We start from the raw sequence: 86,209 nt of genomic DNA, 5'->3' as shown, positions 1-86,209 counted from the left end.
TGCGTGTTGATGACAAATCGGCTAAATCAGTGACTGCTGCTACGATTGCTTTATTGCAACCATACAAAGGTGCGATATTTACGATCACTGCTGATAATGGTAAAGAATTTGCCTATCATGAAGTGATGACCGAATATTTAAATTGTGGTGTTTATTTTGCAGATCCTTATTGTTCGTGGCAAAGAGGTTTGAATGAAAATACGAATGGTTTGTTACGACAATATTGGCCGAAATCAACGGACTTTAAAAAAGTATCGCAATCAGAAGTTGAAGATGTAATCGTTAAATTGAATGATAGGCCAAGAAAGAAACTAAATTACAAAACGCCAGCCAAATTAATGGCTGAACATATGGTAGTTATAGCTGCTTAGTCGTTATGCACTTCAATGTTGAATCCGCCATAGGTAATAATAGATAATTGTTCGAGAAGTCGTATTTTGAATGCAGGGCTTATGTTTAAAATACTGATAGATACTTTGATGGGGAGTGTAAAACAGGAAATTTGGAGCCCTATATTGAATCTGCTAGATAAAAAATACGAGACTAAAAAACACATGACCCCAGCACTTAATAAGCAAGGTCGTTTTATTGAGTTTGGGAGTATTAATAGATTTTTATATAGAAGTAATTTGGAGCGGTACACGAGACTAAAAAAACACATGACCCCAGCACTTAATAAGCAAGGTCGTTTTATTGAGTTTGAGAGTATTAATAGATTTTTGTATGGAAGTAATTTGGAGCGGTACACGAGACTCGAACTCGTGACCCCGACCTTGGCAAGGTCGTGCTCTACCAACTGAGCTAGTACCGCTTCATAATTTAGTTTTAGTTTTATTTTTAAAATGTAGTTTGGAGCGGTACACGAGACTCGAACTCGTGACCCCGACCTTGGCAAGGTCGTGCTCTACCAACTGAGCTAGTACCGCTTCATCTAAAACTAATTGGAAATTATCTTAAAGGTAAATATGATATTCAACTTTAAGATTTGGAGCGGTACACGAGACTCGAACTCGTGACCCCGACCTTGGCAAGGTCGTGCTCTACCAACTGAGCTAGTACCGCATCACATTTTCCTGTAACAAATTTTCTAACAAAATCAGAACTGAGGCATTTGGTGACGCCCCCTTGTTACGAGCCCGAATTATAGAGATGGCGTTAATGATTGCAAGCTTTTTTTAGCTAATTTAAGCTTAACAAAGCTTACATGCAGATTTTTCAACCAAATCATTACTAACTTGCTTGAAAAGCGAACTAATAACTAAAAAAATGCTTTTGATAATGCTGTAATTCAGAAATAGACTCTTTAATATCCTGTAACGCTAAATGTGTTCCAGTTTTTTTATGTGCTTCAACCATCTCAGGAGCCCAACGACGACCTAACTCTTTAATCGTACTAACATCAATATTGCGGTAATGAAAGAAAGCTTCTAAGGTCGGCATATGTTTGACCATAAAACGACGATCTTGGCCAATACTATTACCACATAATGGAGCTGCACCTGCCGGCACCCATTTTTGTAAAAACTCAAGCGTCTCTTTCTCCGCTTGCTCACAACTAATTTTGCTTGCTTTAACACGTGCAGTTAAACCAGAGTTACCATGGTGCTCAGTACACCACTCATCCATGGCATCCAGAGCTTGATCACTCTGATGAATAACAAACTGTGGGCCTTCCGCTAAGATATTCAAATCACTGTCAGTTACAATCGTTGCAATCTCAATAATTTTATCACTATCAGGATTTAATCCTGTCATTTCTAGATCGATCCAGACCAAATTATTTTTGTTCATTTTGTTAACCACCCTTTTCTCTTGATGAATAGCTTTATTATTTAAAAAATATAGTATGATACGCCATTCAAATCACCAGTGGTAGCAAAGGAAGCCTGTGGCTAAGAAGAAAAAACTCAGTAAAAACCAAGTTCGTCGTGTTCAAAGCAATCATAACAAGCGCTTAACACCCAAAAACGATAAACAATGGGATGAATCTGAACTAGGTCCGCAGCTGGAAGGGTTGGTGGTTAGTCGGTTCGGTCAACATGCTGACATTGAAGATCAAGATGGCAAAGTAGAACGTTGTACCCTACGCCGTTCAATTCGTTCATTAGTAACTGGCGACCGCGTTGTATGGCGTGCGGGAAAAGAATCTCACCAAGGTATTAGTGGTGTTATTGAAGCTGTGCATCCTCGTAAAACCGTATTAACACGACCAGATTATTATGATGGTATTAAACCCATCGCAGCTAATATTGACCATATTATTATTGTTAGCTCCATTGCACCTGAGTTTTCTCGTAACATTATTGACCGCTACTTAGTTGCCTGTGAGGATATTGGGATCACACCAATTATCGTTTTAAACAAAGTTGACCTATTAGACACAGAGTCAGCAAAAGTCATTGACCAAGAATTACAGAGTTACCGTAATATTGGCTATCAGGTTTTGTATAGTTCAATGCATGGCGATGGTCTAGACGATTTAAAATCGGTTATGAAAGATAAAATTAATATTTTTGTAGGCCAGTCTGGCGTGGGTAAAACGTCATTACTGAACATGTTATTGCCTGAAGTTGAAGCTGTTACAGGTGAAATTTCAGAAGGTTCTGGTCTTGGTAAACACACTACTACCACAGCCCGTTTATATCACTTCAGCGATGGTGGTGATTTAATAGATAGCCCAGGAATACGTGAGTTTTCATTGTGGCACTTAGAAGCTGAACGCATTGCAAGTGGTTTTATTGAATTTAGAGAGCACCTTGGTGGTTGTCGTTTTCGAGATTGTAAACATCAAGCCGATCCAGGTTGTGCGTTAGTTGCAGCTGTTGAAGAAGGTAAAATTGATAGGGCGCGCTTTAAGAGTTTCCTACGTATCTTAGAAACCATGGATGATGCAAAAAATGCACGTCACCGCGATCCAAATATCTACTAAAATAGACGTTTATAAAAAAGTACAATTGAAAACCGTATTTAAAAAAATTTAAAACGGTAAAAAACAGAGATTAATTAATATTTAAAAGCAGAGAGTTTTACTATGAGCGATAAACTAAAAATTATTGGCCAATACCTTTTACCTAAACACCTTGTTACTTTATTAGCAGGTAAATTAGCGAATGCAAAAATGGGTAAGTTCACGACATTTTTAATTACTAAATTTATTAAGCAATTTAAAATCGACATGAGTGAGGCAAAGTATTCTGAGGCTGCTGACTTTGAGACCTTTAATGACTTTTTTACACGTGAATTAAAAGCAGGTTTACGCCCGATTATTGAAGGCGACAACAACCTAGCAACCCCCGTTGACGGATGTGTTAGCCAACAGGGAGACATTAAAGCGGGACGTATTTTTCAAGCTAAAGGCCATGACTTTAGTTTACGTGAATTATTAGGCGGACGAGATGACGTCGCAGCTCCCTTTGATGACGGAATTTTTTCTACCGTTTATTTAGCACCTAAAGATTATCACCGTATCCATATGCCAATTACGGGTAAATTAGAGCAAATGATTTTTATCCCTGGTGACTTATTTTCAGTTAACCCATTAACTGCGCAAAATGTTCCTAACTTATTTGCTCGAAATGAACGTGCCGTTGCTATTTTCTCAACCGCTATTGGACCAATGGCGATGGTATTAGTGGGTGCAACTATCGTTGGCAGTATTGAAACGGTTTGGGAAGGAACATTGACGCCACAAAAAAATAAAGAGATTCAATATTGGGATTATCAGGATCAAGAGATCATCTTGCAAAAAGGGGCTGAAATGGGTCGCTTTAAACTAGGTAGCACGATTGTTGCGTTATTCCCTAAAGACAGTATTAAATTTAGCGACGCTTTAGCACCTTCAAGCGTGACACGTTTAGGCGAGCTATTTGCAACCGTAAAATCTTAGACCTTAGACCTTAGACCTTAGACCTTAGACCTTAGACCTTAGACTCACAGCATAACAAGGCTTGTCATGACAGTAATATCAAGTGAACAATATTTAAAAAAAATCTTATTAGCCCCTATTTATGAGGCAGCGATTGAAACTAAGCTACAGCCACTAAATAAGCTATCTGTTCGTTTAAATAACCATATTTTATTAAAACGTGAAGATTTACAACCGGTTCACTCTTTTAAATTACGTGGTGCTTATAACAAGCTTTCAAGTCTCAGTGACCAACAAAAGAAAAATGGTGTAATTGCAGCCTCGGCTGGTAACCATGCTCAAGGTTTAGCTTTATCAGCTAAAAAGATGGGTGTTAAAGCCACTATCGTGATGCCTAAAACCACACCAGAGATTAAAGTTAACTCGGTACGCACTTTTGGTGCAACAGTAGTCTTATTTGGTGAGAGTTTTGATGCTGCAAACGCACATTCGTTGGCGCTTGCAAAGGAGCATGGTTACACCTTAATCCATCCTTTTGATGATCCTGATATTATTGCAGGACAAGGCACGGTAGGAAAAGAACTATTACAACAAGATGCACATATCGATAAGATATTTGTACCGGTTGGTGGCGGTGGATTAGCAGCGGGGATCGCCGTTTATATCAAGCAATTATTACCGCATATTCAAATTATTGCCGTGGAACCGGAAGATGCAGCTTGTTTAAAAGCAGCTTTAGCTGCTGGCGGCCCAGTGACATTACCTAAAGTAGGTTTGTTTGCAGACGGTGTAGCAGTAAAAACCATTGGTCGAGAAACGTTCCGTTTATGTCAGCAATATATTGATGATGTGATCACGGTTAGTAGTGATGAGATTTGCGCTGCGGTTAAAGATATTTTTGATGATACGCGTGCAATAGCAGAGCCTGCTGGAGCTTTATCATTAGCCGGATTAAAAAAATATACACAACAACATCAACTAAAAGATCAACGTCTTACCGCTATTTTAAGTGGTGCAAACGTTAACTTTCATAGTCTACGTTATGTTTCTGAACGTTGTGAATTAGGTGAGCAAAATGAAAGTATTTTAGCGGTTACCATTCCCGAAAAACAAGGTGCTTTCTTAGCTTTTTGTAATCAACTAGATGGCAGAGCCATTACTGAATTTAACTATCGTTATAGCGATAGCAAGCAGGCTAATATTTTTGTTGGCGTAAGAACACCTAATGGCTTTGAAGAATTAACTGGTTTAACTGAAAACCTCACCATTGCAGGTTATACGGTTACCGACTTAAGTCACGATGAAACCGCTAAATTACATGTTCGTTACATGGTGGGTGGTGTGCCTTCTCAGCAGTTAACGGAACGTTTATATAGCTTTGTATTTCCAGAACACCCTAATGCCCTGCTTAAGTTTTTAAATTTATTAGGTATGCATGCCAATATCACTTTATTTCATTACCGTAACCATGGTGCGGCATATGGGCAAGTACTCGCAGGGTTTGAAGTCAGCGATGCTCAGGTTGACCAATTTAGTGAACACCTAAATGCGCTAGGCTATAGTTATAAAGATGAAACTGGCAACCCCGCTTATCGTTACTTTTTATCACATACTAATAACGATTAAGGTAACGCGATGCTACCTTTTTTAACGCCACTTAAAATAACCAAAATCATACAAAAGCTAACGCGTAATATGACTTGGCCTGCAATGTTTGGCCTGATCATAATGCAAGCAGCGATTACTTATGTTTTATTTGTTTTTGCTAATGAGAGTGCTCTAACTGAGCACCCGTTGCAGTTTTTTTATTATAATATGGTGGTGGTTTCAACGGTTGGTTTTGGTGACTTTAGTCCGGAAACAAACTTTGGCAAATTGATTGTTGCCTTCTGGCAAATTCCGTCTGGATTAATTGTATTTGCTTCATTTATTGGAAAAACCACCCAATTATTCATTGATATAGCGAGAAAGAATATGAACGGCAGTAATGATTTTTCACACTTAACCGGGCATATACTGCTGTTTTGCTGGGACAAACACTCAACGAAGCAAGTCATACAGTTAATTCTTGGCGATAAAAAACGCCATAATCGTCAAATATTATTATGTGTCACTGAAGATATGGAGAACCCGTTTCCAGAAATTGATGAGGTTTCCTTCGCTAAACTAGACTCGTTTTCCGACACGCAAGAGCTCGATAGAGTTGGCCTAAAAACAGCTCAACGTATTATTATCGACGGCAGTACGGACGATGAAACCTTATCCATAGCCCTCAGTATTGCTACCTTCACTGATAAGAATGCGAATATAACCGCACACTTTTTTGACGAAAGTAAAGCCAAGCTATTAAAGATTCACTGCCCCTATATTGAATGCAGTATCGACAACAGTGCACAAATAATGGTAAGAAGCATGCAAGACCCTGGTTCAAGCCAAGTCACCGAGCGATTGCTTTCAACGTTAAACGGCGCCACCTTATACAGTATTTTAATCCCCGATTTGATCAGCGACACTAGCTTCGGTGAGTTATTTCAGACATTCAAACAACGCTACGATATGATCTTAATAGGCTTTAGCAAAGATAAAAGTGGTAATGATATGAGCTTAAACCCAACCAATGATGCGATAGTTAGCGCAGGTTATCACCTTTATTATATTGCCAATGAACGCCTTTATGTTGAAGATATTGATTGGCAAGATATCAATTAGTATTTGCTCAATATTCGTGAAATATTTGCAGAGTGTTCGTTGAGCGCTCTTTGAATGATCACTCCCTATTTTGTTCATTTTGATGCTAGGACGCAGCGATAATGAGTATAGAAACAAGCGCGACTTCATATCAATCATTAACCTCAATAGTAGCTGAAAACACACCTCTTTGGTTCCAACAAGGTGGGGTAATGGGCATGATTATGTGGTTATTACTGTTGTTATCTTTTGTCACAACTATTGTGACACTAGAGCGCTTGTTCTTTTGGGCTATTTATTATTTTCAACGGGAGCGCTTTACACTACAAGAGTGTTTTGCCGCTTTAAATAAACACCAAAAGACCGACGCCTTATTGGCCTGTCAAAAAACATCGACACCCGCATTAAAAATGTTGGCTCATGGTATTGAAGGGTTACCTACTTCTCCCATAGAAAAAATGCAAGCCTATGCTGCTATACAGATAAATAAGCTCTCACGAGGACAATCGTTATTGCGTACTATCGCCATCATTTCTCCGATGCTAGGGGCGATAGGTGCTTTGCTGTGCTGCATTGCGCTTCTACCGATTATTGCAGAAGAAAATAGCAGCAATAATCAAGGGCTGTTAGTGATGATTTCGCAGGCATTAGTTCCAGTAGCGGCTAGCCTCATTGTGATGATTTTGGCTTTATTACCTTATCACTTGTTTGGTGTTTTTATTAACACAGTACGCTTACATCTAGACACCATACTTGCTCAGTTTAATCACCTTTGCCAACAGCAAAGCTTAATCAATAGCACAACCAACAACTTAGCCAATGAAGCGACGCTGATTGTTAACAATACGCTGCAGACAACTCCTACGGAAAACATTCAAAATGATCCCGTATCAGAACAAACAAGCATGCCTTATCATTATGAATTTTCGAAGGAAACGGGGGAGGTAAATGTAACTATTCATCCTCAAACTGAAGACATCAAACGAGTCAGTCCATCTTCAATTGCTAAAATGTATGATCAAACACTCGATCCTACTGATGCGAATACAGATGAAAAGCCTATACTAAAGAAATAACTTATTGGCATTGTTATCCCCATTAAGTTGTTATGCTCATTAATTTTCAAGGTCCATTAATTTTCAAAGCCAAAACAGACTAACAACTTCAACGGACATTAAGGCACCTAGTATATGAAATCAGCTTATCACTACTTCCCTTTTATTATCATAAGCTTTTTATTATATGCAGTATTTTTCTATTTTCATGAAGATCTATTACCAAGCAATCAAGTTAAGCAGTTAACAACAAAAAAGGTAACGGAAATAACCCAACCGATATTAACAGAAACACCGATAACCAAAGCAGCCTCACCTTTGAAAATATCCGCTTCTACAACAATAATCAAAGAACAAGAAGCGCCCCTTACTAGTAATCGACAGCACATTAATCAACAACGAAGCGACCAAAAACTGCAGATAGCACCGCAATCTAAACAACAGGCAGCATCAATAATTGATAGCATAACCGAACAACAATCGGCATCCATCACAACAGAAGCTTATCTGTTAGAAGTAATCCAACCCGATTATCAACAGGCTAAAACACGCCATCAACACAGTATTAAAAATCATCTGAGTACCGACGATGCGCTATTAAAAGAGTTTATATTTAACCAAAATATGATTAACTTACCTGCTCTAATTCCTAAAAAAATAACTAACAGTAAACCGAGTAAAAAAGTAAAAAATATCAGCTCCTCCTCCGGCGGCCTTAATGACGACGGCCTTAATGACGACGGCCTTAATGAAAATAGGGTTTTAACATCCATTGCTTCGACATTACCGATTAATAATCCAGCACAAATTATTCGTAATAATAAAATTAAAATCATAGCAAAAAAGCCACCAGAGCAGGCTTCAATGTCAAGAAGCGAACCGAAAAAGATCAACGCAAAAAGTATCGATAAACTAACAGCATTACAGGAAGCCGTCGCCATTTCAGGTAAAAAGCCTAAATACCCTCAGCGGGCAGCTTTAAGACAACAAAAAGGACAAGTAAAAGCAACAATGATAGTCATGAAAAATGGACAAACGATGGCGGTAAAATTAACAACATCTAGCGGTCATGAAATGCTTGATAAAGCCGTATTAAACTTTATAGAAAACGAGCGCTTTATGCCCGCGTTGAAAGGGCAAGATAAAATAAGCAGTGAGCAGTCATACTCATTTAGCTATCAATAGCGAGCAGTTAAAAACCAGTTGGAAGCTAATTAAAAAATGATTAACAACCGCAGGTTATCTAAGGGGTAAGGGTATCATTAGAAAGCAGTCATTTTACCTGGCGTATTTCCTCTGTATCAATCGTTCTAATACAGAGGAATAGATGCAAGTTTATGCTTTATTTAGGACAGCTTATGCTTTAAACAACGACAACTTATTCTTTAAACATATCAATCAATTGCAGCCATATCACCACTTGCTTCTAACCACATTTTACGGTCTCCTGCACGTTTTTTAGCGAGCAACATATCCATCATTTCCATCATTTTATCAGCATCATCAATGGTCAATTGTACTAAGCGACGTGTATTCGGATCCATGGTGGTTTCACGCAATTGTAGAGGGTTCATTTCACCCAGACCTTTGAATCGTTGAACGTTAACTTTGCCACGTTTTTTCTCTGCTTTAATGCGATCTAATATGCCATCTTTTTCAGACTCATCTAAAGCATAATAAACTTCTTTACCGATATCGATTCGATATAGAGGTGGCATTGCTACATAGAAGTTACCGGCTTCAACAACAGCTCTAAAATGACGAACAAACAAAGCACAAATTAAGGTCGCAATATGTAATCCATCGGAATCCGCATCGGCAAGAATACAAATTTTTCCATAGCGTAATCCAGACAAGTCTGTAGAGGCAGGGTCAATACCAATTGCTATTGATATATTGTGAATTTCTTCTGAGCTTAAAATGACATCGGACTCATCTTCCCAGGTATTTTTTATTTTACCTCGTAATGGCATAATAGCTTGAAATTCACGGTCTCGAGCTTGTTTCGCACTACCGCCAGCTGAGTCCCCTTCAACTAAAAACAGCTCACCTCGCATTGGGTCTGGTGTGGAACAATCAGTTAATTTACCTGGTAAAGCAGGCCCTTGCGTGATTTTTTTACGTGCGACTTTTTTGCTTTTACGATTACGAGCTTGGGCATTATTAATACAGAATTCAGCTAAGGCTTCCGCCTCATTTACATTTGCGTTTAACCATAAACTAAAGGCATCTTTAACAACACCTGAAACAAAAACTGAACATTGACGAGAAGATAAACGTTCTTTTGTTTGCCCTGCAAATTGTGGCTCTTTAATTTTTACAGACAGTACATAGCTGCACTTATCCCAGATATCTTCCGGACTTAATTTAATACCACGTGGTAGAATATTACGAATATCACAAAATTCGCGCATCGCATCCAACAAGCCTTGTCGGAAACCATTAACATGCGTCCCACCTTGCGAGGTTGGGATCAAGTTAACGTAACTTTCAGTAATAGAGTCGCCGCCTTCTGGCAGCCATACTACGGCCCAGTCAGCCATTTCACTGTTGGCAGAAAACTTACCAACAAAAGGCACAGATGGTAATAATTCGTTCTCTGCAACGGCTTCTAATAAATAATCATTTAGGCCATCTTGATAGCACCATTCATAATTATTTTTATTCACTTTATCTTTAAATTTAATAGTTAAACCCGGACATAGTACGGCTTTAGCTTTTAATAAATGTAATAGGCGTGAAACAGAGAATTTAAAACTATCAAAGTATTTTGGGTCAGGTCTAAAGTGCACGCTAGTACCGGTATTACGCTTTCCACAAACGCCGATTTCACTTAGCTCTTCTACTTTGTCACCATTTTCAAAGGCAATATGAAATATTTTTGCATCACGACGAATTTGTACATCAACACGCGTAGAAAGCGCATTAACTACGGAAATACCAACACCATGCAAACCACCAGATATTTCATAATTTTTACCAGAAAATTTACCGCCGGCGTGTAACTTACAAAAGATTAATTCAACACCTGATATTTTCTCTTCTGGATGCATATCAATCGGCATACCTCGACCATCATCAATAACTTCTAAAGACTGGTCTTCGTGAAGTATCACTTGTATAGAACTTGCATGACCTGCTAATGCTTCATCTACCGAGTTATCAATTACTTCTTGAGCTAAATGATTTGGTCGATTGGTTTCAGTATACATACCAGGTCGATGACGAACGGGATCGAGTCCGTTTAATACTTCAATGGAATCTGAATTATATTGTTCGCTCATGCATGCACCTATGGTTATTCTGTTTAATAATGATGAAGTTTAATGGTTGTTAATTCTGCGCGTAAGTTACCACAGAACAAAACAGTTGATTGTATGTATTTAGTAAAGAAAATGAATTATTTCTGCAACATAACGTTCAAAGCCAATAAAGCTATGATCGCCCCCATTTTCACAGGTTATTTTACATTGTTTATATTTTTTTATTGCATCTCGGTAGTCTAAAACTTCATCTTGCTGTTGTAATAACACCCAAATATTATCTGGATAGTTAATTTGCTCAACATGCAAAGCCTTGAGCTGTTCAATATAATCAGCGTTAATAATGTATTGCTGCTGAAGATAGGGATGAGTCTGATCACCTTGGTAGAAATCTAGCAAAATATTGGGTGTTACTGCAGGGTTAATGAGTACCACTTTTACCGCATATTGCTGAGCCACCTTGGTCGCCAGAAATCCACCTAAAGAACTACCCATAACCCCTATTTCACATCCATCATATTGTTTGAAGATAGATTCAATGACAGACCACATATCTTCAGGGTAGACGGGAAGTTGCGGGCAAACGAAATGAATTTCAGGATATTCTAACAACAAATAATCACGCATTTGTTGTGCTTTAAGTGATGCAGGAGAGCTATGAAAACCATGAAGTGAAAGCAATACTTTGGTTATGTTAGCGGTTGTCATTTTGCCTCTTATTTAACTTCAGGCCAGAGTAATGCAAACAGAAGTTATTTTCGTTTCTATAAGTTAATGAGTTAAATTTCAGTCATTATTGGTTTTGTTCACTGCTATAGGGACGATAAAAGCAATAACGGCTTACTGCAGAATAGTTTAACGAAAAAATAGCTACGCTAGCTTGTTTTACTTATTCCGCATTGAGATTATTTAGTATCCGGTCGCATTCACATCAGTAACAAACTCTCCAATATCAATACGCTCAACTTGGGTGTTTATTTTACCTGATTTTGTAAGTGTTAAATAGCGATACCCAGGTGCTTTATCATCAACAGCAAAATCATCACTTTGTGGTTTAAATTGTACACAGGTAGATGGACTAGTTAGGTAACGTACCCCTTTTTTGGTGACATCAAAAGCTTGGTGAACATGACCAGATAAAACCGCTTTCACATTATTGAACTGACTGATCAGTTCAATAAGCTGCGCATTGTTTTTCAAAATATGTTGGTCTAACCAAGCTGAACCTACTGGCAACACATGGTGATGAATTGCAATCAAGGTATGTTTGTTTGGGTACTGCTTAAGCTTATCTTCTAGGAAAAATAATTGTGACTCACTGAGATGACCGTAAGGTACACCCGAGACTTGAGAGTCCAATAAAATAATTTGCCAATGTTCGCTGATGATTTGTTTGGTTTGCGCAAGTCCTTCGTTCAATAAAGCAGGCAACATCACTTCTTGCATATCATGATTGCCTGGCAACCAATAACAAGGCATTTTTAATGTTTTAATACGCTCACTGAAATCAACATAAGACTGAGTAGAATGATCCTGTGACAAATCACCGGTGCACAAAACTGCAGCACATTTAGCGGTGTATTGCTGGGCATGCTCTATAACAGCATCATAACTATCGACTGTTTTAATGCCTAATAAGTCTTTTTCTCTGTCAGCAAAAAGATGGGTGTCGGTAATTTGTAATAACTTTACCTCCCCCTTGTGATCCGCATTTAGCGTTGCTACCGTCTGAAGTACACCATTCATTTTTATATTATTCACTCTAAGTTTTATAGTTAACACACCACGCTAAATGGTCATTTTTATTAAAATTCAGTTATTTATTTTATCATTCTCACAATAATGAAAAGGAATTAATGATTAAAAATGTCGACAAAACCACATTTTAATAACTCTAAATGTGTAGTGAGTAAAAAAATAAGTAAAAAATTAAATATTTAAGCCATTTTTATAATTTAGTTGCAACCACTGCAATCCAATAATAGTTGCCGCATTATCAATCTTTCCAGATTGCACCCATTGGTAAGCTTGCTCTCTAGGGACCACATGAACTCGAATATCTTCACCCTCTTCAGCTAAGCCAAAAACACCTTCCACATTACGACTATCGACATTCGCTACAAATAAATCGATAGTTTCAGTGGTACCGCCGGGGCTCACAAAATAACTGAGCATAAATTGGCATTGTTCAATGACTAATCCTGCTTCTTCAAATGCTTCTCGCTTTGCCACCTCTTGTGCATCTTCACCTTCATCAATCATGCCGGCAATTAATTCTAACAACCAAGGAGACTGCTTGCTATCCATCGCGCCAAAACGAAACTGTTCAACTAAGATCACCGCATCTTGTGCTTTGTCATAGGCTAATAAAGCCGCCGCTTTACCTCTTTCAAAAAATTCACGTTGAATAGGTTTGCTCCATTCACCAGAAAATAATTTATGCTTTAAAGTGAATTTATTACATTTAAAAAAACCTTTATAAAGTGATTCACAGCCTAATATTTCTACATCATTTTTGTCGTACATTATTTTCCCTTTCATTATTTGTTTAACATATGCAGTAACCTGATATGAGTTGAAATCACTCGTTTAGGGCACGTTTGCAATATCGCTAATGACCTATGATTGAGCGTGTAAATGAAATACTTAAATGCATAAACTGCACCAATAAACGATTTACTCATTTTTTAAAAAGTTATAGGATAAACATTATAATTAATGATTAAAGTTAATGATGACACAGACACACAATTTTTTTAAAATCGCTTTAAAAATCATTTGTATATAGTGAAATCCCTATTATAAAGCAAAAAGAAATGCAATTTAATTCAAATTTTTATTGTATTATTAAGCAACAAGTAATAGTTAAAAATAGGTTTTTATAATACCCTACAATATTAAAAATTAGCCTTTCTTCATATTAGCAAAAACACATTCAACAGGATTTCCATACCATGAATTTAAAACGCCTTTATATTGCAAGCTTACTAGGCTTATCAAGTGTTGCCGTCAATGCTGATACGCTACAACAAGTTTATGAAACAGCCAAATACAAAGATCCCATTATTTTAAAAAGCAAGGCACAATATGATGTGTTTGTTGAGCAAGTATCAGAATCAAAATCGGTTTTATTACCACAAATTGGTTTTGGGTTAGATGCCAACCACGTGCAATCAAGCATTAGTACTAATACCAACACCAACTATGGCGCGAGTCTAGAGCTAACACAGTCACTTTATAATGGCACTTACTGGCAACAAACTGATATAGCAGAGAAACAAGCAACACAATACGCTGCTATTTACGGTTATGCCGCTCAAGATTTATTATTCCGCGCTGCTACTGCATATTTTGATGTATTACGTGCCGACGAATCAGTTAAATCTGTGCAAGCGAACAAGCGTGCTGTTGAGCGTCAACTAGAACAAACTAAACAACGTTTTGATGTGGGTTTAATTGCTATTACCGACGTGCATGAAGCGCAGGCTGAGTACGATAGAACAGTGGCTGATTTAATCACAGCAGAAAATACACTGGCTAATAATTATTACTTGTTACGTGAATTAACTGGTGAAGATGTTAAACAAGTTGCGTACTTAAACACTAAAACATTTGACCCACAGCCACTTGAAGGTGATGTGAAAATTTGGCGTAACAAAGCGTTAGAGTATAATTTAGATTTACATAGCAAACGTATCGCTAAAGAACTGGCTAAAATGAATATAGAATTAGCTGAAGCGGGTCATGAGCCAACGCTCGATTTCACCGCTGGTTTAGGTTACAACGATTATAATTACCATGATTCAAACTCAACATCTTATGATGCAACAGCCGCTACTTTTGGGCTTAGCTTAAATGTGCCTATTTACACGGGTGGCGGTATTACTTCTCGTGTTAAACAAGCACAATTTAACTATGTTGTAGCAAGTGAAGATCTAGTACAAAGCTTCCGTAGTACTGATGCACAAATCAACAGCGGTTATAACAACGTACAAGCTTCTTTAAGTTCTATTCGCGCTTACGAGCAAACGGTTGTTTCATCACAAAGTGCATTAGATGCTGCTGAAGCAAGCTTTGAAGTAGGAACTCGTACTATCGTTGACGTTCTGGATGCTACTCGTAACTTATACAGCTCTGAAAACTTATTAGCCAATGCTCGTTATGATTACATTATTAACATGCTGCAACTAAAACTATCAGCGGGTACATTATCTGAGAAAGATATTTTTGATATCTCTGCAGGATTAACAGATGTATCAATGAGCCCAGATGCGAGTGTTTCTGAGATTTCAAAAGCTAAAAAGTAACAACACTAAAATAGCAATTCATCGACATTGTTATTAACATAAAATACTAAGTTCTAGCATCAAATTAAAAAGTACTAAATTAACTAGTGCTAAGATCAAAAAAGGGAAGCTTCTGCTTCCCTTTTTATTATCGTCAATTTTCAATTAATCTTAACGTTCATTACGAATTGTTTTAATGATCTCGGTTGTTGAGCAGCCATCTTTAAACTGCAGTACTCGTACCTCGCCACCATTGGCAATGACTTCTGCACCGCCAGCTATCTGTTCAGGAGTATAATCTCCACCTTTAACCAGTAGATCAGGTAAAACACCTGCAATCAAACGCTGTGGAGTATCTTCACAGAACTCAACCACCCAATCCACAGCACCTAACCCCGCTAACACAGCCATACGTCGGTCGGCAGTATTAATAGGACGACCTTCCCCTTTTAAATCACGCACAGACTGATCACTATTAACTGCAACAATTAGTCTATCGCCTTGTTCACGAGCAGTATTTAAATAGGAAACATGGCCAGCATGTAAAATATCAAAGCAGCCATTAGTCATGACGACCTTTTCTCCACGATGCTGCGCTAATTTTACTGCTAATTGTAATTGGCTTTCGGTTAGCACACCAAAGCCAATCTCTTGTTGGCTATAGACTGCATTTGCTAACTCAATGGTATTCACTGTTGAAGTACCAATTTTGCCTACCACAACACCTGCACCAGCATTAGCTAGCGCACAAGCATCTTCAAAGCTGCTACCTGCAGCAATTGAGGCCGCTAATACCGCAATCACTGTATCCCCTGCACCGGTCACATCAAAGACTTCTTGAGCTTGAGTCGGTAGGTGAAAAGGTTCTTCATGCTCACGGATCAAAGTCATACCATGCTCACTACGAGTCACTAACAAGGCTTCTAGTTGTAAATCTTTAATTAACTGCCTAGCACGTTCAAATAGTTCTTGATCATTTTTACAATGCCCCACAACCCCTTCAAATTCAGAGAGATTAGGCGTAAGTAGTGTAGCGCCGCGATATTTTTCAAAACTCGTCCCTTTAGGGTCAACCAAGACTTTGACGCCACGACTTTTAGCAAGTTGAATCATTTTTTGTACGTCAGCCAATGATCCTTTATTGTAGTCAGAAAAGACAATCACTGGATTAGACTGATCTAATGCGTTGCTCATCTTATTAATCATTGCTGTACTATCAACATCAGCAAATGATTCTTCAAAATCTAGACGAATTAATTGTTGGTGGCGGCTTAATACGCGTAATTTTGTAATTGTCGGTGCATTAGCAACGGTGACAAAATCTGTTTCTACGTGTACGGAATGCAGGCTATCTTTAATCGATTGTGCGGCTTCATCGTCGCCCACTAAGCCCACTATTTTTGACTTTGCGCCTAATGCAGCAATATTCAGTGCAACGTTTGCCGCTCCACCAGGACGCTCTTCTATTTGTTTAACGTTAACGATAGGCACAGGCGCTTCAGGAGAGATACGTGCTGCAGGACCATGCCAATATCTATCTAGCATGACATCACCGACAACTAATACGTTTGCTTGCTCATATTCAGGTAAGGTTATTTTCATTTTATCTCTCTCTAGGGCGTTTATCGGCTTAGATTATCACAGACCTTATTAAATCACATTTTCAAAACGGACTATTTAATATTTTTGAGCAGATAAAATGCCATAATCAAACACTCATAAAGTAAATTCGACACAAGATATTCACGCAGCTAGAACTCGTGTCGTTAGGACTCAGGTAACTTTTTGATAAAGAGAAGTAAAATAAGCATTATTACGACTAACATTAATTGTAAAAACAGCTGTCCTATCAATAAAAGGATAGAGATCAGGAAACTAATGACAATACTTAAATAAATAATCGGTTTACGTTGTTTATTGATTTTTTTGTGGGCTTGCCAATGTTTTAAATCATCGCCAACAGCAGGTAGATTTAATAACCACTGTTGAAAACGTGGTGAGCTTTTAGAGAATCCAAAGAGTGCCAATATAAAAAAAGGCGTAGCAGGGAGCAAAGGTAAAATAACACCTAGTAGTCCAAGTAATGTTGCGCAGCAGGCAACTGTGAATAAGGTATATTTAATTAAATTTTGTAACATTTAACCTTTCCCCTTATCTTAAAAATTGCCAAAAAAAAGGCCTGCATTAAGCAGACCTTTTTATTATAGCAATTTTGCAACTTACATTTCTCAGCCAATTTTAATTAACTGAGAAAATGAAATTACTTACCTAGCTTCTCTTTAATACGAGCAGCTTTACCAGTAAGTTCACGTAAGTAGTAAAGTTTAGCTTGGCGAACCAGACCGCGACGTTTAACTTCAACGCTTCCTACAAGTGGGCTGTGAGTTTGGAATACACGCTCAACACCTTCACCGTTCGAGATTTTACGAACTGTGAATGCTGAATGTAAACCACGGTTACGCTTAGCAATAACAACACCTTCAAATGCTTGAAGACGCTCTTTTTCACCTTCTTTTACGCGAACACGTACAACAACAGTATCACCTTGAGAGAACTTAGGGATATCTGTACGAAGTTGTTCGTTTTCAATTGCTTCTATAATCTTGCTCATTTTTATACCTTTTTATGCCTAGTTAACTAATAACATCGCTGTCTAGTTGGAGTTGCTTTTCAGAGCAGCAAGCAATTTTGCTTGCTCGTCAGTCAGAGCTAGGTTTTGTAATAAATCGGGTCTTCTTTGTTTCGTGCGCTGTAATGATTGAGTTAATCGCCATTGACGAATTTTCTCGTGATCACCACTTAATAAAACACTTGGCACTTGCTTTCCATCTAACACCTCAGGTCTTGTATAGTGAGGGCAATCAAGCAATCCATCCGCAAATGAATCTTGCTCAGCTGATTGACTATGACCCAAAACACCCGGTACAAAACGCACCACAGCATCCATTAAAATCATTGCCGGCAGCTCACCACCACTTAACACATAATCACCAACAGACCATTCTTCGTCTATTAAGCTTTCGATTATACGTTCGTCTATTCCTTCATAGCGCCCTGCCACTAATATCAAAGCTCGAGAACTTGATAAAGACTGTGCACCTTGATGGTCTAAACGTCGACCTTGAGGAGAAAGGTAAATTACCTTTGCCTCATGCCCTGCTTCTCTTGCGCTCTGTTTTGCTGCGTTGATTGCATCCCGTAAAGGTTGCACCATCATCAGCATCCCAGGCCCGCCACCATAGGGACGATCATCGACCGTTCTATGTTTATCTAATGTGAAATCACGTGGATTCCAACACTCGATAGAGAGCAAGTTATTTTTAATCGCTCGACCTGTTACCCCATTCTCGCTAATGGCCCGAAACATGTCCGGGAAGAGGCTAATAACCCCTAACCACATAACTTTTCTCCTAGGGTAATTAGAAATCAGGTTCCCAATTAACTGTAATTAGTTGGCCTGTAATATCAACATTCAATATTACTTGCTCTTCGATGAACGGAATTAACCGCTCTTTTTGTCCAAAAGCATCATTCGAGTTGGCTTTTACAACAAGCACATCTTTAGAGCCTGTTTCCATCAAATCAGTGACAACACCAAGATGATAACCTTTGTCAGTATTAACCTGACACCCGACTAAATCGCGCCAATAGTAGTCAGCTTCCAACTCTGGAAGACTAGATGGTTCAACAAGAAGGTCAAGGCCAACTAAGGCTTGTACTTCTTCACGAACATCGTAACCGTCTATTTTTGCAACAAAACCTTTATTGTGACGTTTCCATTCAGTGATATTCACTTCACGTAAAGCCCCATTAGATTTCATTAACAATGGCTTGTATTGAAAAATGCTTTCAGGATCATCGGTGTAGGAGTGGACTTTTAACCAGCCTTTGATGCCGTAAACTGCACCAAATTTGCCTATTTCTATTGGTTTTGCTTGTTCGCTCACCTAATATCTCCTTCACCTAACTGCAATTAAGCAGCTACAGCGTTATCTTTTACTAATTTAGCTACACGATCACTTAGCTGTGCGCCAAGACCAACCCAATGGTTGATGCGATCTGTATCTAAACGTAATTTTTCTGATTGACCTTGTGCAGTTGGGTTAAAGAAACCAACTTTTTCAAGGAAACGACCGTCACGTGGGCTACGGCTATCAGTTACTACCACTTGGTAGAATGGGCGTTTTTTAGCGCCACCACGAGCTAAACGAATAGTTACCATATCGTCCTCTATATATATTATTAAACGTCGAAAGTCAGTGAATTCTGACCACCTGCTTCTGTAGAAAGCCGCAAAATTATACTCTTATTTAGAAAAAGAACAATCAAAATCACAGTCAGCAATCAATTCAAACGGCTAAAATATAAAAAAGCCCCGTTGAATAAGATTCACCGGGGCTTTAAACAATCCTAACATTGCGCTTAATTATGTTTTACTTTTTACGGAAACCGCCTAAACCAGGTGGCAATCCAGCGCCTCCCATACCCGGCATACCACCGCCCATACCAGGCATCATGCCTTGCATGCTACTCATCATTTTACGCATGCCACCGCCTTTACCGGCCATTTTCTTCATCATTTTTTGCATTTGCGTAAACTGTTTAAGCAGTTTATTAACATCTTGAATTTGCGTACCAGAACCCGCTGCGATACGACGCTTACGGCCCCCTTTAATAATTTCAGGCTTAGCACGCTCTTTTTTAGTCATTGAATTGATGATCGCTTCCATTTGATTGGTTGCTTTATCATTAACTTGATCTTTCATTGCATCAGGAATATTCGACATACCCGGCAATTTATCCATCATACCCATCATGCCGCCCATGCTTTTCATCTGCACTAATTGGTCACGGAAATCTTCTAGGTCAAAACCTTTACCTTTTTGAACTTTTTTCGCTAACTTAGCTGCTTTATCTTTATCAACTTTAGTTTCAAGCTCTTCGATTAATGAAAGAACATCACCCATTCCTAAGATACGAGAAGCAATACGATCTGGATAGAAAGGTTCTAAAGCATCAATTTTTTCACCCATACCGATAAATTTAATCGGTTTACCAGTTATATGACGAATTGAAAGTGCAGCACCACCACGCGCATCACCATCAGCTTTCGTTAAGATAACACCGGTCAACGGCAAGGCTTCATTAAATGCTTGTGCCGTATTTGCCGCATCTTGGCCGGTCATTGCATCTACAACAAACAATGTCTCAATTGGATTAATCGCTGCATGTAGATCTTTAATTTCATCCATCATCTCGCCGTCAACATGCAAACGACCTGCCGTATCGACAATCACAACATCAATGAATTTCTTTTTCGCATGGGAAATAGCAGCATTAGCAATATCGATTGGTTTTTGCGTGATATCACTTGGGAAAAATTCAACATCAACTTCAGCAGCTAAGGTTTCCAACTGTTTGATCGCGGCAGGACGATAAACGTCGGCACTCACAACCAAAACTGATTTCTTTTCTTTGTTTTTTAATAATAATGATAATTTAGCAACAGAGGTGGTCTTACCCGCACCTTGTAAACCTGCCATTAATAATACTGCTGGCGGCTGGGTCGCTAAATTTAAATTTTCGTTGACTTCACCCATTGCCAATTCAAGTTCGTTTTGTACAACTTTGATAAAGGCTTGGCCTGGGTTTAAACTTTTGGCAACTTCTTGCCCAATCGCACGTTTCTTGATTGCTTTAATAAAGTCACGAACAACCGGTAAAGCTACATCGGCTTCTAACAACGCCATACGTACTTCGCGTAATGTGCCTTTAATGTTGTCTTCTGTTAATCGACCTTTACCACTGATACTTTTCAGTGACTTCGACAATCTGTCCGTTAAATTCTCAAACATGTTTATGTCTCATAGCTATAAATAATTAGGATTTTGTGTATTATACGCATTTATGCTTTTTCAAAATAGTATTAACTTCTCATCCATTCAATAAAGCTTATAATGAAGGTTATTAAAAGCCATTTTTATGAGTAAAGGCAGTAATATATGAGTCAACTGGCAACTATCAGTGTTGTATTTTATTTACTAAGTGGCTTACTTGCTAGCCGCCAATTATTTTCACCTCAAGCAAAGTTAAGCTATCAGATTATTACCTTATCAAGTGTCGCACTATTAAGCCACGCTGCTTGGTTATATGAAAACATCTTTTTAATAAATGGTCAAAATTTGCCTATTTTAAATGTTGTTTCATTGGTGAGTTTTTTAATTGCAGCGCTGTCATTGGCCATCAACAAAAAAATCAATACCGGCGTTCTGTTACCAATCGTGTATGGGTTTAATATTGTCAATTTTATCGCTGTGGTGTATTTACCAAGTCATTACATTACCCACTTGGAAGATAACCCGCAGGTTGGTTCTCATATTATTTTAGCGCTACTCGCTTATGCCATGATGGTCATTGCCAGTTTATTTGCATTGCAATTAGCCTATGTAGATTACCGATTAAAGAAACACAGATCGCCCATCGCAGGTTTGAATTTACCGCCTTTAATGACGCTTGAAAAAAGTTTATTCCAGTTTATTTTAATTGGATTTGTCCTCTTAAGTTGTACATTAGTCACCGGTTTTATGTTTTTAGATGATATGTTTGCAAGTGAAAGTGCACACAAGGCAGTGCTGACTATTGTTGCTTGGGTTATTTATGCAACTTTGTTATGGGGGCATTTCAAGAAAGGATGGCGTGGTCGTTTAGTGATCTATATTACTATTGTTGGCTCTTCAATGTTAACGCTTGCTTACTTTGGCAGTCGCTTTGTAAGAGAAATTATTCTCTGACCCTTTACTCTAAAATATTCAATTCTAAGTGATACCATCTTGTTATGATAAGCAGTTAAAAAAGATAAATAGTTATCTGCACTAAACAAGATGGTTTAATAAAGCAGCCATTCCTTTGCTTAAAAGCAAGCATCTACAGCCCCACACCATAATATTAAAACTAGAGTATTAAAACGAAAGTATTAAAACGAAAGTATTAAAACAATTCATAAAACTCATTTCATTTAAACCGTTTCATTAAACAGTGTGTGGTTAACTAAACTTATTTGAGTTGTATTAGTTGAGTCCTGCAGCTTGGCAACTCTGTTGTACTATTTCGTTATTGTTGCCCTGTACTTTTTGAATACGTTTAGCGCGCTCACATTCCCATGCGTTAACTGGGTAGGTTTTATGCCAAGCGGTCATTAATTGACGCTGTTGACGGCTCATTTTATAACTAGGGTAAATAGTATCCATGTATAAATAAGCACGTGCAATCACACCTCGGCTTTGTACAGGCGGTTCTACTTTACGCTTTTCTATTTTCATTGCGCAGCTACCAAAACTACTTTGAACATTACCTAGCATTACAAAGTTATAATTGCTGCGACTCGCATTAACTGAGCCAATCGCAGGATATAGATTGTACATATCAGCTTGCATATATCGGTATTCTGCATTGGTTTTTTCTGCACAACGTCGCCCTTTATAGGCTTTACCTTTACTCGTTACGCATTGTTTATCGCCACTTCGCCATTCAGTAAAATTACGTCCAAAGTTTTCCGCTGGCACAACATGTTCCCACTCAATGCGCTTTGCTCTTTTTTTGTATTTTTTACTTTCAAAGCCGGAGGTAGCAATTACATTTTTTTTGCTATCAAACTCTGCATCGCAATACAAAGTGTGCCGTTCTTGAGGTACTAGATAGATTTCTTTCTCTAATTTCTTTTTAGCACTTGAAAAGGATTGTATTTGGGTATTTTCGGCATAGGAAGGTAATGACAAAAATAGTATAGAAATAAACAGTAAAGGTTTGATAAGCATGCCCTATTATTCAAAAGGCGGCATTATCAATATTATTCAACACACTGACAAGTGATTAATGTCATAAAATGACCATTATTGAGTTTTAATTGAGCGCATATAGAGTCTCAATAGTTACTTTACAGTTCGCTGTTCAGTAGTAGTTAGCGCTATATAGGCTGGTAAATAGCTAAGTAGGTAATTGAGGATTAGCAGAGCGAGTTTTCAATAATTCACATAATATCGTCAAAATACTTTTTTATAGGGCTTTTTAGAAAATCTACTTTGTTATATTTGCATTTCTTCGATAATATCAAGGCCATCATTTTTAATTTTTTTAAAAGCAACTATCGAGAGCACTCTTGAACGAAATACCCACAAGCGCATTATTTATTAGTTTAGCCGTTTTAATCATCATCTCAGCTTATTTCTCTAGTTCAGAAACCAGCATGATGTCTTTAAACCGTTATCGTTTACGACACTTAGCAGCAGACAAAAACAAAACTGCACTACGTGTTGAAAAACTATTAAACAAACCAGATAAATTGATCGGCTTGATATTAATTGGTAACAACTTAGTTAATATATTGGCTTCTGCGATTGCCACCATTATAGGTCAACGCATGTTTGGTGATGCAGGTATCGCTATTGCGACAGGCGTTCTGACACTAGTAATACTGATTTTTGCTGAGGTTACTCCTAAAACACTCGCGGTTTTATATCCAGAAAAAATTGCTTTCCCTAGCTCGGTCTTATTAGCACCTCTACAAAAAATATTAAGCCCATTAGTTTGGTGTATTAACGGTATTTCTAACGGTTTATTAAGAATATTTGGTATCAGTGTTCATAATCAAAGTGATAATGCATTATCAAGTGACGAATTACGCTCTGTTGTACATGAAGCCGGATCAATGATCCCTGAGCATCACCAACAAATGCTATTAAGTATTCTTGAGTTAGAAAAAGTCACTGTCGATGAAATCATGGTGCCACGTAACGAAATCGCAGCCATTGATATCAACCAAGATTGGGATACGATTTTAAAGCAGTTAAAACATCGTACCCATACTATGACCTTGTTATACCGCGACACCATTGATGATTCTATTGGTTTTTTACACGCACGTGACTCGCTATTGATCCTGTTAAAAGAAGACTTTACTAAAACCACATTGTTAAGAAGTGTACGTGAGTTGTACTTTATTCCAGAAGGTACACCACTTAATACGCAATTGATAAAGTTCCAACAAAATAAAGAACGTATGGGCTTAGTGGTGGACGAATACGGTGATATTCAAGGGTTAGTGACTCTGGCGGATATTCTAGAAGAGATAGTTGGTGACTTTACCACAACCCGAGAGCCACATAGTTCAGAAGAGATCCACAAGCAACAAGATGACAGTTATATTATTGAAGGTAGCTTAGGCATCCGTGACCTCAATAAAGAAATGGGTTGGTCTTTACCTACAGATGGGCCTCGTACTTTAAATGGTTTAATTCTTGAGCATCTTGAAACAATCCCTACCGCCAACATCAGTACACGTATATGTGGTTATCCAATGGAAATCATTGAAGTTGAAAACAATATGGTTAAATTAGTGAAAATTATTCCTCATTTATATAGTGAGGAAAATTAATAACATTAGCTCAATTAATAGCATTAGGTCATCTTGCATAAAAATCATCTAATCTAGCTATTATGAGTGATGAAAAATTAGCTACTTTCTATCAAGCAAACCAATCGGTTTGCTTTTTTTTGCTCTAAATTTAGTGTTTAACAGCATTCCTCCTAACAAACTACCTCTCCACTAAGATAATCATTGCAGATGGTCTGCGCCAACTTGTAATGATTGAAGTAAGTATGTGTTCTTAATTTTTTACAACAGCTACTAAGCATCAATATTTTTGATTCTGAGAATAAAAACTATCAAATATTCTTTAACTAAAAAGGATCGTATTGTTTTTACAACGCATCGATAGCGTTCAATTAATAAGTGTTCAATGAATAGTTGAATTCAATAGGAGATAAACAATGACGACCACTTCATATCATTTTATTGCAGGAGGCTTAGTGATTGCATATGAACCATGCCATTAACCACTTAAATACGAATACGACCCAAGCAGTAGCCAAGTCACATCCTTTAGCAGATGTCAGTAATTATGGCGTACAAAAAGCCAACAAAAGTAAACTTCATTCTTTTGGCTTATCAGTGTTTGCGGGTGTTTTTATCGCCATTGCATTTGTTTTTTACGTTACGGTAACGACCGGCAGTGATGCCTCTTCTTGGGGCCTCACACGTTTAGCGGGAGGCACTGCATTTAGTTTAGGCTTAATACTCGTAGTGGTATGTGGAGCAGAATTATTCACTAGTACCGTATTGAGTAGCGTTGCCTGGGCACAGGGTAAATTAAGTACCCTGCAGTTAATCGGTTGCTGGGTACGTGTTTACCTAGGCAACTTTGTTGGGGCGATGCTGATTTTATTACTGATTTTTGGTGCCAAAATGTACCAACTTGACGGTGGACAATGGGGTATTAATGCACTGCATCTTGCACAGCATAAAATCCACCACACCTGGCTACAAGCCTTTTCCTTAGGCGTGCTATGTAACCTATTGGTGTGTTTAGGTATTTGGATGACATTTAGCAGTAAAGATATGTTAACAAAGTCATTCTTACTGATACTACCGGTTGCCATGTTTGTCAGTAGCGGTTTTGAACATAGTATCGCAAACCTATTTATGGTGCCTTTGGGCATTGTTTTACAACATACCGTACCAGCGGAGTATTTAATCTCATTGGGATATAACGCGAATAGTTTTGCTGACCTAACAGTGAGTCATTTTGTACTCAACAATTTAATCCCCGTTACCCTAGGCAATATTGTCGGAGGAGGCGTAATGGTTGGTTTAGGCTATTGGTTAATTTACCAAGATGTTCCAGTTCCATTAACAAATCCGTCGCCATTAAAAACCGAATCAATAACCCCAACATCGATGACTCAAAAATCAACATCAGACCTCGCTACGACGACTTATTTACCATCACAAGGAACACCAATTATGAACAATACCTTTTTAACTGACCTAACTGTTGCACAGTTAATGGATACAAAAGCTATCACTTTTTCAGGACAACAAACGGCAACCTCTGCTTTATTAGAGTTATCAGCACAACAAGCGCGTGGAGCAGTCGTTATTAATGAGCAAAAAGAACTACTTGGTTTTGTATCAGAGCAAGATTTATTACGTAACTGGTGGGCAAATGATTTTGAGTTAGATCAGCAGTTAAGTGTCGCTGATGTGATGCAAACTGAAGTATTAAGTGTCACTCCAGAGCAAAGTATTGCGGAATTAATTGAATTTATGACCGTCGATAAAAGTATCTTATTCCCAGTTAGCGATTCAGGTGTTTTATTATCAAGCCAATACCTAAGTTACCATCAACGCCTTAATAAAGCGGCCGCTAAACGCCCTTCTATCTATCCAGTGATTGATAATGGTATCGTAGTGGGTACGATCACGCGCCAGCATATTACTCAACATTTACTGTTACAGATGCAGTTTCAAGAAAAAGATGTTTCTGATATTCAACAAAACACCACATCACATCAAGCGGCTTGATAAAGACGCATAACTTAAGCTATGTAACTCAAATGGCATAACTTAAAATGACACTGCCGAAGGTTACATAGCAACTCAATAAAAATAGAATTAATCGGAAAAGTGATTAATTCTATTTTTTTGTATGCTACGTACTAAACGCTTAGCTTCTGTAATAACACAATCTTTTAATGGGTTTTGCCCTAAATCATCTAACCAAACAAATGATAAACTACGATGCATATCTAACTCAGGAGTATTCAGTATGACTAGTTCACAACGCTCAACTTCTCTTTTTACATCTAACAGAGGTAAGCAGCCGACATAACTGCCATTTTTCACCAATTCTTTAATAACAGGGACACTTTCATATTCTTTCCACACATCAAGATGGTCAATTAAACCATGTACCGCGCTTTCAAAAATACGTCGCGTACCAGCTCCATGTTCCCTTAAAATCCAACGGGCTTGCTCTAACTGTGCGAGGTTAACTACCTTTGAATGTGCGTAAGGGTGATGGGTGTTAGTAAAAATGACTAAATGATCATCAAAAATAGCTTCTTGCATAACACGACTATCATCATTGCGCCCTTCAATAATACCTAATTCAAATTCATGATTTAATAACCCTCGAATCACCTCTTCACTATTTTCAATGGAGAGTTCTATACGTAGTTCAGGGAAGTCACTATCGATATTACTGATTAGTTTTGGCAATATGTGTTCAGCGGCGGTTTGGCTTGCACACAATGATAAGGTACCACTGATTAAATGCTGATCTTTTAAGCCTTGATCAATTTGTTGTGCATTTTGGATCAGTTTTCGCGCCTGCGGTCTTAACCATCGCCCCCAGTGGCTTAAGGTTAAACGGTTGCCATGGCGAATGAACAAAGGTCGGTCAAGTAAGTTTTCTAATTGTGCTAAGGACATACTCACTGCAGATTGTGTCATGCATAAGTGCTCGGCTGCGCGGCTAACACTTTCATTACTCGCGATAGCATTAAAAACTTGTAACTGCTTTAGGGTGTACTTCATGAGAGTCCATTAATGACGTAATTGAGTCCTCAATGTAAAGCATCAGTGTTTTTGATACTTGATATAAAACAATTCACTAAAAAATAAAGCAAAAAAAAGGCTGCAAAGCAGCCTTAATAGTTATCTCAGATTTACAGTTGTTGTAATTGCTCTGCAGACAATGAAATATCATCATTTTTATTGATACCAACACCCGCATCTATAATTGCTTGCGCAATCTCTTTTGCTTCAGCTAATGAGTGCATTGCATAAGTACCACATTGATATTCATTTAGTTCTGGAATTTGGTTTTGGTTTTCTACATTTAACACATCTTGCATTGCCGCTAACCAAGCTTGACCCACTTGTTGTTCTGTTGGTGCACCGATTAAGCTCATGTAAAACCCTGTACGACATCCCATTGGTGAAATATCGATGATTTCAACTTGATCTCCATTGAGATGATCACGCATAAATCCCGCATACAGATGCTCTAATGTATGAATGCCTTTTTCAGATAAAATATCTTTATTAGGCGCAGTGAAACGTAAGTCAAATACTGTAATAGTATCCTTACTTGGTGTTTGCATGGTTTTAGCAATACGTACTGCTGGCGCTTTCATAATAGTATGGTCAACGGTAAAACTATCTAATAATGGCATAGGGTGTTTCCTTATTACTTAATTAATTATCTATTTATTCATTTCAAGGATTGAGTTTGAACGATTGTGTTTAGTATTGCATCTACTAACTAGGCATAAAACAATCGCCATAACCAACTCGAATCCAAATCTTCTTGGCAACCTTTTAACTGTGTTGCATATTTTTTAGCACGTACATCCACTTTACGAGAGACTTTTACTAACCACGCTTTTTTGTTGTAACTCTTGCGTTTGTATCCTGTCCAACCCTCATGATAATTCAAATACTGGCCGTAAGCATCCCACTTCGACACACCGTTTATTTTATGCGTTTTGCTGGTGAACCAGCCCATAAAGTCGATAGCATCATCAAAATCATCACGACTAGACCAGTTATTACCCGTTTCCCGTTGGTAGTCACTCCAAGTCATGTCTCTGGCTTGTGCATAACCATAGGCATCACTCGCTCGACCAATGGGTATAAACCAAAAATATTGCATCGGTGGCGCAGCATCATGTTTAAAACTACTTTCTTGATACATAATAGCAATCGGTACATGAATAGGTGTCCCCCATCGTTCTTGCATTTCTTTGGAAGCACTATACCAGTCTCGATTTTCAAAAAAAATATCACAAATATTTTCAGGATTTTTAGGAGGCGGTGTTGCACAGGCGATTAATGTGATAGGAAAAATTAAAGTGATTATTTTTTTAAATAAGTGCATAGCTTTACTTTAAACCTCTCAGTTAATCACGAATAACGTATCGTTTTCCTATTTTATTGGCGCTAAATGAATAACATCAGAAAACACATTAATAATAACCTAACACGTTATGCAGAGAAATTTTAACAGCACATACAAAGTACGTGCTGTTAGAGATGACCAGCTATATGCTGTTTATACTTTTTTAGCGTTAGTAAAGTAATCGGTTAAAAAATCAGGAAAACTCAATGTGTCAGCAGCTTCAATGGCTTCACGCTTTTCAATTGAAGTTTGCTTTTGCTGTGCAAATATCTGCTCAGACCAAATAGAATAAGGTTGCTCTTGTAGCTCGACTTTATACTGTTTTGCTAAACTCAATGCTAATGTGCCATTATCTCCCGTAGAATCTTTAATGCGTTTTAAAATACGCGCAGAGCTGGTTTGCTCTGGGTCTTCAAAACGAGGACTGATATGTTGCATTGCATTTTGATAGCGATTATCAACGCGCTCTTTATCTAATAACGACGCCATTTCAGACAGTTGTTGATTTAACCACTTTCCCCAACCTGCAACATCTTTAGTTTGCTCAGCGATGGTTAAAGTAAGTTCAGGTTCACGACCTCGTGTTACCATCTCATTAAAGTTATCCGCACAGGCTGCGTATTCTTCCTGTGATAACGTTGGTGATTCAACACTTGCACACCAAGTTAAAAATAGATCTAAGAAGTTCACTTGCTCTTCAGTGATACCTAATTTACAAAATGGATTAACATCTAAAGAACGAATTTCAATATACTCAATACCACGTGCTTTTAATGCTTGTGATGGCGTCTCGTTAGCTTTTTGAACACGTTTAGCACGAATAGAGGCATATAATTCGTTCTCTATTTGCAGAACATTATCATTAAGCTGAACATATTCGCCATCTTTGACCGTTCCCATCGCAGTAAACTTGGACTCTTTTTTAGATAACGCTTTACGCACGCTATCAAGGTAAGTGTTTAGGCTGTTATAGCAGATGTTTAAATCTGATTGAGAGCTATTGGTATAACCTAAATCACTCAAACGCAATGACGTTGCATAGGGTAAATAAATCGTTCCTTTACCTGTAGCTTCAAAGGGAAGTTTTGTTTCTTTACCTTGTAAGAATGATTTACAAATAGCAGGAGAAGCACCAAACAAATAAGGAATAACCCACCCATAACGTAGGTAATTTCGAATTAACCCCATATATCCAGCAGATTGAGCTGCTTGACCGGTTAACGGTGAGTCGTGCAATTCACCCCAATTATCCCAAAACGCAGCAGGTAATGAAAAGTTATAATGCACGCCAGAAATAATCTGCATCATACTGCCGTAACGGTTTTTAAGACCTTGACGATAAGTCGTTTTCATTCTGCCGATATTAGATGAACCATACTGCGCTAATTGCACACTATCTTCACTCATTACATAACAAGGCATACTCATTGGCCAAAGGTATTGCTCCTTAGGCAAGTTCACAACCACATGATGATGAATATCATTAAGATAGTTAAAAAGTTGATCTACGCTAGTTGCAACTGGCGTAATAAACTCTAACAGACTCTCAGCAAAATCAGTGGTGATAGAAGTATGTGTAAGAGCGCTACCGTAAGCACTAGGGTGCCCCTCTTGAGATAGCTTACCATCCTCGTTTACACGTAACGTTTCGCGTTCAATACCACGACCGAATGCAATGAAGCTCTCAGGATGTTCGCTGAGGAAATTAATACGCTGTTGAAAATTCTTAGCCAAGTGTAAACCCCTAGGTGATTTTTTAGAGCGCTAACTCTACCACCTAAATTAGTTGAACTAAATAAGCATTTAATAGAAACAAGAAAGCAGTACTTAGAACAGCAAACAATTGATGTTTTGTTAAGCGTTTTTACTCCCTAATCAAGGGGCTTATGGAAAGATAAAGAATAAAAACATTAGGAACAAATAACGCAAACTTTTACCAATCGCGATATTAATAAAAGCAGGTCCTCTGGAAAGCTTAAGCCATCCAGCAAATAAGCAGATCACATCACCCACAATAGGCAGCCAACTTAATAATAATGCAACATTTCCCCACTTTTGACAGAACAATAATGTTTTGGGGTATTTTAAAGCCGCCTTTGCCTGTCCTAAATTAATATAATAACCGAGTAAGTATGTGACTACTGCGCCTAAACTATTACCTATGGTTACAGCAAAAAAATATTCCCATTTTAAAGATAACTGTTGCTGCAAGTAATAAATAAACAGCACCTCAGATCCACCAGGAAATAATGTTGAAGAGATAAAACCACTGCTAAACAGCAGCCAATAATCATTCATTTATTTTTCTTAAAGATAGCAAAGATAATTCTCTATTTTGCAGGAAAACACTCAAAAATCCTTCCCTCTTTTTTCCTACCCTTACTTTTTAAGAATAAGTATTGCGAAAGCATATAAAAAAGGCCACTAAAAAGTGGCCTCAATCAATAAGTGTAATTGTTATCAGCTTATCTAACCAACAATCGCTAATAATACACCAGCAGCAACCGCACTCCCTAATACACCAGCCACGTTAGGGCCCATTGCATGCATTAGTAAGAAGTTATGTGGATTTGCTTCTAATCCAACTTTGTTAGCAACACGCGCGGCCATCGGTACTGCAGAAACTCCGGCAGCACCAATCAAAGGATTGATAGGACTTTTCGAGAAACGTCCCATTGCTTTAGCCATCAATACACCAGAGGCAGTACCAATCGAGAAAGCAATCGCACCTAATCCTAAAATACCCAATGTTTCTAAGTTCAAGAACTTATCTGCAGATAGTTTAGAACCAACGCCTAAGCCTAAGAAAATCGTAACAATATTAATCAATTCATTTTGTGCAGTTGAACTTAAACGATCAACAACACCAGACTCTCGCATCAAATTACCTAAACAGAACATACCAACCAATGGCGTGGCTGCAGGTAAAAATAAGATAGTCATGAATAACACCGCTAACGGAAAGATAATTTTTTCTTTCTTACTAACTGGGCGTAACTGTTCCATTTTAATTTGACGCTCTTCAGGCGTTGTTAAAGCTCGCATGATCGGCGGTTGAATAATAGGAACCAATGCCATATATGAGTAAGCAGCAACCGCTATTGCACCAAGTAAGTCAGGGGCAAGTTTAGAGGCTAAGAAAATAGCCGTCGGCCCATCTGCTCCACCTATAATGGCAATCGCAGAAGCATCTGCAAGCGTGAATTCAAAACCAGGTACTAAGTTTAATAAAATAGCGCCAAATAACGTCGCAAAAATACCAAACTGAGCAGCTGCACCTAAAAATAAGGTTTTAGGATTAGCAATCAAGGCACCAAAGTCGGTTAATGCTCCTACCCCCATGAAGATAATTAACGGGAATACACCCGTTTCAATACCAATATGGTAGATGTAATAAAGCATGCCACCTTCATCATTAAAACCTGCATTAGGAATATTCGCTAAAATAGCGCCAAAACCAATCGGTAGTAATAATAAGGGCTCAAACTTACGTGCGATCGCTAAATACAATAGCAAACCACCAACGGCCATCATCACTAATTCAGGCCACTGGAAATTTGCAATTCCCGTATCGGCCCATAGTGTCATTAATCCATTCACGTTATCTTCCTTAACCTATTACAAACAGTGAGTCACCGACATTCACAGCATCGCCTTCTCTGATGTTAACGGCTTGCACTGTACCTGATTTTGGAGCACGAATTTCAGTTTCCATTTTCATCGCTTCCATAATCACCAGTACATCACCTTCGTCGACGTGATCACCCTTGTTTACGAGTACTTTAAAGATATTACCCGCTAAAGGTGCCGGTACATCCTCACCTTCGGCGTCAGCAGCTGGTGCTGTAGCTGACGACGCAACTGTTGTGTTCACCTGTGCAGCATTGGCTTTGACTGGAGAAATACCATCGATACTACCTTCTGGACCAACTTGTACGTTAAATAGTTGTCCATCAACCGAAACCGAGTAAGACTCTGGCGCATTTTTAGCTTTAGCAGGAGTGTTAGCAACTTTCATATCATCAGCACTTGGTACAGGCTCAAATGCATCTGGGTTGTTGCGGTTTTCTAAGAATTTAAGTCCGATTTCAGGGAACAACGCATAAATAAGCGCGTCATCAATCTCATTATCAGCAACTTTAACGCCTTTTTCAGCAGCTAGCTTTTTGAACTCAGCTTCGATCGATGCCATTTCTGGTTTAATATTATCCGCTGGACGACAAGTAATTGCTGTCGCGCCATCTAATACTTTAGCTTGTAATTCAGCATTAACAGGTGCCGGAGTTGCTCCATATTCACCTTTTAATACACCCGCCGTTTCTTTAGTGATATTTTTATAACGCTCACCCATCAATACATTGATCACTGCTTGTGTACCAACAATTTGAGAAGTAGGCGTTACCAATGGAATTAAACCAAGATCTTCACGAACACAGGTAATTTCTTTTAATACTTCATCCATCTTATCTGCAGCACCCTGCTGTTTAAGTTGGCTTTCCATATTAGTTAACATACCGCCCGGTACTTGTGCTATCAAAATACGTGGATCAACACCTTTCAATTCGCCTTCAAATTTCACATATTTTTTACGCACTTCGCGGAAGTAAGCAGAAATATCTTCTAATTGATGTAAGTCCAACCCAGTATCACGCGGCGTTCCCTCTACAATAGAAACTAATGTCTCCGTTGGTGAATGACCGTAGGTCATACTCATTGAAGAGATAGCGCTATCAATAATATCAACACCAGCATCAATCGCTTTTTGTTGAGTCGCTAAACTAAGACCGGTTGTTGCATGACAATGCAAGGCTAATGGGATATTGGTGCAAGCTTTAATTTTTGTGACTAACTCTTCTGCAACATAAGGTTTTAATAGACCCGCCATATCTTTAATACAGATAGAGTGAGCCCCCATGTCTTCAAGACGTTTCGCCATATCAACCCAACCATCAATGGTATGGACTGGACTAGTAGTGTAAGAAAGAGCACCTTGAGCATGAGCACCAACTTCAACGGCAGACTTAATCGCCGTCTCAAAATTACGCACGTCATTCATTGCATCGAAAATACGAAATACGTCTACGCCATTAGTGTGTGCACGTTCAACAAACTTCTGGACCACATCATCAGCATAATGACGGTAGCCTAATAGGTTTTGACCTCTTAACAGCATTTGTTGTGGTGTATTTGGCATCGCCGCTTTTAAAGCGCGAATACGATCCCAAGGATCTTCACCTAGATAACGAATACATGAATCGAAAGTAGCACCACCCCAAGTCTCTAAAGACCAATAGCCTACTTTATCTAATTTCTCTGCGATTGGTAACATATCGTCAATACGCATACGTGTTGCAAATAATGATTGGTGTGCATCACGTAAAACAACTTCGGTGATTGCGAGAGGCTTAGACATATTCACTTGCTCCTTTATTGATTCTTTGTCCATTAAACTGTTCGTGCTTTGCGGTATTGTTGCACTGCACTAGTGATTGCAGCGATTACCTGAGGGCTTACTTGTGTTTGACTTGCAGCTTGAGTAGCGACGGGTGCTTTACGCTTAGCTGAAATAACAGGTTTGTCTGCAGGAATATATTTAGCCATTAGATTTATACAAATAAATAATAAACCTAAAAACATATAAACAAATGCCATGCCGAGACCCAATAGCATAAATGCAGTAACTAAAGATCCTGTAATATCCATAAATGTACCCTTTCCTTTTCTAGATACACACTGAAACAGCCATTCAACAGATTAAAAATGAATATTTATTCAAATCTAATAAATATTTAATATGCTGCCAACAGTGGGTATTGAATACTTATCACGATTAAATCCATGTAAATAATAAACATCAACCACCAGAATACTTGATTTAATACGCGTTGAACATATGTATTTTCAGTAAAATAGTGTTTCACAGGGGCTTATTATAGTGGTTTTGGCTAAAAAATGAAAGCAATGGAATTTGACTCAACTTCCATAGTTTGCATTTAACAAAAAATAGTCTAATAAAGATGAAAGCAAGGGAGGTCTAAATCACTATTTAGAAATAAAACAAACTGACTATTTATGCATAATTATGAAGAAAACATGCATTTTTAAAGAAAAAATAAGCATAAAAAAATAAATATAGTCATTTATTATGATTAAATATTCAAATGGACTTGAATTTATAGGGAATAGATAAAATTATATATGGAAATATAAAGAAATGGTGCGGGTGAAGGGATTCGAACCCCTGACCGCCTGGTTCGTAGCCAGGTACTCTATCCAGCTGAGCTACACCCGCATGGTGCTTAATATTATTGGGAATAATATTAATAAGCTCTAAAAACAAAAAAACTTACTTTCGTAAGCTTGTAAAGAATGGTGCGGGTGAAGGGATTCGAACCCCTGACCGCCTGGTTCGTAGCCAGGTACTCTATCCAGCTGAGCTACACCCGCCGCGATATTCTTTATGTTTTTATTTCAATTCTTAAGCTCACCGTCTTTTCGTGCAAATAGAAAGATGGTGCGGGTGAAGGGATTCGAACCCCTGACCGCCTGGTTCGTAGCCAGGTACTCTATCCAGCTGAGCTACACCCGCTTTAAGAATCTACAAGAATGGCGGTGGAGGAGGGATTCGAACCCTCGAACAGGCTATAAACCCGTTACTCCCTTAGCAGGGGAGCGCCTTCGGCCACTCGGCCACCCCACCGTCGTCTTGTTGGCGCACATATTACTGTCTTCTGAAAACAAGTCAAACCTTTTTAGCATAATAATTTACTGCTTGCTTGGTAATTAAACAAACTGCTTGTTTTTTATCTATTATGGTTGAATTTTAGACATAAAAAAAGAGCAATTAAGCTCTTCTTTAAATAACAATTCACTGTCTACTGTGAACTGGCTGCGTTCTTTTCTGCTTGAATACGCATATAAATCTCTTCACGATGCACTGACACATCTTTTGGCGCATTAACACCGACACGTACTTGGTTACCTTTAACACCTAAAACAGTAACGGTCACGTTGTCACCAATCATAAGAGTTTCGCCTACACGGCGCGTTAAAATTAGCATATCCTGCTCCTAAATTATTTTTATTTCATTTCCGTTAACATGAGTATGGCTCACTAAGCACTAAATTCATCTTTTATTTAGTGCCCAGTTCACAATTTCTATTTTTCTTGCTTTGGTTCAGACTCTAGTTCAAATGCTTTATGCAATGCGCGTACAGCCAATTCTAAGTACTTACTATCTACTAACACTGAAATTTTAATCTCAGAAGTAGCAATTTGGTGCATGTTGATCCCTTCTTCACCTAAGGTTTCAAACATTTTTTGTGCCACACCAGGGTGATTCCACATACCCACACCCACAATAGACACTTTAGCAATCTCGTTATTACCTTGTACTGAGTCAGCATTCAACTTAGTACAAACAACTTCTAACAATTTAGTTGCTTCAACATAATCATCACGATGTACAGTAAACGTAAAATCAGTTTTACCATCACCTAATGTATTTTGCACAATCATATCAACGTCGATATTAGCGGCACCAATAGGAGAAAGTATTTGTGCTGCAACAGTCGGTTGATCAGGAACACCTGATAACGTTAGACGCGCTTCGTCACGATTAAATGCGATGCCAGAGATAACAGGAGATTCCATTTTATTTTCCTCATAACTAATTAACGTACCACCACCATCTTTAAAACTAGAAAGTACACGTAGTGGCACGTTGTATTTCCCTGCAAATTCAACAGAACGAATTTGTAACACTTTTGCGCCTAAGCTAGCCATCTCTAACATCTCTTCAAAGGTGATGCTATCAAGACGACGAGCATTAGGCTCAACGCGTGGATCTGTTGTATAAACACCGTCAACGTCGGTGTAGATTTGGCACTCGTCCGCTTTTAATGCAGCAGCAATCGCTACGGCAGACGTATCACTGCCACCACGCCCAAGCGTGGTAATGTCATTATCTTCACTGCGGCCTTGAAAGCCAGCGACAACAACAACACGACCTTGCTTTAAGTGTTTTTGTAGATTTTCAGTTTCGACATCTAATATACGTGCTTTAGAATGGCTGCGATCGGTTTTCAATCGAATTTGATCACCGGTCATGGAAACCGCATCAACACCTAAGTTATGCAACGCCATCGACAATAATGCGATCGTGGTTTGCTCGCCGGTTGTTAATAATACATCCATTTCACGTGCACTTGGTTTCTCAATAAATTCTTTCGCTAAAGCAATTAAACGATTGGTTTCACCAGACATTGCGGATAAAACAACCACAACATCATGGCCCGCTTCTTTTGTAGCTTTTACTTTGTCAGCCACTGCTTTGATTCGCTCCACAGTGCCAACGGAAGTACCGCCATATTTTTGAACTATTAGTGCCATCTTTATTCCTTGCTATACAGTTGGGTATAGACTCTTAATTATTATAAACGTTCAATTAACCAAGGTTCTACTAGTGCCAGTGCATCTTTTAATGCAGCAGGATTATTTCCTCCAGCCATCGCCATATCAGGGCGACCGCCGCCTTTACCACCAACAGGAATGGCAACAACATTAACCAACTCACCCGCTTTGACTTTGTTAGTTAAATCTTTAGTCACACCTGCAATCAAACTAACTTTGTCATCACCGACTGTTGTCGCTAACACCACGATGCCTGATTGTAGTTTGTTTTTCATTTCGTCAACACTGTCGCGTAATGTTTTAGGGTCAATACCTTCCATATAAGCAACAACAACTTTAACGCCATTGATATCAATTGCTTGCTCAGTCAGATTTGAGCCCGCTTCACTTGCTACTTTAGCTTTAAGTTGTGCTAATTCTTTCTCAAGCACTTTATTACGGTCCAGTGTTTGTAGAATTTTTTCACCTAGAGTGAATGAATCACCTTTGACTAAATCACAGGCTTTGTTGAATTGCTCACGCAGGTTTTGCAATACATTGCCAGCAGCATCACCCGCAGCCGCTTCAATACGACGAACACCTGCAGCAGTTCCTGCTTCAGAAGTAATGATAAATAACCCCATATCGCCCGTACGTTGTACATGCGTACCGCCACATAATTCAGTAGAGAAATCGCCCATTTGTACAACACGTACCATATCGCCATATTTCTCACCAAATAATGCCATTGCACCTTGGTTCTTAGCTTCTTCGATATCCATCAATTTAGTCACAACTTCATAGTTGTTACGAATTGCTTGGTTAACAATGTATGTCACTTTATTAAGTGCTTCAGCAGATACTGCCTCAAAGTGAGAGAAATCAAAACGTAACTTCTCAGCATCACATAACGACCCTTTTTGAGTCACATGCTCACCTAACGTTTGGCGTAACGCTTCATGTAATAAATGCGTTGCAGAATGGTGTAATGCAATTGATTTACGACGTTCAGCATCGACTTCAGCTTCAACAGACTCATTCGCTTTGATAGAGCCCATACTCACATAACCAATATGTAAGAAAGCATCAGCAGATTTTTTAGTATCAGTTACAACAAAAATACCATTGCTCAACTTAAGCACACCTGCATCACCAACTTGACCGCCTGACTCCGCATAAAATGGAGTTTCAGCTAGCACTATTTGTGCGTTGTCACCTTCTACTAAACTATCAACAAACTGACCTTCTTTGATCAAGGCTGTCACGGTAGAAGTGCCTGTTAGCGTTTGGTAACCAATAAACTCAGTTTTGTCTTCAATTTTTAATACGTCGTTATAATCTTTACCGAAGTTATTTGCTGCTTGAGCACGTTTACGTTGCTCAGCCATTGCAGAGTCAAACCCATCTTGGTCGATAGTTAGCTCTCGCTCACGCGCAATATCTGCGGTTAAATCAGCAGGGAAACCATAAGTATCGTAAAGTTTGAAAACAACATCACCAGGAATAATAGATCCCTGCAAAGCATCTAATTCATTATCTAGAATTTGTAAACCACGCTCTAGTGTTTTACCAAACTGCTCTTCCTCTAAACGTAAGATTTTTTCAACGAACTCTTGTTGCTGACCTAGTTCAGGGTAAGCATCGCCCATCTGTTTAACTAGCTCTTCATAAATACGGTAAAAGAATACTTCTTTCGCACCTAATTTATGACCGTGGCGAACTGCGCGACGAATAATACGACGTAATACATAACCACGTCCTTCGTTAGACGGCATCACACCATCGCAGATCAAGAAACCACATGAACGAATATGGTCGGCAACAACACGTAATGATTTATCTTGTAAATCTTCTGCGCCGGTTACATCCGCTACTTTTTGGATCAAGCCTTGGAATAGATCGATATCATAGTTTGAATGACCGTTTTGAATAATCGCAGAGATACGCTCTAAGCCCATACCCGTATCAATAGATGGATTAGGTAGGTTTTCCATTGTACCGTCAGCACTACGGTTAAATTGCATGAAAACGATATTCCAGATTTCAATGAAACGGTCGCCATCTTCTTCAGGAGTTCCTGGAGGACCACCCCAAATGTGTTCACCGTGATCGTAGAAAATTTCAGAACATGGACCACAAGGTCCAGTATCGCCCATTGACCAAAAGTTATCAGACTCATATTTTTTATCAGGTGATTTATCACCAATGCGAATTATTTTGTCTTCTGGTACACCGATTTTATTCGCCCATAATGAAAATGCTTCGTCATCACTTTCATAAACAGTAACAAGTAACTTTTCTTTTGGTATTTTCAAAACGTCAGTTAAGTATTCCCACGCAAAACCAATGGCATCTTCTTTAAAGTAATCACCAAAACTGAAGTTACCCAACATTTCAAAAAAAGTATGGTGACGAGCAGTGTAACCAACGTTATCTAGATCGTTGTGTTTACCACCAGCACGAACACAACGTTGGCTTGACGTTGCGCGAGTATAAGCTCTTTTTTCAGTGCCTAAAAAGGTATCTTTAAATTGATTCATACCTGCATTAGTAAATAACAAAGTAGGGTCATTATCAGGGACGAGAGAACTACTGCTCACGGTTTGATGCCCTTTCTTACCAAAGAAATCCATAAATCCTTGGCGAATATCAGCGGTCGATTTAGTCATGACTTATTCCATGTAAAAGTGTCAATTTAGGTATTCTTAAAAAAGTGAGTCTTTAAGGGCTAAATAGATGAAAAAATAAATGGAGGCTAATATATCATGCTGATGGTGTGGGTGAAAGTAGGGATAAATAGAGTGTTGACAATAATTTAGTCATTAATATACCCGTTCCGAATAAGCAAACCTGCGAACTTGCCGTTTATAGGATTTAGATTATACCTGCACGGCTCTTTTTTCATTAAAGTAAGCTTTAAACAAGCTTATTTATCAGCATCAGAACAATCATTTCTATCAATGTTAATGAAAAGATAAAACATTGCTTTTAATAGGTTTTTAATAAGAAAGATTTGTAGGTTATCGAAGGATTATCTAGCACTATAGAAAAAGAGCCGCTATTTTTTGATGCTATCGCAGGATGATAGAGGTATAAATGACTCGTTACAGCCTCCGTCCCCCAAATATACAACTTTATTATATTTATTTACGCCGCAAATAAATGCAGGTAAAAATAACCTTGAATAATTTAATTCGAAGGTGAAAAGTATTGGTTACCCATCGGTAACCAATAAGTGCTTACTCAGCGACTAACGTTTCAATACGGTAAAAACCTTCACCGTTAATGCCTAGTGTTTCCGCTAAAAACGGTAAACTATGTTGCATCTCTTTTTGTAACGTCCAAGGTGGATTAATTACAATCATGCCACTAGAGGTCATGCCTCTCTCTTCTTTATCCGCTTCAATCGCCAATTCATAGAGTTGAATATTTTGAATACCTGACGCTTTTAAGGATCTTTCCATTTTTGAAATTAATTGTCGCTTCACTACTGGGTACCATAATGCATAAGTCCCCGTTGCAAAACGACGATGTGCAGCAATTAGCTTTTCAACCACTTCATCATATTCGGTTTTAATCTCATAGGAAGGATCAATTAATACCAAACCACGGCGCTCTTTAGGTGGCATATTAGCAATCAGTCCTTGTAAACCATCACTATTCGCCATTTTAATGCTGCGATCGCCAGAGAAGTTGCCGCGCATATTAGTAAACTCATTCGGATGTAATTCAAATAAGAACATACGGTCTTCGTCACGACGCATTTGGTTACAAATCATCGGAGAACCAGGATAAGACAATAACGCCCCTTCCCCATTAAATGCTTTCACTTGATCTAAATAACGTGCCACGGGAACCGGTAAATTAGTTAAGTTCCACAATGCACCGATACCATTATTAAACTCACCAGTTTTTAACGATTGCGCAGAGTCTAATTGATAAGCGCCACAACCAGAGTGTGTATCTAAATAACAAAAAGCTTTGTCTTTTTGTAATAAGTAATCAAGGATAGAAGTTAATACAGTATGCTTTAAAACATCTGCAAAATTCCCAGCATGGTATGAATGGCGATAACTCAGCACAAAAACTCCAAAAAAATAAAAAATGACTGCCGTAGTATAAAGAGTTTCGCATTCTATTGCGCTAAAAAAGATAACCGAAAATTAACTACCTATCATTACTCTACTTCGCTCTCTCCTTGTTTTATAAACTAGTATGTTTAAGCAAAAGTTAAGTAAAAAGCAGAAAAACAAACATTTTCATCTGTTTTCAATATTATTAATAACATTCAAAACTACTTGTAATAGCACTCTCTACACAGGTAAATTTTAATGCTTTTAGTTACGTTACTGTTTTTATAAGCTTTAACTTTTTAGAAACGTCTTTAGCAATCTTTCTTCCAATACAAACTTCTTCAGTCAGCAAAGGCAGTGCTATGGGGATCTACAGCACATATCAATTTTCAGGTGAATTTTTCGGTGGTATTATGGGTGGGTTATCCTATAAACTAGCTGCTAGTAGTGGCTTATTTTTATGCTTAACAGGGTTAATGATTGTCTGGTTTATACTGTCTATTGGCATTTGTAACATCCATGACACGAGCAAAATTGGTACTTTTACGTTTGCACTTTTATATTTACATTAAGTATAAAAGATCAACAACAAGCCAATATACTCATTAGCGATTGCTAGCATTAGAGAGCGCGTTAGAAGTTGTTGTTATTGCAAAAGAGCAGATTGTTTATATAGAAGTAAATAGGCAATTTGTATCAAAGCGAATACACAGCGTTTTCAACGACAACAAGCGCAATACATTTTAGGTAATAGTTAAATCACTATTACAATCAAATATTTTACATAAATAAGTCGAAATAGCGGAGCAAAAAACATGTTTAACCGTAGTGTAAACAAAGTAGTCCTAGTAGGTAACCTAGGTAAAGATCCAGAAATGCGTTACACCCAAAATGGTGGCGCAGTGGCAAACTTTTCAATCGCAACCACTGAAAGCTGGAAAAACAAACAAACAGGTGAATACGAAAATAAATCTGAATGGCACAATATTGTTGTATTCGGTAAATTCGGCGAAATGGTCGGCCAGTATCTGAAAAAAGGTGCAAAAGTTTACGTTGAAGGTAAATTACAAACTAACAAGTGGCAAGGTCAAGACGGTCAAGATCGTTACAAGACTGAAATCATTGCTAATGATATCCAAATGTTAGATGCTCGCTCTCAAAACGCAGGTCAAGGTCAGCCATACCAAGGCGGACAGCAGCAACCAAGTGGTTACCAAAACGCACCACAACAACAAGCTGCACCAGCACAATCTTGGGGTAATGCACCACAACAGCCACCAGCACAACAAGCAGCGCCTAGAATGGCACCAGCTTATCAGCCTCAACAAGCGCCGCAACCTTCACAACCTGCTCCGCAACAGGCTCCTGCAGCACAACGCCCTGCTCCAGCGGCAGCACCAGCGCAGCCAAAACAAGCACCTGCAGCGTTTAACGAGCCATCAATGGATTTTGATGACGATATTCCTTTCTAGGGTTGAGTTATCTTTTTAAGATGATTTGTTAAATTGTCGAATAGTAAAAACCTAGCACTGCTAGGTTTTTTTATGTCTGTAATTTGAAGTGTTAGATTCACCTGACTTTATTTGAGTTGATGTTTTCAAATAATCAATAAGTTCATATATATCTCACCTGCAGTATTTGCACTATAAATATTACAATGCCCTACGCTTTTAGATGATTAAAACTTCACAAGTCGACTATACCTCTTTGTTTTGTAGATAAACCAACGTAAAGTGATAATATTTTCATCATTAACTATTGTCGAATTTCCACCGTTAAAATGACATTTTGTGAGTTAATAAAGCTGTTATGCGTTGCTGTTAATTTAGGAGTCAATATGAGCTTTAAATCTTGGCTGAGCTACTCGGGATTTGCTAGTAAAACATCAGCTAGGCCTCAAGATCCACTTGATAATGATTCCCGAGAGTTTTTAGCTTCAATCTTAGATACATGCAAAACCAAAGTAAGAAAACTAAGTGCTGGAACTATTGTATGGCGCGCACAGGCTGGGTCACACAATGTGGCTTCACCAGATTTCCACATTGATGAGCGTGTTCCATACACATTTAAGCGAATGAAGCCTGATGCAGAACATTCATCTGATGGACGAGCAAACACTAAAGGGATTCCCTGTTTATATGTTGCAGCAGATGCTGAGACAGCAATACATGAAATTAGGCCTTGGCCTAGTTTAGTTGTGAGTCTCGGGAAATTGAAGCTGGTAAGAGAGCTCAAATTTATAGATTTTTCAGAGTCATCAGATTCCGAACAGTTCCCATACTTTTTCTTCAATGAGCCTTCTGCTGACGAAATAATAAAGGCAGTATGGGCTGCTATGGACTTTGCTTTTTCTTGGCCTGTGGCGAAATCTGATTCCAAATCAGAATATGTACCGACACAAATAATATCGGAGCTTATCAAATCGAAAGGATATGATGGGATCATTTACAAAAGCTCTATAGCTAAAGGGCGCAATTATGTTCTTTTCAATTTAAATGATGCGGAAGTTGTTCAGTGTGATTTATTTGAAGTAACTAAGGTTAAGTTTGACTTCGAAAAGTTATATTAGAGATCTACTTTGGCTACGGAACTTAGCAACACATAATCGGGTAGTCGGAGGTATCTAACCTCCAGCTCCCACACCACCCTGCATGCGGCTCCGCACAGGGCGGTTCATCTTATGATGAATAGTGAATATTAATCCACAAGTCCTTTAATGAGATCAAACCTTGTCTGGCTAAAAACTCATTACTGATCGCTATATTGATCCCTTTGATTTTCGAACTACGACAAGGTCTTTTACTGGTGCTTTTTATAAATCCACTGGCACAGAAGTAGCCAAACATTCACAGACGACAAGTAACCACGAAGCCGCTACGCTGTACAAAGGTCACGAAGAAAACTCGCAATATTAGTTAATAATAGTAAGGGTTTTGACCTAACCTTCTTCACCCTTCGTGTCTTCGTGGTTAATCGGCTTTTGATTTTAAAAAAACAGAAAAAACCACGAAGCCGCTGCGCTGCATGAAGGACACGAAGAAAAGCTACAATATTAGTTAATAGTAAGGCTTTTGACCTAACCTTCTTCACCCTTCGTGCCTTCGTGGTTAATCGGCTTTTGATTTTAAAAGATGGCAAACAACCACGAAGCCGCTGCACTGAACGAAGGACACGAAGAAAACCCACAATATTAGTTAATAGTAAGGGTTTTGACCTAACCTTATCTCCCCTTCGTGCCTTCGTGGTTAATCGGCTTTTGATTTTAAAGGCAAGAAAATAAAAAAAAGAAATAGGTTAAGAGTAAACCCAGTCTGACACAGGGGGTAACCTAAAAACAAAAAAACGCATGTCTAATTGCTTAGACATGCGTTTATATCATCTAACATATCGTTAGATAAGTTTGTTCTACTTACAAATTAATAACATTAAGCCATTACTAACTTTGCGATCAAAAAACTTAAAGTGCTGTTTCTAAGATTTGACGAGAACGTGCTAAATCTATTGTGCCGTTTTCACCAAGTTTAGTCATTCCATGCGCTTCTAAACTTGCCATTGCAGTATCAATATCTGCTTTAGTTAAGTCGATTTCAGTTAATGATACAGGTGTTTTCATTGCCGAGAAAAAGGCTTTTGTTTTCTCGATAGCTGCATCAATACGTGCATCATCAGAACCTTCTGTAATATTCCAGATACGCTCTGCGTATTGTAATAATTTTGCTTTTTTCTCTTCACGACATACTTGCATAATAGCAGGTAGAACGATGGTTAAACTACGACCGTGGTCTACACCAAAGTTACCTGTTAATTCGTGACCAATCATGTGTGTTGCCCAATCTTGAGGAACACCTACACCGATTAAACCACTTAATGCTTGAGTCGCAGCCCACATTACATTGGTACGCGCTTCCATATCTTGTAAATCAACAATCAGTTTTGGACCTTCTTCAACTAACGTTAATAGGATACCTTCTGCAAAACGATCTTGAATTTTTGCGTTAACTGGGTACGTTAGGTATTGCTCCATTACGTGAACAAAACCATCAACAACACCATTAGATGTTTGGCGTTCAGAAAGGCTTAACGTAGTTTGTGGATCAAGCACGGCAAACTGAGGGCGTACAAGTGGATTACCAAATGCTAATTTTTCTTTACCACGCGTAACAACCGCACCTGAATTCGTTTCAGAACCCGTCGCAGGTAGTGTCAAAATACAGCCTAATGGTAATGCGCTTTCAATTTTGCCTTGTTTAGCAAGAATATCCCATGCTTCTTCACCTTCAAAATTCACTGCAGCGGCAATAAATTTAGTACCGTCAACAACAGAACCACCGCCTACCGCTAATAAGAAATCAAACCCTTCAGCACGAACGCGCTCTACGGCTTTCATTAATGTATCGTATTGTGGGTTTGGCTCAATACCTGAGAATTCATCCCAGTTATGGTCAGCCAGCGCAGTAACAACTTGATCATAAACACCGTTACCTTTGATAGAACCGCCGCCATAGGTCACTAATATTTTTTTGTCTTTTGGAATGCTGTTAGTGATCGCTGCAATTTGACCTTGACCAAAATGGATTGCGGTCGTGTTGTGGTAACTAAAATTGTTCATCTATTACTCCTCTAAAACGATTGTTGAACTCAAGTAATAAGTGCAATCGTTTATTAAAAAAATTTTGTATTGCTGAAACGGAATATTTGAATACATGATATTTGAATATCATCGAATCGACTTTCATAAAAGCCCTATACGCTTCTGCTTTACATTTTGATCAAATATGGAAACAACATGGGCCAAATATTGATCAAATATGGCACATCGAAATAATTATCACTCTAATTAAATTGCGCGCAACTTAATTGTGCGGCAATTATATCTCGCATTGAAACGATAACGCAAGTATATTGTGCACAATGTAATTATTTAACGGATTGAATATGAGTAACGATAAGGTTGATTTGAAAGTGAGTGAAGGTGAAGAAGTTGGTAATAATTTAGTTGGTAATAGTTCAACTAATGATTGCTCAGCTAATAACTGTTCAATAGTAGAACCTGGTTCTAACTTAGCCATTGAAAAGCAACTGTGTTTCTCTTTATACAGCACAGCTAATGCCATTGTTCGTGCGTATCGACCGATGTTAAAAGCGCTAGACTTAACTTATCCTCAGTATCTAGTGATGATTGTGCTTTGGAGCAATAACGGTATCAATATAAAAGATCTTGGACAGATATTACATTTAGACTCAGGTACCTTAACACCTTTATTAAAGCGCCTTGAAAGTAAACAAGTATTAATGCGAAAACGCGGTGAAGACGATGAACGCGTACGAGAAATATTTTTAACTGAGCAAGGTATCAACTTAAAAAAACAAGCTGAAGCCGTTCCAGAACAGATGTTATGTAAAGCAAAATTACCTCTACAGGAATTACTCGAATTAAAAAAAGGCTGTGATAGATTGTTTGAAAATTTAACTGAAGAATGATTGTTACAGTCACTATAAGTAACAGTCTTATTTTCTAACATTGGAAAGAATTTTTATAATAGATAATCTTTTATAATAGGCACTTTTTATCATAAATAACCTTTTATCATAAGCAACCTAAGGTACTCACTTATCTCAGTTTTATCTGTAATGTGAAACAGCAACTAAATGATGAAATAACTAACTATTTTATCACTTAGTTGTCACACACTCACTCTAGACTACTCGTTTTTACATACAGAAGGATAAAGTGAATGAAAGGCTCTATTTCTCGTCGTGACTTCCTCATATTAACAGCAAAAGGTGCAGGTGCAGCCGTTGTATCATACGGTTTAATGGGCTGTGCAACTGATGATGATGACAAGCAAACAAAAAATAGTATTAGCTTCAACCATGGTATTGCCAGTGGTGATCCTTTAACGGATGCCATTATTTTGTGGACACGTATAACACCAAGTAGCGATGGTGAGATAACCGTGTCTTGGGAGATAGCTATAGATCAGGCTTTCACTCAACTAGTTAACACCGGTAATACCACCACCAGTGCAGCAAGAGATTATACAATCAAAGTAGATGCTATCGGTCTTTCGGCTAGCACAACTTATTATTATCGTTTCATCAGTAATGGCACAACATCTTCAATTGGTACCACTAAAACCTTACCTGATGGCTCGCCTGACTCCGTTAAATTAGCTGTATTATCCTGTGCAAACTATCCTGCAGGTTTTTTTAACGTTTATAACTTAGCGGCACAACAAGATGATTTAGATGCCATCTTACATCTCGGTGATTATATTTATGAATATGGCCGAGGTGAGTATGGAAGTGATAATGCGGAGACATTAGATCGTCAAGTACTGCCGACAACTGAGATCTTTAGTTTAAGCGATTATCGTACTCGTTACGCTCAATATCATAGCGATCCTGACTTACAACTCTTACACAGTAAAGTACCTTTTATTACCGTTTGGGATGACCATGAAGTAGCAGATGATACCTGGAGTGAAGGGGCTGCAAATCATAATGAGGATGAAGGCAGTTTTGAAGATCGTAAACTCGCAGCGTTACAAGCTTATTTTGAATGGTTACCTATTCGACCTTGGAGTGAAGGTAATTATGCAGAAATTTACCGTCAATTTTCATTTGGTGATCTCGTTGATTTATATATGTTAGATACACGTGTTCTAGCACGAGAAAAACAACTCGATTACGCTGATTATTTCGATGGTAGTGTTTTGTTTGATGAAGCAACGTTTAACCAAGATCTCTATGAAACTGAAAGAACTATGTTGGGCGCGGAGCAATTACAATGGCTTAATGATAGTGTGAGCGTCAACAATGGGCGCTGGCAATTATTAGGTCAACAAGTATTGATGGGTGCAATGAAGTTGCCGGGTGCAGTTGCATTAAATGCGATGAGTACAACTGATTATGCTGAGTTAGGTACATTAGCTTTGTTAGCTGGGCGCATTAAAGCAGGAGATTCTACCATAACCGCAGATGAGCAGACTTACTATGAAGCTAATGCAGATAAACTCACGGCTGATGCACTTAGTTTATTATCTTTTCCAGAACTGCCATATAACTTAGATGCATGGGATGGGTATGCGACAGAAAGAGATAAAATCTTGGCCATCTTTAATGACGCGTCAAAAAATTTAGTTGTGGTGGCGGGCGATACGCATAATGCGTGGGCAAATGAGTTATCTAATAGCGATGATAAAGTTGTTGGTGTGGAGTTTGCAACGGCTTCTATTTCCTCCCCTGGTCTTGAGTATTATTTAAGTATTAGCGACGATGCAATAGAAAGCACAGAGGATGGTTTTGTGTCTTTGATTGAAGGACTTAAATATTCAAATGCTAAAGATAGAGGCTTTTTAACACTCACCTTCACTCAAGAGAAAGTTAAAAGTCAATGGCATTATGTCGACACAATTCTTAGTTCAGAATACACAGAGCTGACTGATCGACGTAAAGTAGCAACGAGTAATGTTGATCAACCAAGTTTAACCTTCTCATAAAATGAGCTTATACCATTCCGATTAATTTTCGGAATGGTATAAATATGCTACCGGCATTGAGTATTCTCGACTAAAAAAAGACAAATACTATAAAGTAAGCACTAAAAGTTAACTGCTAAACTCAGCAAGTTAAATCAGTCACAAAACAGTTATTTTTCCCAATCTAAAATCACTTTACCTGACTTACCTGAACGCATCATATCGAAGCCTTTTTGGAAATCATCAACACTAAAATGATGTGTAATTACAGGCGTTAAATCTAAGCCCGATTGAATAAGACTGGCCATTTTGTACCACGTTTCAAACATCTCTCGACCGTAGATACCTTTAATCACTAAACCTTTAAATATAACCTGATTCCAATCCACTGCCATCTCTGCAGGTGGAATACCTAATAGAGCGACTTTACCGCCATGGTTCATATTTTTTAACATGCTATTAAACGCAGTTGGGTTACCAGACATTTCCAAACCAACATCAAAACCTTCTGTCATACCCAGTTCAGATATTACATCTTCCAGTTTTTCATCTTTGACATTAATAGCACGTGTTACGCCCATTTTTTTTGCAAGATCTAAACGGTATTGATTAACATCAGTGATCACCACATGACGAGCACCAACATGTTTTGCAACAGCGGCAGCCATAATCCCAATGGGCCCAGCACCTGTGATCAAAACATCTTCACCCACTAAATCAAAGGATAACGCGGTATGAACCGCATTGCCAAAGGGGTCAAAAATAGACGCAAGATCGTCAGATATTTGATCAGGGATCTTAAACGCGTTAAACGCAGGCAATACTAAAAATTCAGAAAAAGCCCCTGTTCTGTTAACGCCCACTCCACTTGTATTACGACAAAGATGAGTACGTCCACAACGGCAATTACGGCAATGTCCGCAAGTTATATGCCCTTCTCCAGAAACCCGATCGCCAATATTAAACCCGCGAACCTCTTGCCCCATGCCAACCACTTCACCTACGTATTCGTGACCAACTACAAGCGGAACAGGTATCGTTTTCTGTGCCCATTCATCCCAATTGTAAATATGGATATCTGTGCCACAAATTGCTGTTTTTTTAATGCGGATAAGCAAGTCATTATGGCCAACTTCAGGCTTATCAACTTGTGTCATCCATATCCCTTGTTCAGACTTTAATTTCGCTAACGCTTTAATTTTCATGACCAATTAACTCCATCTCTTGTCCAACTTTAATGAACGCATTAATCGCAGTATCAAGCTGTTCACGCGAATGTGCCGCTGACATTTGTGTACGAATTCGAGCTTTCCCTTTAGGTACAACAGGAAAAGAGAAAGCAACCACGTAAATACCTAATGCTAAAGCGCGCTCAGCAAACTCCGCTGCAACTTTTGCATCACCTAACATAATAGGAATAATGGCATGATCGGCTCCTCCCATAGTGAAACCGGCGGCCTCCATACGTGTACGGAAGTGCGTTGAGTTTTCCCATAGTTTACTGCGAAGATGCCCAGATTCAGCGAGTAAATCCAGCACTCGAATCGATGCAGAAACAATCGCAGGTGCAACCGAGTTAGAAAACAAGTACGGGCGAGATCGCTGACGTAACCAATCGATTACTTCCTTTTTGCCTGAAGTATAACCACCAGAGGCGCCGCCCATGGCTTTACCTAAAGTGCCGGTAATAATATCAATGCGGTCAATTACATCATGGTATTCATGTGTGCCTGCGCCATTTTCGCCCATGAACCCAACTGCGTGAGAATCATCAACCATTACTAGTGCATCATATTTATCAGCTAAGTCACAAATGGCAGGTAAGTTTGCCACTACGCCATCCATTGAGAACACACCATCCGTCACAATCAATGTATGGCGAGCACCTGCTTCTTTAGCGGCAATCAACTGTTGCTCAAGTTCTGTCATATCGTTGTTGGCATAACGAAAACGCATTGCTTTACACAAACGGACACCGTCGATGATCGAAGCATGGTTTAATGCATCTGAAATAATCGCATCTTCTTTATCTAAAATAGTTTCAAATAAACCCGTATTAGCATCAAAGCAAGAGGTATAAAGAATGGTGTCTTCTTTACCTAAAAAAGTAGACAGTTTTTGCTCTAAGACTTTATGCGAATCTTGTGTACCACAAATGAAACGTACCGATGCCATCCCAAAACCATGCTCATCCATCCCCTCTTTCGCCGCTTGAATAAGCGTTTCATGATTAGCTAAACCTAAATAGTTATTAGCACAGAAATTTAACACTTCTTGTCCTGTAGAGATTGAAACAGAAGCTTTTTGCGCAGAGGTAATGATACGTTCAGACTTGTATAATCCTTCATTCTTCACTGTTTCTATTTGTGTTTTGATTTGTGCATAAAATGTAGAAGACATAAACTTTCCTTCTTTAAGTTGTCATTGCTCAAGTATAAGTGCTTAAGTAATTTTTTATTGTGATGGCTTCAGTCGTTAATCTTTTATATGGAATTTTTCATATAGAACATTGCTATAGAAAACGACATATTAATGTTGCTTATAAAAAGTATAATAAAGCCGAATAAATTGATTCTAATTGAAACCGATTACAACTATTAGCCCCTAAAATGGAAAACCATTGATGAATTATGGTCACAAATAAACTGATTGCATTATTACCTGATCTGGCCACATTTATTGTTGTTGTCAATGAAGGAAGCTTTACAACGGCAGCGAAAAAGTTAGGAGTGACACCTTCTGCTTTAAGCAAATTAATCACACGTTTAGAAAGTGCATTATCGGTCAAGTTGTTTGAGCGAACCACGCGCCGCTTATTGATCACCGATGCGGGTAAAAAAATATATCAGCAATCGACTATCATCGTTGAGGCCGCTCAGCAGGCAATCGATATTTCTAGTTTAGAACATACCGTCCCCTCTGGAACGTTAACGGTTGCCGCACCAAAAGCCTTTTTAACGATTGTATTACAGCCACTAGTCACGCCTTTTTTGACCAAATATCCGAAAATTCAACTAAAACTAAGAGCATCAGACGGTGATATCGATATGATAGCGCAAGGGATTGATGTGGTGTTTCGCTTAACCGATAAACCCACTGAAGGGTTGATTATGAAAGAGATTGGCAAAGTTAATTTAAAGCTTTGTGCAAGCCCTGAATATATCAAAAAAAGAGGTTGTCCGACTCACCCACAACAGCTATCAGTGCATGATTGTTTATATTTAGGTGAAACGGCGATCGACCATATTTGGGAGTTCATGAAAAAAGAGGAAAGACATGTAATTGCTGTGTCTGGACGCTATGCCGTCAATCATTCTCAGATGCGTTTAAACGGTGTAAAAGATGGTTTTGGGATTGGTATATTCCCTGACTTTGTGATTAAAAATGCGTTACAAAATAATGAAGTGATTGAGGTACTTGCAGATTGGGAAATCAAAGGAAACTACGCGGGTGTAATAGCAATGCAATATGCCCAAAATAAATATATGCCCTCTCGTTTAAAAGTGTTTACTGAGTTTGTAACAACACACTTAATGAAAGACACCTTTAATGAAGATGATATTAATGGAAACGTTGTTAATACAGAATAAGAAAGCTAAACAAATAAATAATTAAATAATTAAATAATTAAATAGGAATCTAATAGTAGTCTGTTTAATGTTAATGATTAGTTATGCCTACAACACTAAAAGCTAATTTAGTATCGTAGGCATAGATTGCATATTATATATTTAAGTTAATGATTTAATGGTTTAATGAATGATTAGTTTAATGAACAAATGGCTTAATTAAAACACTAATAAACCAAGTGAAATAATAACGCCAGAGCCGAATAACGCCATGATGCAGTATCCCATCACATCTTTAGCCCCTAATCCTGCAATTGCTAACGCAGGTAATGCCCAAAAAGGTTGGATCATATTCGTCCATGCATCTCCCCATGCAATTGCCATCGCAGTTTTCGCAGCATCAACGCCTAATGCAGCACCTGCTGGCATCATAATAGGTGCTTGAACAGCCCATTGACCACCACCTGATGGTACAAAAAAGTTTACAATCCCAGCACTTAAAAAGGTAAATACAGGGAATGTTGTTTCATTTGAGATTGAAACAAAACCCGCTGAAATAATACCTGCTAATGAATTACCTGAATCGCCCACTGCAGTCATCATACCCATGATACCGGCATAGAATGGAAACTGTAATAATATGCCTGAACAGTTTTTAGCACCTTGTGAAACCGAACTTAATAAACTCTTAGGCGTTCCGTGTAACAAGATTGCAGAGAATAGGAAGGTAAAGTTAACGATATTAAGATTAAGTGCAAAACCATTATTAATAAAATAATAAATAATGTAAGTAAAGCCCATTGCTCCTAGTAACATTGACAACACACGGCTATTTTCCAAACGTTCTGCAGGTGTCATTTTTTCCTGAGAGTCCGTTTCTTGATCGTTTAATGCTTCAGCTTGTAACTCTTTACCTTGAAAATTTCTGCCTTTTGAATCTTTAGCTTGGCCAGTACCCTGCAGTGCAGATTGCTCTTTTAATAATTGCGCATCAATAGTGATAATATCTTTTCCAACGGGATGCATTAAACGATTCAAAATTGGAATAGCAATTAACATCACGGCAAGAATCGTCAAATTCATGGTTGAGAAAATCGTTTCAGATGTTGGAATTGGAGAAGTTACCGCGCCATTCGTCACAGCACTCAAGTTAGTACCACTTGCTAACGCTAATGGGATCGAACCAGATAAGCCCGCATGCCAAAATAAAAAACCACTATAAGCAGAAGCGATTAACAGACGGTAATCCACTCCCCTTACACGAGAAGCAATTTCACGCGCGAAAATAGCACCAACAACGAGGCCAAATCCCCAGTTAATCCAACAGGCAATAGCACTAATAAAGGTCACTAATAAGATGGCTTGATTTGGTGTTTTAGCAATACTAGCTAGTACCGCTAGTTTACTTTTAAAAGCAGGAGCACTGGCCATGGCATGCCCTGTCACAACGACCATCGCCATTTGCATTGAGAAGGTTAATAATTTCCAAAACCCACCAGCCCACGCATCAACAACTTGTATTGGACTTTGCCCTGTACTCGGCATCACCAACACAAAAACCGCTAGGGTTAATACAATCGCAAAAATAAAGGGATCCGGAAGGTAACGTTGAAGTAGAGTCACAAAAAACTTACTGAGTCTTTGTAATACACTGAGTTGTGCTACGTTCGTATTCATAAAATTTCCTTATTATATCGTTGTTGTGATAATTATCTTTTTTCGATAACTATCGGTTTTTTGGTAATCACCGGTTTTGTAATAATTACCGATTTCTAAAAATCACCCGTTTTGTAATAGTGAAGATGCTCACTATCAATGTTGCTTTAATAACGATCCATTAACTAAACGCATTAATAAAAACATCATTATGGTCGTTATAGTGTTGGGATATTTTGCTTGATTTAGTAAAATTTATGCCGTGGTAACCAATGCAATAGTTACCGACAATTGAGTTTAAAACTGATAATTTACAGACCGAAACATTATTTATTTGAGGCCTTATTCACATCAATAAAATGCTAATTAATACGAATAAAACCACTGGCAAAGGTTTAACGAGATAGCAGCATCGCTACGCCCATTCCGCCACCAATACAAAGTGTGGCTAACCCTTTCTTATGTTCGCTGCGCTTCATTTCATGCAATAACGTCACTAAAATACGACAGCCCGATGCACCAATAGGATGCCCTAATGCAATCGCACCACCATTTACATTGACTTTTTTGGTATCAAGCTGAAGCTCTTGATTAACAGTCATCGCTTGCACTGCAAACGCTTCATTAGCTTCAACCACATCTAAATCTTCAACCGTCCACGCAGCTTTTGCTAATGCTTTTTTAGTCGCTTCAATTGGCCCAACGCCCATAATTTCTGGGTCAACGCCGGCACTTGCTGAGGCAACAATAGTGGCCAATACAGGTAAACCTAGCTGTTCTGCTTTTTCTTTAGAGGTAACGATCACCATCGCTGCGCCATCATTAAGCGTCGAAGCATTACCCGCGGTCACTGTACCATTTTTTGTAAAAGCAGGACGCAACCTAGCTAACCCTTCCGCAGTACTGTTAGGGCGTATCTGCTCATCATGCTCAACAATAATGGAGTCGCCTTTACGCTGAGGAATACAGATTGGCACGATCTCTTCAACAAACTGACCTGCGGCTTGTGCTTGAGCAGCTTTTTGCTGCGAATGCGCAGCAAAGGTATCTTGTTGATCGCGAGAAAATGCCCAACGTTCTGCAATATTTTCAGCTGTTTGTCCCATGTGGTAATCATTAAAAGCATCCCATAAACCATCACTGACCATGGAATCAACTAATGACCAATCCCCCATTTTTTTACCATGTCGACTTTGTGGTAAAACATGAGCAGCTTGACTCATACTTTCTTGACCACCCGCCACTACCATTTGCGCATCGCCATTAGCAATCGCTTGTGCGGCTAGTTGAACTGCTTTTAAACCAGAGCCACAGACTTTATTAATGGTCATTGCAGAAACAGCGTGATCAAGGCCTGCGTGAACTGCAGTTTGACGAGCAGGATTTTGTCCACAACCCGCAGTCAATACTTGCCCTAAGATAACTTCATCAATATGTTGCTTGATGATAGGCTGCTTGATTAACATTGATGCTAATACTTGACGGCCTAATTCGACTGCACTTAATGATGACAAACTGCCATTAAAAGAACCAATCGGAGAACGACCCGCAGCAACAATAACAATTTCCATAGTGACCTCTTTATTCGAATAATTACTTAAATCAACTTAGCTATTTACTTAAACATAGCTACTTGGTTATTTACTTAAACATAGCTACTTAGTTATTTAGCTACCTAAACATAACAACCTGGTTAAAACACCATTTCAGGAACATGCTCGGGCACGATCAAACGACCTTGGGTTTTAGCTTTAATTTCTTCAACCGATACACCCGGCGCACGTTCTTTAAGTACAAAGGCATTATTTTCAATCTCTAACCAAGCTAAATCAGTTAATACTTTCTTAATACAACCTTTGCCAGTTAAAGGTAATGAACAAACATCTAATAACTTAGAGTCTCCATTTTTAGAGGCATGTGTCATGGTAACGATGATATTGTCGGCGCCAGCCACTAAATCCATTGCACCACCCATGCCTTTTATTAATTTATTCGGGATCATCCATGAGGCAATGTTGCCACTCACATCCACTTCAAATGCGCCTAATACCGTCAAATCAACATGCCCACCACGGATCATCGCAAATGACTCTGCAGATGAAAAAATAGAACTGCCAGGCACTGCCGTAACTGTTTGTTTACCAGCATTGATCATGTCTGCATCGACGTTTTCAACGCTAGGGAACGCCCCCATTCCTAATAAACCATTTTCCGATTGCAGCATCACTTGCATACCATCGGGTATAAAGTTAGCCACTAAAGTGGGAATGCCTATTCCTAAATTAACGTAATAACCGTCTTGTAATTCACGTGCCACGCGAATCGCCATTTGATCTCGAGAAAGTGCCATAAAATCACCTATAAATATGCATTGAACTAAGCATGTATTGAATTAAGCATGTATTGAATTAAGTATGTATTGAACTAAAAGAAATTATTCGCTGGTAGTACAGTTTTCAATACGCTTTTCGAAGGTACCAACAATAACGCGGTCGACATAAATACCCGGCGTATGAATATGAGCAGGATCAAGCTCCCCCACTTCAACTAACTCTTCTACTTCAACCACGGTAATTTTTCCTGCAGTTGCCGCCATTGGGTTAAAATTTTGTGCCGTATGACGATAAATTACATTACCGTAGCGGTCTGCTTTCCAGCCTTTTACAATTGCAAAATCGCCCGTGATTGCTTCTTCTAGCAGATATTCACGACCATCAAAAAAACGTGTATCTTTACCTTCAGCAACGGGGGTTCCAACACCTGTTGCGGTATAAAATGCGGGAATACCAGCACCACCAGCACGCATTTTTTCAGCTAGAGTTCCCTGTGGAGTTAACTCTACATCCAGCTCTCCATTAAGTAGCTGTTTCTCAAACAAAGCGTTTTCACCAACGTATGATGACACCATTTTGCTGACTTGCTTGTCCTCTAACAAAATGCCTAAACCAAAACCATCGACACCGCAGTTATTCGAGACTATGGTCAGATTTTTTGTTTGTAGCCGCTTAATCTCAGCAATCAGGTTTTCAGGAATACCACATAAACCAAAACCACCAGCGATCACCGTCATGCCATCTTTTAAACCACTAAGAGCATCTTCATATGTTGTCACTACTTTGTCGAAACCAGCCATAGATCCACCTTTAAATACAACGTCATTTTAATTTTCAACAGTGTGCCTCATACTCATTCATTAAATAAATTTATTATTTTTATCTATTAATTTGGTTTTGTTATGAATGTAAAACAACTTCGTATTTTTTTAGCCGTTGCACATACCCAAAGTTTTGCCGAAGCAAGCAAGCTTGTACACATGTCACAACCCGCTGTCAGTTTGTCGATTAAGAGCTTAGAAGACTCCTTAGGAGGACGCTTATTTACTCGTACTACAAGAAGTACTTTGTTAACCGCAGAAGGACAAAAACTACTGTCTATGGCTAAATCCTTAGTCGATGCATGGGATAAGGTAGAAAATGAGCTAAAACAGAGATTTACATTAGACAGAGGTAAAATAGCCGTCGCAGTTATGCCGTCTTTCGCAGCTTCTTTAATGCCCAAAGTATTAATGTATTACCGACAAAAAAACCCTAATATCAGCATCGAAATTCACGATGTATTAACTGATACGGTTGTGGAAATGGTGAGAGCGGGAAATATTGAAATGGGCATCTCCTTTGAGCCAGAAAATACTCAAGATTTAAACTTTCAAGCGTTATTTAATGATCGTTTTATTGCCGTAATGCATCATAATTGTTCGCTCAAAAATGAGAAAGAACTCACATGGAAACAGTTACTTGAATGCGATTTTATTACCTTACAAAAACCTTCAAGTGTTCGTCACTTGATAGAAAGTACTTTATCTAAAGAAGGGATGGAGTTGCACGTGGCTTTTGATGCCCACCAATTAGCAACCGTGGGAAAAATGGTCTCACAGGGCTTAGGTGTCGCTGTAGTACCTGCTTTATGCGAAGCACAAATGCGCGAGCAAGGTGCAATTTGCTTGCCTATTTCAGCACCAATAATTTCTCGTCATGTGGGTATCATCACAAAAGCTAAGGTACCACTTTCCATTGCTGCACAGGAAATGATCGATACCTTAATTGAAACATTTAAAAACATCTCCGTTCACTGAGTGAAGATAGCAGGTTCATAAACAGCAACTGATTCCCAACTTCATAAACTGCAACTACATAAATGACGGCTGAGTAAGCCGCAACTTAGCGAATGAGGATAATGACTAATTAAATGATGTTAATTCACCACGTAAATCAGTAGTTAATAACTCTTTTACTACTTTGTAGGTTAACTTTTGGCTGAGTAAATAATATAACTTAGCAATCACAGATTCTGTGGTCATATCTAAGCCACTAATAACACCTGCTTCGCTTAAAGCATGGCCGGTTGCGTAACCTTCCATGTTGACACTGCCCTTTAGACATTGGCTGCAATTAACAATTAAAATACCGCGATCACTGGCCTCTTTTAAAGTATTTAATAATTGCGGGTCTTGCTGTGCATTCCCTACTCCATAGGTTAATAAAACCAACGCTTGTAACGGGCTTTTTAATAGGTTGTCTAACACTTGCCAATCTAACCCGGGGAACAGGTGCAATATTGCAATCGATTGTTGCTCAATCTTACCAATCGTCAAGCGAGTATTAATCGATTTTTGTTTTTTGCCTGCGACGTTTCTAATCTCAATTCCGGCTTCTAACAGCACCGGGTAGTTAGGCGACACAAATGCGCTAAAACCATCGGCATGTTGTTTGGTGGTGCGGTTACCTCTAAATAATTGATTATTAAAAAATATGCAGACTTCATTAATAGGATGATGGGCAGCAATATACAAAGAGTTTAATAGATTTGCTCTAGCATCTGAACGCAATTGTGAAAGGGGTATTTGTGAACCAGTGATGATCACAGGTTTGCTCAAACTTTCAAAAATAAACGATAATGCAGAGGCCGTATAAGACATAGTATCGGTGCCATGCAAGATAATGAACCCGTCAAAGTCATGGTATTTATTTTGAATATCCGTTGCTAAAACCTGCCATGCCTGTGGTGAAATATCAGCAGAATCAATCAAAGGTTCATATTCATGAATTTCAAATTCAGGCATATCCTGATGATAAAACTCAGGCATATTTTTAATCGTTTCAGATAAATAACCAGCAACGGGAATAAAACCATTTTTAGAAGGTTTCATACCGATAGTGCCACCAGTATAAGCGATATAGATACGTTTTTTTTCAGCCATTAAAATCTCAGTTGTTTATATATAACGATGAGGTAGAAACTAATTAGTTTCGTTCAGATAAGTTTTGCTTGACGATGTCAGAGTCTTTTTGTGCATAAAATTTCACTTCAAATGCTGTGTCATCACTTAAAAATTCTACTTTATGCCAATACTCAGGAGGTGAAATTGCAGATTCTCCAGCAGGAATAATAATCTCTTGCTCTATTAAACCACGTCGTTCACTGAATCCATAAAACTTTAAATGACCGGAAGTAACACATATTTTACCAAACACTCCAGCCTTAGTATTATGTTCAAATAAAAATAGTTTGGGAATATTACTTTTAGTGAATAACGGCGTACTTTTATAATTTATAAAATCATCGGGTATATTCATAACTGCCTTCCTTTTAAATCACAAAACAAATAGCGACAGTAATATAACCTACCACTGTAAATGCTTACTCTTACTGATGTAGGTACTGTATCTGCTTCATAATAAGAATAATAGTGAACATTTTTATGCCCTAACTTAGTCGTACACATGCTTTTTGTTAATGACTACTTCAAATAATCAACTTTCCATATCAAATGTCCATCATTTCGAAAATAACACTTAAAACCAGTTTTCTCACAAGTCACCCGATTGCGCGTGAAGATGAAACAAAGCACCGAGAGCGTAACCATGAGTTTGCAGACTCTTTTGAAAGTAACGACTTACCATCTCATCAAAAATAAAAGAGATGAGAATCATCTTTATATAGGATATCTAGATACTTACTAAAATCAAAGGGATGCTTTATAACATCCCTTTTTTAGTATTCATCATTGTACTTTGACAGCCAGCTTACTTTTTATCAGCTTACTTAGCAGCAAATGCATTCTTTCAGCGAGTTCCCCTTTTTCAATAAGGTTTTTTGCGTATAATCGCAGCCTATCAACAATAGAGTTCATTATGCGAATCCATGCAATTCATTCTTTATACGACCATCGTTTAAGTCAAAGCACACGTCCTTTTCTAGCGCGAGGTGGTAGCATTGCACGCTGTAAACACTGCATGCTACTTCCCTACTTATGTATTTGTTCAATCAAACAAACTGTCAGTAGCCGAAGTGCTTTTTTATTATTGATGTATGATGATGAGATTTTAAAGCCAAGTAATACGGGACGTTTAATCGCAGATCTTATTACGGATACACACGCTTATATCTGGTCTCGTACTGAACCCAATACAAAAATGTTAGCGTTGCTAACAGATCCACAGTGGTGCCCTATTGTTATATTTCCTGCTGAATATGCAGCGCAAGAAAGAGTGTTACCCATAGAGTCATCTATCCCCTCTATCCTCAAAGATAAACGACCTTTGTTTATTTTATTGGATGGCACTTGGGCGCAAGCTAAAAAAATGTTTCGTAAAAGCCCATATCTAGATCAGTTTCCAGTGTTATCTTTTGCACCGGAAAAACTATCACAATATATAATGCGTAAAGCGACTAAAGAGTGTCAACTAGCAACGGCAGAAGTCGCCAGTTTGGTATTGGATAGCTTAGGTGAAACAGACAATGCACATCTGCTAACATTATTATTTTCTACCTTTAAAGAAAACTATCTGCTTGGCAAGTCTCGACAGCATCTACCTGCACAAAACAGCCAACAACTTTTAATTGCTGCATTTGCTAAACAGCAAGACAAAGCTTAACTCTGTCGAAATTAATATTGGCAAAATTAACATTGTCGAAAATTAACTGATTTAAACCTTTGTTGACTAAAGGTTTCTTTAACAAAATGTAGATTCAAATTATAAGTCCGGTGTTTATACAATTTTTACTTAGCCGGCTTGTTATTAGCAACCGCAATCACTTCGTTTAAAATAAACGACACTATCTTTTGTAATTGCGTAAAGTCGAATAAGGGCAAATTACCTGCATCGATAGGTTGGTCGCAAACAATGCCAATTATATTAGCATCTTCTTTATAGAGGAATGGCTTTTGTAGCACGCTACGGTGCAACTCTATTTTAGGAAAAGCTTGGTCTCGATAACCTTCCACCAGCACTAAGTCCAAAGCCTGTGTATTTAATAATGCAAGCTGTTCACTTAGTTGACTATCGTGTGCTTGCTCATGCTCGTGAAAACAAATAGAGCGATGTGTGCCTGCTAAAACGACTTGTGAAGCGCCCGCTTTTCGTAAACGGTAGCTGTCTTTACCAGGCTTATCCATTTCAATATCATGGTGGCTATGCTTCACTAATGCGATCCGTAAGCCTTGTTTAATTAATAATGGAATAAGCTGTTCTATTAATGTTGTTTTACCGGTCCCGCTAAAGGCAGCAAAACCCAACAAAGGTACCGGAAATTGTGTTAAATATGTCATGATTTAACCTTATGAAAATAATTAAAGACACGTTATCATAATCGATTCTTTACTCCCTCAGCAATTAGATTTAAGAGTTAAATATGCCCTACTTTCAAGAATTTATTATGTTAACCATTGTCCACCTTCTAGCAGTCATGAGCCCAGGACCTGATTTTGCGATTGTACTCAGGCAGAGCATAAGTTTTGGCCGCAAAACAGCAATAATAACCAGTTTAGGAATAGGATCTGGTATTTCTGTACATGTTTTATATACATTATTAGGAGTAGGTTTATTAATCTCTCAATCAGCATATCTGATGGCCACCGCTAAAATATTAGGGGCCGCTTATATTACTTACCTAGGCATTAATTTATTACGTAGTAAACCTAACCTAGATCAATCCGCCTCTATTGCCGTGGATAATGATCCTAAGCAGCAAAAAAAAGCATTTATGATTGGTTTTATGACCAATGTATTAAACCCTAAGGCAACGCTTTTTTTCCTCGCTATTTTCACTACCATCGTCAGTGCCAATACACCATTAATAGTACAATCTATATACGGATTATGGATCATCATTTCAACCGCAGCATGGTTTTGCTTAGTCTCATTTTTATTTTCACAACAACGTGTTCGTCAGAAATTTTTAAACCATGGTCATTGGTTTGATAGAGTGATGGGTATTATTTTATTAATATTTGCAGTAAAACTACTCATTGAATTAATATGAATGGTTAAGTGAAGGAAATAAAAAACCAGTGCAATGTAGTTTTTTAAGGCTTTAGCACTGGTTTTAACGTTTTTACTCAATTTGTAGCCTCAACTTATAACACAACAATTTGCGCATAATACTTAAGCGACAATCATTAAGGCTCAGAAGTTAAGGTACTGTATTTAAGATGCTGTATTTAAGGTGCTGTAGTTAATAGACAGAAGCTAAGGCACAGAAAAACCTTTTGAAGCAACCCAGACTCGATACCACTGCTCAGTATTCATTTTTAAAGCTAACGCCGCAACAGCCTCTTTAACTCGTTCGATTTTACCTGAACCTATTAATGCAACAGGGTTTGAAGGATGCTTTAGTACCCAAGCAAAAATCACTTGTGTGATAGACGTTGCACCTAGTTCTTGTGCTAATAGCTCTAAACAAACTCGTAAGCGTTGGGCTTGCTGCGTTTGCGCATTGAAGATAGCCCCACCAGCTAAACAAGACCAAGCCATTGGACGCACGCGCTGTTGCTGTAGCTGATCTAAAACTCCATTTTCAATAACATCAAAATTAATGGGATTGATTTCAACCTGATTGGTGATTAAAGGTTCACTCAAACGGGATTGTAATAGTTCAAATTGGGATGTAGTAAAATTAGACACACCAAAGTGTTTCACTTTTCCCGATTGCTTAAGTTCGCTAAAAGCTTCTGCCACTTGATCCGCATCCATCAAAAAGTCAGGACGATGCACTAATAAGGCATCTAACTGTTCAACACCCAAACGTTGTAATGAGTTTTCCGTTGAGCGAATGATCGCAGCTTTACTACTATCATAATGTGAAACTCGATGCTCACCTTCTGCCGCGGCAATACCATTAATGCCAAACTTAGATACAATTTGAATTTGCTCTCGCATCTCAGGCGCTAATGCCAATGCTTCACCAAATAATACTTCGCTATCACCATAAATAGCAGCATTATCCACCGTAGAAATACCTAACTCTACATGTTGCTTTAAAAAGGTTAAACGCTGTTGCGCTGTCATATCCCAAGCGCCTAAACGCCAATACCCTTGAATTAACTTAGAAAATAAAGGTCCCTCTGGTGCCATCAATACCTTGTCAACTAAACTCATAACAATGCTCATAAAAATACTCACCCCATCATTGGCTATAAAATAAAAGCAGACACTAGACTATCAGCATCGAGTATAAAATATCACCCTTCGGATGTATTAATAAAAAGTCACTTGTGTCGATTGTATAGAAGAAAGGTACGAATGATTGATAACAACAAAAGAGAAGTGAAAAGCAACAATCAAACAATCAATAAAAATAAAGCATCGATATAGGCAAAGGCCTGAAAAATAAGGGAGGAAGTAAATGGGGCTTTATAGAGGAAAAACAAAACTTGGGTTCAGTTATAAGTGAAAGGAAAATGCAGAAATGGTTAAAGAAACAAAAGCACTAAAACGAAAAAACTGCTTACCCAATCAAGTTGAATAAGCAGTTATCTATTTTTATTATGTATTCAGGTATTGAGTCGCCTGATAGACAATAAAATTAGCTTAGAATGATATAGCCATACCTGCAGCATAACCGATTTCTGAATCATCAGTATCATCACCAGCAACTTCTAAATATGCTGTAACACTGCTGTTGAAAGAATAAGCAGCATTTACAAAGTATTTATTAACATCATCAACGCCAGAGCTATCTGTATCAACTAAAGACCAAGCGGCAGAATAAGCCATTTTATCAACCGTATAAACAGCTGCTAAACCAAAGCTAGTTAAATCAGCAACACCAGAGTCATTATCAGTTGAGCCTGCAGAAGCAGCTAATTCTAAGTCTGTAAATGCGTAACGCACTTCTAAAATAACACTTTCAGAATTATAAGGAACAGCCGCTGCAGGAGGAGTAGTTGTAGCAGCAATTTCTGTATCAGCGTTACCGTAATAAACGGTTAAATCAAGACCACCAAAACGTGCACCTAATTTAGCATCAAGAGAGTTAAAATCATCAGCACCTGTATCAGTATTAACTAGGTAAGAGATACCACCGTAGTAGTTACCTTTATCTAATGTATATTTAACAACTTGCTTACCGTCAGTATAACTTTGAGAAGAGTTATCGATACCAAACTCGTAATCGTTACCGATACCTTGGTCATCTGCGATTGTAACTTGTTGACCTGCTGTTAAAGTACCCCATTTAGCAGAGCTTAAACCAACATAAGCGTCATCCATTGTTAGTTTGTTATCATCGTTCTCACCGTCAACTTCAACAACACCAATGGCAGTAACACCGTGACCAATATCGTAACCAACTTTAAAACCGAAGTCAGAATCGTCAATATTAATTGTCTTGTGGGCATTATCTTCAGTGCCTTTTCTGGCTTGAACTTCAACGTCACCGTAAACTTCAAACGTCATGCCGTTTGCATCGTATACTGTTGCACTGTGTGCTGCAGTTGCTGCGAATAAAGAAGTAACTATTGTAGCTAGAATTGTCTTTTTCATTGTCCATCACCTTGTTGCTATTAAAATTAAATTTAAATTAATTGAATCCTTGAATTACTTAATTCTGTCTAAATCCGGTGTAATAACATTATGTTGGTTATTTACACACCACAGATGTTTAAGTGCGGAATAAAATTACCACACAAAACTCAAGGCGGAAACAGCAAACGCAGTTAGATGACGAAATGTCACAAATTTAGGCAAATAAAAGAATAATAATTTGACCTAGATCTCAAAAAATAATGAAACTTAAATTGAAAACATAAGAGAAGTGTCCGTGTTTTTGTTATTTTCATGTTAAAAAACAACAAATCACTAACTTTATTTCTCTGATTTAACGAAATTTAATCTTACTTTTTTTAAAAATTGCAATTTAAAATAGATTAACCCGGTCTACTTATTCCTTTTGTCTAAAAATAATCCTCTAGCAAAGCATCAAAAAACAGAAATATAGGATCTCATTTAAGTTTTTTCTGCTTTTACTTGATTTGTAATTACATTAAATAGACGACAACGTCTCTGATACTGATCTAAGCAACAATTAGCCAATACTGAGTCAACCAACAATCAGCCTATGTTCTTTATATTAATAATGGATAGATATTAATAATGAAAAGCTCTTAATAGTGAATAAACATTGATAGTAAAAAATATGAATAGGGAATATATAGTTATTTATCAAAATGGCTATAGCAGAAATATTTAGCTTACAGAGTAAGCATATTGTTAAAGCTCCTTATTAAATAGTCAGCGCAACAGCCTTATAGATATAGTAGAGGAACAACCTTAATCACCGAGTATTTGAAATAAAGTAGATTTTTATATCTGTTTGGTCCGAGGTACGGCAGCAAAGAAGCGACAGCTTTGTGTCTGAGCAGGCCTTTAAGATTAAAACATTGAAAGAGCGTTTTCAGAGGTTCAGAAACGAAAAAATCCTGCTTAACAACAAAGCTAAGCAGGATTCTTAAATGTGGTCGGTGATAGACGAAGAAGCGCCAGCTTCATCTATGAGCAATCTTTTGAAGCGACAGCTTTGTGTCTGAGCAAGTCTTTAAGATCAAGCCATTGAAAGAATTGTTTTATAAAGCTCTAGAAAGCAAAAGGCCTGTAATACGGTAAAGTATTACAGGCCTTTTTAAGGTGGTCGGTGATAGAGGATTCGAACCTCTGACCCTCTGGTCCCAAACCAGATGCGCTACCAAGCTGCGCTAATCACCGAGATATCTATTTTACATCGAGAAAAGATGGGGCGAATGACGGGGTTTGAACCCGCGACAACCGGAATCACAATCCGGGGCTCTACCAACTGAGCTACATCCGCCACTATAAACTAAAGAACTGTATTAATGTTGCAATCCGAAATATGGCGCACCCGACAGGATTCGAACCTGTGGCCTTTGCCTCCGGAGGGCAACGCTCTATCCAGCTGAGCTACGGGTGCTCACGTCTTTAGCGTGGCGCGGATAATACTGAACACTGGAAAATCTGTCTAGTCTTTTCTGTGTTTTTTTTTATAATATAGGTTTACTTGCTTAATTGATGAACAATTATGCTAAAAAACAAAAAAAACGGGCTTTGCTTTATTAATTCAAAGCTTTTATTCATTTTCAGATATACTTTCATTAATTGCCTTATAAAGAGTTACAACTATGACTTTAGATCCTACTTTAGATCAAGAACCCAAAATTTATGAACATCCTGTCCCTGACCGCGAGTTTATTTTAGCTTTTATCGAAAAACACGGTAAACCGATCACTCGCGATGCATTATTTAATGCTTTCTCTCTCAGCAGTGACGAAGAAGCCGAAGGACTAAGACGTCGCTTAAAAGCGATGGAACGTGATGGACAATTAGTCTGGTGTCGCAATGCAACCTATGGTTTGCCTGACAAACTGAACCTTGCTAAAGGTAAAGTTATTGGCCACAAAGATGGATTTGGTTTCTTAAAAACAGAAGAAGAAGGTAAAGACCTATTTTTACCTAATCACCAAATGCGTTTTTTATTCCACGGCGACACTATATTAGCGCAACCCGTAAAAGTAGATTCACGTGGACGTACTGAAGCGCGTTTTGTACGTTTATTAGAAGCTCGCAAAGAAACAATTGTTGGACGCTACTTTGTTGAAGATGGCGTTTCATCTGTTATTCCAGACGATTCTCGTATTAACCAAGAAATCATTATTCAGAAAGAAAACAATGGCGGTGCTCGCCATGGTCAGATAGTGGTAGTAGAAATTTTACAACGTCCTAAAGCGCGTTTTACTGCAACGGGTAAAATAACAGAAGTGCTTGGCCAAGATATGGAACCGGGCATGGAAGTTGAAATTGCGCTTCGTACGCATGACATTCCGCATGAATGGCCTGAAGGTTTAGATAAAGAGCTGGAACCATTTGGTGAGTTTGTGCCTGAAGAAGCTAAAAAAGGTCGTGTAGATCTTCGTGATTTACCATTAGTGACTATTGATGGTGAAGATGCACGTGACTTTGATGATGCAGTATTCTGTCAAAAAGAACCTGGTGGCGGCTGGCGCTTATGGGTTGCGATTGCCGATGTAAGTTATTACGTTCGCAAAGGGACTATTTTAGATAAAGAAGCGATTAATCGCGGTAACTCTGTTTATTTCCCAGACCAAGTAATTCCGATGTTACCTGAAGTGTTATCTAATGGGTTATGTTCTTTAAACCCTCAGGTTGACCGTTTATGTATGGTTAGTGAAATGGTCATTTCTGAAGCAGGTCATTTAACCGACTATAAATTCTATGAAGCGGTAATGAACTCTCACGCTCGATTTACTTACACTAAAGTCGCGTCGATTTTGAAAGGTGACGAAGCATTATGTGAGCAATACAAACCATTAGTGCCTCACTTACAAGAATTAGAACATCTATATAAAGCCTTTAAAAAAGCACGACATATTCGTGGCGGTATGGAATTTGAAACATTAGAGGTACGTTTCTTATTTAATGAAGCACGTAAAATTGATGCGATAGTGCCGTTAGTGCGTAACGATGCGCATAAGATCATCGAAGAATGTATGATCCAAGCAAATGTTGCTTCAGCTCGATTCATCGGCTCTGCTGATGCAGCCGCTTTATTCCGAGTACATGAAACACCTAGCGAAGAAAAACTAGCTAACTTTCGTTCATTCTTAGGTGAATTAGGCTTGAGTTTAGGAGGCGGTGAGAAACCAGCTCCTCGTGACTATGCTGATTTAGCAGAAACCTTTGCTGAACGTGATGATAAAGAGCTATTGCAAACTATGTTGCTGCGCTCAATGAAGCAGGCAGTTTACCAAGATGAAAACTTAGGTCACTTTGGCTTAGCGCTAGAAGAGTACTCACACTTTACTTCACCTATCCGTCGTTACCCTGATTTAATTTTGCACCGAGCAATTAAGTATTTAGTGGCACATCAAGCGAATAACCAATTAAAAGCTAAATGGACTGAAACCGGTGGTTATAACTATCAACATGATGAAGTAAGCCAATTAGGTGAGCATTGTTCAATGACTGAGCGCCGTGCTGATGATGCTACACGAGATGTAGCTGACGCGCTTAAATGTGAATATATGCAAGACCATATAGGCGACACCATGGTTGGTACTATTGCCGCGGTCACTAATTTTGGTTTCTTCGTACGTTTAAATGATATTCACATTGATGGATTAGTACATGTCACAGGTTTAGTGTCTGATTACTACATTTTTGATGCCGGCAAACAAACCTTAAAAGGTGAGCGTACTGGTCGTGTTTACCGCATTGGTGACGTATTAGAAGTTAAAGTACTTTCCGTTAATTTAGACGATAAAAAAATTGATTTTGAATTAGCCGATGAAGCAGTAGCAGGTCAGCGCAAACGTGGTCGTCAACCTGAAGGTAAAAAGTCGGATCGTCCTATCGACAAACGTGCTCGTAATAAATCAGCAAGCCAAGATGATCAGCAATCCAACCAAGCAACGGATGATGAATCAGCTAAGCAGCCTAAAAAAGCGGTTAAGCGAACAGGTAAAAAACTAACAGAAGAAGAGCTTGCAAAGAGAAAGGCTGCCAATAAGCAAAAGAAAAAACCGCAAAGAAAAGTAGCACAAGGCGAAAAGAATACAGCGTCTTCTAAGAAGAAAAAAACAACGGCAGCCAAAAAAAGTCGTCCTGGGCGTGCAGAACGTACACGTAACAAGGCTAAGAAAGCAGAATAATAACAATCCTGCCTAGGTCGCTAATTTACTTATGGTCAATTAGCGACGATAGAACTTATCCCGATTTAGATATTAAAGATTAGAGAAACAACATGAGTAAAAGTGAAATTATTTACGGTATGCATGCCGTTGATGCACTATTAGAAAAACAACCAGAACGTGTTATTGAAATTTACGCCCTCAAAGGACGTGATGACGAACGTTTAAATGATGTACTTAATAAAGCTAAAGAATGGGGTGTCTCAGTACAATTGATGCAACGTAAAGCATTAGATGACAAGTCTGATGGGGAGCAGCACCAAGGTATTATGGCACGTGTAAAAGCGATGAAAGTATTAACTGACAATGATTTAGAGCCTATTTTAGCGGCGCTAGATGTTCCTCCTTTTTTATTGATTTTAGATGGTGTAACCGACCCGCATAATCTAGGAGCTTGTTTACGAAGTGCGGAAGCCGCTGGTGTGCACGCGGTGATCATTCCTAAAGACAACTCGGCAAGCTTAACACCCGTAGTGCGTAAAGTAGCCTGTGGCGCAGCAGAATCGATTCCATTAATTCATGTTACTAACCTAGCGCGCGCGATGCGTGGTTTACAAGACAAAGGGATCTGGATTTACGGTACAGCCGGTGAAGCAGAACAAAGCCTCTACGATTGTAAGCTGCAAAGTGGTATGGCGTTAGCGATGGGAGCAGAAGGTAAAGGGCTACGCCGTTTAACCCGCGAACATTGTGATGAACTGATTAAATTACCAATGGCTGGCGCTGTTTCAAGCTTAAATGTATCCGTTGCAACGGGTATTTGTTTGTTTGAAGTGGTACGCCAACGCCTTTAATTAAGAAGTAAAAACGAATAACAATCAGCGCTAGAGAGCCATTGATCGCTGTTTAGCGCTGATTGTTAATTAGAATGCATATTGAAGATTAAACCCCGTCGAAACCTCTTTATTTTCAGTATCCTCAGGTACGTTTTGATTATATTTATAGTCAACATCGAAGATTAAATATAACTGCTGGTAAATTCTATTCTGAGCTTTAAACTCCACACCATAAACACTATTAGAGTGCCCTACTTCAAACACTCCTTGTAACGACACTTGCAAGCTTTCACTCACAATCCTTTCATAATTCAGCCGTGTACGTAATATAAATTCATTAATAGAAACAGCATCTTCATCAGCATTCGGCTCAGCGAATTTATAGCCGGGGCCAAACTCAGTATTAAATTTATGGTTATTTTCATTAAAGAAAATATGCCCGTAACCAACGGTAAAGATATCTTCCTGCTCATAAGATGCAAATTTGCTACGTTTAATATCACTACGTACAAAAACTAAGTTCATTGGGTCTAAATTGTAGTTTCCCTGTAACTGCCAGCGAAGCTTTTGTGCGGTTTCTTCACTATCTTCCGATTCAGACTTAAACTCAATATCACTGTTAATATTGTATTGATCAACTTCGTCATAATCTAAGATTAAACGTCCGCGTAAGTTTTGTGTAATTTGATTATCTTGCTCATATTTAAAACCGAATTCAACAGCACCGGTAAAGCGATCAGGTAACTCTATTATCTCTTCATTTGAATCAACAATATCCGTTTTGATACTGTTATTTTCAATCGCAATATCAATGAAGTCTTGGTCCGCAATAGCATTATTTTCTTCGATGCTCCCCTGACCTACCTTTTTATTTTTGAGTAGATCAGGTTGTTGATCGATGGACGTTTTAATACGATTGATCGGCGAACTTAATAAACTGGCATGTTGTAAACGCTCTTTTTTTAATAGTGCCTTAAGTTGCTTTTCTTGTTGCTGACTTTCTACTAAATATGATTCTTGAATATTAACTTGATTATCTAGCGTCGATATTTTGTCAATCAAACGCTGATTTTCAGCTAATACTTGCTCTAGTTTTTTTTGCTGCAGCTGTTGTTTTAACTTCTCTGCCGCTTGTTGTTGCTCTAACTGCAGTGCTAGTTTGGTCGCCTCTTTTTTTGTCGATAGCGTTGTATTCGCCGAACTATTCGGCTTTGCGCCTGCGACACCAGCATCGCTATTAATGGTTCTGTCGCCCGCATTGCCCAGTGCACCATCAGCTTGAATATTTGTCGCGCCAGCATTCGCACCTATTGTCACTTCAGTAGTAGAAGTGATTGCCTGAGGAGTCATGTATAGCCCAACATTCACACCTAGCACGATAAGGTTAATAATTAAGATATAAAGGAAGGCTGATTTAAGCAAAATTAACTCATTTAAATGATTAGGGAACCGAGGTATTTTAGATTGTTAGTGTATAGATGCAAACAATAAGCAAAAGTTCTCATTAACTTTGTATTTATCTTACTTTTGTTGCTTGCGTAAGTTGTCGCCAAACTGTACAATCTGCCGGCTTAAATCAGCCATCCTTTTTGTTCCTTGCTTCTACTTGGTACGGCTGAGCCAAATTATGAAGCTACTAACCCGTAAGGAGCGATTTTTATATGCGTCATTATGAAATCGTATTTATGGTTCACCCAGATCAGAGTGAACAAGTTAATGGTATGATCGAGCGTTACACTACTTCTATTACAGAAGCAGGTGGTACTGTTCATCGTCTAGAAGATTGGGGTCGTCGTCAACTGGCTTACCCAATTAACAAACTACACAAAGCACACTATGTTCTTATGAATATTGAAGCTGAGCAAACAGTAATCGATGATTTGGAAACTGCTTTCCGTTTCAACGACGCTGTGATCCGCAACATGATCATGCGTACTAAATCTGCTGTAACTGAAGCATCTGTAGTGGCTAAAGCAAAAGAAGAACGTGTTGAACGTGCTCCTCGTGCTCCACGTCCAGATTTTGATGCTGCACCAGCTGCGCCTGCTGCAACAGAAGCAGAAGCATAAGAAACTGAGTGACTGATAACTTTTTGCAACTTACAGGTATCGTAACTGAAAAGCCGATACATAAAACAAGCCCAAGTGGCATTGAACACTGTAACCTGACGATAGAACATCGTTCAGTGCAAGAAGAAGCTGGATTACCACGCAATACATATTGTTATATGCCAATTGCAACAAGTGGACCATTAGCAAGTCAGTTGAAAAATAAATTATCGAAAGGTATGCAAATTAAAGTAAGTGGTTTTATCACTTATCATCAAAGCAAGAGTAATCTTGGTAAGTTGGTGTTGCATGCTCAGTACATAGAACAAATTTAAGGAACTACCATGGCTCGTTATTTTCGCCGTCGTAAATTCTGTCGATTCACAGCTGAAAAAGTTGTTGAGATTGATTACAAAGACGTTGTTACATTAAAAAATTACATCACTGAAAGTGGTAAAATTGTACCTAGCCGTATTACTGGCACATGTGCAAAATACCAACGCCAACTAGCGCGCGCTATCAAACGTGCACGTTACTTGTCGCTTTTACCTTACACAGATTTACACAAGTAAATAGGAGCTATAGATTATGGAAATTATTCTACAAGATACAGTTGCTAACCTTGGTAAACTTGGCGATAAAGTGAACGTTAAAGCAGGTTACGCACGTAACTTCCTTTTCCCACAGCAAAAAGCTGTTCCAGCAAACAAAGCAAACTTAGAAGCTTTTGAAGCACGTCGTGCTGAATTAGAAGCTAAGCAAGCTGCTAACCTAGCTGCTGCTCAAGCACGTGGTGAAGCTATCTCTGCATTAGAAGCGGTTGTTATCACTTCTAAAGCTGGTGATGCTGGTAAACTATTCGGTTCAATCGGTACGCGTGATATTGCTGATGCAATCACTGCTGCTGGTGTAGCGGTAGCTAAAAGCGAAGTTCGTCTTCCTGAAGGTGCTTTACGTTTAACAGGTTCTTACGAGATCACTGTTACAGTACATTCTGACGTAACTTCAATTGTAAACCTTGAGATTGTTGAAGCTGAGTAATCAGTAACACTATTTTAATGTTTTAAAATACCTGCCTTGAGCAGGTATTTTTTTGTCTAAAATTTACTTAAGGTACTATTGCCTTAAAGTCTAATTGAGTTAAAAGACAACTTACTAAGGCGCTGTTATCTAGGTACTGCTATCTAAGATGCTATTATCTAAGGTACTACCAAACGATAGCCTGCACCATATACTGATTGGATCATATCTTGTCCTTGGCTAATATCTGCCAGTTTTTTTCTTAACTTTTTAATGTGACTATCAATGGTGCGATTGTTAACAATACGCTCATCTGAGTACATATTTTGCATTAATTGTTGCCGTGTAAAGATACGACCAGGTTGTTTTACAAGTGATCTAAGCAACTCGAATTCAACGGAAGTAAGCGCAATATCGGAAGCATTAAAACTGACAACCAAACGTTGTGGATCAAGTTTCAAAACAGCTTCGACATTGTCTAAGGTAAACTGCTGACTTCTCCTTAACACCGCCTTTACCCTAGCCACCACTTCTTTAGGGCTAAACGGCTTACAGATGTAATCATCCGCTCCTAACTCTAAGCCTAACAACCTATCAATTTCGTCCACTTTGGCAGTAACCATTAAAATAGGTACATTAGAAAACTGACGGATCTCGCTGCACAGAGTGATACCATCTTTACCTGGTAACATTATATCCAACAAAATCACTGTCGGTTGATGTGCTTTGACCCAACTCAACACTTCATCACCATGATGAATTTGATGCGGCTGATACTCAGTTAATTTGAAGTAATCAGCCAACAAATTAGCTAGCTTAACTTCATCTTCTACAATCAATATTGAACTCGACACGTTTTAACCTTATTAAGTAAATCATTTTTAGTCAGTGTAAATGTACACTACCGCAGAATGTAAGATGAATTTAACTTGATTAGTATTGTTGCTTTAATATCATTAACTCAAGGGTAATTCGATAATAATAGCTAATCCACCCAGTGCAGATGTTTGTGCACTGATATGCCCTTGATGTGCAGCAACAATATGAGCGCAGATAGACAAACCAAGACCTGATCCTCCTGTTTTTCGATTCCTGGAATCTTCAACTCGATATAAGTATTCAAATAAATGCAACAAATGTTGTTCAGGTACTCCCACACCATTATCTTCTACAATGACTTTCACTAAGGCCGGAGATGCTTGTTGCTCAACAACCAGCGATATTTTTACTTCGCTTGCTTCGGCATACTTAATACAATTATTGATTAAATTTTCAAACAGTTGACATAAACGAGTGCGATCAGCAAAGACCATTGCAACTGGTGTTTCAATATCGACTTGCAACGTAGTGCCAACAGCCGATAAATAACTACTAAATTTATTCACCTCTGAAGCTAGCCATTGGGATAAATCAATATTGCTTTTGCGATAATGCATACCACCGATATCGGCACTTGTTAACTGGTGTAAATCATCAATAAGAGACTGTAAATGTTTTACTTCATCATTCGCTGAACCTATATTTTTTTTATCCAGCGGACGAACGCCATCTAACATCGCTTCTAACTCACCTCTCAGAATAGACACAGGCGTGCGCAATTCGTGTGATATATTGGCTAGCCAACGTTTACGAGCGTCTTCATTTTCATGCAGTGTTAATGCTAACTCATTAAAGTCTCTACTCAATTCACCAAGTTCATCTTTTCTATTTACATCGATATGTTGAATATAATTACCTTGCGTTAATTGATGCATACCAAAAATTACTTTCTTAATCGGCTCAGCAATGTGGCGTGCTAATGGAAAAGTAATTAAGACCACTAAGCCCATGGTCACTAAGGCGATTATCCACAGGTAACTTTTTTGCTGTTGCATGAAATCTAATTCGTAACCATCGATCATTTTATTACGTTGAGGGATCATTAACCAGCCAACATCTTGCTCATTAACCTTGAGTATCAATTTTTTGTAATCAGCCCGCTTAATATAATGCCCAGCAATCAGATTATCCTCATGGTCAAATAAAGCAAAACCTGGCTTTTGCCTTGGGCTAGGAAAATCACTTCTAGACGGAGGCGGCTCACCAAATTCGGCTCTGGGTGGGTGTCCAAATTCAGGTAGTGGTCGCCCCATTAAGGCTGCACTTTCTATCTCACCATCATTATTTGCAAGGTTCATAATAAGCAAATCACCTAATTTTTTGTGATCACCTTGGATCCCTTTCCAACTGCCCTGTTGTGCATACTCTCGTTCCAGTTCAACGACTAAAGGCTGTAATGCCGCTAGCTGTTTACTGTTAACATACTCAGCGAGACCTTTTCCGATACTCCATTGTATTAACAACATTAAAGCAGTCACAAGTAATAAGCTAAAGCTAAAAAAAACCAGAAAAAGTTTGTTATGAATTTTCATAAGGAAAAATCTCTTATCAACGTGAATAGCGAATACAATTCGATTAGATTTTAAGTAAATGTTGTTTAGTAAAATAGACTATTTTAAGCAACGAGGATGAACAACTATTCAGTAGAATTGTTGTCAATTGTAATATTGGGATGAAGCTTATTGGGTCTCTATTTTTATCTATTGGATTATACTCGTTGTCAATCAATATGCATTGTTCATTATTTAGCGAGAAGGGAAGATAAAGGCTAATATGATCAAAGAATTTATATTGCTTCATACAGGACTTAATAAATATGCTTTAAAATAACGACTAGGAAGCCCAGGGAGGTTAGGGATTAAAGGTTAAATAACAAACGTAAAAAGTGCGATTCATAATTTGAATCCAAGTTCAAATACACAGCGCCACCACAATTTTTTACAGGGTCAAAAAATAACATTCAAATTTATTCTAAAAAACGTTCCGCACAACGCGTACATTAATCGGAACGCTTTAGTCTAGAAAACACTTGCCGTAGCACAATTTAACTTAGAAACATTTATTTTAGAAAGGCTTAGCTTAGAAAGGCTTCACCTATAAAATCTTAACCTAGAAACTTTCGCCTAGAAAAGTAAGGCCAGCTAAGCAGTGGTATCAATCAAAGAATCACCTTCTTCAATGCCGAACTTTTCCATTACCTGTGCATAAACAGAAAATCGTTGTTCTTCACTTAGTTCATCAATGCTTTCTGCCTCACTTGCAGCTACTGTTTCTTCTAATAACTCTTCTAAATAACTGGCCATTGAGCTGATTTCATCTGAACTTTGTGAAGGGGGCGGAGGTGGTGGAGGTGGGCGGTCGCCTTCTACATTGGCTAAGTCACCAATTTCTTGTGCATCAAAACCTAGTTCAGACATAGTTGATTCCATGGCTTTACCTGGTTCAATACCCGCGTCAGAGAATGTCTCTAAAATACTCAAGGCATCAGCAGTGGTTAGGTTATCAGTATCTAACTCAGATAACGTATCTGAAATAAGTGTTAGCTGATCTTCCGTTAAGGCTTTCTCTGAACGAGACGAAGAAGGCATTGTGATTGATGAGCCTGCATTGATTGAACTAATCATATAAAGACTTCCTATTATTGGCGTTGCGGAGGACGAGGAGGCTTATGATCATTAAATTCTTGCTCACTCAGCACACCATTAGCATCAGTATCTATCTCATCAAAAATAGTTTGCGGATCACCATGGGGTAATGTTTGTGCAGAGAATTCATCATAATCAATGTCACTACTATTATCGGTATCAATACTTGAAAAACTAGGACGCTCGCCTTTAGGTCCATTTTGTTGAGAGTCCTGCGCGTAAGCTTGAGTGGTCACTCCTACAACCATTGCGAAACCGATAATTATATGTACACCTTTTTTCATTAAGAAAGTCCTCTATAGTTAGAATTATTTTGTTAGATTAGCAATCGAATGTGCAAAAAATGTGCAAAATAGGTGAAAATAGGATTTTTAATTTAAGATAATGGATATTTTTATCCTCTAACGTTAGCTGTAAAATGAATTGTGCTTGCGTTAACCATAAAAATATTTATTCTCTACTTAATATAACCATCAACTAAGTAGAGCAAAATGAAAACAATAGAAGACTATCAATTACTTACCAAACAAGCTTTAGCATTAATTGAAGGGGAAACAGATTTAACGGCTAACCTTTCAAATATCAGTGCTTTACTGAACATGAATTTAAACAAGATAAATTGGGTCGGTTTTTACTTGCTGAAAGGCGACCAACTTGTCTTGGGTCCATTTCAAGGGAATGTTGCTTGTTATCGTATCGATTTGGATAAAGGTGTGTGTGGCAAAGCCTTTCGCACTAATACAACACAACGTATTGCAGATGTACATGACTTTCCTGGTCATATTGCTTGCGATGCAGCGAGCCAGTCGGAAATTGTTGTGCCTATTAATTGCAATGGAAAAACCGTAGCAGTATTAGATATTGATAGCCCAATAACAGAGCGTTTTAATGAAGTGGATGAAGCGGGTTTAAATCACTTTATTACACAATTAGAAAATAAGCTAAACTTCTAATTGACCAAAACTTATCCCAGTTTCAAGGATAAAGGTTAAAGGTTAAAGGTTAAAGGTTAAAAGGCAGCACATTTTCTAGCGATAAAAAAGCCCCGTGAAAAACGAGGCTTTTATTTAGAAAGCTAACTTCAATAGAAGGTTAACTTAAACTGATTACTTAGCTTGCGGACGCATATGCGGGAATAATAATACGTCACGAATAGTATGGCTATCAGTAAACAACATCACTAAACGGTCGATACCAATACCTTCACCTGCTGTTGGTGGTAAACCATGCTCTAGCGCAGTGATGTAGTCTGCATCGTAGAACATTGCTTCATCATCACCAGATTCTTTCTGTGCAACTTGATCCATAAAGCGTTGTGCTTGGTCTTGTGAATCATTTAACTCAGAGAAACCATTTGCTAGCTCACGACCACCAACGAAGAACTCAAAACGATCTGTTACGTCTGGGTTATCGTCATTACGACGTGCCAATGGAGATACTTCAGCTGGATAAGCAGTAATGAATGTTGGTTGCATTAGTTTATGCTCAGCAGTCTCTTCAAAGATCTCAGTTAATACTTTACCTTCGCCCCAGCTATCTTTTAGGTGGATCTCTAAACGTTTAGCAAGTGCTTGTAAGCCTTCCATGCTATCCAACTCAGAAGCTTCGATACCTTCATTGTATTCAAGGATTGATTCTTTCATGGTTAGACGTACAAAAGGTTTACCGAAATCAAACTCTTCTTCGCCGTATTTAACAATGCTTGAACCTAATACATTTTCAGTAATAGTACGTAACATATCTTCAGTTAAGTTCATTAGATCAATGTAATCAGCGTAAGCTTGGTAAAACTCAATCATAGTGAATTCTGGGTTATGACGCGTTGAAACACCTTCGTTACGGAAACTACGGTTAATTTCGAATACACGTTCAAAACCACCAACCACTAGACGTTTAAGGTTCAATTCTGGTGCAATACGTAAATACATTGGTAAATCTAATGCATTATGAAATGTTTCAAAAGGTTTAGCCGTTGCGCCGCCAGGGATTGCTTGTAACATTGGCGTTTCAACTTCCATGAAGTTACGTTCATTTAGGTAAGTACGGATAGCAGTTACAATTTTATTACGTAAAATAAATGTTTTACGTGATGATTCATTAGCAATTAAATCAAGGTAACGTTGACGGTAACAAGCTTCAGTATCTGATAGGCCATGGAATTTATCAGGTAACGGGCGTAATGCTTTAGTCAAAATGCGAATTTCAGACACTTTAATGCTTAACTCATCTGTTTTAGTTTTAAATAAAACACCTGTTGCACCCACGATATCGCCTAAATCCCATTTTTTGAATTCGGTATTGTAAAAACCTTCAGCTAAATTATCACGTGCAACGTAGACTTGAACTTGACCGCCCATATCTTGAATAGTTGCAAAGCTTGCTTTACCCATAATACGACGCGTCATCATGCGACCGGCAACGCTTACTTCAACGGCTAATTCTTCTAGTTCTTCTTTGCTCTTTTCGTCATAAAGCTTATGCAGTTCATCTGAGATATTTTTACGACGGAAATCATTCGGGAATGCTTGTCCCTTTTCACGCATAGCATCTAATTTTTCTAGGCGTGCGGTTAAAATATCGTTCAACTCTTCTTGTGGTGCTTCTGCTTGGTTTTGCTCTGACATGATAGTTCCTATCGGTTTAGTGTCTTACATAATTTTTTTTAAATGTGCCTTATATAACATACGTAATATAAGGCTCATGCTATTTACTATATCTACAATCCAGATTTCAGACTTGCTTCGATAAATTTATTTAAATCACCATCTAATACAACTTGAGTATTACGGTTTTCAACACCAGTGCGTAAATCTTTAATACGAGAATCATCTAATACGTATGAACGAATCTGACTACCCCAGCCAATATCAGACTTACCATCTTCATTGATCTGCTTCTCTGCATTTTGTAATTGTAATTCGTGCTCATATAATTTGGCACGTAATTGTTTCATCGCTTGGTCTTTATTTTTATGTTGTGAACGGTCATTCTGACACTGCACCACTATATTAGTAGGTACATGAGTAATACGAACCGCAGATTCGGTTGTATTAACGTGCTGACCACCCGCCCCAGAAGCACGATATACATCAATACGTAAATCTGCAGGGTTAATCTGAATATCGATATTGTCATCAATTTCAGGATAAATAAATGCCGATGCAAATGAGGTATGGCGTTTGCCCGATGAGTCAAAAGGTGACTTACGCACTAAACGATGCACACCGGTTTCAGTGCGCAACCAGCCATAGGCATATTCTCCACTAAAACGAATAGTAGCACCTTTAATGCCTGCAACATCACCAGGTGTGGCTTCCATTAATTCGGTTTTGTATCCATTAGCTTCGCCCCAACGTAAATACATACGTAACAGCATATTCGCCCAATCTTGAGCTTCTGTACCACCGGAGCCTGATTGAATATCAAGATAACAAGAGCATGCATCTTGTTTGCCTGAAAACATACGGCGAAACTCTAATACTTCAAGTTGCTTTTCAAGGTCATTGGCTTCTTTAATCGCTTCATCAAAGCTGTCTTGGTCGTTTTCTTCTACGGCCATCTCCACCAGCATTGCAATATCTTCAGTACCTTCTGTTAATGCGTCAATGGTTTTCACCACTAATTCAAGGCCACTACGTTCTTTTCCTAATGCTTGTGCATGCTCTGGATCATTCCATACTTCAGAAGATTCTAGTTCACGGCTAACTTCTTCAAGTCGTTCCACTTTTGCATCATAGTCAAAGGTACCCCCTAAGCATTTCAGCACGCTCAGTCAGGTCTTTAAGTTGATTAAGAATAGGGTTTACTTCAAACATTGAGGCTCACTATTGATATATTCGTAAAAAGAGCCGAATTTTAACCAATTATCGATAAAATAAATAGAGAACAATTAAAATTAATAAGCATCTTGCTGCCGAGAATCTACACATCGCCTCGAACTCACTTTAATTGCAGCAAATTGAATTGATTTTTAAACCCTATAAGCACTCAATCAATATCAATCTTGATAAGCCGACACCTTATTATTTAAATATTATGAATAAGTATAAACACGCTTGTTATCGCTCTAAATACGCTAAATGCTTGTTATTAGTATTTAGCGTATTTTCAAAACCCCTAAGAAACTAAAAAAATAGAAAAAAAATACAATTTTTTACTTTTATTAGATGCATTTTATTTTCATTAACGTAAAGTTAAAGGCTCATTTAAGCAAGGTTCGCTTCTATCCGATACAGGTAGAAAACGACGCAATTAACCGATTGTATAAGGATACAAATTATGGAAATGCTTTCAGGCGCCGAAATGGTAGTGCGTTCACTACAGGACGAAGGTATAGAACATATCTTTGGCTACCCAGGCGGTTCAGTTTTAGATATTTACGACGCCATCTTCCAATCAGACAAAATTGAACATTATCTAGTTCGTCATGAGCAAGCTGCTGTACACATGGCGGATGCTTATTCACGTTCAACAGGTAAAGTCGGTTGTGTGTTAGTAACTGCAGGCCCAGGCGCGACAAACTGTATTACCGGTATTGCAACAGCTTACATGGATTCAATTCCATTAGTTGTGTTATCAGGTCAAGTACCTACTTTCTGGATTGGCGACGATGCTTTCCAAGAAACCGACATGATCGGTGTTTCTCGTCCAATTGTAAAACATAGCTTTTCATGCCGTACCGCTGAAGAAATCCCAATGGCTATCAAAAAGGCATTTTACATTGCTTCAACGGGTCGACCGGGTCCAGTAGTTATCGAACTGCCAAAAGATGTACAAAATCCACTTAACAAATTCCCTTATGAATATCCTGAAAACATTAGCTTACGTTCATATAACCCAACTTTAAGTGGCCATAAAGGGCAAATAAAACGCGCTGTAGCAGCATTAGTAAATGCTAGAAAACCTGTGTTATATGTGGGTGGTGGTGCCATTATTGCTAATGCATCAAAACAAGTATTAGAACTTGCTGAAAAGTTAAACCTACCGGTAACCAATACCTTGATGGGTTTAGGTTCATTTCCTGGTGAGCATAAACAATTTATCGGCATGTTAGGCATGCACGGTACTTACGAAGCAAACAACTCAATGCATAATGCAGATTTGATTTTTTCTTGTGGTGCTCGCTTTGATGACCGTGTAACTAATAATGTAGATAAATTCTGTCCAAACGCAAAAATCATGCATATTGATATCGACCCAACGTCTATTTCAAAAAATATTCACGCAGACTTACCGATTGTAGGTAGTGTTGAAGTGGTATTGCAGCAGATGTTAGATCTAATCGAAGAAACTCAAGCGACTAATGATAGTGAAAGTATTAATGCTTGGTGGGATCAGATTAATAAGTGGCGCGCTAAAGATTGCCTTGCTTACAAAACATCAGATACACATATCAAACCACAACAAGTGATCCAATGTTTATACAAAGTAACGAAAGGTGATGCCATCGTTACTTCTGACGTTGGTCAACATCAAATGGTTGCAGCGCAATATTATCCGTTTAAAGAACCTCGCCAATGGATTAACTCTGGTGGTGCGGGTACCATGGGCTTCGGCTTACCAGCTGCAATGGGTTGTAAAATAGCCTTCCCAGATCGCCCCGTTGTATGTGTAACAGGTGATGGTTCTATTCAAATGAATATTCAAGAACTATCAACATGTATGCAATACAACATTCCTCTGGTTATTCTACTATTGAACAACCGCTCACTAGGAATGGTAAAACAATGGCAAAAAATGTTCTACGGTGGTCGTCAATCTCATTCTTATATGGATAGTGTGCCTGATTTTGTTAAATTATCTGAAGCCTATAACCATATCGGTATTAAAGTTGATAAAATTGAAGAACTTGAGCCTGCATTAATACGTGCATTTGAATTAAAAGATCGTGTTGTCTTTATTGATGTAGCGATTGATCCAGAAGAACATGTTTATCCGATGCAAATAAAATCTGGCAGTATGGAAGATATGTACCTAAGCAAAACGGAGAAAACTGATGCGTAGAATTATAGCTGTTTTACTAGAGAACGAATCAGGCGCATTGTCTCGTGTTGTTGGTCTTTTTTCACAACGAGCTTATAACATTGAATCATTAACCGTATCACCGACTAACGATAAAACGTTATCTCGTATGACTATCACAACAGATGTTGTTAATCATGCGGAGCTTGAGCAGATGATGAAACAATTACACAAATTAGTTGATGTGTTACGTGTTACTGAATTAACTCAAAGTGCACATGTAGAACGTGAATTGTTATTGGTTAAAGTACGTACTGTCGGTAGCGAAGCACGTGAAGAAGTAAAACGTACTTGTGATATATATCGCGGTCAAATTGTTGATATTACTCAGCATCTTTACACCATACAATTAACTGGTGTAGGTTCAAAATTGGATGCTTTTGTAGCAACAATTTCTGACGCGAGTGAAATTGTGGAAGTAGTTAGATCCGGTGTTTGTGGTATTGCACGTGGTGATAAAGCACTACGAGGATAAGTAACAAAACTGAGATGAACTACTTTATGCAAAGTGCAGATCACTGTACTTTGCATTTTTTATTTATAGGAGAATAAAATGTTCGAACTGCTCGCGCTGTTAATGTCAGCATTTGTGCTTTTTATGTTTGGTGTATCGATACTAAGTTTGATGGTTATAGCGGGCATTATGATTGCTAGCTTTATTGTACTGGGTGCCCTTTCCTTCCTATTAAAATTTGGTATTTGGATTTTACTCGCCTACCTCATCTATTATTATTTCTTTCAATATAAAAACAACAAAGACAAGGACGAACTATGAAACGCTTATTACTGCTCGCTTGCGCCTGTTTATTATCCATCAATAGCTTTGCCAGTGATTTAACAGTTAGCGATCAATATATAAGAGCAACACCCCCACATGCCAAAAATAGTGCCTCTTTTTTAACAATTACTAATCATACCAATACCAATATTAAATTAGTTGGTGCTAGCAGTGATATTGCAAAACGTGTTGAATTACATAATCATATTAAAGAAGATGGCATGATGAAAATGCGCCAAGTTGAAGCGGTGAAAATAACGGCGAATAGCAGCACGTCATTACAACCAGGTGGTTACCATATTATGTTTTTAGGACTAAATAATAATTTAACCGAAGGCCAATCCGTTAAAGTTACACTCTATTTTGATAACGGAAATGAATTAAACATTGATGCTCCCGTTAAAAAAATCAATAGCCATAAAAAACAAGGTTCGACAGAAATGTCACACCAAGCGCATCACTAAAACTTAATATAAAAAGGAAGTTAGATCCATGAAAAAACAGGCTTTAGCCGCTGTTATAGCAGCAACAATCAGTATGCCATCAACGGCTGATTTTTTAGGTGTTTATGCTGGTCTTGATTACGCTAGCAACGAAACAAGTTTTAGTAATTCAAATGGTTCAGAAGATGACAATAACCTGTCTGGTTATGTTGCATTTGAACACTTCATTCCACTAGTACCGAATGTTAAATTAAAATATTCAGATTTAAGCAATAGCGATTTAAATAATAATGATAGTTCAGCAATGAACGCAATTTTATATTATGAAGTGCTAGATAATGACTTAGTTGAAATTGATTTAGGTTTAGCATACACCGATACAGAAAGCTTTAATCATGATGCTTCAATTGCACAAGCTTACGGCGCTGCGAAAGTACATGTACCAGGTGTTAGCATGCATGCTTTTGCTGAAGTAATCGGTGGTTCACTTACAGATGATGATGCGTTAGATGCGCAGATTGGCTTAGCTTATACCTTCAACCCTGATTCTTATTTATTAAACGTCGCTGTGCGTGCCGGTTACCGAGTTCAGGAGTTAGAATTTGATAATGTAGCAGGTACACAAGAAGTTGACGGTTTATTTGCAGGTGTAGAAGTCCACTTCTAACTCATCTAAAAAATATTAAATATAAAGGCCACAAATATTTCTATATTTGTGGCTTTTTTTTGTAAAACAGCTTCTGAAATATTCAATTTTATAAACTTTTTCATATCTGATATAGCTAATTAACATCTGCTTGTATAAAGTAATAATGCTTAAGTTTCATAAAATTTATTACGCTTAATTCAAGCCAAAAACTTAAATTAAGCGTAGTGTGGTCATCTCCAGTTAAATATTCATAAGGAAGACTCATGACAGTTCAATCTCATCAAAATCATCGTATCGTTTTAGCTTCTCGCCCTATTGGCGCTCCTATTCAGAACAACTTTCGCCTTGAAGTAGCCGAGAAACCAACACCTGCACAAGGTGAAGTTCTACTGCGCACTATTTATCTTTCATTAGACCCTTATATGAGAGGCCGAATGAGTGATGCCAAGTCTTATGCTGAGCCTGTCGACATCGATCAAGTCATGGTTGGCGGTACAGTTTGTCAAGTGGAACTATCTAACAACTCAGACTTTGAAGTCGGGGAATGGGTAGTTGCGTACACTGGATGGCAAGAGTATGCAGTATCCGACGGTGAAGGATTACTTAAATTAGGTAAAGAGCCTAGCTCACCATCTTATGCGCTTGGTATTATGGGCATGCCCGGTTTTACTGCATATATGGGCTTATTAGATATTGGCGCACCTAAGTCTGGCGAAACTATTGTTGTTGCCGCTGCAACGGGCCCAGTTGGCGCAACCGTTGGCCAGATTGGTAAAATTAAAGGCTGTCATGTAGTTGGTATTGCAGGTGGTGAAGATAAATGTCGACACGCGGTAGAAGAGCTTGGCTTTGACCAATGTATTGACCATAAGGCTGCTGATTTTAAAGAACAATTAGCTAAAGCATGTCATAAAGGTATTGATGTTTATTATGAAAATGTTGGCGGTAAAGTGTTTGATGCCGTATTACCGTTACTAAATACCAGTGCGAGGATCCCTTTATGTGGTTTAGTTTCTCAATACAATGCAACGTCATTACCTGAAGGGCCAGATCGTTTATCACTGCTTATGGGAACCTTGTTAGTTAAACGCATTAAGATGCAGGGATTTATAATTTTTGATGACTATGCACATCGATATGATGAATTTGCAGCCGATATGAGCCAATGGTTAACTGAAGGTAAAGTAAAATATAAAGAACAAATAATAGAAGGATTGGATAATACTGTTGATGCCTTCGCTGGTCTACTTGAAGGTAAGAACTTCGGTAAACTAGTTATTAAAGTAAACCAACCTCTATAATGTAGGAATATCATGATTAAATTACACCATTTAAATAAATCACGTTCTAAACGTATTATTTGGTGGCGGATTCAACATTGAAGTGCATAACGACTAAGCAGCTATAACTACCATATGTTCAGCCATTAATTTGGCTGGCGTTTTGTAATTTAGTTTCTTTCTTGGCCTATCATTCAATTTAACGATTACATCTTCAACTTCTGATTGCGATACTTTTTTAAAGTCCGTTGATTTCGGCCAATATTGTCGTAACAAACCATTCGTATTTTCATTCAAACCTCTTTGCCACGAACAATAAGGATCTGCAAAATAAACACCACAATTTAAATATTCGGTCATCACTTCATGATAGGCAAATTCTTTACCATTATCAGCAGTGATCGTAAATATCGCACCTTTGTATGGTTGCAATAAAGCAATCGTAGCAGCAGTCACTGATTTAGCCGATTTGTCATCAACACGCA

General features: G+C 38.3%; 77 protein-coding genes and 10 tRNA genes. 32 read left to right on the top strand and 55 right to left on the bottom strand.

Annotated features, from left to right (window positions below; genetic code table 11):
* Positions 1-371: IS30 family transposase (locus GQR44_RS15180; RefSeq protein WP_166372315.1), on the top strand; the 371-nt coding region annotated here is incomplete at its 5' end.
* 364 nt (positions 372-735) lie between these two features.
* On the opposite strand, the gene GQR44_RS15175 is transcribed toward GQR44_RS15180, so the two are convergent.
* From GQR44_RS15175 to orn, 4 genes are all read right to left on the bottom strand, one after another.
* Positions 736-811, bottom strand: a tRNA-Gly gene (locus GQR44_RS15175).
* Positions 812-850: 39 nt separating this feature from the next.
* Positions 851-926: transfer RNA gene (locus tag GQR44_RS15170), tRNA-Gly, on the bottom strand.
* Between the two features lie 60 nt (positions 927-986).
* Positions 987-1,062: transfer RNA gene (locus GQR44_RS15165), tRNA-Gly, on the bottom strand.
* 189 nt (positions 1,063-1,251) lie between these two features.
* A complete protein-coding gene (gene orn, locus GQR44_RS15160) occupies positions 1,252-1,791 on the bottom strand; it encodes an oligoribonuclease (RefSeq protein ID WP_028869118.1) in 540 nt (179 codons plus the stop codon).
* Between the two features lie 97 nt (positions 1,792-1,888).
* Here orn and rsgA point away from each other — a divergent pair, with 97 nt between their 5' ends.
* The 6 genes from rsgA to GQR44_RS15130 all read left to right on the top strand — a co-directional run bounded on the left by rsgA (position 1,889) and on the right by GQR44_RS15130 (position 8,793).
* A complete protein-coding gene (rsgA, locus tag GQR44_RS15155; protein WP_166372577.1) occupies positions 1,889-2,929 on the top strand; it encodes a small ribosomal subunit biogenesis GTPase RsgA in 1,041 nt (346 codons plus the stop codon).
* Positions 2,930-3,031: 102 nt separating this feature from the next.
* On the top strand, positions 3,032-3,886 hold the full coding sequence (asd, locus tag GQR44_RS15150; RefSeq protein WP_166372576.1) for an archaetidylserine decarboxylase: 855 nt from the start codon (positions 3,032-3,034) through the stop codon (positions 3,884-3,886).
* Positions 3,887-3,952: 66 nt separating this feature from the next.
* A complete protein-coding gene (gene ilvA, locus GQR44_RS15145) occupies positions 3,953-5,491 on the top strand; it encodes a threonine ammonia-lyase, biosynthetic (protein WP_166372575.1) in 1,539 nt (512 codons plus the stop codon).
* Positions 5,492-5,500: 9 nt separating this feature from the next.
* Positions 5,501-6,574 (top strand): potassium channel family protein, encoded by a 1,074-nt coding sequence (locus GQR44_RS15140; RefSeq protein ID WP_166372574.1) that lies wholly within the window; start codon positions 5,501-5,503, stop codon positions 6,572-6,574.
* A 101-nt stretch (positions 6,575-6,675) separates the two neighbouring features.
* Positions 6,676-7,629: a MotA/TolQ/ExbB proton channel family protein gene (locus GQR44_RS15135; protein WP_166372573.1), complete on the top strand. Its 954-nt coding sequence runs from the start codon at positions 6,676-6,678 to the stop codon at positions 7,627-7,629.
* A 114-nt stretch (positions 7,630-7,743) separates the two neighbouring features.
* A complete protein-coding gene (locus tag GQR44_RS15130) occupies positions 7,744-8,793 on the top strand; it encodes an energy transducer TonB (RefSeq protein WP_166372572.1) in 1,050 nt (349 codons plus the stop codon).
* Between the two features lie 209 nt (positions 8,794-9,002).
* On the opposite strand, the gene parE is transcribed toward GQR44_RS15130, so the two are convergent.
* From parE to nudF, 4 genes are all read right to left on the bottom strand, one after another.
* On the bottom strand, positions 9,003-10,892 hold the full coding sequence (parE, locus tag GQR44_RS15125; RefSeq protein ID WP_166372571.1) for a DNA topoisomerase IV subunit B: 1,890 nt from the start codon (positions 10,890-10,892) through the stop codon (positions 9,003-9,005).
* A gap of 99 nt (positions 10,893-10,991) precedes the next feature.
* Positions 10,992-11,579 (bottom strand): YqiA/YcfP family alpha/beta fold hydrolase, encoded by a 588-nt coding sequence (locus tag GQR44_RS15120; RefSeq protein ID WP_166372570.1) that lies wholly within the window; start codon positions 11,577-11,579, stop codon positions 10,992-10,994.
* Positions 11,580-11,780: 201 nt separating this feature from the next.
* Positions 11,781-12,617 carry a 3',5'-cyclic-AMP phosphodiesterase gene (gene cpdA, locus GQR44_RS15115; RefSeq protein WP_166372569.1) on the bottom strand — a complete coding sequence of 279 codons (837 nt, stop codon included), beginning with the start codon at positions 12,615-12,617 and terminating at the stop codon, positions 11,781-11,783.
* A gap of 183 nt (positions 12,618-12,800) precedes the next feature.
* Complete coding sequence (gene nudF, locus GQR44_RS15110; RefSeq protein WP_166372568.1) at positions 12,801-13,412, bottom strand: ADP-ribose diphosphatase; 612 nt, start codon at positions 13,410-13,412, stop codon at positions 12,801-12,803.
* A gap of 413 nt (positions 13,413-13,825) precedes the next feature.
* Here nudF and GQR44_RS15105 point away from each other — a divergent pair, with 413 nt between their 5' ends.
* A complete protein-coding gene (locus GQR44_RS15105; protein WP_166372567.1) occupies positions 13,826-15,178 on the top strand; it encodes a TolC family outer membrane protein in 1,353 nt (450 codons plus the stop codon).
* 150 nt (positions 15,179-15,328) lie between these two features.
* Here GQR44_RS15105 and hldE read toward each other — a convergent pair whose 3' ends face one another.
* The 7 genes from hldE to ffh form a co-directional block, all read right to left on the bottom strand.
* A complete protein-coding gene (gene hldE / locus GQR44_RS15100; RefSeq protein ID WP_166372566.1) occupies positions 15,329-16,759 on the bottom strand; it encodes a bifunctional D-glycero-beta-D-manno-heptose-7-phosphate kinase/D-glycero-beta-D-manno-heptose 1-phosphate adenylyltransferase HldE in 1,431 nt (476 codons plus the stop codon).
* A 164-nt stretch (positions 16,760-16,923) separates the two neighbouring features.
* Positions 16,924-17,295 (bottom strand): YbaN family protein, encoded by a 372-nt coding sequence (locus GQR44_RS15095; protein ID WP_166372565.1) that lies wholly within the window; start codon positions 17,293-17,295, stop codon positions 16,924-16,926.
* Positions 17,296-17,417: 122 nt separating this feature from the next.
* Positions 17,418-17,768, bottom strand: coding sequence for a 50S ribosomal protein L19 (gene rplS, locus GQR44_RS15090; protein WP_166372564.1), 351 nt, complete (start codon positions 17,766-17,768; stop codon positions 17,418-17,420).
* A gap of 42 nt (positions 17,769-17,810) precedes the next feature.
* The gene (trmD, locus tag GQR44_RS15085; protein WP_166372563.1) at positions 17,811-18,557 is read right to left on the bottom strand and encodes a tRNA (guanosine(37)-N1)-methyltransferase TrmD; all 747 of its coding nucleotides are present in this window, start codon (positions 18,555-18,557) and stop codon (positions 17,811-17,813) included.
* Between the two features lie 19 nt (positions 18,558-18,576).
* Entirely contained in the window at positions 18,577-19,104 is a 528-nt protein-coding gene (gene rimM, locus GQR44_RS15080) for a ribosome maturation factor RimM (RefSeq protein ID WP_166372562.1), read from the bottom strand.
* 26 nt (positions 19,105-19,130) lie between these two features.
* Positions 19,131-19,379 carry a 30S ribosomal protein S16 gene (gene rpsP / locus GQR44_RS15075; protein WP_028869134.1) on the bottom strand — a complete coding sequence of 83 codons (249 nt, stop codon included), beginning with the start codon at positions 19,377-19,379 and terminating at the stop codon, positions 19,131-19,133.
* A 211-nt stretch (positions 19,380-19,590) separates the two neighbouring features.
* Positions 19,591-21,012 (bottom strand): signal recognition particle protein, encoded by a 1,422-nt coding sequence (ffh, locus tag GQR44_RS15070; protein ID WP_166372561.1) that lies wholly within the window; start codon positions 21,010-21,012, stop codon positions 19,591-19,593.
* Positions 21,013-21,159: 147 nt separating this feature from the next.
* Here ffh and ccsA point away from each other — a divergent pair, with 147 nt between their 5' ends.
* On the top strand, positions 21,160-21,948 hold the full coding sequence (gene ccsA / locus GQR44_RS15065) for a cytochrome c biogenesis protein CcsA (RefSeq protein ID WP_166372560.1): 789 nt from the start codon (positions 21,160-21,162) through the stop codon (positions 21,946-21,948).
* A gap of 276 nt (positions 21,949-22,224) precedes the next feature.
* Here the strand turns inward: ccsA and GQR44_RS15060 are convergent, their stop codons facing one another.
* Positions 22,225-22,971, bottom strand: coding sequence for an endonuclease (locus GQR44_RS15060; protein WP_166372559.1), 747 nt, complete (start codon positions 22,969-22,971; stop codon positions 22,225-22,227).
* Positions 22,972-23,312: 341 nt separating this feature from the next.
* Between GQR44_RS15060 and GQR44_RS15055 the strand changes: the two genes are divergently transcribed.
* The gene (locus GQR44_RS15055) at positions 23,313-24,587 is read left to right on the top strand and encodes a CNNM domain-containing protein (RefSeq protein ID WP_166372558.1); all 1,275 of its coding nucleotides are present in this window, start codon (positions 23,313-23,315) and stop codon (positions 24,585-24,587) included.
* A gap of 444 nt (positions 24,588-25,031) precedes the next feature.
* Positions 25,032-26,576 carry a formate transporter FocA gene (gene focA / locus GQR44_RS15050; RefSeq protein ID WP_166372578.1) on the top strand — a complete coding sequence of 515 codons (1,545 nt, stop codon included), beginning with the start codon at positions 25,032-25,034 and terminating at the stop codon, positions 26,574-26,576.
* Between the two features lie 90 nt (positions 26,577-26,666).
* Here focA and GQR44_RS15045 read toward each other — a convergent pair whose 3' ends face one another.
* The 16 genes from GQR44_RS15045 to rlmJ all read right to left on the bottom strand — a co-directional run bounded on the left by GQR44_RS15045 (position 26,667) and on the right by rlmJ (position 41,430).
* Positions 26,667-27,590 carry a LysR substrate-binding domain-containing protein gene (locus GQR44_RS15045; RefSeq protein ID WP_166372557.1) on the bottom strand — a complete coding sequence of 308 codons (924 nt, stop codon included), beginning with the start codon at positions 27,588-27,590 and terminating at the stop codon, positions 26,667-26,669.
* A 131-nt stretch (positions 27,591-27,721) separates the two neighbouring features.
* Positions 27,722-28,231 carry an S-ribosylhomocysteine lyase gene (luxS, locus tag GQR44_RS15040; RefSeq protein ID WP_166372556.1) on the bottom strand — a complete coding sequence of 170 codons (510 nt, stop codon included), beginning with the start codon at positions 28,229-28,231 and terminating at the stop codon, positions 27,722-27,724.
* An 89-nt stretch (positions 28,232-28,320) separates the two neighbouring features.
* The gene (locus GQR44_RS15035; RefSeq protein ID WP_166372555.1) at positions 28,321-28,935 is read right to left on the bottom strand and encodes a hypothetical protein; all 615 of its coding nucleotides are present in this window, start codon (positions 28,933-28,935) and stop codon (positions 28,321-28,323) included.
* Positions 28,936-29,109: 174 nt separating this feature from the next.
* Positions 29,110-30,690: a glutamate--cysteine ligase gene (gene gshA / locus GQR44_RS15030; RefSeq protein ID WP_166372554.1), complete on the bottom strand. Its 1,581-nt coding sequence runs from the start codon at positions 30,688-30,690 to the stop codon at positions 29,110-29,112.
* Positions 30,691-30,840: 150 nt separating this feature from the next.
* Positions 30,841-31,254 carry a DedA family protein gene (locus GQR44_RS15025; RefSeq protein ID WP_166372553.1) on the bottom strand — a complete coding sequence of 138 codons (414 nt, stop codon included), beginning with the start codon at positions 31,252-31,254 and terminating at the stop codon, positions 30,841-30,843.
* A 171-nt stretch (positions 31,255-31,425) separates the two neighbouring features.
* Entirely contained in the window at positions 31,426-32,556 is a 1,131-nt protein-coding gene (locus GQR44_RS15020) for a sodium ion-translocating decarboxylase subunit beta (protein ID WP_166372552.1), read from the bottom strand.
* A 10-nt stretch (positions 32,557-32,566) separates the two neighbouring features.
* A complete protein-coding gene (gene oadA / locus GQR44_RS15015) occupies positions 32,567-34,369 on the bottom strand; it encodes a sodium-extruding oxaloacetate decarboxylase subunit alpha (RefSeq protein ID WP_166372551.1) in 1,803 nt (600 codons plus the stop codon).
* 32 nt (positions 34,370-34,401) lie between these two features.
* Complete coding sequence (locus GQR44_RS15010) at positions 34,402-34,659, bottom strand: OadG family transporter subunit (protein WP_166372550.1); 258 nt, start codon at positions 34,657-34,659, stop codon at positions 34,402-34,404.
* Between the two features lie 512 nt (positions 34,660-35,171).
* Positions 35,172-35,248 (bottom strand) — tRNA-Arg (locus GQR44_RS15005).
* 78 nt (positions 35,249-35,326) lie between these two features.
* Positions 35,327-35,403 (bottom strand) — tRNA-Arg (locus tag GQR44_RS15000).
* Between the two features lie 65 nt (positions 35,404-35,468).
* Positions 35,469-35,545 (bottom strand) — tRNA-Arg (locus tag GQR44_RS14995).
* A gap of 18 nt (positions 35,546-35,563) precedes the next feature.
* Positions 35,564-35,656: transfer RNA gene (locus GQR44_RS14990), tRNA-Ser, on the bottom strand.
* 175 nt (positions 35,657-35,831) lie between these two features.
* Complete coding sequence (gene csrA / locus GQR44_RS14985; RefSeq protein ID WP_166372549.1) at positions 35,832-36,017, bottom strand: carbon storage regulator CsrA; 186 nt, start codon at positions 36,015-36,017, stop codon at positions 35,832-35,834.
* 98 nt (positions 36,018-36,115) lie between these two features.
* Entirely contained in the window at positions 36,116-37,348 is a 1,233-nt protein-coding gene (locus GQR44_RS14980; RefSeq protein WP_166372548.1) for an aspartate kinase, read from the bottom strand.
* A 41-nt stretch (positions 37,349-37,389) separates the two neighbouring features.
* Complete coding sequence (alaS, locus tag GQR44_RS14975) at positions 37,390-40,017, bottom strand: alanine--tRNA ligase (RefSeq protein ID WP_166372547.1); 2,628 nt, start codon at positions 40,015-40,017, stop codon at positions 37,390-37,392.
* 570 nt (positions 40,018-40,587) lie between these two features.
* Positions 40,588-41,430, bottom strand: a complete 843-nt coding sequence (gene rlmJ, locus GQR44_RS14970; protein ID WP_166372546.1) for a 23S rRNA (adenine(2030)-N(6))-methyltransferase RlmJ — start codon at positions 41,428-41,430, stop codon at positions 40,588-40,590.
* 806 nt (positions 41,431-42,236) lie between these two features.
* On the opposite strand from rlmJ, the gene ssb reads away from it, so the two are divergent.
* Positions 42,237-42,893: a single-stranded DNA-binding protein gene (gene ssb, locus GQR44_RS14965; RefSeq protein ID WP_166372545.1), complete on the top strand. Its 657-nt coding sequence runs from the start codon at positions 42,237-42,239 to the stop codon at positions 42,891-42,893.
* Positions 42,894-43,258: 365 nt separating this feature from the next.
* Positions 43,259-43,990, top strand: coding sequence for an RES family NAD+ phosphorylase (locus GQR44_RS14960; RefSeq protein WP_166372544.1), 732 nt, complete (start codon positions 43,259-43,261; stop codon positions 43,988-43,990).
* 888 nt (positions 43,991-44,878) lie between these two features.
* On the opposite strand, the gene GQR44_RS14955 is transcribed toward GQR44_RS14960, so the two are convergent.
* Complete coding sequence (locus GQR44_RS14955; RefSeq protein WP_166372543.1) at positions 44,879-46,030, bottom strand: iron-containing alcohol dehydrogenase; 1,152 nt, start codon at positions 46,028-46,030, stop codon at positions 44,879-44,881.
* A gap of 326 nt (positions 46,031-46,356) precedes the next feature.
* Here GQR44_RS14955 and GQR44_RS14950 point away from each other — a divergent pair, with 326 nt between their 5' ends.
* Entirely contained in the window at positions 46,357-46,902 is a 546-nt protein-coding gene (locus tag GQR44_RS14950) for a MarR family transcriptional regulator (protein WP_166372542.1), read from the top strand.
* A gap of 254 nt (positions 46,903-47,156) precedes the next feature.
* Complete coding sequence (locus GQR44_RS14945) at positions 47,157-48,923, top strand: alkaline phosphatase D family protein (protein ID WP_166372541.1); 1,767 nt, start codon at positions 47,157-47,159, stop codon at positions 48,921-48,923.
* Between the two features lie 149 nt (positions 48,924-49,072).
* Here GQR44_RS14945 and tdh read toward each other — a convergent pair whose 3' ends face one another.
* On the bottom strand, positions 49,073-50,107 hold the full coding sequence (tdh, locus tag GQR44_RS14940; protein WP_166372540.1) for an L-threonine 3-dehydrogenase: 1,035 nt from the start codon (positions 50,105-50,107) through the stop codon (positions 49,073-49,075).
* The gene (locus tag GQR44_RS14935) at positions 50,097-51,302 is read right to left on the bottom strand and encodes a glycine C-acetyltransferase (RefSeq protein ID WP_166372539.1); all 1,206 of its coding nucleotides are present in this window, start codon (positions 51,300-51,302) and stop codon (positions 50,097-50,099) included. The genes tdh and GQR44_RS14935 overlap by 11 nt, the downstream gene beginning before the upstream one ends.
* Positions 51,303-51,532: 230 nt before the next feature.
* Here GQR44_RS14935 and GQR44_RS14930 point away from each other — a divergent pair, with 230 nt between their 5' ends.
* Positions 51,533-52,492, top strand: coding sequence for a LysR family transcriptional regulator (locus GQR44_RS14930; protein ID WP_166372538.1), 960 nt, complete (start codon positions 51,533-51,535; stop codon positions 52,490-52,492).
* 198 nt (positions 52,493-52,690) lie between these two features.
* Here the strand turns inward: GQR44_RS14930 and GQR44_RS14925 are convergent, their stop codons facing one another.
* From GQR44_RS14925 to GQR44_RS14910, 4 genes are all read right to left on the bottom strand, one after another.
* Positions 52,691-54,148 carry a short-chain fatty acid transporter gene (locus tag GQR44_RS14925; protein WP_166372537.1) on the bottom strand — a complete coding sequence of 486 codons (1,458 nt, stop codon included), beginning with the start codon at positions 54,146-54,148 and terminating at the stop codon, positions 52,691-52,693.
* A 374-nt stretch (positions 54,149-54,522) separates the two neighbouring features.
* On the bottom strand, positions 54,523-55,698 hold the full coding sequence (locus GQR44_RS14920; protein ID WP_166372536.1) for an acetyl-CoA C-acetyltransferase: 1,176 nt from the start codon (positions 55,696-55,698) through the stop codon (positions 54,523-54,525).
* A 122-nt stretch (positions 55,699-55,820) separates the two neighbouring features.
* On the bottom strand, positions 55,821-56,477 hold the full coding sequence (locus tag GQR44_RS14915; RefSeq protein ID WP_166372535.1) for a 3-oxoacid CoA-transferase subunit B: 657 nt from the start codon (positions 56,475-56,477) through the stop codon (positions 55,821-55,823).
* An 84-nt stretch (positions 56,478-56,561) separates the two neighbouring features.
* Positions 56,562-57,260: a CoA transferase subunit A gene (locus GQR44_RS14910; RefSeq protein ID WP_166372534.1), complete on the bottom strand. Its 699-nt coding sequence runs from the start codon at positions 57,258-57,260 to the stop codon at positions 56,562-56,564.
* Between the two features lie 102 nt (positions 57,261-57,362).
* On the opposite strand from GQR44_RS14910, the gene GQR44_RS14905 reads away from it, so the two are divergent.
* Positions 57,363-58,259 carry a LysR family transcriptional regulator gene (locus GQR44_RS14905; protein WP_166372533.1) on the top strand — a complete coding sequence of 299 codons (897 nt, stop codon included), beginning with the start codon at positions 57,363-57,365 and terminating at the stop codon, positions 58,257-58,259.
* A gap of 105 nt (positions 58,260-58,364) precedes the next feature.
* On the opposite strand, the gene ansA is transcribed toward GQR44_RS14905, so the two are convergent.
* Positions 58,365-59,384: an asparaginase gene (ansA, locus tag GQR44_RS14900; protein WP_166372532.1), complete on the bottom strand. Its 1,020-nt coding sequence runs from the start codon at positions 59,382-59,384 to the stop codon at positions 58,365-58,367.
* A 43-nt stretch (positions 59,385-59,427) separates the two neighbouring features.
* Entirely contained in the window at positions 59,428-59,760 is a 333-nt protein-coding gene (locus GQR44_RS14895) for a DUF1971 domain-containing protein (RefSeq protein WP_166372531.1), read from the bottom strand.
* Between the two features lie 558 nt (positions 59,761-60,318).
* On the opposite strand from GQR44_RS14895, the gene GQR44_RS14890 reads away from it, so the two are divergent.
* A complete protein-coding gene (locus GQR44_RS14890; RefSeq protein WP_166372530.1) occupies positions 60,319-61,062 on the top strand; it encodes a tRNA-uridine aminocarboxypropyltransferase in 744 nt (247 codons plus the stop codon).
* 125 nt (positions 61,063-61,187) lie between these two features.
* Here the strand turns inward: GQR44_RS14890 and mobB are convergent, their stop codons facing one another.
* Complete coding sequence (mobB, locus tag GQR44_RS14885; protein WP_166372529.1) at positions 61,188-61,736, bottom strand: molybdopterin-guanine dinucleotide biosynthesis protein B; 549 nt, start codon at positions 61,734-61,736, stop codon at positions 61,188-61,190.
* A gap of 83 nt (positions 61,737-61,819) precedes the next feature.
* On the opposite strand from mobB, the gene GQR44_RS14880 reads away from it, so the two are divergent.
* Entirely contained in the window at positions 61,820-62,449 is a 630-nt protein-coding gene (locus GQR44_RS14880; RefSeq protein ID WP_166372528.1) for a LysE family transporter, read from the top strand.
* 206 nt (positions 62,450-62,655) lie between these two features.
* Here GQR44_RS14880 and GQR44_RS14875 read toward each other — a convergent pair whose 3' ends face one another.
* From GQR44_RS14875 to GQR44_RS14855, 5 genes are all read right to left on the bottom strand, one after another.
* Positions 62,656-63,564: an aldo/keto reductase gene (locus GQR44_RS14875; RefSeq protein ID WP_166372527.1), complete on the bottom strand. Its 909-nt coding sequence runs from the start codon at positions 63,562-63,564 to the stop codon at positions 62,656-62,658.
* 432 nt (positions 63,565-63,996) lie between these two features.
* The gene (locus GQR44_RS14870) at positions 63,997-64,950 is read right to left on the bottom strand and encodes a porin (protein ID WP_166372526.1); all 954 of its coding nucleotides are present in this window, start codon (positions 64,948-64,950) and stop codon (positions 63,997-63,999) included.
* Between the two features lie 1,141 nt (positions 64,951-66,091).
* A tRNA-Pro gene (locus GQR44_RS14865) sits at positions 66,092-66,168 on the bottom strand.
* A 27-nt stretch (positions 66,169-66,195) separates the two neighbouring features.
* Positions 66,196-66,271: transfer RNA gene (locus GQR44_RS14860), tRNA-His, on the bottom strand.
* A 43-nt stretch (positions 66,272-66,314) separates the two neighbouring features.
* A tRNA-Arg gene (locus GQR44_RS14855) sits at positions 66,315-66,391 on the bottom strand.
* Between the two features lie 208 nt (positions 66,392-66,599).
* On the opposite strand from GQR44_RS14855, the gene rnr reads away from it, so the two are divergent.
* Positions 66,600-69,146: a ribonuclease R gene (rnr, locus tag GQR44_RS14850; RefSeq protein ID WP_166372525.1), complete on the top strand. Its 2,547-nt coding sequence runs from the start codon at positions 66,600-66,602 to the stop codon at positions 69,144-69,146.
* A 92-nt stretch (positions 69,147-69,238) separates the two neighbouring features.
* Positions 69,239-69,979 carry a 23S rRNA (guanosine(2251)-2'-O)-methyltransferase RlmB gene (rlmB, locus tag GQR44_RS14845; protein WP_166372524.1) on the top strand — a complete coding sequence of 247 codons (741 nt, stop codon included), beginning with the start codon at positions 69,239-69,241 and terminating at the stop codon, positions 69,977-69,979.
* A 69-nt stretch (positions 69,980-70,048) separates the two neighbouring features.
* On the opposite strand, the gene GQR44_RS14840 is transcribed toward rlmB, so the two are convergent.
* Positions 70,049-71,311 (bottom strand): DUF481 domain-containing protein, encoded by a 1,263-nt coding sequence (locus GQR44_RS14840; protein WP_166372523.1) that lies wholly within the window; start codon positions 71,309-71,311, stop codon positions 70,049-70,051.
* A gap of 311 nt (positions 71,312-71,622) precedes the next feature.
* On the opposite strand from GQR44_RS14840, the gene rpsF reads away from it, so the two are divergent.
* Genes rpsF through rplI form a run of 4 tightly spaced genes read left to right on the top strand, consistent with a single transcriptional unit; the run spans position 71,623 to position 73,050 of the window.
* A complete protein-coding gene (gene rpsF, locus GQR44_RS14835; protein ID WP_166372522.1) occupies positions 71,623-72,030 on the top strand; it encodes a 30S ribosomal protein S6 in 408 nt (135 codons plus the stop codon).
* An 8-nt stretch (positions 72,031-72,038) separates the two neighbouring features.
* Positions 72,039-72,344: a primosomal replication protein N gene (gene priB / locus GQR44_RS14830; RefSeq protein ID WP_025563296.1), complete on the top strand. Its 306-nt coding sequence runs from the start codon at positions 72,039-72,041 to the stop codon at positions 72,342-72,344.
* A 9-nt stretch (positions 72,345-72,353) separates the two neighbouring features.
* Positions 72,354-72,581 carry a 30S ribosomal protein S18 gene (gene rpsR, locus GQR44_RS14825; protein ID WP_028869180.1) on the top strand — a complete coding sequence of 76 codons (228 nt, stop codon included), beginning with the start codon at positions 72,354-72,356 and terminating at the stop codon, positions 72,579-72,581.
* Between the two features lie 16 nt (positions 72,582-72,597).
* The gene (gene rplI / locus GQR44_RS14820) at positions 72,598-73,050 is read left to right on the top strand and encodes a 50S ribosomal protein L9 (RefSeq protein ID WP_028869181.1); all 453 of its coding nucleotides are present in this window, start codon (positions 72,598-72,600) and stop codon (positions 73,048-73,050) included.
* A gap of 158 nt (positions 73,051-73,208) precedes the next feature.
* Here rplI and GQR44_RS14815 read toward each other — a convergent pair whose 3' ends face one another.
* The 4 genes from GQR44_RS14815 to GQR44_RS14800 form a co-directional block, all read right to left on the bottom strand.
* The gene (locus tag GQR44_RS14815) at positions 73,209-73,883 is read right to left on the bottom strand and encodes a response regulator (protein ID WP_166372521.1); all 675 of its coding nucleotides are present in this window, start codon (positions 73,881-73,883) and stop codon (positions 73,209-73,211) included.
* Between the two features lie 102 nt (positions 73,884-73,985).
* Positions 73,986-75,440, bottom strand: a complete 1,455-nt coding sequence (locus GQR44_RS14810) for an ATP-binding protein (protein WP_166372520.1) — start codon at positions 75,438-75,440, stop codon at positions 73,986-73,988.
* Between the two features lie 609 nt (positions 75,441-76,049).
* A complete protein-coding gene (locus GQR44_RS14805) occupies positions 76,050-76,532 on the bottom strand; it encodes a hypothetical protein (protein WP_166372519.1) in 483 nt (160 codons plus the stop codon).
* A gap of 14 nt (positions 76,533-76,546) precedes the next feature.
* On the bottom strand, positions 76,547-76,837 hold the full coding sequence (locus GQR44_RS14800) for an EF-hand domain-containing protein (protein ID WP_166372518.1): 291 nt from the start codon (positions 76,835-76,837) through the stop codon (positions 76,547-76,549).
* Positions 76,838-77,044: 207 nt separating this feature from the next.
* Here GQR44_RS14800 and GQR44_RS14795 point away from each other — a divergent pair, with 207 nt between their 5' ends.
* On the top strand, positions 77,045-77,506 hold the full coding sequence (locus GQR44_RS14795) for a GAF domain-containing protein (protein ID WP_166372517.1): 462 nt from the start codon (positions 77,045-77,047) through the stop codon (positions 77,504-77,506).
* A gap of 153 nt (positions 77,507-77,659) precedes the next feature.
* Here GQR44_RS14795 and lysS read toward each other — a convergent pair whose 3' ends face one another.
* Together lysS and prfB are read right to left on the bottom strand one after the other, a co-directional pair.
* On the bottom strand, positions 77,660-79,177 hold the full coding sequence (gene lysS, locus GQR44_RS14790) for a lysine--tRNA ligase (RefSeq protein ID WP_166372516.1): 1,518 nt from the start codon (positions 79,175-79,177) through the stop codon (positions 77,660-77,662).
* Between the two features lie 92 nt (positions 79,178-79,269).
* Positions 79,270-80,368, bottom strand: a protein-coding gene (gene prfB, locus GQR44_RS14785; protein ID WP_166372515.1) for a peptide chain release factor 2 whose coding sequence is annotated in 2 segments (ribosomal slippage) — positions 79,270-80,292 and positions 80,294-80,368 — 1,098 coding nt in all. Because the reading frame shifts where the segments join, the coding sequence is not laid out codon by codon here.
* Between the two features lie 463 nt (positions 80,369-80,831).
* Here prfB and GQR44_RS14780 point away from each other — a divergent pair.
* The 6 genes from GQR44_RS14780 (at position 80,832) to GQR44_RS14755 (ending at position 85,745) form a co-directional block, all read left to right on the top strand.
* Positions 80,832-82,556: an acetolactate synthase 3 large subunit gene (locus GQR44_RS14780; protein ID WP_166372514.1), complete on the top strand. Its 1,725-nt coding sequence runs from the start codon at positions 80,832-80,834 to the stop codon at positions 82,554-82,556.
* Positions 82,549-83,049 (top strand): acetolactate synthase small subunit, encoded by a 501-nt coding sequence (gene ilvN / locus GQR44_RS14775; protein WP_166372513.1) that lies wholly within the window; start codon positions 82,549-82,551, stop codon positions 83,047-83,049. Before GQR44_RS14780 ends, ilvN begins: the two co-directional genes overlap by 8 nt.
* 78 nt (positions 83,050-83,127) lie before the next feature.
* On the top strand, positions 83,128-83,349 hold the full coding sequence (locus tag GQR44_RS14770; protein WP_028869191.1) for a hypothetical protein: 222 nt from the start codon (positions 83,128-83,130) through the stop codon (positions 83,347-83,349).
* Positions 83,346-83,816, top strand: a complete 471-nt coding sequence (locus GQR44_RS14765; protein ID WP_166372512.1) for a copper chaperone PCu(A)C — start codon at positions 83,346-83,348, stop codon at positions 83,814-83,816. Before GQR44_RS14770 ends, GQR44_RS14765 begins: the two co-directional genes overlap by 4 nt.
* 28 nt (positions 83,817-83,844) lie before the next feature.
* A complete protein-coding gene (locus tag GQR44_RS14760) occupies positions 83,845-84,462 on the top strand; it encodes a TIGR04219 family outer membrane beta-barrel protein (protein ID WP_166372511.1) in 618 nt (205 codons plus the stop codon).
* A 245-nt stretch (positions 84,463-84,707) separates the two neighbouring features.
* Complete coding sequence (locus tag GQR44_RS14755; RefSeq protein ID WP_166372510.1) at positions 84,708-85,745, top strand: NADP-dependent oxidoreductase; 1,038 nt, start codon at positions 84,708-84,710, stop codon at positions 85,743-85,745.
* A gap of 93 nt (positions 85,746-85,838) precedes the next feature.
* Here the strand turns inward: GQR44_RS14755 and GQR44_RS14750 are convergent.
* The coding region (locus GQR44_RS14750) for an IS30 family transposase (protein WP_166372315.1) at positions 85,839-86,209 on the bottom strand (371 nt) is incomplete at its 5' end.

Origin of the sequence: Psychromonas sp. SA13A (genome assembly GCF_011378715.1) — a bacterium.
In the GTDB taxonomy this organism is placed as follows: domain Bacteria; phylum Pseudomonadota; class Gammaproteobacteria; order Enterobacterales; family Psychromonadaceae; genus Psychromonas.
This window is presented reverse-complemented; position numbering and strand designations above follow the sequence as displayed.

Excerpts from the sequence above, each read along its gene's own strand:
- orn (WP_028869118.1), bottom strand. The coding sequence starts at position 1,791 with ATGAACAAAAATAATTTGGTCTGGATCGATCTAGAAATGACAGGATTA.
- asd (WP_166372576.1), top strand. The coding sequence starts at position 3,032 with ATGAGCGATAAACTAAAAATTATTGGCCAATACCTTTTACCTAAACAC.
- ilvA (WP_166372575.1), top strand. The coding sequence starts at position 3,953 with ATGACAGTAATATCAAGTGAACAATATTTAAAAAAAATCTTATTAGCC.
- GQR44_RS15140 (WP_166372574.1), top strand. The coding sequence starts at position 5,501 with ATGCTACCTTTTTTAACGCCACTTAAAATAACCAAAATCATACAAAAG.
- GQR44_RS15135 (WP_166372573.1), top strand. The coding sequence starts at position 6,676 with ATGAGTATAGAAACAAGCGCGACTTCATATCAATCATTAACCTCAATA.
- GQR44_RS15130 (WP_166372572.1), top strand. The coding sequence starts at position 7,744 with ATGAAATCAGCTTATCACTACTTCCCTTTTATTATCATAAGCTTTTTA.
- parE (WP_166372571.1), bottom strand. The coding sequence starts at position 10,892 with ATGAGCGAACAATATAATTCAGATTCCATTGAAGTATTAAACGGACTC.
- GQR44_RS15120 (WP_166372570.1), bottom strand. The coding sequence starts at position 11,579 with ATGACAACCGCTAACATAACCAAAGTATTGCTTTCACTTCATGGTTTT.
- cpdA (WP_166372569.1), bottom strand. The coding sequence starts at position 12,617 with ATGAATGGTGTACTTCAGACGGTAGCAACGCTAAATGCGGATCACAAG.
- nudF (WP_166372568.1), bottom strand. The coding sequence starts at position 13,412 with ATGAAAGGGAAAATAATGTACGACAAAAATGATGTAGAAATATTAGGC.
- GQR44_RS15105 (WP_166372567.1), top strand. The coding sequence starts at position 13,826 with ATGAATTTAAAACGCCTTTATATTGCAAGCTTACTAGGCTTATCAAGT.
- hldE (WP_166372566.1), bottom strand. The coding sequence starts at position 16,759 with ATGAAAATAACCTTACCTGAATATGAGCAAGCAAACGTATTAGTTGTC.
- GQR44_RS15095 (WP_166372565.1), bottom strand. The coding sequence starts at position 17,295 with ATGTTACAAAATTTAATTAAATATACCTTATTCACAGTTGCCTGCTGC.
- rplS (WP_166372564.1), bottom strand. The coding sequence starts at position 17,768 with ATGAGCAAGATTATAGAAGCAATTGAAAACGAACAACTTCGTACAGAT.
- trmD (WP_166372563.1), bottom strand. The coding sequence starts at position 18,557 with ATGTGGTTAGGGGTTATTAGCCTCTTCCCGGACATGTTTCGGGCCATT.
- rpsP (WP_028869134.1), bottom strand. The coding sequence starts at position 19,379 with ATGGTAACTATTCGTTTAGCTCGTGGTGGCGCTAAAAAACGCCCATTC.
- ffh (WP_166372561.1), bottom strand. The coding sequence starts at position 21,012 with ATGTTTGAGAATTTAACGGACAGATTGTCGAAGTCACTGAAAAGTATC.
- ccsA (WP_166372560.1), top strand. The coding sequence starts at position 21,160 with ATGAGTCAACTGGCAACTATCAGTGTTGTATTTTATTTACTAAGTGGC.
- GQR44_RS15060 (WP_166372559.1), bottom strand. The coding sequence starts at position 22,971 with ATGCTTATCAAACCTTTACTGTTTATTTCTATACTATTTTTGTCATTA.
- focA (WP_166372578.1), top strand. The coding sequence starts at position 25,032 with ATGAACCATGCCATTAACCACTTAAATACGAATACGACCCAAGCAGTA.
- GQR44_RS15045 (WP_166372557.1), bottom strand. The coding sequence starts at position 27,590 with ATGAAGTACACCCTAAAGCAGTTACAAGTTTTTAATGCTATCGCGAGT.
- luxS (WP_166372556.1), bottom strand. The coding sequence starts at position 28,231 with ATGCCATTATTAGATAGTTTTACCGTTGACCATACTATTATGAAAGCG.
- GQR44_RS15035 (WP_166372555.1), bottom strand. The coding sequence starts at position 28,935 with ATGCACTTATTTAAAAAAATAATCACTTTAATTTTTCCTATCACATTA.
- GQR44_RS15025 (WP_166372553.1), bottom strand. The coding sequence starts at position 31,254 with ATGAATGATTATTGGCTGCTGTTTAGCAGTGGTTTTATCTCTTCAACA.
- oadA (WP_166372551.1), bottom strand. The coding sequence starts at position 34,369 with ATGTCTAAGCCTCTCGCAATCACCGAAGTTGTTTTACGTGATGCACAC.
- GQR44_RS15010 (WP_166372550.1), bottom strand. The coding sequence starts at position 34,659 with ATGGATATTACAGGATCTTTAGTTACTGCATTTATGCTATTGGGTCTC.
- csrA (WP_166372549.1), bottom strand. The coding sequence starts at position 36,017 with ATGCTAATTTTAACGCGCCGTGTAGGCGAAACTCTTATGATTGGTGAC.
- GQR44_RS14980 (WP_166372548.1), bottom strand. The coding sequence starts at position 37,348 with ATGGCACTAATAGTTCAAAAATATGGCGGTACTTCCGTTGGCACTGTG.
- alaS (WP_166372547.1), bottom strand. The coding sequence starts at position 40,017 with ATGACTAAATCGACCGCTGATATTCGCCAAGGATTTATGGATTTCTTT.
- ssb (WP_166372545.1), top strand. The coding sequence starts at position 42,237 with ATGTTTAACCGTAGTGTAAACAAAGTAGTCCTAGTAGGTAACCTAGGT.
- GQR44_RS14960 (WP_166372544.1), top strand. The coding sequence starts at position 43,259 with ATGAGCTTTAAATCTTGGCTGAGCTACTCGGGATTTGCTAGTAAAACA.
- GQR44_RS14955 (WP_166372543.1), bottom strand. The coding sequence starts at position 46,030 with ATGAACAATTTTAGTTACCACAACACGACCGCAATCCATTTTGGTCAA.
- GQR44_RS14950 (WP_166372542.1), top strand. The coding sequence starts at position 46,357 with ATGAGTAACGATAAGGTTGATTTGAAAGTGAGTGAAGGTGAAGAAGTT.
- GQR44_RS14945 (WP_166372541.1), top strand. The coding sequence starts at position 47,157 with ATGAAAGGCTCTATTTCTCGTCGTGACTTCCTCATATTAACAGCAAAA.
- tdh (WP_166372540.1), bottom strand. The coding sequence starts at position 50,107 with ATGAAAATTAAAGCGTTAGCGAAATTAAAGTCTGAACAAGGGATATGG.
- GQR44_RS14935 (WP_166372539.1), bottom strand. The coding sequence starts at position 51,302 with ATGTCTTCTACATTTTATGCACAAATCAAAACACAAATAGAAACAGTG.
- GQR44_RS14930 (WP_166372538.1), top strand. The coding sequence starts at position 51,533 with ATGGTCACAAATAAACTGATTGCATTATTACCTGATCTGGCCACATTT.
- GQR44_RS14925 (WP_166372537.1), bottom strand. The coding sequence starts at position 54,148 with ATGAATACGAACGTAGCACAACTCAGTGTATTACAAAGACTCAGTAAG.
- GQR44_RS14920 (WP_166372536.1), bottom strand. The coding sequence starts at position 55,698 with ATGGAAATTGTTATTGTTGCTGCGGGTCGTTCTCCGATTGGTTCTTTT.
- GQR44_RS14915 (WP_166372535.1), bottom strand. The coding sequence starts at position 56,477 with ATGGCACTTTCTCGAGATCAAATGGCGATTCGCGTGGCACGTGAATTA.
- GQR44_RS14910 (WP_166372534.1), bottom strand. The coding sequence starts at position 57,260 with ATGGCTGGTTTCGACAAAGTAGTGACAACATATGAAGATGCTCTTAGT.
- GQR44_RS14905 (WP_166372533.1), top strand. The coding sequence starts at position 57,363 with ATGAATGTAAAACAACTTCGTATTTTTTTAGCCGTTGCACATACCCAA.
- ansA (WP_166372532.1), bottom strand. The coding sequence starts at position 59,384 with ATGGCTGAAAAAAAACGTATCTATATCGCTTATACTGGTGGCACTATC.
- GQR44_RS14895 (WP_166372531.1), bottom strand. The coding sequence starts at position 59,760 with ATGAATATACCCGATGATTTTATAAATTATAAAAGTACGCCGTTATTC.
- GQR44_RS14890 (WP_166372530.1), top strand. The coding sequence starts at position 60,319 with ATGCGAATCCATGCAATTCATTCTTTATACGACCATCGTTTAAGTCAA.
- mobB (WP_166372529.1), bottom strand. The coding sequence starts at position 61,736 with ATGACATATTTAACACAATTTCCGGTACCTTTGTTGGGTTTTGCTGCC.
- GQR44_RS14880 (WP_166372528.1), top strand. The coding sequence starts at position 61,820 with ATGCCCTACTTTCAAGAATTTATTATGTTAACCATTGTCCACCTTCTA.
- GQR44_RS14875 (WP_166372527.1), bottom strand. The coding sequence starts at position 63,564 with ATGAGTTTAGTTGACAAGGTATTGATGGCACCAGAGGGACCTTTATTT.
- GQR44_RS14870 (WP_166372526.1), bottom strand. The coding sequence starts at position 64,950 with ATGAAAAAGACAATTCTAGCTACAATAGTTACTTCTTTATTCGCAGCA.
- rnr (WP_166372525.1), top strand. The coding sequence starts at position 66,600 with ATGACTTTAGATCCTACTTTAGATCAAGAACCCAAAATTTATGAACAT.
- rlmB (WP_166372524.1), top strand. The coding sequence starts at position 69,239 with ATGAGTAAAAGTGAAATTATTTACGGTATGCATGCCGTTGATGCACTA.
- GQR44_RS14840 (WP_166372523.1), bottom strand. The coding sequence starts at position 71,311 with ATGACTCCTCAGGCAATCACTTCTACTACTGAAGTGACAATAGGTGCG.
- rpsF (WP_166372522.1), top strand. The coding sequence starts at position 71,623 with ATGCGTCATTATGAAATCGTATTTATGGTTCACCCAGATCAGAGTGAA.
- rpsR (WP_028869180.1), top strand. The coding sequence starts at position 72,354 with ATGGCTCGTTATTTTCGCCGTCGTAAATTCTGTCGATTCACAGCTGAA.
- rplI (WP_028869181.1), top strand. The coding sequence starts at position 72,598 with ATGGAAATTATTCTACAAGATACAGTTGCTAACCTTGGTAAACTTGGC.
- GQR44_RS14810 (WP_166372520.1), bottom strand. The coding sequence starts at position 75,440 with ATGAAAATTCATAACAAACTTTTTCTGGTTTTTTTTAGCTTTAGCTTA.
- GQR44_RS14805 (WP_166372519.1), bottom strand. The coding sequence starts at position 76,532 with ATGATTAGTTCAATCAATGCAGGCTCATCAATCACAATGCCTTCTTCG.
- GQR44_RS14800 (WP_166372518.1), bottom strand. The coding sequence starts at position 76,837 with ATGAAAAAAGGTGTACATATAATTATCGGTTTCGCAATGGTTGTAGGA.
- GQR44_RS14795 (WP_166372517.1), top strand. The coding sequence starts at position 77,045 with ATGAAAACAATAGAAGACTATCAATTACTTACCAAACAAGCTTTAGCA.
- lysS (WP_166372516.1), bottom strand. The coding sequence starts at position 79,177 with ATGTCAGAGCAAAACCAAGCAGAAGCACCACAAGAAGAGTTGAACGAT.
- GQR44_RS14780 (WP_166372514.1), top strand. The coding sequence starts at position 80,832 with ATGGAAATGCTTTCAGGCGCCGAAATGGTAGTGCGTTCACTACAGGAC.
- ilvN (WP_166372513.1), top strand. The coding sequence starts at position 82,549 with ATGCGTAGAATTATAGCTGTTTTACTAGAGAACGAATCAGGCGCATTG.
- GQR44_RS14770 (WP_028869191.1), top strand. The coding sequence starts at position 83,128 with ATGTTCGAACTGCTCGCGCTGTTAATGTCAGCATTTGTGCTTTTTATG.
- GQR44_RS14765 (WP_166372512.1), top strand. The coding sequence starts at position 83,346 with ATGAAACGCTTATTACTGCTCGCTTGCGCCTGTTTATTATCCATCAAT.
- GQR44_RS14760 (WP_166372511.1), top strand. The coding sequence starts at position 83,845 with ATGAAAAAACAGGCTTTAGCCGCTGTTATAGCAGCAACAATCAGTATG.
- GQR44_RS14755 (WP_166372510.1), top strand. The coding sequence starts at position 84,708 with ATGACAGTTCAATCTCATCAAAATCATCGTATCGTTTTAGCTTCTCGC.